The sequence below is a fragment of the Cetobacterium somerae genome (genome assembly GCF_022430525.1).
Lineage (GTDB): Bacteria > Fusobacteriota > Fusobacteriia > Fusobacteriales > Fusobacteriaceae > Cetobacterium_A.
Genome location: NZ_CP092519.1, coordinates 692,059 through 807,401 on the forward strand (window position 1 = coordinate 692,059; position 115,343 = coordinate 807,401).

Genomic DNA, 115,343 nt, shown 5'->3' on the forward strand with positions numbered 1-115,343 from the left:
ACTAATTATGATGGAGAAAATCTTCTTGATAAATGGGGAGATAAGAGAAGCTATGGATTGTTTAGTGTTTATCCATCGATAACATATGATACAAGAAATAGTTACTGGAATCCAACATCTGGTTGGTATGGAAAATATCAAGTTGAGGTAGGATATGCTGATACTATAGATTCTGGAACTTTTGCTAATACAACATTAGAGTTAAGAAAGTATCATAGAGGATTATTTAAAAATAATACATTTGCATATAGAGCTGTAGGAGGAGTTATGACTACAACTACTCCAGAATCTCAAAGATTCTGGGTAGGAGGAGGAAGTACTCTTAGAGGATATGACGGTGGATTCTACCAAGGAACACAAAAAATAACTGCAACAATAGAGAATAGAACTCAAATAAATGATGTGTTAGGATTTGTTTTATTCTCTGATATAGGAAGAGCTTGGGATTACCAAGGTGAAGACCCAGGATACTTAAATGAAAAGAGAGATGCAAGATTCCCAGATGATATAGGAACAACAGTGGGAGTTGGATTAAGAGTTAATACACCAGTAGGACCTTTAAGATTTGACTTTGGATGGCCAGTAGGAAATTCAGAAGAGAGTGGAATGAAATTCTACTTTAATATGGGACAATCATTCTAATAAATATATATATGGAGGATTTACAATGAAGAAAATAGCAATAATAGCAATGTTAGCAGCAGTATCTACATCTGCTTTCGCATTAAAAGTAGGATATGTAAATAGTCAAGAGTTGTTTGCAAAATATTCACAAACAAAAGTTATTAGAGATAATTTAACTAAGGAAAAGCAAACTTTAGAGACTACATTACAAAAGAAAGAGATTGAATTACAAAAACTTCAAGTTGAATTACAAGGAAAAGGGAAAGATGTAACTGAAGCTGAAAAAAAGGCTTTTGAAGAAAAAGTTACAGCATTTCAAAAGTTAGTAAGAGAGTCTCAAGCTAAACTTTCAAATGAAGAAGCAAAAAAAATGCAAGAGATAGATAGATTAATAAATATCTCTATTCAAAACGTAGCAAGATCAGATAAGTATGACTACGTTCTTGAGCAAGGTGCAATTAAATTTGGAGGAGAAAATATAACTCCAAAAGTGTTAAATGTTATGGAAAAAAGTAAAAAAGTAAACTAATAAAAAATAGAGAGGGATAAAATGACTTATAAAATAGATGAGTTAATAACCCTTCTTGAATGTGAGGTAAAGGGAGATGCCAAGGTAAACATTACAGGGTTATCTCCCTTTTTTCAAGCTGAAGAAGGAGAAGTAACTTTTGCATCAGATGAAAAATTTTTAAAAAAATTAGATGAAACTAAAGCAAGTGTTGTAATTGTTCCATTTGGAATGGTATTACCAGAAAATGGGAAGACATATTTACTAGTAAAGGATAATCCAAGAGTTTTAATGCCTAAGTTATTAGCATTTTTTAAAAGAAAGCTGAAAAAAATGGAAAAATTAGTTGAAGAATCAGCTATAATAGGTGAAGGAACAACTGTTGGAATAAATGCTTATATTGGGCATGACGTGAAACTTGGAAAAAATGTAATGATTTATCCAAATGTAACAATATGCGAAGGGGTTGAAATAGGGGATAATACAATAATTTATCCAAATGTAACAATAAGAGAGTTTTGTAAAATTGGAAAAGAGTGTGTTATTCAACCAGGAGCAGTAATTGGATCAGATGGATTTGGTTTTGTAAAGGTAAATGGAAATAATACAAAAATAGATCAAATAGGATCTGTAATTCTTGAAGATTTTGTTGAAATAGGTGCCAATACAACAATTGATAGAGGAACGATTGGAAATACAGTAATTAAAAAATATACAAAAATAGATAATCTAGTTCAAATTGCTCATAATGATATAATTGGTCAAAACTGTTTAATCATATCTCAAGTAGGAATAGCTGGAAGCACTGAGGTAGGAGATAATACAACTTTAGGTGGACAAGTTGGAGTTGCAGGACATATTAAGATTGGTAGCAACGTAATGGTTGGAGCAAAATCTGGTATTATAGGAAATGTTGATGATAATCAGGTTCTTGCAGGACATCCATTGATGAATCTAAAAGATGACTTAAAAGTAAAAGCTGCTCAAAAGAAATTACCAGAACTATTCAAAAGAGTAAAAGAGCTGGAAAAGAAACTTTAAAAATAATAAAATAAAGAAAAATCTAAAGAGGTTAAATCAACTTTAGATTTTTTATTTTTTTGAAGAAAGGTATTTAATTTAAAGGTGTAACATGATACAATATATTAAAATAAAAAAAATGAGGTAGTTTAATGAAAAAGAGAATAACTTTTGATAAGTATGGTGAAATGAGATTTATATCCCATTTGGATATGCTTAGATTTGCAGATAGATTATTAAAGAAAGCTCATATACCTATGAAATATACTCAAGGATTTCATCCAAGACCAAAGATATCCTTAGGAAATCCAGTATCTTTAGGAACAGAAGCTTTTAATGAATTAATGGATATAGAGTTATCAGAAATGATGACAAATGAAGAGGTAATGGAAAGAATGAATTCTGCAGCAGTTCCAGGGTTTAAAGTAACTAAAGTAGAAACAATAGAAGATAAAAGAAGTATTGTAGATGTATATACAAATGCTATATTTGAAATAACAGGTTCTAAAAGTGATATAGATACTTTAGAAACTCTATTTAATCAAGAGGAAATAATTGAGAGAAAAGAGAAAAAAGGAAAGATATCAGAGAGAAACTTAGGAGAAAGAGTTAAAGATTTTTCAAGAGTAGATGACACAATAAACTTGGAATTGGTTAATACTTCACCAAACTCTTTTTTAATTTTAGCAGGAGTAGATATAAAGGACGTACATATAATAAAAAAAGGTTATAAAATCTAAAACATATAATTAATTATAAAGGAGAAAAGCTATGCTAGATTTAAGATTTATTCGTGAAAACATTGATATGTTACAAGAAATGCTTGTAAACAGAGGAAGCAATATTGATCTTCAAGAGTTTGTAAAATTAGATACAGAGAGAAGAGAGATTTTATCCAAAGTTGAAATGCTAAAAAATAAAAGAAATACAGAGTCTGCAGAAGTAGCTAGAAGAAAAAAAGCAGGAGAGGACGCTTCTGAAATTATAGCTGAGATGGGAAAAGTTTCTGCTGAAATAAAAGAGTTAGATGCAAAACTTGCAGAAGTAGAAGAGAAAGTAACATATTTCCAAATGACATTTCCAAATATGTATCATTCAAGTACTCCTATCGGAAAAGATGAAGAGGATAATGTTGAAATAAGAAGATGGGGAACACCAAGAGAGTTTACTTTCCAACCAAAAGAGCACTGGGAAATAGGAGAAAATCTTGAAATTTTAGACTTTGAAAGAGGAGCAAAATTAGGAGGTTCAAGATTTGTAGTATATAGAGGAGCAGCAGCAAGATTAGAGAGAGCTTTAATTAGCTTTATGCTAGATACTCATACAACAGAGCATGGATATACAGAGCATCTAACACCGTTTATTGTAAAAAGAGATATCTGTGAAGGAACAGGACAACTACCAAAATTTGAAGAGGATATGTATAAGACAACTGATGATATGTTCTTAATTTCAACATCAGAGATAACATTAACAAATATACATAGACAAGAGATATTAAATGAAAGTGATTTACCTAAGTATTATACAGCTTACTCACCTTGTTTCAGAAGAGAAGCGGGTTCTTATGGAAGAGATATGAAAGGATTAATAAGATTACATCAATTTAATAAAGTTGAAATGGTAAAGTTAGCAACACCTGAAACATCATATGATGAGCTAGAGAAAATGGTTGCTAATGCAGAAACAATATTACAAAGATTAGGATTACCATATAGAGTTATTCAATTATGTTCTGGAGATATGGGATTTGGAGCAGCTAAAACTTATGATTTAGAGGTATGGTTACCAGGTCAAAATAAATTTAGAGAAATTTCATCTTGTTCTAACTGTGGAGATTTCCAAGCTAGAAGAATGGGATTAAAATATAGACCAGAAGGAAATTCGAAAAGTGAATTCTGTCATACATTAAATGGATCAGGATTAGCAGTAGGTAGAACTCTAGTAGCAATTATGGAAAATTACCAACAAGAGGATGGATCATTCTTAATACCAGAAGTTTTAGTACCATATATGGGTGGTATGACTGTTGTTAAAAAGTAGTCTTTTAATTTTATTTGTTTTGAATCTATTTGTTAAAAATATGACGGTATTGGGAGTTCTTCTTTTCATTGGAGTTGTATTGAATATTATATTTAATAAAGAACTTTTAAAACATTTAAAGAAATTAAAATTTCTTATATTTATATATTTAACTACGTTTTTGGCTCAGATATATTATCATCAAGAGGGAGAGGTTCTATTTAAAATTTACAGTATATATGTTACAAAGGGTGGAATCTTAAATTTTGCTTCAAGCTTTTTAAGGATTATAAATTTAATTCTTTTATCTTGGTTAGTAAATACTCAAAATATATTACCAAAAAGTCTATCTTCATATCAAAGGGTAATAGAGGATGTAATAGAGCTAATACCTGAAGTTTTTAAGATATTTAAAAGTAAAAGAAAGATAAAGTGGTTTTTTAGATATATTTTAAGTCAAATAAAGATAAAAAACTAATAGTTTCAAAAATTGATTTTAGTGTAAAAATTTGTTATATTAATAGATGAATAAAATATTAGGAGGAAAATTATGTCATATAATTACAAAGATTTAGGATTATCTAATACTAGAGAAATGTTCGCAAAAGCTAACAAAGAGCACTATGCTGTTCCAGCATTTAACTTCAATAATATGGAGCAAATGCTTGCAATCGTTGAAGCTTGTGCTGAGATGGGATCACCAGTTATATTACAATGTTCAACAGGAGCATTAAAGTATATGACAAAAGAGGTTACTCCACTTTTAGCTAAGGCAGCTGTAGATAGAGCAAGAGCTATGGGATCAGATATTCCAGTAGCACTTCACTTAGATCACGGACCAAGCTTAGATGCAGTAAAATCATGTATAGATGCAGGATTCTCATCAGTAATGATCGATGGATCTCACTATTCATTTGACGAGAATATAGCAATTACAAAAGAAGTTGTTGAATATGCAAAGAAATTTGATGTTACAGTAGAAGCTGAATTAGGAGTTCTTGCTGGAGTAGAAGATGACGTTGTTGCTGAGCACAGCATATTTACTAATCCTGATGAGGTTGAAGAGTTTGTATCAAGAACTGGAGTAGATTCATTAGCTATAGCTATTGGAACTTCACATGGAGCTCACAAATTCAAACCTGGAACAAATCCAAAGTTAGAGTTAGAAATATTAGCTGAAATCGAAAGAAGAATCCCAGGATTCCCAATCGTATTACACGGATCATCAGCAGTACCTCAAAAATATGTTGAAGAAATCAAAAAATATGGTGGAGTATTAAAAGACGCTATTGGAATCCCTAACACTGAGTTAATGGGAGCAGCAAAATCAGGTGTTGCAAAAATAAACGTAGACACAGATGGAAGACTTGCATTTACAGCAGGAGTAAGAAGAGTATTTGCTGAGCAACCTGGAGAGTTCGATCCAAGAAAATATTTAGGTGTTGCAAAAGAAGAGATGAAATCATACTATAAAGAAAAAATTAAAGAAGTTTTCGGATCAGAGAACGCTTACAAAGCAGCAAAATAATTAAACAATTAAAACCTGTAGATTATGTCTACAGGTTTTTTTATTTAAAAATTTAAATTGTTCTAGCTATTGATTTTTTTAAAAAAATATAGTAATAAAATAGAATAAATTCTTTGGGAAAAATTAAAATGAAAAATAGGAGGTAAAAATGGCTTGTGATAATAAATTAAAAAAAGAGATGTTTGAAGAATTAAAGAAGTATATAAGTGAGATTGAAGAAAAAAATGGAGCATTAATCTCTGTACTTCATAAAGGACAAGAGATTTTTGGATATTTACCACAAGAAGTACAGGAGTTTATAGCAAAAGAGATGAATATTCCAATTGCTAAAGTGTATGGAGTGGTAAGTTTTTATCATTTCTTCTCAATGAAACCAAAAGGAAAGCATCCGATATCAGTTTGTATGGGTACAGCTTGTTATGTTAGAGGGGCTGAAAAAGTTTTAAATAGTGTAAAAAATTACTTAGGAATTGATGTAGGAGAAACAACAGAGGATGGATTGTTTTCTATAGATGCATTAAGATGTGTTGGAGCGTGTGGACTAGCTCCAGTAGTTTTAATAGGAAAAGATGTTTATGGAAAAGAAGAGGTTAAAGATATGAAAAAAATCTTAGAAAAATATAGGAAAGAGGCATCAAAATAGAGGATCGATATTACATTAAAAGTATTTTAGGAGGCTAATTATGAAAGAAAAAAAGAAAATACTTGTTTGTGGTGGTACTGGTTGTTTATCTGCAAAAGGAGAACAGATTGTAGAAAATTTAAGAAATTCAATTAAAGAGCATGGATTAAAAAATGATGTTGAAGTTATACAAACAGGTTGTTTTGGATTTTGTGAAAAAGGACCTATAGTAAAAATAATGCCAGAAAATACATTTTATATTGAAGTAAAGCCAGAAGATGCAGAAAGAATAGTAGTAGAGGACATAATTAGTGAGAAAAGAATAGTAGAGCTACTTTATATAGACCCTAAAAATGGTGAAAGAGTTTTTGAAGGGGAAAATATGGAGTTTTATAAAAAACAGATAAGAATTGCTCTTAAAAATTGTGGAAGTATAGATCCGGAGTCAATTGAACAATATATGGCAGCTGAAGGTTACGCAGCTTTAAAAAAAATATTAACAACAATGACCCCTGAAAGTGTTGTAAAAGTAATTAAAGATTCAGGTTTAAGAGGAAGAGGGGGAGGAGGATACTCAACAGGTTTGAAATGGGAATTTGCCTCTAAAAATATATCAGATCAAAAATATGTAGTGTGTAATGCTGACGAAGGAGATCCAGGTGCTTTTATGGACAGATCTATTTTAGAGGGAGATCCACATAGTGTTATTGAGGGCATGATTATTGCGGGATATGCGATCGGAGCTACAAAGGGATTAGTTTACATTAGAGCTGAATATCCATTAGCAATAGAAAGATTGAGAAAGGCGATTGAAACAGCTAGAAAGAATGGAATATTAGGAGAGAAAATATTTGGAACAGATTTCCAATTTGATATTGAAATAAAATATGGTGCTGGAGCATTTGTATGTGGAGAGGAAACAGCATTAATACACTCTATGGAAGGTGGAAGAGGAGAACCAACAACAAAGCCACCATATCCAGCTGAATCAGGATATTGGGGAAAACCAACAATAGTAAATAATGTTGAGACTTTAGCTAATATTGCTCAAATAATTTTAAAAGGTGTAGAATGGTTTAGAAGTATTGGAACAAAAAATTCTCCTGGAACAAAAGTTTTTGCTTTAGCTGGAAAGATAAATAATGTTGGACTAGTTGAAGTCCCTATGGGAACAACTTTAAGAGAAGTTATTTTTGAAATCGGTGGTGGAATAAAGAATAATAAAAAATTTAAAGCTGTTCAGACAGGAGGTCCATCAGGTGGGTGTTTAACTGAAAAAGATTTAGATACACCAATAGATTTTGATACTCTTTTAGCTAAAGGGTCTATGATGGGATCAGGTGGAATGATAGTAATGGATGAAGATGACTGTATGGTTGCAGTATCTAAATTTTATTTAGAATTCACTGTTGATGAATCTTGTGGAAAGTGTGCACCTTGTAGAATAGGAAATACTAGATTGTGGGAAATTTTAGATAGAATAACAAAAGGAGAGGGAAAGGAAGAGGATATAGGACTATTAAAAGAGCTATCTCAAACAATAAAAACAACTTCTCTTTGTGGACTAGGGCAAACTTCACCAAATCCAGTTTTATCTACAATAAATCAATTTTTAGATGAGTATTTAGAGCATATACATGATAAAAAATGTAGAGCTGGACAGTGTCAAGCTTTAAGAAGATATCTAATAAATGATAAATGTGTAGGATGTACAGCATGTGCAAGAGTATGTCCAGTTGCATGTATTGATGGAAAAGTTAAAGAGAGACATGTTATAGATCAAAGTAGATGTATAAAATGTGGTGCTTGTTATAATGCTTGTAAGTTTAGTGCAATAGATATAGCTTAGTGGAGGTAATTTATGAAAAATGTTATTGTTATAATAGATGGTAAAGAAATAGAAGCTTTAGCAGGAACAACAATATTAGAAGCAGCTAAAACAGCTGGAATAAAAATACCGAGCTTATGTTATATGAATATTCCAGAGATTGGATTTAAGAATGACTGTGCTTCTTGCAGAATATGTGTTGTTGAAGTTGTGGGAAGAAAAAATTTAGTTCCAGCCTGCGCAACACCAGTATCACCGGGAATGATAATAAATACGAATACTATGGAAGTTTTAGAAAAAAGAAGAAATGTACTAGAATTAATGTTATCAAATCATCCAACAGATTGTTTAATATGTGCTAAAAATGGTAAATGTGATTTACAGACTTTGGCAATGGAATTCGGAATAAGAGATATAAGATTTAAGGGGAAAATATTTGAATATAGAAGAGAAGTTTCTCCATCGATAGTTAGAGATTTAGATAAGTGTATAATGTGTCGAAGATGTGAGAATATGTGTAATAATATTCAAAAATGCCAAGTTTTATCAGCGGTTAATAGAGGATTTAAATCAGTTGTTTCAACAGCCTTTGAGTCAGATTTAGATAAAACTAACTGCACATTCTGTGGACAGTGTGTAGCTGTATGTCCAGTTGGAGCATTGTATGAAAAAGATTATACATGGGGGCTTATAAAAGATATTGCAAACCCAAGAAAAAGGGTTACAGTTCAGGTAGCACCTGCAGTAAGAGTTGCAATAGGTGAGGAATTTGGATATGAGCCAGGAACGGATGTGACTGGAAAGCTGGTAACAGCATTAAAAAAATTAGGTTTTGATGATGTGTTTGATACAGATTACGCAGCAGATTTAACTATAATGGAAGAAGCAGCCGAATTTAAACAAAGATTGGAAAAACATTTAAGTGGTGATAAGAGTGTAAAGCTTCCAATTTTAACATCATGTTGTCCAGCTTGGGTTAATTTTATTGAACATCATTATCCAGATATGTTAGATATACCATCTTCAGCAAAATCTCCACAACAGATGTTTGGAGCTGTATTAAAAAATATATGGGGACCAGCAAGAGGAATAAAAAGAGATGAAATAATAAATGTTTCAATAATGCCTTGTTTAGCAAAGAAATATGAATCATCAAGACCAGAGTTTGCAACTGATGGAATTCCAGATGTGGATTATTCAATATCTACAAGAGAATTAGCTCACCTATTAAAACAATCGAATATAGATTTAAGAAAACTAGATGAATCAGAATTTGATAATCCTCTAGGTTATTCGACAGGAGCAGCAGTCATTTTTGGTAGAACAGGTGGAGTTATAGAAGCAGCAACAAGAACATTATATGAGTGGGTAACAAATGAAACTTTAGAAGATGTAGATTTTAAAGCTATGAGAGGAATGGAAGGCATTAAAATAAGTGAGGTTAAGGTTGGAGATACTGTTGTAAAAATTGGAATAGCGAATGGACTATCTGCAGCACGAGATATTTTAGATAGAGTTAAAACCGGTGAAGAATTTTTTCATGCTATAGAGATAATGGCGTGTAAAGGAGGATGTGTTGGTGGCGGTGGACAACCTTATCACCATGGAAATTTTGAAAAAATTGTAAAAAGAGCAGAAGGATTGCAGAGTATAGATAATGGGAAAACTTTTAGAAAATCACATGAGAATCCATACATACAATCACTGTATGAAAAATATTTGGAGCATCCATTAAGCTCAGAGGCTCATAGAATACTACATACAAAATACTATTCTAAAAAAGACTTAAAATAACATAAATATATTAGAAAAAAATAACAGTAGTACCTAACTACTGTTATTTTTTGTTACCTTTAACTCTTTACAAAGGAATGACAATGTAATATAATCTAGAGAAGAATATCAAAAAATAGATAACCTGTGGGAGGGCAAATGATAAGAGAAGCTAGATTAGTAGAAAATTTTTTAGACATGGTAAAAATTTCATCTCCTTCAAAAAATGAAAGGGCAATGGGAGATTACTTACTAAAAGTTTTAAAAGAATTAGGGTTAGAAGTAAGTGAAGATAATGCAGGAGAAGTGAATGGTGGAAACTGTGGAAATATAATTGGAATTTTGAAAGCTACAGGAAAAAAAAGATTCTTATTTAGTGCTCATATGGATACAGTAGTACCTTGTGAAAAGGTAGTTCCAGTAATAGAAGATGGAATAATAAAATCAGATGGGACATCTATATTAGGTGGAGATGACAAAGGTGGAATTGCTGCTATTATAGAGATGTTAAGAGTAATAAAAGAAAATAATTTGGATCATCCAGAAATAGTTGTAGTTTTTTCTATGGGAGAGGAGATAGGATTATTAGGATCAAAAGCTTTTGATATCGACAGTTATAATGTAGATTTTGGTTTTATATTAGATTCAAGTGGAAAACCTGGAAAAATAATTACAAAGGCTCCATCAGCAGCTAGAGGAAAAATAACAATTGTTGGGAAACCAGCACATGCAGGTATTTCACCAGAAAGTGGAATAAACGCATTAACAGTTGCAGCACATGCAATAACTAAAATAAAATTAGGGAGAGTTGATACTGAAACAACTTCAAATATAGGAGTTGTAAGTGGAGGACAAGCAACAAATATTGTTATGCCATCAGTTGAATTAGAATATGAGGCTAGAAGTTTATCAAATGAAAAATTACAATCTTTATTAGATGAAACATTTAATATATTTCAAAAAGTTTGTGATGATTTTGGAGCAAAATTAGAAAATGATGTTAAAGTTGAGTATCCTGGATTTGCACTTGAAGATTGTGAAGAAGTTGTAGAAATCGTAAAAAGAGCTTGTGAAAAAGCTGGAATAAAAAGTGAAACAGCATCTTCAGGTGGAGGTAGCGACACAAATATTTACAATAGTAAAGGCGTTCCGAGTGTAAATTTAGCTGTGGGTATGACAAAGGTTCATACTTTAGAGGAGTATATCGAGATAAAAGATTTGGTAGATCTATCAAAAATATTAGTTGAAATTATAAAAGGATAAAAATGAAAATAGGAAAGAAAAAAAGTAAAGTATTAAACATTATATATGTTTTTATAATTTTAATGGTTGTAGTTTTCTTTGCTAAAGACGTATTTATGTATACAATGACAGAGATTGAAGAGCTTTTTTTACCTCTTCAATCTCGTATATATTTTTTAGGTAAAAAAGCTAAAGAGAGCACAGAGAGTGTTATAAATTATAAAGAGTTATTAAGTGAAAATAGTAAATTAAAACATACCTTAGCTGAAAAGTCTTTAATTGAAGAGAAAAATCAAAGATTATTGGAAGAGAATGATAGGTTAAGAGAACTACTTGATATGAAAGATCGTTTTAAATTTAAGTTTAAAGTTGGAAAAATAAGTTTTCAACAAACAAGGGAAATGTATGAAAGTTTTGCTATAAATATTGGTGAGGTAGATGGAATACAAAAGAATATGCCTGTGTTGTTTAATGAGTCTTTAATTGGAAAAGTAGAAAAAGTATTTAAAAATTATTCTGTTGTTCAAATGATAACTTTTCAAGATTCAATTGTTAGTGCAAATGCTGTAAACGATACGGTTGGAATAATAAAGGGAAATAGAAGTGATGAACTTATTTTTGAGCCAGTATCATTTCATGAAGCACAGTTAGCTGTAGGTGATAAAGTATATACTTCAGGTATTAGTGATATTTATCCAAAAGGATTATATATAGGTGAAATTTGTGAAATAAAGAAAAAATATGAAAATAATTTGGAGTATTTAGTTAAGTTGCCGTTTAACATAACAGATATGAATGAAATAATAGTTCTTACAGAGGTGGATAGATGATAAAAAAAATAGCTATGTTTTTATTAGTAGGAACATCAATTTTTGCATCACCAAATAGAATTTCTGATATAAAGGATATATATTCTACAGTAAAAGAAACAATATACTTAAATGGAGATAAAAAAGTAAAGGAATATAAAATTGAATATATTTCACCAGATTATTTAAGAAAAGAAGTTATTTCTCCCAATGTAAATAGAGGAGAGATATTTCAATATGAAAATGAAAAGTCGCTAGTTTATATTCCGTTATTTGATGAAGTATCTGAAAATAATAATGAAGATGTGAGTAATTTTTTATCAATTATAAAAGATTTGAAAAATAAAGATCAAAATGATAAAAAATTTATAGATAATTATTACTTACAGAAAGTAAAAGAATTAAAGTATAAAGATACTTATAAAATAAAAATAAAAGAATATAAAAGAGTAGACGGCTATTTACTTCCGATTAAAATGGAAATATTTGAAAGAGAAAGTAAAGTCGCTGATTTAGACTTAAAAGACACAAAAGTTAATAGTGGCCTTAAAAGAAAGGAACTAAAAAAATGAAATTTATAAAAACTAAGGGATTAATAATAAAAAAAGTAGATTTTGGAGAAGGGGATAGGATTATCACTATTTTTTCTGAAAACTTTGGAAAGATTGATCTTTTAGTTAAAGGAATTAGAAAAAGTAAAAAAAGAGACCAAAGTTCGGTAGATTTATTGACTCTATCAAATTTTACATTTTATAAAAAAGGTGATAATTTTATACTAAATACAATTGATTCAATTGATTTTTTTTATGATTTAAAAAAAGATATAGAAAAATTGGAAATAGTATCTTATGTTCTCTCAATTATTAATGAATTAATCTTGCCAGGAGAGAGAAAAAAAGAGTTTTTTCAAAGAATAGAAAAAGCTCTGTACTTTATTATAAAAAATGAAAATTATAACAATTTTATTATGGTTTTAAAAATGATGAATTGGATTATAAAGAATGAAGGTTATAGAATAGATATATCCGGTGAAAAATACTTTAATATATCAGAATCAGTTATAACAGATTCTGGAGATGATAAAGTTATACCTTTAAAAAAGGATTTATTTGAAGTGTTAGCAAATGTGGAGAAAAAAACATCAAATGAAAAAAAAGTAGAATTAAATAATTTAATTGATGCGATTATTCTTTATGAAAAATATATAAATTATCATTTAGATATAAAATTAAATCTAAAGAAACATTTATTTGGAGGTTACTCATGTTAAACATAGTTAAAATAACTGACTATATGTCAGAAGAACTAATATTACTTAATCTAAAAGCTAAAAATAAAGATGAAGCTTTAAAAGAACTATCTGCTTTAATAGGAAAATCAGAAAAAATAGAAAAAAAAGATGTTATATACAAAGCTCTTTTAGAGAGAGAAAATTTAGGAAGTACAGGAATAGGAAAAGGGGTAGCAATACCACATGCCAAAACTGATGCAGCAGAGAGTTTAACAATAGCTTTTGGAATAAGTAAAGAAGGAGTAGATTTTAAATCTTTAGATCAAGAAAAAGTAAAAATATTTTTTGTATTTGCATCACCATTTAAAGATAGTCAAATTTATTTAAAAGTGCTGGCAAGAATTTCAAGACTAATAAGAGATGAAAATTTTAGAGAAAAGCTTTTAAATTGTGAAAATGCAAAAGAAGTATTAGAGTGTATAGACAAAGAGGAAGCTTTATAGGGAGAGAGTATGAGATGTCCATTTTGTAATAGTGAAGACACAAAAGTAATAGATAGTAGAGCATTTTCTGAAAATAATTCTATAAAAAGAAGAAGAGAGTGTAATAGGTGTGAAAAAAGATTTACTACCTATGAAAGAATAGAAGAAAATCCAATTTATGTTGTAAAGAAAAATAAAAGTAGAGAAAAATTTAATAAAGAAAAACTTTTAAGGGGATTAGAACGAGCAACTAATAAAAGGAATATAAGTAGAGATGATTTGGAAAAGTTTATTGCTGATGTGGAAAAAGTAATACAAAACACTTTAAAAAATGAGATAACAACGCAAGAGCTAGGAGAGCTTGTACTAGAAAAATTAAAATTATTAGATGAAGTAGCATATGTTAGATTTGCATCTGTATATAAAGAGTTTGATGATATAAAATCTTTTATAGATGTTGTAGAAGATATAAAAAAGGATAAAAAAATATGAATATTTTAATAATAAATGGGCCAAATTTAAATTTTTTAGGAAAGCGAGAGCCTGAAATATACGGGGATAAAACATTAGAATTAATAAATAGTGAAATTAAAGATTTTGGAAAAAAATATGGAATGAAAATAGAGTTTTTTCATTCTAATCATGAAGGATATATAATTGATAAAATACAACAAAATTATGAAAAAGTAGATTATCTAATAATAAATCCAGGGGCATTAACACATTATGGAATAGGAATAAGAGATGCAATTTTGTCAACTAATCTAAAAACAATAGAGGTTCATTTATCAAATGTATATTCTAGAGAGGAGTTTAGACATAAATCTGTAATATCGGATATATGCATAGGAAAAATTACTGGATTCGGTTCTGAAGGGTATAAAATGGCACTTCAATACTTAAGTAATTTAAAGAAATAGGAGGCAAAATGAGAATTTTATTTATGGGAACACCAGAATTTGCAGTTCCCTCATTAGACATATTAAGAAAAAAACATGAAATAGTTGGAATATTTACAAAGGTAGATAAACCGAATACAAGAGGTAAAAAAATAAAGTATACACCAGTTAAAGAGTATGGAATAGAAAATAATATACCAGTTTATCAACCTAATTCATTAAGAACAGAAGAAACATTTGAATTAGTAAAAGAACTAAATCCAGATTTAATTGTTGTTGTAGCATATGGAAAAATAATACCAAATAATATAATTGATTTTCCTAAATTTGGAATAATAAATGTACATTCATCTTTACTTCCAAAGTTTAGAGGAGCAGCACCTATTAACGCTGCTATAATAGCTGGTGAGAAAGAAACTGGAGTTACTATTATGGATATTGCAGAGGAGTTAGATGCAGGTGATATTATATTAAAAGGCATTACTCAGATTAATGAAGAAGATACTTTTTTAACACTTCATGATAGATTAAAAGAGATTGGTGCTGAAAAATTAAATGAAGCAGTAGATCAAATAGAAAATGGAACAGCAAAAAGAGAAAAACAAGAACATAAGTTGGCAACATTTGTAAAACCATATAAAAAAACGGATTGTTTAATTGATTGGAATAAAAGTAAAGAGGAAATTTTTAATTTTGTAAGAGGAATGAATCCGTTTCCAACAGCTTATACACATCACAATGATAAAATTTTAAAAGTTTATGCAACTGAAAAACTTGATAAAATTTATGAAAAAGGGGAAAATGGTGAAGTGGTAGATTCGATTAAAGGAAAAGGATTTGTTATAAAAGTAAGTGAAGGAAGTATAATTTTAACTGAGATTAAACCTGAAAATAAAAAGAATATATCAGGAAAAGATAGTATAAATGGAAATCTATTTAAAATAGGTGAGGTTTTAAAATAAAAATAATGGGGGGCGAGGTTAAATAATGAAAACTTCAGAAAAGAGAGAAAAAATTTCAAAAAAAACTATACAGAGGTTAACAATGTATTTAAAATGTTTGGAGAAATTTTCGCCAGATGATTATATATCATCAGAGGAAATGGGTGTTTTACTAGGAGTAACAGCAGCTCAAATTAGAAAAGATTTTTCAAATTTTATAATGGATTTAGATTCTTGTATAGGAATAAGGGGTAAAGGGTATAATGTAAAGTGTCTTTACGAAATGATTGAAGATATATTGGGAATAAATAAACAAAATAATGTAATTATTGTTGGAGCTGGAAAACTAGGGAACGCTATTTTACTAGAAGGTGACATAGAGAAACCAAGATTTAATATTGTGGGAATTTTTGATATTACAAAAAGTAGAATTGGTAAAGAGTATAAAGGAATAAAAATAAGTAGTGTGAGTGATATACCAAAAATTGCATCTGAGAAAAAAATCGATATGGCAATTATAACAGAAAACAAATCTATAGCTCAACAAGTAACAGATATTGTTATTCAATCAGGAATAAAAGCTATATTGAACATGACTTCCTTAGAAATAAAAGTACCAAAAGATGTTGTGATAGAACACATAGATTTAAATAGAAAGCTTCAAGAATTAAATTACTGGAAGGAAAAGGCGGAATAGTAATGAAAATTTTAGATGGTAAATATGTATCTCAAAAGGTTAGAGATTTAATAAAAAAAGAGATAATAGAGATAAAAAAAGTTAAAGGAACAGTTCCAGGATTGGCGGTAATACAGGCGGGAGATAACTTAGCATCTAAAATTTATGTTAATTCTAAGATAAAACAATGTGCAGAAGTTGGAATAGAATCAAAAAATTTTATTATGCCAGCATATGTAGCTGAAGAAGAGCTTTTAAGAAAAATAGAAGAATTAAATAGTGATGAAACAGTTGATGGAATATTAGTTCAATTACCATTACCTGATCATATAGACACACCAAAAGTAATAGAGGCAATTGATATAAATAAAGATGTAGATGGATTTAAACCAGAAAATTTAGGAAAAGTGGTTTTAGGAGATGAAACAGCATTGATTTCATGTACACCGGCAGGGATACTGAGATTGTTTGAAGAATACGAGATAGCTTTAGAGGGAAAAGATATCGTTGTTATAGGAAGAAGTAATATTGTAGGAAAGCCTATGACAGCACTTTTAATAAATGAAGGAGCAACAGTAACAGTTTGTAATAGTAAAACTAAAAATCTTGCGGAAAAGACCAAAAATGCAGATGTTGTAATAGTAGCTATAGGAAAAGCTAATTTCTTAAAAGGTGATATGATTAAAACAGGTGCTATTATAATAGATGTTGGAATAAATAGAGATGAAAACAATAAGATTTGTGGGGATGTGGACTTTGAATCTGTAAAAGAAAAAGTATCATATATAACACCTGTTCCAGGGGGAGTAGGCCCCATGACTATAGCAATGTTGCTTAATAATACGTTAAAGGCATTTAAAATTGGAAAAAAAATATAGGGGAGAGTTTAGAATGGATAAAAAAGAATTTTATATTGTAGATAAGAGAATACTACCAAATTCAATTCAAAGTGTTATAAAGGTAAATGAGATTGTTCAAGCTGAAAGAATTTCAAAGTATGAAGCTATAAAGAGAGTTGGAATAAGTAGAAGTACGTATTATAAATATAAAGACTATATAAAACCATTTTTCGAAGGTGGAAAAGAAAAAGTATTTAGTATACATTTATCTTTAATGGATAGACCTGGAATTTTAGCGAGGGTTTTAGATATTATTGCAGGAGAGCAGATGAATATCTTAACAATTGTTCAAAATATAGCGATAGATGGTGTGAGCAGAGTAACAATTTCTATACAAACAACAGAAAATTTACTTAGAAAAATTGAAGAAATGTTAGAAAAAATCAGTTCTTTAGATTCTGTAAAGGAATTAAGAGTAATAGGAAGTAATTAAGGAGGAACAATGAAGTTAGATTTAGAAAGCGTAAAAAAATTAGCTAAAAGTATAGAGGAGCACAATCTTTCTGAAATTAGTGTAGAAGTTAACGGAACAAAGCTTACTATGAAAAAGGAAGAACTAAGACAAGAGGTAGTAACTTCAAATATTAAGTATGTAGAACAACCGACTTTAACTAATAAAGAGATAGAAATTGAAGAAATAGAATCTTTAGAAGAAGTAGTTGTAGAAGGAAAAGAGATTGTTTCTCCAATGGTTGGAACATATTACTCAGCACCTTCACCTGACTCAGAAGACTTTGTTAAAATTGGAGATAAAGTAGAGGTAGGAGATACAGTATGTATAGTTGAGGCTATGAAGATGATGAACGAAGTAAAATCATCAGTAGCAGGAACTGTTGTAGCTTTAAGAGCAGAGAATGGAAAAGTAGTAAAAAAAGGTGACATATTATTTTTAGTAAAATAAGGAAAGCTAACAGCTTTCCTTTTTATTCTTTATTAAAGTGCTGGTTTAAAAAGCACAGTATATTGTTTTTTATGGAGAATTATGGTAGAATATATAAGCATTCAATTTAAAAAATAAGGAAGGTGTATTATAAAGTTGGACACGTATCGTGATATTATTATATTAGTTGTATTAATTTTACTATCTGGTTTTTTTTCAGCCTCAGAAACAGCATTAACATCTTTTAAAACAACAGATTTAGAAGATATTGAGAAGTCGAATAAGAAAACAGCACATTTATTGAAAAAGTGGTTAAAAAGCCCAAATGAGATTTTAACAGGGATGCTTTTAGGAAATAACATAGTAAATATTTTAGGATCATCTATTGCAACTGCTTTAGCAATTAATATAATGGGAAATTCTCCTCGGAGTTTAGCTATTGTAACAGGAATTATGACAGTTTTAATTCTTATATTTGGAGAAATAACACCGAAAATAATGGCTAAAAATAATTCTAAAGGATTTTCAAAATTAGTAATTGGTCCTATGTATTATTTTGGTATATTAATGAAACCAATTGTAAAGATATTAATGTGGACATCTATATTAATTGGTAGAATTCTAGGAGTTGAAGTAAAAACTGAAAATATAATGTTTACAGAAGAGGATTTAATATCTTTTGTAAATGTAGGTGAAGCTGAAGGTATTATAGAAGAAGAAGAAAAAGAAATGATTCATTCAATTGTGGGGTTAGGTGAAACTAACGCAAAAGAGATTATGACACCGAGAACGTCGATGTTCGCAGTTGAAGGAAATAAAACCTTAGATGATATTTGGGAAGAGATGATAGAAGCTGGATTCTCAAGAATACCTGTATATGAAGAAACTATTGATAATATAATAGGAGTTTTATATACTAAAGATGTTTTAAATTATTTAAAAGCACACAGTACAGATACTCAAGTTAAAGAGTTAGTAAGAGAGGCTTATTATGTGCCTGAGACAAAATCAATTATAGAAATTTTACAAGAGTTTAAAAGTAAAAAAGTTCATATTGCTCTAGTATTAGATGAATATGGTGGGATTGGTGGAGTTTTAACAATAGAAGATTTGTTAGAGGAAATTGTTGGTGAAATTCGTGATGAGTTCGATAACGAAGAAGAAGAAAGTATAAAAGAAATCGATGATAACAGATATGAAGTTGATGCAATGCTTGACATAGAGACAATAAATAAAAGTTTAAATATTGATTTACCAATATCGGAAGATTACGAGAGTTTAGGTGGATTAATTATGTCAGAACTTGGAAAAATTCCTGCGATAGGAGATATTGTAGATTTTCAAGATGTTAAATTAGTAGTAGTAGAAGTTGAAAAGATGAGAGTGTCTAAGGTAGAGATACAAAGAGGAGAATAAAAAATGAAAAGAGTAAAGGCCAGTTTTTATAGTGGGTTAATTGCTATATTACCTATAGTTATTACAGTATATATTTTTAACTGGATATTTCAAATTTTCTTAAATTTGTTACAAGATTCATTCTTAACAGTAGCAGTAAGATCAATTGTTTTACAAACTGGATTAGGTAAAGAACAAGATCTTCATTTATATACCCAGATATTGATAAACGTTTTATCTTTTGTTACATTAATATTATTATTAATAGCTATAGGAACAGCTATGAGGGTATTTTTATTTAAAAAAATAGGAGCTTTTTTGAATAATCTTTTAGTAAAAATACCACTGTTTAGTCAAATTTATAGTACAATAACGCAAATAATATCATTATTTGCATCGGATAGACAAAAATCTTATCAAAAAGTTGTAATGTTTGAATATCCTAGACAAGGAATTTATAGTATAGGATTTATGACTTCAGATAGCAATCATTTTGTAGAAGAGGTAACAGGTGAAGCAATGTGCAACGTATTTTTACCAACATCACCAAATCCTACTTCAGGAATGTTTATAGTTTTAAAGAAATCAGAAGTAAGAGTTTTAGATTTAAAAGTAGATGACGCAATAAAACTTATAATTTCAGGAGGAGTTATATTACCACCAAATAATAAAAAGGAGAACTAAATGTGGAAATATCTTTTTTTAGTTTTTGTACTAATTGGTTGTAGCAATAATGAGGTAGTAAAGCCAGTAAAAAATCTTGAAACAAAAAATGAAAAATATTTATTACTTAAAGGTGCTAATTTATATTCATTAGGTAAAAAAAGTGAAGCGTTAGAAATATACGAAGAAGTATTAAAAATTAATAGAAAAAATAGTGTAGCGTTAAGAGAAAAAGCAATAATAGAAGGACAATTTGGAAATATAGTTCAAGCTGAAAAAGATTTAAATAGTGCTTTAGCACTTAATCCGAAAGATAACTTAACTTTAAAAAATTTAGGTTATTTAAATTTTGAAAAAAGAAATTACAATAAAAGTTCGAAATATTTAAGAAGTGTGTCTAAAGATTTTATGAACGATCAGGATTATTTTATTTTAGGATATATCGAGTTTTTAAATGGAAATTATTTAAACTCTTTAAAATACTATGAGTATGTAGAGGATGATGAGATATTCAATAATAAATTATTTTTTGATTCCTATTTAAATAATTTAAAAAGAATAGAACATTTAAATAAAGATTCATATTTAAAAATTGAGGATAAAATTAAACATAATAAAGTTAATACAATAAAATTATCTAACTTTTATAGTTCATCTTTAGAAAAAGATGAATATTCTGAAAGAGTTTTAAAAAATTATTTGACTTATAATGAAATTGATAAAGAGATTGTAGAGAAATTAATAAACATATACTATAAAAATGGAGATAAAGTAAAAGAAAAAAAAGCTTTAAATTTAATTTTGAATTAGTATAGATAATTTATGATAAATTTTTAAAAGAGTAATATTTAGGAGGAATTAAATGGATTTAAAAAAATATGTGGCATTAGTAGAGGACTATCCAAAACCAGGAATAAAATTTAGAGATATAACTCCACTTATGGGAAATGGTGAAGCATATAAATATGCAACTGATAAAGTAGTGGAATTTGCAAAAGATCACAACATAGATTTAGTTGTAGGGCCAGAAGCTAGAGGATTTATATTTGGATGCCCGGTATCTTATGCTTTAGGTGTTGGATTTGCACCAGTTAGAAAACCAGGGAAATTACCAAGGGAAGTAATTGAGTATGCATATGATTTAGAATATGGTTCAAATGTATTGTGTATGCACAAAGATTCTGTAAAGCCTGGACAGAGAGTTTTGATAGTTGATGATTTATTAGCAACTGGAGGAACTATAGAAGCTACAGTAAAACTAATAGAAGAATTAGGTGGAGTAGTAGCAGGATTAGCATTTTTAATTGAACTAGAAGACTTAAAAGGTAAAGAGAAATTAGAAGGTTATCCAGTATTAACTTTAATGAAGTATTAATAACTTTTAAGGCGACACAAGGTTGTGTCGCCTTATTTGTATAGGATTATTAAAAAGAGGTGTATTATGAAATATTGGCAAGAAATAGAAAGTGAAATAGATAAGCATAATTTAAAAGTAGACAAAGAAAAGATCAGAATGGCTTTCTTTTTTGCAGAAGAATGCCATATAGGACAATACAGAAAATCAGGTGACAGCTATATAATACATCCTGTAGAAGTAACAAAAATATTAATAGATATGAAAATGGATACAGAGGGAATAATTGCAGGAATACTTCATGATATAGTTGAGGATACACTGATAACGATAGCAGATATAAAGTATAATTTTGGAGATGAAGTTGCCCATCTTGTAGACGGAGTTACAAAATTAGACCATTTACCTAATGGAACTAAAAAACAGGATGAAAATATTAGAAAAATGATAATAGCTATGGCAAAAGATGTTAGAGTTATTATTATAAAATTAGCAGATAGACTTCATAATATGAGAACGTTAAAATTTATGCCACCTGAAAAACAAAAAAGAATAGCTCAAGAAACTCTTTCAATTTATGCTCCATTAGCTCATAGATTAGGTATAGCTAAAATAAAATGGGAATTAGAGGATATGTCTCTTCATTATTTAGAGCCAGAAAAATATAAAGAGATTAAAGCTTTAATTGATGAAAAGAAAGATGAGAGAAAAAAATATTTAGAAGAAATGGTAAATAATATAACTCGTTTATTAAATGAAGTACAAATATATGCAAAAGTAAAAGGAAGATTTAAACATTTTTATAGCATTTATAAAAAAATGTTTGAAAAAGGAAAAGATTTCGATGGCATCTATGATTTAATAGGTATTAGAATAATTTTGAATACAGAAGCAGAATGTTATAATACTTTAGGAGTTATTCATAGTAATTATAGGCCAGTTCCAGGAAGATTTAAAGATTATATTGCAGTTCCTAAATCAAATAATTATCAATCAATTCATACAACAATTGTAGGTCCTTTAGGAAAATTTGTTGAAATTCAAATTAGAACAGAAGATATGGATAGAGTAGCAGAAGAGGGAGTTGCAGCACATTGGAGCTATAAAGAGAATAAAAAAATAAGTAAAAAAGACCAAGTTTATGGTTGGCTTAGAAATATTGTAGAGCTTAATCAAGGAGCAGAAAATACTGAGGAATTTATTAAAGAAGTTACTGGAGATATAGTAAAAGAAACAGTATTTGTATTTTCACCAAAAGGAGACGTAGTTGAGCTAGCTCAAGGAGCAACACCAATAGATTTTGCTTTTAATATTCATACAGAGATTGGTATAAAATGTGTAGGAGCAAAAGTCAATGGAAAAATAGTTCCTTTAGACTATAAATTAAATAATGGAGATAGAGTGGAAATTATAACCTCTAAAACTGGTAGAGGACCAGGAAATGACTGGTTAGATATAGTTGCTACTCAAAGTGCAAAAAGTAAAATAAAGAAATGGTTAAAAGATCAAAAATTTGATGAAAATATTAAAATTGGAAAAGAATTGATAGAAAGAGAAGTTGGAAAATTAGGTATGACTTTAAAAGAATTTGAAGAAAGTCCAACACTAAAAAAGCATCTAGAAAAACATAATATTCCAACATTAAATGATTTTTATTTCCATATGGGAGAAACAAAAAGTAAGATTGATGTAGTTGTAGCAAAATTAAAAGTAGAGCAAGAGAAAAGTAAAGCTTATATAGAAAGTAATTTAGAAGATTTTATTAAAGAGCCTATAAAGAAGAAATCAGCTAAAAAAGATGATCAAGGAATTGTAATTGATGGAACAGAAAATACTCTTATAAGATTTGCAAGATGTTGTACTCCTCTTCCAGGTGATGAGATAGGTGGATATGTAACAAAATTAACAGGAATAGCTATTCATAGAAAAGATTGTCCAAATTATATTTCAATGGTTAATCATGATCCTGCAAGAGTTATAGATGTTCATTGGGATGAAAAACTTTTAGAAGCACCTTCAAAGAAAAGTAAATATACATTTGCATTTACTATAAAAGCTATGGATAGACAAAATATACTTATGGATGTTGTAACAATGATTTCAAACCATAAGATAAATGTTTTATCTTTAAATTCTCATAATATAAAAAAAGGCTTAGATACAATTGCAATTATAAAAGCAACAGTTGAGTTAAATAATAAAGATGAATATAAACAATTAGTTAGTCATCTATTAAAAATAAAAGATGTAATGTCAGTAGAAAGATAGGAGAAAAAAATGAGTAAAAAGTTACCAGTAACGTATGAATTATACGATAAAGATGGAAAGGCTAGAATAGGAAAAATAACAACCCCTCATGGAGAGATTGAAACACCTGTATTTATGCCAGTTGGAACTCAAGCCACAGTAAAAGGTATGACTCCAGAAGAGTTAGAAGAGATGGGGGCTGAAATAATTTTAGGAAATACATATCACCTATATTTAAGACCAGGAGATGAATTAGTTGCTAAATTTGGTGGATTACACAAATTTATGAATTGGAAAAAACCTATTTTAACAGATAGTGGTGGATTCCAAGTATTTAGTTTAGGTGATTTAAGAAATATTAAAGAAGAGGGAGTTTATTTTAGATCACATTTAGATGGTTCTAAACACTTTATTTCTCCAGAAAAATCAATAAATATTCAAAATAATTTAGGATCAGATATTGTTATGTTATTTGATGAGTGCCCACCAGGAATGTCATCAAAAGAGTACCTTATTCCATCTATTGAAAGAACTACAAGATGGGCAAAAAGATGTGTAGAAGCACACAAAAGACCAGATGAGCAAGGTTTATTTGCAATAGTTCAAGGTGGAATTTATGAAGATTTAAGAGATAAAAGTTTATCTGAATTAAGTGAAATGGATGAATACTTCTCTGGATATGCTGTTGGAGGTTTAGCCGTTGGTGAACCTAGAGAGGATATGTATAGAGTATTAGATTATATAGTAGAGAAGTTACCTGAAGATAAGCCAAGATATTTAATGGGAGTAGGAGAACCTTTAGATATGCTAGAAGCTGTAGCATCAGGAATAGATATGATGGATTGTGTACAACCAAGTAGAATTGGAAGACATGGAACAATATTTACAAAATATGGAAGACTTGTTGTGAAAAATGCTTCATATTCTGAAGATACTAGACCTTTAGATGAGGGATGTGATTGCTATGTATGTAGAAATTATACAAGAGGTTATATAAGACACTTATTTAAAGCTCAAGAAATATTAGGTGGAAGATTAGCAACATACCATAATTTATATTTCTTATTAAAATTAATGAAAGATTCAAGAACTGCTATAAAAGAGAAAAGATTTAATGAATTTAAAGCTGAATTTGAAAAGAACTATGCTATGGGAAAAAATAGTGATTGGATAAAACCAATAAAATTTGATAAATAAAAAAAAGCTGACTTTTTTAAGTCAGCTTTTTTTCTATATTAAATTATAAACTATATTTTGTAAACTTAGTTTTAAACTCATCTTCAGATCTAACAAAAAGTTTTTCATTTCCTTCTGAATCTAGAACTTCTTCAGAAAAAACTCTGTATAGATACATAATTTGTCCATCTTGTTCATTAGTACAATTTAATATATTATAATTTAAAACTTCATAAAGTTTACCATTTTTATTATTTTTCCAAAGATTCTTGTTCATAGCACTCCTTCAAACAGTTATTTCACCACATAAATCAGATTCCATAAAAACTTTAATCTCTTCAATAGAAATATTTTTTCCTAATAAATACATTAACTTTGTGATAGCTGCTTCTGGAGTCATATCTCCGCCGCTGATTACTCCAATACTTTTTAATGCACTACTAGCTTCATATAATCCCATTTTAACAGCACCAGTTGCACATTGAGTAATATTAACAACAACAACTCCTGAATCAATAATAGACTTTAAAGTTAAAACAAAATTATCAGTAGTTGGAGCATTACCATTTCCATAAGTTTTTAAAATAACTCCCTTTATTTCAGAATGAGATTCTACAAGTGTTTTTATATATTGAGGATTCATTCCAGGGAAAATCTCAACAATAAGTATATTACTGTTGATAGAAGAATCTGTATAAAACTCATTTTTAGGCATATCTAAAACCTTTTTGTCATGAATTTTAATTTCACATCCAATTTCTCCCAAAGCTCTATAATTTGGTGAAGCAAATCCAAAATAATTTGTAGCATCAATTTTTCTAGCTCGATTTCCTCTCAATAACTCATCTCTAAAACAAATTGTAACTTCAGGTATACTTTTAACACCGTATATTCTATTACCTGCAATTTGAATAGATGTAATTAAATTTTGAAGTGCATCACTTCTTGGTGTAACTAAAGGAACTTGAGATCCAGTTAAAACCACAGGTTTATCAAGATTTTTAAGCATAAAAGATAGAGCTGAAGCTGTAAAAGCCATAGTATCAGTTCCATGTAAAATTACAAATCCTCTGTAGTCATAATAATTTTTTTCTATAATTTTAACGATATCAATCCAAATTTCAGGATTCATATCTGAAGAATCAATTAAAGTTGAAATTTGACAGTAGTCAGCAGGAAATCTTTCTAAAATAGGATGATTTTTAGCTACTTCAAACCAATTTTTAGCAGGTCTTAAAGGACTATTGGGATTATTTTCCTCGCTGTTGACCATACCAATAGTGCCCCCAGTATTTATGATAAGAATTTTTTCTAACATTTAGCTCCTCCTAAAATTAATCCCCTAGTAAACTAGGGGATTGATTTCTTATATATCTTTTAAGAATATGTTTTGACTTCTATCAGGACCAACAGAAACAACAGTTATTTGACATCCTAAATACTCTTCAACTCTAGCAAGGTATTTTTTACAGTTCTCAGGTAACTCATTGTAATCTTTCATATTAGAGATATCCTCTGTCCATCCAGGTAGCTCTTCATAAATTGGTTTAGCATAAGCTAATTTTTCTGTAGCAGCAGGTACAGTTGTATAAACTTTTCCATCGATTTCGTATCCAGTACAAATTTTTAAAGTATCTAATCCACTTAAAACGTCGATTTTTGTTATAACAACGTCAGTTAATCCGTTTATATCAACAGCATACTTACCAACAACAAGGTCTAACCATCCACATCTTCTAGGTCTTCCAGTTGTAGCTCCAAACTCTCCACCAATTTGTCTGATTTTTTCTCCTAAATCATTATTTAACTCAGTAACGAAAGGTCCTTCTCCAACTCTAGTTGTATAAGCTTTCATAACTCCAATTATTCTATCGATTTTTCTAGGAGAAACTCCAACACCAGTAGTAACTCCTCCACTTGTAGGAGATGATGAAGTAACGTATGGGTATGTTCCATAGTTAATATCTAACATCATAGCTTGAGCTCCTTCAAATAAAACGAATTTGTCATCATCTAAAGCTTTGTTAATTTCAGGAGTAGCATCAATAATTCTATGCTTTAATCTTTCAGCATATCCTCTGTACTCTTCAAAAATATCTTCAAACTTCATAGTAGGAGCATCATAGATTTTAGTGAAAAGTTCATTTTTCTCTTCTAAATTCATTTGTAACTTCTTAGCAAATAGCTCCATATCTAATAATTCAACAGCTCTAATTCCAACTCTTGAAAATTTATCAGAGTAACAAGGTCCAATTCCTCTTTTTGTAGTTCCAATTTTGTTATCTCCACTTCTCTCTTCTTTTAAGATATCTAATTGAATGTGGTAAGGCATAATAAGATGAGCTCTATCACTTATAAATAGGTGATCAACTTTAGCTCCTTTAGCTTCTAATGTATCAAGTTCTTTTAAAAGAACTTTAGGATCAACAACAACTCCTGGTCCAATGATACATTTACCTTGTCCATGTAACATACCAGATGGTAATAAGTGAAGTATAAATTTCTCTCCATTAACAACAACTGTGTGTCCAGCATTATTTCCACCTTGGAATCTAACAACGTAATCAGCTCTATCTCCAAGAACGTCAATTATTTTTCCTTTTCCTTCGTCTCCCCATTGAGTTCCAACTACAACATATCCTGCCATTTAAATACCTCCATGTATTATTTCGTTATTTGATTTTTTTTATTTCAATATAGTTGATATTTTTATTATGTTTACATATAAATAAATCTTCAAACTCTGTTCTGATATTATCAGCAGCTTTAGGGCTGTTATGTAAATCAGGTGTATGATAAACTACTTCATAGTTTTTTAAATCTTTAGCAAATTCAAGAACATCTGAATAATATTGATCGTGATCTGTTTTAAAAAATAAAGTTCCATCAACTTTCATTATAACATCAAGAAGTTCGAAAAGTTTAGGTTGAAGTATTCTATTTTTTTCATTTCCTTCCCAAGGGTCAGGGAAATTAATATAAAGTCCTTCAATCTCTTCATTTCCTATAAATTTTGTAATATCTTCACCACGTCTTCTTAAAAAAACAACATTATTAAGATTTCTTTTAACAGCTTTAGTAGCAGATAAAACTAATCTTTTAAATCTTATTTCAAGAGCTAAGTGATTTCTCTCTGGATATTTAGCAGCCATTCCTACTGCAAAGTTCCCACTTCCAGATCCTATTTCAAGATACACAGGGTTATTATTTCCAAAAGCTTTTTGGTTCCAATTCCCTCTATAAGAATCCATAATTTCACTATCATAGATAATGTGATTAGGATATTCTACTAATTTAACCATGTATGGATTATAATTAGTTCTAGGATTTGTGAAGAAGTGTTTCCATAGAGTGTCTTCTAATCTTTCTTTCATTCTTCCTCCATAAATTTAATCGTTTTTTCAGCAGCATTTTGATTGCTTTTGAAAAATGCTTTTATTTTATCCTCAGAAACAGGTTTTGTTTCTAAGAGATTAATAGTATTTAAAAACTCCTCTTTATTGTTAATCTTATATCCAATATTAAGATTTAAAATATCTTTAGATATATCTTTAACATTTTGTAAGTATGGGCCAAAAATTGGAGATTTTCCATAAAATAATGGCTCTAGTAAACTATGACCACCAATATTAACTAGTGTTCCACCAACAAATACAACATCAGCAATAGAATAGAATTTTCTGAGAACACCCATTTTATCAACAATAAGTATTTGAAACTCTTCTGAAGATGGATTTAATTCTAAATCAGTTAATTTTTTATATGTTAAATTTGAATTTTTTACTAAAGTTTCAATTTCAGGAACTCTTTCTAAATGTCGTGGGACAATAATAAGAAGTGTATTTTTAAGTTCTTTAAAAACATCTATAAGAATAGAATCTTCCCCTTGTCTAGTACTACCAGCAACAAAGATTTTTCGTGTATCACTTTTTATAAATCTTTTTAAATTTGACATATCTTCAGAAGAAAATGTTTCAAAAGAAATATCAAATTTTAGATTACCAGTTACAAATACTTTGTTTTTATCAGCACCTAAAAGAATTATTCGATTTTTATCCTCTTGAGATTGCATAAAAAATCCAGATATTTTAGAAAAAAGAGGTTTTATAATCCAAGAAATTTTTTTGTATCTAGGAAAACTTTTATTTGAAATTCTTCCATTAACAATAAATATTTTTGAATACTTTGAACCTAAGTTTATAAAATTAGGCCAAATTTCAGTTTCTATCAAAATTATTTTGGAAACCTGAATATAATTAAATATTTTTTTTAGTATAAAAATATCATCTAATGGAAATCTGAATATAGATATTCTATCATCTTTTGAGTATTTATTCATAGCTATTTCATAACCTGTATCAGTAAAAACTGTAAGTAAAATATTTTCATTGAAATCATTTTTTAGTTTTTTTACTAATGCGTCTATAAGGTTGATTTCTCCCACAGATGAGCAATGAATCCATATATATTTCGCTTTTTTTTCTAGAATTGAAAAATCTTGAAAAAGTCTTTGAAAAACAAATTTCAATTTTTTAGGTTTAAAAAGCAAAAAAATAAAGAGGAAAGGATATAAAAATCCTCTCAGTAGATTGTAAAACATGGTTTACCCTCCGATTTTCTCTTTAATTAAGTTAGATATTGCTTGAACACTTTCTTCAATGTTAAGAAAACTAGTATCAACTTCAATAGCATCTTCAGCTTTCTTTAAAGGACTTTCTTTTCTTGTAGAATCAGTATGGTCTCTTTCTAAAATATCTTTTAAAACAGTTTCAAAATCTTCTGTAATCCCTTTTGATGCATAATCTTTAACTCTTCTTTTAGCTCTTTCTTCAGGAGAAGCAACTAAAAATACTTTTAAATCAGCATTTGGAAAAACAACTGTTCCAATATCTCTTCCATCTAAAATAACTTTTTTTCCTTTACTAATCTCTCTTTGCAAATCTACTAATTTAACTCTAACAGCTTTGATAGCAGATACTGGAGAAACAATTTTAGTAACTTCAGGTGTTCTAATTTCTAAAGAAACATCTTTATCATTTAATATAAATTTATCATCTATAATATCAACTTTAATATTATTTAAAATATTTTCTACATCAGCTACATTATTGAAATCAATATTATTTTCAAGGATATAAAGAGCTACCATTCTATACATAGCTCCTGTATCAAGATATGTTAGGCCAAAATTTTTAGCTATAACTTTAGCAATAGTACTTTTTCCGCTTCCAGCTGGACCATCTAAAGCAATAATATAGTTTTTCATTTAATCCTCCTAAGCTTTAATAAGAAGAGCTCTCCACTCTTTATCTCTTTTTATTTCTAGTATTTCAAGTCCTTTTTCTTCAACCTGTTTAACTATTTCAGGAAGCTTATCTTCTATAATACCTGAAAAAATAATTAATCCATCTTTTTTAACAACTTTAAAAATATCTTTTAAAAGTAAAAGAATAACATCAGCTAAGATATTTGCCACTACAACGTCAAATTGCTTATCTTTAACAACTGAGATTAAGTCTCCTAAATAAACTTCAGCAGTATCAGAAGAAATTTTATTTAACTCAAGATTTTCCTTAGTAGCTTCAACAGCTAACTCATCGATATCAGTACCGTAAATATCTGTAGCTCCTAATTTTTCAGCTGCAATCATCAATATTCCAGATCCAGTTCCCACATCGATAACAGAGTTTCCAGGCTTTATATTTTCTTCCATAATTTTTAAACAAAGAGATGTTGTTGGATGTGATCCAGTACCAAAAGCTCTTCCAGGGTCTAATTCAATAACTAATTCATTTTCTTCAGGTTCATATTCTCTCCAAGTTGGTTTAACAACAAACTTTTCACTAACTTTTTCAGGATATAGATATTTTTTCCAACTATTTTGATAGTCTTCCTCATCATATTCATAAAAATCAATTGTAAATACAACATCATCTCTATCATTAAATTTTTCTTCAAAAGCAGCTTTTATTAAATCGTTTCTTCTTTGAGAATATGGATTCATTGGAAAATATGCTGAAACAGCATAATCTACCATTAAAAATTGCTTTTCATCTTTATAAAAATCTAAAGGATTTTTTGTTTTTAAAGGCTCATCAATTTTTAAACCAGTAGCTCCAAATCCATAAAATATATCACAAATCTCTTTTTGAGTATCCTCAATACTATCACTATCAAATATAACTTTTATTTCAACAACTTTCATAAAAACCTTCCTAATTAAATATTCCTAACTCAATAAGAGAAAGGTTGATTCTTTCTATTTTTATACATTCACCAGTTTCATCATCTAATTCGATATCTAAACCATTTATTCTTTCTTTTCCTTCTGCTATCTCAAATTTTTGAGGTAAAGCAGTTAAGAATTTAGGAATAATAGATTCTTTATTCATTCCAATTATTCCATTGTCTGATCCTGTCATCCCAACATCACTTATGTAACCAGTACCTTCAAGAAGGATTTTATTATCAGCAGTTTGTACATGTGTATGTGTTCCATAAACTACAGAAACTTTTCCATCTAAATAGTTTGCTAAAGCTAATTTCTCTGATGTTGCTTCAGCATGAAAATCTATAATAATATGTTTACATTCTTTTCTAATTTCTTCTATTAATTTATTTGCAACTGTGAATGGACAATCAATTGGCGGCATAAAAACTCTTCCTTGAAGAGAAACCACAGCTATTTTATTTCCTTTTTTATCTTTTAAAATTGTATATCCAGTTCCAGGAACTCCATTAGGATAATTATGTGGACGTAGAACTCTGTTAGATCTATCTAAATAGTCATAAATTTCTTTTTTATCCCAAATGTGATTTCCACTTGTTATAACATTTACTCCCCAATCTAAAATCTCATCACAAAGTTTTGCAGTTATTCCAAATCCAGCGGCAGCATTTTCACCATTAACGATAATAAAATCATAATTACTTTTATACTTATCAAGGTATGCCTTTAGAGTTTTTCTACCTGGATTTCCAACAACGTCACCTACAACTAAAACTTTCATTATTTACCTCATTTCTATATTTGTATTACCAAAAAATATTATAACATTTTTTACTAAAAATTAAAACTTAAAAAATAGTTTTAAAAAAAACAAATTGAAAGTTGACATCTACACAAAAATGGTGTATTATTGAGGCAGATAATATAACAAACTAGGAGTGACGCATATGTTAACTAAAGAAGAATTTTTAAAAAAAATAGGACAAAGTGAAGAAGAATTAAAAGCAAAAGGTCTTGAGCTAATGTTCATAGGTGAAGTTGGATATGGTGACGATGAAGATGATGGTTGGGACGTAGTTTATATTGATCCAAGCAGATGTGTAGAAGTAGGAATGGGTTGTAAATGTGCTGTTGGTGGTACGTTACACGACAAATTATAATATAAAATTAAAAGTAACTAAGTATAGGAGTTTCCTATACTTTTTTTTATTTAAATTTACTTTAATTTCTAGAAAAAAATATGTTATAATTTATTTATAACTATTTGAATGAGGAGCAAAGAATGAAGAGTAGTGGGTTAGTAAAAAAAATAGTAGGAAGTAAAGTTACAGTTTCAATGTATAAAGAGAGTGCTTGCTCGCATTGTAGTAAATGTAGTGATAGTGCTAAGATAGCAAATGATTTTACATTTATATCTAATGCAGAGAATATTAAAATAGGTGATATTATAACTTTTGAAATGGAAGACAATCAGGTTTTTAAAGCTGCAATAATAGTTTATATAATACCATTGATATTTATGTTTTTAACTTACTTTATAGCTTCTAATATGGGATTATCAGAAGGAAAATGTATTGGGGCAAGTTTTAGTGGATTGGTAATAGCTTTTATAGGGATATTTTTTTATGATAAATTTGTTGTAAAAAATAAGATGGAAAAATCTGTAAAGATAATAGACATAGAAAAGAGATAGCAGGGGGAGGAATTATGTTAAAAAAAATATCAATAGTATTTTATTTAATGTCTCAGTTAGCTTTTGGAAGCTATTCACAAGTTGATTATTCTAAAATTTTAAACAAAAATGGAAAAATTTTCGTCAAAAATACTGGAAGTCCTCTAACGGGAATGGTAACATTTCAAAAAGATAGAGAATTTTATAAAAATGGAATTCCAGAAGGGAAGTGGTTATCTTTTTATACTAACGGGAAAATAAAATCCATAGAAAATTGGAAAAATGGAGAGCTAAACGGAAAATATGTATTATATAATGAAGAAGGACATAAAACATTTCAAACCTATTATTTAAAAGGAAAAGATCATGGATTATTTAAATTATTTCATGAAAATGGAAGCCCACATATAGTTGGTAAATTTTATAATGGTGAGGCTATAGGTATTTGGAGCTATTACAATAAAAACGGTAAACTAATAGGTAAAAGAGATTATACTTTAAATATAGATCATTTTGATCAAACAAATTAAATTAGGAGAAAATAACTTTATGAAAATAAAATTAAAAAGATACTTCAATAGTTCTATGCTAGTAAATCCAGATAAAGCTAAAAGCTTTTGTGATAAATTAAAAGAGATTTTAAAAAAAGAGGAGGAAGTTGTCTTAGATTTTGCTGGAATTCAAGCGACGACTTTAGTGTTTTTATTTGTACTTTTTACTAATTTATGGAATGAATATGGAAAAGATTTAAAAAATAAATTAACAATAAAAAATGGTTCTCAAGGTTTATTTAAACAAATGATATATTTGAAAGAGAACTACAAAGAACTAAAATCAAAGTTTTTAGGTGTTCATCAGAATTTTGAAATAGCTTATATTGGATAATTGTTGACAAAATTAATAAAAAATGTTAATATTAAATAGTAAAGAAACTATACCAAAAAGGGGTGTAAAAATATGTTTTTTGAAGAAATACAAAATGAAATTTATGATAGTACTTTTGATGCAGTTTATAATGCATTATTAGAAGAGTATAAAGAGGGAACGTTAACATTGGAAAGGTTAACAATGAATATAGATGAGCAACAACAAGTTTTGTTAAACGGATTTTTTGAGGGAGAAACAAAATTTGCATATGCTAGTGCAACAGTAGATGCACATCAGTATGCTCTTGCTATGATAAAAAAAGGATTAGTTTAAAACAAAAAGAGTGGATTATAGTCCACTCTTTTCTATTTTATAACAAAAAACAATAATTTAATATTCAAATTAGAACAAAATGAAAATAAAAAATGTACTAAAAAAAAACTTGACAGAAAACAGAACTTATTATATACTAACAACGAGACCGAATTTGATTGAATAGATCTATATACCCCCCAAAAATCTATTTTAATCTTTTTTATTTTTTAACACTCCCCCGTGTTATGAAAAAACCCTCCCCCCCAGGAGGGTTTTTTATATTTCTATAAAAATATTATTTTAGAATATTTAAAAGCACTGGTGCAATAAAGATTGTAATTATACCAGCAATAACGATAGATAGAGCGCTCATTGCTCCTTCAACCTCTCCCATTTCAATAGCTTTACTTGTTCCAACAGCATGGCTTGAAATACCAATTCCAAGACCTTTAGCAACTGCATTTTCGATTCTAAAAAGCTTTAACATAAATGGAGCAAAAATATTTCCTGCTATTCCAGTAACCATTATGGCAAAGACTGTTATAGCAGGTATTCCACCAAGAAGCTTACTAACTTCTATTCCAATTGGAGTTGTAATGGATTTAGGAACAAATGATAAAAGAATAATATCTTGAATACCTAATAACTTTCCTAAAAGAACAACAGATAAAATAGCAGTTACGGATCCAATAAGAGCTCCAATTAAAATAACTTTATAATGTTTTTTTAGTGTTCCTAATTCTTTATATAAAGGAATCGCTAAACACACTGTAGCAGGGGCTATAAAAAATCCTAATATATCTCCACCTTTGCTATAATAAGATGTAGGAATATTAAAAACTTCCATAAATATAAAAATAAGAATAAGAGCTACAAAAATTGGATTTAAAATAGGCCATTTAAATTTATTAAAAATGTCTTTTCCAATTTTAAAAGCAATTAAACTAATAAAAATTCCAAAAAAAGCGTTATCAAATAAAAGTTCTTTCATTTATTTTTTCCCCCTCATCATGAAATCTACACACAAAGCAGTAACAACCATTGTAATTAAAGTTGTTAATATAAGTAAAAAAATTAATTTAAAAAAGTCAGTTTTTAAAATATCAATAACATCTAAAAGCTTAACACTAGGTGGTATAAAAGTTATGATCATATTTGCAATAAAAAATTCACCAACAGTTTTAATACTATTTAATTTTACTATTTTTAAAGAAAGAAAAATAAATAAAAGAATTAAACCATTAACTGTTCCAGGAGTAGGAAGATGAAAAATCTTTTCTAAAATAACTCCTAAATAGTTAATACTTAAAATAATAAGAAACTCATATAACAAAATAAAACCTCCAGTACGATTGTATAAAAGATTAAAGAGGTGTTCCGCAGGAACACCTCTAAATATAAAACTAGTCTCTTCTTTTCATTTGTGGGAAAAGTACAACGTCTCTAATTGATGGAGAACCAGTTAATAGCATTATAGCTCTATCGATACCAATTCCTAATCCACCTGTTGGAGGTAAAGCATACTCTAAAGCTTCGATATAATCGTCATCGATAACTGCAGTAGCTTCATCGTTTCCTAGTAAAGCCTCTTCAACTTGAGCTTCAAATCTTCCTCTTTGATCAGCAGGATCATTTAACTCAGAGAATGCATTTGCATATTCTCTTGCATCAATAAATAACTCAAATCTATCTGTAAATCTAGAATCTTGTGCATTTCTCTTTGCTAGAGGAGAGATCTCAACTGGGTGACCATAGATAAATGTAGGTTGAACTATATGCTCTTCACATTTTTGCTCAAAGAACTCGTTGATGATATGTCCAACACTTGTCATGTGATCAGCAATTTCAACGTGGTGTTGTTTAGCTAAAGCTTTAGCTTCTTCAACTGTTAAATTTTGCCAGAAATCAGCACCAGTAACATCCTTTATCATATCAACCATATGAATTCTATAGAACTTTCCAAGGTCAATCTCTTTTCCGTTATACTCTATTTTAGTTGTTCCTAAAACCTCTGTTGCAAGGTATTGGAATAAACTTTCAGTTAAATCCATCATATCATTATAGTCAGCATAAGCTTGGTATAATTCCATCATTGTAAATTCAGGATTATGTCTAGTAGAAATACCTTCATTTCTGAAGTTTCTATTAATTTCATAAACTTTATCAAATCCACCAATTATTAATCTTTTTAAATAAAGTTCAGGAGCGATTCTTAAATATAATTCCATATCTAAAGCGTTATGGTGAGTGATAAATGGTCTTGCAGCAGCTCCTCCAACAATTGGATGCATCATAGGAGTTTCAACTTCTAAGAATCCTTTTTTATTTAAAAACTCTCTGATACCATTTATAATTCTAACTCTTTTCATGAAAGTTTCTTTAACATCTCTGTTCATGATAAGGTCTAAATATCTTTTTCTATATCTAGTTTCAACGTCTGTAAGACCGTGGAATTTTTCAGGAAGTGCTCTAACATTTTTTGATAGTAACTCAACTTGAGAAACTCTTAAAGTTAACTCACCTTTTTGAGTCATAAATAAAGTACCTTCAACACCAATAATGTCTCCAACACCTAATTTCTTAACTATTTCAAAAGCCTCTTCTCCAATTTGATCTTGTCTAATATAAACTTGGATTTTTCCAGTTTGGTCTTCAATGTGAGCAAATACGGCTTTACCTTGCTCTCTGAATCCCATAATTCTTCCTGCTGTTTTAAAAGTTGTCTCTGTTTCAGGAGATGATTTTAAAAGATCTCCAATCATATGAACTTTATCATATTTTTTTCCGAACGGGTAAACTCCAAGAGCTTCAATCTCTTTTATTTTTTCCCATTGCTCCATAACAAGACGTTCTTTTCCAACTCTGTCAAAGTATTTTTCCATAGTTTTTCTCCCTTTTTAAATTTATAGTTTCAATAAATATATGCTACTTTTTCTACCCCAAGTACTACTTGGATTATTTTCTCTAGATTTTCTTAAGTAATCTTTTGCTTTTTCAATATCTCCTTTTTTATGATAGATAACTCCTAAGTAATAATATAACTCAGATGTATTTTCACCTGGAGTAGTAACTTTATCAAAATCAGATAAGGCTTTATCAAAATTGTTCATTGAAAAGTATGTCTTACCACGATAGAAGTTAACTTCAGAGATATTTGTTGAACTGCTTTCAGCTTTGTTAAAGAATATTAAAGCTTCACTATAACTTTTACGATTAAGAGCATCTATTCCATTTGTAATATTTTTAGAAGAATCAGAAGGTGATACAGGTGTAACAACTTCATCTTCAACTACGTTATTAGAAGATAAAATAGAGGCCTCTGATGTTGGAGTAGTTAAGTTTGAAAAATTAGAATTCAAGTTAGAAGATGAACCAGCTAAGCTTAAATAGTAATTTCCTTTATCACTGTCTCCTTTTTGCATGTATAAATTTCCAATTAATAAGGCTAGTTCTGTACTTTGTGAGTCACCGTAAAAATTTTCTAAGAACTGTAATTCGTCTGTAGTAGCATTATTTTTACGTTGAATAGCTCTCATTATTTCAGTGTTTAATTTTAAATTACTTCTGTTGTAATCTAAATAATAGTTATTAATAATAAAACTTCCGTCGCTAGACTTTTCTTCAAAAGCTAGAAGTTTTATTTTCTCGTCTTCATTAAGAGAGAAGTTTTCTTTTAAATATCGAATCTCTTTATTAATTAAAAGTTGATTTCCATTTGCAGAACCTAAATTAAGTACCATGAAGGCTACATCTTTTTGTTTGCTGTTTGTTGGAAAAGCAATTAGATATAACTGGGCACTTTTTACCAATAGATCTAAATTTTTATTATTGTAGCTGTTTAAAATTATATCATAATTATCTTTCTCAGTAAAATTATATTTCAATTTATTTTTTATCTTAACAGTACCAACATATGTGAATCCTTTGTAAATCTCAGCAATATATTCACCTTGATAAAGACTATTAAAATTTAAACTATTTCCACTAATATTAAATGTAAAATCACTTTTTATAGGAGAAGAAATTATCTTAACTCTGTCAGCATTAATATTGTTAACAATTAAAGTTTCCCCTGCATAAACCTCCATAGGTGCCATCATTTGAGATGGAAGATATTCACGAATAGCATTTGTTGATGAATCTCTTTGTATAAGATCATATAAATAAGCTACACCAGATTCATTAAGAAAAAAGTTATCTTGTTGTAAAACTGGATTTTTTACACTAGGAACAACAACTTTGCTTTGAGTAGGAAGTTGTGTTTGAATATTAGTACAACTAAAAAAAATTAAAGCTGTTGCAGAAATTAAAAGTATTTTTTTCATTTACCCCTCCTTTAATAAAAAATAGAGCAAAGAGATTGCTCTATTTTAGTGTTTATTGTACTTCAATTATTTCAATCTCTAATTGGTTTATCTCTATATTATTATCATATATAACATAGGCAATTGTCAACTTATTTTCAGAATAAACATATTTTTTACATAAAACTGTAAAATTTTTATTGAAGTAAGAAGTTTTATAAATAAAATTTGTTTTAATTTCTGGTTTAATTAAAAGTTTACTTTGAATCTCTCCAAACTTCAGTATTTCAGTAGAGTAAGGGGATATTCTTATCTCGCCTTTACCATATTTATTATCATAAGTAAAAATAGTGACATCGTTTTCAATCACTTTTTTTGCAATCATTTTTTGAGAAATGTTTTCTCCAAAAGAATCAGTACTATTAATAATAATCTTAGCCATTAATAATAATCCTTTTCGTCATCGTCATATCCCATATCATAATAATCATCTTGGTCATAAGAGTCTTCACGGTCATAATATTCATCATCATCCCAATCTCCTATATTATCTGCACCTAAATACTCTTCTTTCCAGAAATCTAAAACAGTATTTATTTCGGCAGTATCATCAACAAAAATTAAATCGTCCTCATCCTCATCATATAAAAATATATAATTAGTCCCATCGAAATCCTCAGTTATAAGATATTCTTTATCTCTTATAATTAGATTTTCTAAAACTGTTAGTTCAAACTCCTCGTCATCGATGTTGTGATAAAAAGTTTCTCCTTGCGAATACATTGTTTCCTCCTAATAATTTATAAAAATAAAGTTAAAAATAAAATTAAAAACTACTTATGATATTTAGTATTTTTTATAATGCTAAACCATCTGTAAATTTGCTCAATTAAAATTAATCTCATTAATTGATGCGGGAAAGTCATTTTTGAAAAACTTAGCCTTAAGTCAGCAGATTTTCTAATATCTTCTGAAACACCATAAGAACCACCAATAATAAAGTTGATAGTACTATCTCCATTAAGACCTATTTTTTCAATTTGTGAAGCCATATCTTCAGAAGATAAATTCTTCCCTTGAATATCTAAAAGGATTTTAAATCCTTTATTTTTTTCTAAAGTTTCAAGAATAGATTTTGATTCTTTTTCTATAGACATATTTCTATTTGAATCGTTACCATCCTCTTTTAATTCGAAAATTTTTAATTTACCAAAAGCTTGCATTCTTTTGACAAACTCTTGTATTCCATCTAAAATATATTTTTCTTTAATTTTACCAACACATATAATATTTATATTCATTTTCTTTTAAATCCCTTCTCCATATCCAATAAACTTATTTTAAAGGTTATTGGTCTTCCATGAGGACAAGTAAATCGTCCGATTTTATGTAATTCTAAAATAAGTTTCTCCATTTCAGAAATAGATAATTTTTCATTAGCTTTAATTGCGCTTCGACAAGACATTGAAATAATCATACTTTCAATAACTTCATTTTTAGAATTTACTTTAGTAATTCCTTCTAAAACTTCAAAGAAAATATTTTCAAAAGAATCTTTAGTATCTAATGAAGGAACAGCTCTAATCAAAAAATCCATATCATTAAATTGATCAATTTCAAATCCAAAATCTTCAAAAAAACTTAACTTTTCTTTTAAAATTTCCATTTGTTTTAATGTTAGTGAAATTTTAATAGGAACTAATAAAGCTTGTGAAGATATTTTATGCTGTGCATACTCTTGTTTTAATTTTTCATAAAGAATTCTTTCATGAACAATATGCTGGTCATAAACTATAAGATCACCATCTTGTTCAACTAATATAAAAGAATTAGAGAACTGTCCAATTATTTTTATATCAACTTTTAAATTATCAAAAGAAATTACTTTATCAGAAGAAATCAAAGAATTATTTTCAATAGAAAAATCGCTAATAGTACTTTTAAGTGGAACATCAAGCTCTTTAATAGGTTCATCTAGAGAAATATTTAATTCTTCAGTTTCTAGTTGAAGAGTAGTTACTTCACTTTTAGTCGGAATAAACTTCGATTCTGTTTGAAAGTTAAAAAAATTCTCTTTATTAATAATTGAATTATTCTTTTTTTCAAAAGAAGATTTATTTTCCTTTTTTATTTCAATCTCTCTTTTTATATCATTAATTTCAAAATTTTCAAAAGGTTTTTTTGAATCTTCAGAAATATTTATATTTTCAAAGTTTAAATTTTCTTTTTTAACCTCAAAAGTAGGCATATTAAAATTCTTATCAAAATTTAATTCAACCTCTGTAATTGAGTAAATGTCATGATAAATTTTATTTTCATCAGAGAATTTGATGATTTTTTTTGAAGGATGGACATTAACATCAATAGATTTAGGATCTACTTTTAAGTTAACTATGGCAAATGGATATTTTCCTCTCATTAAATGAGTATAATAACCATCAATTAAAGCTTCTTCGATAATTTTAGCTTTTACAGGTCTATTATTGACAAATGTGAAGATAAAGTCTTTTGTAGATCTTGTTAAAGAAAGATTTCCAATATACCCAAATTCAACAGGTTTTAAATTTTTAAGTGTTGTAACTCCAAAAATTTCAATAATAGTATTTTCAATTCCAGTACCGCTAGTACGAATATTTTCTTTACCGTCAATAGTAAGTATTATAGAAACGTTAGGATTAGCTAATGCTTCTTGCAAAACAATTTCTTTAATTTTTGTATTTTCAGTTGTATCTTTTCTTAAGAATTTTAATCTAGCTGGAGTATTAAAAAAAAGGTTGTTTATTTCAATTTCTGTACCAGAGCTTTTTTGAAGTTCTTTTAGGTTAGTTATTTTTCCAGCGGTAACATTAATAGAATATCCGATGGCATCGTCTTTTCGTTTTGTTGAGATAATCATTTTAGAAACAGCAGCTATAGATGAAAGAGCTTCTCCTCTAAAACCATAGGTGTTTAAATTAAAAAGATCATCTTTTGATGATATTTTACTTGTAGCGTGTCTTTCAATACAAAGAAGTAGATCTTCACGAGACATTCCTTTACCATCATCAGTGAATTTTAAATTTTTACCACCATTTTTAACGTCTATTTTTATATATTTACTGTTGGCATCCAAAGAATTTTCCAAAAGTTCTTTAACTAAACTAGCAGGATTTTCAACTACTTCTCCAGCAGCAATCATATTCGATAAAGATTCGTCTAAAATTTTAATAATTCCCAAAATATCACCTCCTACAAAAATTGTAACATTATTTATTATTATACAGATTTAAAATAATTTCAACTATTTTTTTTAGAAAATATAAATTTTATACTAAAAACTATTATGATATAATAAAAATACAAAGACAATGGAGGGAGAAAAAATGAGATATTTATATCTAATTATATTAACAATAATGCTTGGAATTAGAAGTTTTTCCTATAATGTTGATGATTATATATTTTTTAATAAAGGCTTAGAAGCTAATCAAAAAGGAGATTATAAAAACAGTTTATTTTATTATGAAATTTATCAAAAAAACTTTCCTTATTCTTATCCATTGGCGAGTAATTACGCAAAATATTATATAGCAAAAAATTATATGGATATGAAAAAATATGATGAAGCGCTTTTGTTTTTTAGTAGAGCAGTGTATGTTCCTCAAAACTATGTAAAACAAGAATTTAAAAAAACAAACTATTTTCAATACAGAAGAGATTACAATGTTGCTAAAATATATGAGTTAAAAAATGAGAAAAATAAATCGATTGAGTACTATAAAAGATTAGTAACAAATTATTATGATCCACAACTGGAGCCTTATGAAAAAAAAGCTTTAAAAATATTAGAAAAAACTAATGAAAAATATAGATATATTTATGAAATAAAATATCAAGATAATTTAAAAGTAATTGATAAATTAACTAAAGAAGAGTTATTAGATTTAGCAAATTATTTTTATGAAAAAAAAGAATATGAAAAGACAGTTAAAATTTTGAATAAGGCAGGTAGTTATACTGAAAATAAAGTGAGTCAAAAAATAATTTATTTAGAAAGTTTATTGAAATTAGATGAAAATAAAAAAGTTATAGAATTAACAAACGATATTCAAATAGGAGAGGCAAATTTTTTATTTATAAGAGCGGTAGCTTATGAACAAAATAAAGATTACTCTAGAGCTATTTATAATTATGAAAAAATAGAGGATGTAAAACTTAAAGATCGAGCAGCGTTTAGAATAGGTAGGATTTATTATAAAATAGAAGATTATACTAAAGCTCGAGAGGTTTTAGAAAAAACAAATCAAAAAAATGAAAGGATCGACTCTTTATTATTAGATATTTATATAAAATTACAAAATAGAAAAAAATTTATAGAATTATATAACAAGTTTAAAAATAAGTATCCAGAAAATCCTAAGATAGGCCTTTATTATATGGTTTATACGAAACTTATAGAAAACGATAGGAATTCATGGCAATTAGCAAATTATAATGTATTTTTTGCAAGTAATTATGTTGTTAGAAATTATATGAATTCTATAAATAATTTTGAAATAAAAAAAACATATAAGGAGGAAGTTTTAAAAGATGCTTTAACTCAAATTGGAGCTTTGAAAAATCCAGAGTTATTAGAATTAGCCGTGCAAAGTAATAACTTTGATTTAGATACAGAAACTATTCAAGATAAGATAACCATAATGAATAGCTATATTGAAAGTAAGTTTTATAAAGAGTCTTTTAAAAAGGTTAATATATTTAGAAGAGAGTTTTATAGATATAGAAATTTATTACACTATGTTTATCCTAAATATTACAGAGAGGAAGTTCAAAATACTAGAAAAAAATATTTGGTACCGCAATCGTTGATATATACAGTCATGTATATAGAAAGTGGTTTTGATAACGAGAATAATAAATTTGAAAAACTTGGATTAATGGGAATACCAAAAAAAATAGTTAAAAATAATGATGAGTATTATTATAATCCACAGATTAATATAGATACAGGAACGGAGATACTAAAAAAAATATATGATAAACATAATGGGATGATTTTAAAAACGTTAATAGAATATATTTATGGAGAAAAAGTATTGAAAGGTTTAAATTTTGAATTGGATGGAGATTTAAAATTAGAAACAATAGTGGATGAAAAATTTCAAACTGAAATAGAAGAGATAGTTTATACATATGCATTTTATAGTGCAATATATAATTAAATGAAAGAAAGGTATAGATGATGAGAAATACAAAATGGATATTTAAATCAGAAAAGTTTAGAAGTATAAATGATAATTTAGATAAAGAAATAGAACAAATTTTATATAATAGAGGAATTGAATCAAAAGATGAAGTTGAATTTTTCATAAATGGAACATTAGAAAATTTAATGAATCCAAGTGATTTATCAGATGTAGACAAAGGAGTTGAAAGGATATTAAAAGCTAAAGAAAATAATGAAACAATTTGGATATATGGTGATTATGATGTAGATGGAATAACATCAACATCCCTTTGTTATTTAGCACTAAAAGAGTTAGAGATTAATGTAAAGTACTATATTCCACTAAGAGATGAAGGATATGGGTTAAACAAGGATGCTTTAAATTATATAAAGGAAGAGGGCGGAAATTTAATAATAACGGTTGATTGTGGAATTTCATCTATTTCTGAAGTTGAACATTGTAATGCTTTGGGTATGGATATGATTATAACAGATCATCATGAGATAAATAATGAACTGCCACCTGCTCATGCAATTGTAAATCCCAAAAGAGAAGATAATAAAAACTCTTATAAATATTTTGCAGGAGTTGGAACAGCTTTTATGTTATTACTTGCTCTGTATAAGAAATTAGATAAAAAAAATGAAATATATAAATATTTAGATATAGTAGCTATTGGAACAATAGCTGATATAGTTCCATTAAAGGGAGAAAATAGACTTTTAGTTAAGAGAGGATTAGAGCTTTTAAAAAGTAGTAAGTGGCAAGGGTTAAATATGCTTATGAAGAGATTGTTTGAAAATCCTATGGAGAAAAAATTTGATACATATGATGTCGGATTTATAATAGCTCCTATTTTTAATGCTGCTGGAAGATTAGAAGATGCTAAAATGGCAGTGGAACTTTTTGTTAGTAATTGTCATATAACATGTGATAAATTAATATATGAATTAATAAATAAAAATAGTGAGAGAAAAGAGATTCAAGAAGAAATTTTAAAAAAAGCTATAGATAAAATTGAAAATGAAAAATTAGATGAAAATAGTGTGATTGTTGTTGCAGAGAAAAAATTCCATCATGGCGTTATAGGGATAGTAGCTTCAAAGATTCTAGATAGGTATTACAAGCCTACTATTATTATGGAAATAAAGCCGTTAGAAGGGATAGCAACAGCTTCATGCAGAAGTACAGAAGCTTTTAATATGATAGAAGCTTTAAATTCGATGAGAGATATCTTTATTAAATATGGTGGACATGCAGGAGCGGCTGGTTTTTCCATTGCTATTGAAAATATAGAGGAGTTTTCAAAGAGAATGAATGAATATGCTGTTGAAAATTTAAATAGTGAGGATACAAAAAAACCTATAAAAATAGATTGTGAGCTTTCGATGATAAAAATATCTTTTGATTTAATGGATAAGTTATCTTTATTAGAACCATATGGTTTTGGGAATGCTTCACCAATGTTTGCGATTAGAAATTGTAAATACACAAACTTTAGGGCTATTGGTAAAGAAAAAAATCATTTAATGATGGATTTAATAAAAAATGGAGTAGAAATGAAAAATTGCGTATGGTTTAATAGTGAAGATATGCTTGAAACTATACTTAATAATAAAGAGATTGATGTAGCTTTCAAACTTAAAATGGAGACATATAAAGATAAATATCAATATAAGATTTTTATAGAAGATATAAAACCATCTAAAAAGATTATGAATGACATAAAGGATTTAGAAAGTTTATATAATTTAAAGTTTCCTATAAAATCTATTTTTTATACAAGAAGAGATTTGGAAAATGAAAAGTTAAATATTAGTTTTATTAATGAAGAAGTTTCTATTAATATTGGAAGAAATAGTATTGGGTTTTTAGATAATCAAACAAAATTAATTTTAAAAAAATTGAATGATTATTACGGGTATAGATTTAATGTTAAGATTGATAAAATAATAAGAAAAGATGAAAATTATAATGTTCATATTTGGATACATAAAGACGATGAATTTAAAACTTTATCTTTTGAAACTGGAAAAATATTTAAAGAGATAAAAGAGTTTTTAATAGGAGATTTAGAATATAATTCGTTACAAAAAAAAGTTTTAAAAACGATATTTAAAGATAAGAAAAATGTAGTTGTTAGCTGTAAACCAGGAAGAGGAATGGATACAGTTGTAAAAACAATAGAGATGTATTATAAAATGCTTGGAAAAAAAGTATTAATTGTAAAAGAGGGGAAGAGAAGAGAAGAAGGTTATGATTTTTATGTTTATATGGGAAATGAAGTTTTAGAAGTGAGTGATTATAATTTATTTGTAACAAATAATAAGATTTATTGTGATACTGTTGAATATATAGAAGATGACTATAAAATTCCTTCAAATGTAGAAGTAGTTAGCATAGATGAGTTAGAATATCATGAAAATATTTTTAGTATAATGCTTCCATTAAAAGATAAAAAAAGAATAATTGAGAGTATGAATAAAGGAGAAAAAATATTTGCTTCTGAAGATATAAGAACTATTTTATAAAAAGAAATTATTTAAAGTAGGAAAGTTAATAAAAAAATAGAAAAAACAGGAAGAGAATGATATTCCTGTTTTTTTTGTTTATTAAAAAATTAGTCTTAAAAATTTATTTGTATAAAAGGAGGGTAAACTTTATGAAAAAAATAGTTTATGGCGATGGAAGTAAAGTCGTACTATTTAAAGAGGGGATTAAAGAAGGAACAGAGATTGGAAATAGAATTGAAGAATTAGTAGATGAAATAAAAAGAAGATGTATGGGGATTTATACTTCAGATTCGTATGAGGACTTAGAAGATGTAGTAGCATATGATAAAGGGATAGATTGTTTATTATTATCTTGGCCAAATAATAAAGAAGAGAAAGAAGCAATAGATGTTATAAATAAGTTGCATGAAAGTCAAGAGGGTGTACCTGTATTTTTATTAACACATAAAGCTGATGCTTTAGAAAATTTAAGTAGAGAAGTTTATGAGCATGTAGAAGAGATAATTTGGATTTTACAAGAAGAGATAGGATTTTTAGGAGAGAGAATTCAAAGGGCAGTAGAGAGATATAATGATAATTTACTACCTCCATTGACAAAAGCTGTATTTAACTATAATAAAGTAGCAGAATATTCGTGGGCTGCTCCTGGGCATCAAGGAGGAGTTGGATTTACCAAAACAGCTTTAGGAAGAAGATTTTTTGATTTTTATGATGAAAATTTATTTAGATCAGATACAGGAATAGAAAGAACGTCTATAGGGTCCTTATTAGACCATACAGGAGCATTTTTAGAGGGAGAGAAACTAGCAGCAAAAGTATTTGGAGCTGATAGATCATACAATGTTCTTGTTGGAACCTCAGGTTCTAATAGAACAATAATGCAAGGTGTTTTAACAGATGAAGATATAGCTTTAGTGGATAGGAATTGTCATAAGTCTATTGAGCAAGGGTTAATAATAACAGGTGCAAAACCAGTTTATATGAAACCAACAAGAAATAGATATGGAATAATCGGACCGATATTGCCAAATGAAATGAAAAAAGAAGAGGTTGCTAAAAAAATAGATGAAAGTCCATTAGTTCCTGAAAAGATGAAATCACAAAATCCAATCTATTCAGTTGTAACAAACTGTACTTATGATGGAGTTTGTTACAATGCAATGAAGGTAGAGGATTTATTTCAACCATATATAGAGAGAATACATTTTGACGAAGCTTGGTATGGATATGCTAGATTTAATGAAATGTATAAAAATCACTATGCAATGAGAGGAGAAGCTAAAGATTATAAAGGTAATGCAACAGTATTTGCAACACATTCAACTCATAAACTATTAAATGCTTTATCTCAAGCCTCATATGTACATATGAGAAAAGGAAAAAATCCAATAATAGAGGAACGTTTTAATCAGGCTTATATGATGCATGCGACAACTTCACCTCTTTATGCAATTGCAGTATCGAATGAAGTTGGAGCAGCAATGATGCAAGGTAAAACAGGTAAATTTTTAACAGATGAGGTATTAAAAGAAGCTATTGATTTTAGAAAAATGGTAGGGAAATATCATAAAGAATATAGACAAGAAGGAGAATGGTTCTTTAAACCTTGGAATGCTGAAACAGTAAAAGACCCTAAAACAGGAAAAGTTTATAATTTTGAAGATGCTCCAACAGAGTTATTAATGACAGAACAATCTTGTTGGAGAATGGATCCAAAAGATACATGGCATGGATTCCAAGGGCTACCTGAGGATTGGGCAATGTTAGATCCTATAAAAGTAAGCATTTTAGCTCCTGGAATGAATGAAGATGGAGAATTGGCAGAAAAAGGTGTTCCAGCTCAATTGATTTCATATTATTTTTCAAAATACGGTGTAGTTCCAACAAGAACAACTGATTTCCAAATAATGTTTTTATTCTCGATGGGAATCAGTAAAGGTAAATGGGGGACATTATTAGACTTATTAGTTTCATTTAAAAGAGAATATGATAATAATACTCCATTAAGAAAGATATTCCCAGAATTGGTTGAAGGAAGGGAAGAGAGATACGGAAATTTAGGGATGAAAGAGTTGGGAGATGAAATCTTCCAATATCTAAAAGAGCATAATTTAGGAAAATACTTAAATGAAGCTTATTCGGGGTTGCCAGAGCAGGTTATGAGTCCTAGAGAAGCGTATAATAAAATAGTTAAAAATGAAGTAGAACTTGTTCCTGCCAAAGAGCTTGAAGGAAGAGTGGCAGCAAATGCTGTAATACCATATCCACCTGGAATTCCAATGTTAATGTCAGGAGAAAGTTTTGGTGCAGCGGATAGTGCTCAAATATCTTATTTAAGAGCTTTAGCTACATGGGATAAGCAATTTCCAGGATTTGAACATGAAACAGAAGGAACGGCAGTTATAGATGAAGAATATCATGTTCTTTGTGTAAAGAAATAAAAAAATGGCGGTGAGACCATGTATAGAGAGTTAACTACAAAAATAAGAAAGTCTTTGAGAGAACAGTGGTTTTATCATGTAATAGTGGGTATGATATTTCTAATTTATGTTGCTATAGTAGTAATTGGGAATGGAATATTTTTAGATGATGTAGTAAAAATTTTAGGTTTCCTATTTCTTTTAACAGGAATAGGAAATTTGATTTATTCTTTTTCTGGAATAGGAGAAAAAGAGTTCCATTGGGGTGAAATATTCTTTTGGGGAATACTTGAATCTTTTTCAGGATTTTTACTTTTATCAAATAAACTTTTAATAGCAGAAAGAAACTTGATAGAAGAGGTTAGTTTAGCAATAGAAAAAGTTACTGCTACCAAAGTAGAGCTTCAAGGTTATATAGTAATATTTTATATAGGAACATTTTTAACATTTAGAGGCATAAGTCATATTGTAACTAAAATTTATGAACCAGAAGGAATAACTCATAATAAAACTTTAATAGTGATAAAAAGAGTGTTGATTTTAGATGGGTTTGTAGATTTTATATTTGGGATAGTGGTGACACTGAGTATGTATCTAGCTCAAGGTATATTTTATTACATTTTATTAATATACATATTAATGACATCAATATTAACAATTATATTTGGGTTAGCATCGAAATATTCTTTAAAAGTTGAAAAAATAGAAGAAGAAAAAGAGATAAAAGAAATAAATAATTAAATAGACCCACGAAATGAAAATGTTAATAATTTCATCTCGTGGGTTTTTATTAAAATCTATTTATTTTTTGAATTAAAGTCATCCAACTTCTTATAGAGCATTACAGCAGCACTGTTTAAAAGTTTATCCTTGATGAAGTCGTTTGTAGGATTCTCAAAATAATCAGTTGCAATGAGTGTAGCTAAACCATGTCCAAATAACCAACAATCTAGAAAAAGATCGTGTTTAAACTCAGTTGGTAAATTTTCAAATCTCTCATCTTTTTCCATCTCAACTTTCATAAGATCTCTAAACTTTTTTAAGAGATTACCGTATGAATTGTCTCTAAGAAATATTGACTTAAATAGTTGTTTTTCTTCTCTTGCAAATGCACAAAGTCCGATACCACTATTAAGAAAGACCATATCAGTTTCAGGTCTAATTACATACTCTAAGAAAATTTTCTTGGCTCTTTCTATAAGTTCTGTTTTTAACTCATCCATAGAAGAGTAACAGCTATAGATTGGAGCTGGAGAACAGTTTAAAGCTTTAGCTAAATTTCTTGCAGTAATGTCATCTAAACCGTGTTTTTCAAACATCTCAAAAGCTTTTTCATGTATTTGCTCTCTTTTAAAAATTGCTTTTTTGGGCATTAATTCCTCCTAAATTTTATAAATTAAAACTTTTTTACAAAGTTGATACCTATACTAGATATCTCTTTTTCATATTTTATATCATTAACTGTTCTAGAATCATAAATATAATGATTGAAAGCAACAGTCCATTCTACAGTTTCGTTAGGTCTGTATTTAACTCCTGTTCCTAACATTGTAGAGTTTAAAGCGTATTCAGTAGCCGCGAAACTCTTATCAGGAGCTCCTGTATCAGCATAGTTAAATCCAACAAGCCAAGCGATTTGTGGAGTAAACCAGTACTCAGATCCAACAGATATCTCCCATCCGTTTTTGTAGTCTACATTAGTTTTCCCTATTCTATCCATAGTAGCTGACTCATTGAAGTAATAGTTACCACCTACAAAAGTAGTCCATTGTTCTGTAACTTTATACGACGCTCCTAGAGCAGCTAAAGCAGGTAAATCTCTTCTAAGTTTTTCTCCATCTTTATAAACAGGATATAGTCCTAAAAGTGCATCTGATACACCTATACCAAGAGCTCCTTTTGTAGAATCTGAAATATCAGATTTAGTTTTAAACTTTAATTTTACTTTAGTATCATATCTAAATCCAATGTTTAATCTGTCATTTGGTGCATAGTTTAGACCAAACTGTCCACCGAATCCATAAGCTTCTCTTTCAGAATCAATTGATGCATCGCCAGATTTGAAAAGAGAAGGATTCATAAAGCTTGGTATAGGTTTTCCAGTAATATCACTTAGTTTTACATCTTTTTCAACATGAGCATTAGCTTTTAAAGTTCTTTTTCCGTAAACTCCTCTAACTGCTAATGAAGCTGACCATTTATCTGTTAAATTAAAGGCTTTTCCTAAAGTAGTTTGAGCATACATATTAGAACCTTTTACATGTGTATTATCTAAGAAATTATTAAAATCGATATTATTTCCTAATAAATTTACGGATAAAGGAATACTATTTTTATATTCTAACTCAGCTCCACCTCCAACTCCTCCCATTGTCCAGAAGTAAGCTCCATCATCTGTCTTTTTATAAAGAGCAAAGTTAGGTATAGGTGAAGAAAGGTTAGTTGAAAAATCTCTTCCCCCTTGACTCATATTTTGGTCACCAAAGGCATATTGAATTCCACCAACAATGTAAGTTCCGTTTTCTAATCTCATTAAACCAGCTGGGTTGAAGTAAACTGTAGACCCTACATTTATAGCACCTTGTTGTGCTGGGTTTCCACCGTATTCAGCTGAATAATTTTGAATATGATCTATAGATGCTCCCATAGTAGAAACACTTAAACTAGCTATTAAAGCTAGTAACGATAATTTAAATCTGTTCATTAATATAATCCTCCCTAGTATTTTAACAATTACTAGTGTAATATAACACATGTTTTTAAAAATTACAAGTGTTTTTTATGTAGTGTATATAGATGAAATCTTTGAATTCTCTTGTGTTAGCTATATAGAAATTAGAGGTATTTACTTCAGGAAAAAAGGTATCTCCAAAAAACTTACCTTTAATATAAGAGAAATGAAATTCATTAATTAATGGTAAAAAATATTCGTAGATAGTTTTTCCACCAATAATAAAAATTTTTTTGTTAGTAATTTTTTGTAAAGATAACGCTTTTTTTAAAGCGTTATCTGGGCAGTTAAATATTTGGATATCTTTGTGAAAAAAATTCTTATCCTTAGTCAAAACAAAATTGATTCTATTCGGAAGAGGTTTTCCAATTGATTGAAAAGTTTTTCTTCCCATAATTACAATGCTATTACTAGTAATTTCTTTAAAAAGATTTAGATCTTCAGGGATATTCCAAGGCATACAATTATTGTTACCAATTAAATTATTTTCATCCATTGCTACGATGAGTGAAAGCATGTTTACTCTCCTAAATCAAAATTATTTTGTCTTAATGCTTCATAAAGAACTATAGCAGCAGAATTTGATAAATTAAGAGATCTACCCATTTTAATCATTGGAATAGTTATACAAGTTTCTTTATTAGCTTCTCTAATTTCTGCAGGAATTCCTCTAGACTCAGGACCGAAAACAATAAAATCATTTGGATTATATCTTACATCTGAATATTTTTGTGTAGTTTTAGTAGTAGCAAAATAAAAATTAGATTCAGGGTAAGCTGCTCTTAACTCTTCATAATTTTCCCATACTTTTAAATCGATTAATTCCCAGTAGTCAAGACCAGATCTTTTAATTTGTTTTTCATCTAAAGAAAACCCTAAAGGTTTAATTAAGTGTAGGGTTGTATTTGTAAGAACACAACTTCTTCCGATATTACCTGTATTATAAGGAATTTCAGGTTCCATTAGTACTATATTCATAAAATCCTCCTAAAAAATAATATATATTAAAAATATATGTAATTTTATCATAAAAATAATTATAAAACAAAATAAAAAAAGTTGTTGACTTAGTTTAAAAGTTATGGTACTATAATTTTTGTCAGCGGGAAACACCGCAGACGAAGGAAAACTAAAGGACATTAACAACCGAATAGAGAAAATAGTCAGAAGTTATGAAAATAACAAAATGCCAGAAATGGCAAACCAATAAATGGTGTAAACGTAAGTCTTAGGACTTTAAATATATTTGAATGAAGAGTTTGATCCTGGCTCAGGATGAACGCTGACAGAATGCTTAACACATGCAAGTCGATTCAATTTACCTTCGGGTAATGAGGATGGCGGACGGGTGAGTAACGCGTAAGGAACTTGCCTCTTGGTCTGGGACAACTGTTGGAAACGACAGCTAATACCGGATATTATGAGATTCTCGCATGGGAAACTTATGAAAGCTATATGCGCCAAGAGAGAGCCTTGCGTTCCATTAGCTAGTTGGTGGGGTAACGGCCCACCAAGGCGACGATGGATAGCCGGCCTGAGAGGGTGAACGGCCACAAGGGGACTGAGACACGGCCCTTACTCCTACGGGAGGCAGCAGTGGGGAATATTGGACAATGGGCCACAAGCCTGATCCAGCAATTCTGTGTGCACGATGAAGGTCTTCGGATTGTAAAGTGCTTTCAGTTGGGAAGAAGAAAGTGACGGTACCAACAGAAGAAGCGACGGCTAAATACGTGCCAGCAGCCGCGGTAATACGTATGTCGCAAGCGTTATCCGGATTTATTGGGCGTAAAGCGCGTCTAGGCGGAAAAATAAGTCTGATGTTAAAATGCGGGGCTCAACTCCGTATTGCGTTGGAAACTGTTTTTCTAGAGTACTGGAGAGGTGGGCGGAACTACAAGTGTAGAGGTGAAATTCGTAGATATTTGTAGGAATGCCGATGGAGAAGTCAGCTCACTGGACAGATACTGACGCTAAAGCGCGAAAGCGTGGGGAGCAAACAGGATTAGATACCCTGGTAGTCCACGCCGTAAACGATGATCACTAGGTGTTGGGGGTCGAACCTCAGCGCCCAAGCTAACGCGATAAGTGATCCGCCTGGGGAGTACGCACGCAAGTGTGAAACTCAAAGGAATTGACGGGGACCCGCACAAGCGGTGGAGCATGTGGTTTAATTCGACGCAACGCGAGAAACCTTACCAGCGTTTGACATCCTAAGAAGTTTCCAGAGATGGATTCGTGCCGGCTTGCCGGAACTTAGTGACAGGTGGTGCATGGCTGTCGTCAGCTCGTGTCGTGAGATGTTGGGTTAAGTCCCGCAACGAGCGCAACCCCTATTGTATGTTGCTACCATTAAGTTGAGCACTCATGCGATACTGCCTGCGATGAGCAGGAGGAAGGTGGGGATGACGTCAAGTCATCATGCCCCTTATACGCTGGGCTACACACGTGCTACAATGGGCAGTACAGAGAGTTGCCAACCCGCGAGGGTGAGCTAATCTCTTAAAGCTGTTCTTAGTTCGGATTGTACTCTGCAACTCGAGTACATGAAGTTGGAATCGCTAGTAATCGCAAATCAGCATGTTGCGGTGAATACGTTCTCGGGTCTTGTACACACCGCCCGTCACACCACGAGAGTTGGTTGCACCTGAAGTAGCAGGCCTAACCGTAAGGAGGGATGTTCCTAAGGTGTGATTAGCGATTGGGGTGAAGTCGTAACAAGGTATCCGTACGGGAACGTGCGGATGGATCACCTCCTTTCTAAGGAGACTAACTTTTTCTCTATTCGATTGATAGTGTTCTTTACTATCAAACTTGGACATTGGAAACTATATAGTAGATATTGAGAAAATATTCTAAATTAACTAACAATTCATTTTTAAGTCAATCTTAAATTGAGTAGTTAGTCTGTCTAAATAATATGAATTATATTACAAGGTTAAAATATTAAGGGCACACGAAGGATGCCTAGGAAGTAAGAGCCGATGAAGGACGTGGTAAGCTGCGATAAGCTTGGTGGAGTTGCAATCGAACTGTGATGCCAAGATTTCCGAATGGAGAAATCTGCTAAGATGGAGTCTTAGCACGAAAGAGGGAACCGCGTGAACTGAAACATCTAAGTAACGCGAGGAAAAGAAAGTAAAAACGATCCCCTAAGTAGCGGCGAGCGAACGGGGGTGAGCCCAAACCGTAGATGTGCCAAGGATGCAGCCGTTGCATCTACGGGGTAGCGGGAAGATCGTCTGAAGAACTGCAAGGTATTCGACATTATGATACGCCGAACTGGAAAGGTCTGGAAAGGCCTGCCGTAGAGAGTGAAAGCCTCGTACAGGTAAACCGTATCAAATGTATGATCTCTCCCAAGTAGCACGGAACACGAGGAATTCTGTGTGAATCTGCGAGGACCATATCTCGTAAGGCTAAATACTCTTACTTACCGATAGCGCATAGTACCGTGAGGGAAAGGTGAAAAGAACCCCGGGAGGGGAGTGAAATAGAACCTGAAATCGTGTGCTTACAAGCGGTCAGAGCCCTTTGGGGTGATGGCGTGCCTTTTGGAGAATGATCCTGCGAGTTACGTTCAGTGGCAAGGTTAAGTTTAACGGAGCCGAAGGGAAACCGAGTCTGAATAGGGCGACATAGTCGCTGGGCGTAGACGCGAAACCTGGTGATCTAAGCCTGTCCAGGGTGAAGCTGTGGTAAGACACAGTGGAGGCCCGAACTCACCGCCGTTGAAAAGTTGGGAGATGAGGTAGGTTTAGGGGTGAAAAGCCAATCGAACCAGGAGATAGCTCGTTCTCTCCGAAATGCATTTAGGTGCAGCCTTGAGTGTTCAATTATGGGGGTAGAGCACTGAATGACCTAGGGGGCATACTGCTTACCGAAGTCAATCAAACTCCGAATACCATAATTCTAGAGCTCAGGAGTGAGACTATGGGAATTAACTTCCATGGTCAAAAGGGAAACAACCCAGACCACCAGCTAAGGTCCCTAATTATAACTAAGTGGGAAAGGAGGTGGAGATTCACAAACAACCAGGAGGTTGGCTTAGAAGCAGCCATACCTTTAAAGAGTGCGTAATAGCTCACTGGTCGAGAGTCTCTGCGCCGACAATGTAACGGGGCTAAGTTATAAACCGAAGCTGTGGAGTTGCGTAAGCGACTGGTAGGAGAGCGTTCTGTAGGCCGTTGAAGGAGAATCGACAAGAAACTCTGGAGGTATCAGAAGTGAGAATGCAGGAATAAGTAGCGAGAATGGGGGCGAGAATCCCCCACGCCGGAAGACCAAGGGTTCCAGGGTAAAGTTTGTCTCCCCTGGGTAAGCCGGGTCCTAAGCCGAGGCTAGATTGCGTAGGCGAATGGAAAACAGATTAATATTTCTGTGCCACTGATATCAAGTGATGGAGGGACGCAGGAGGTTATGCACGCTGGCGAACGGAAGTGCCAGTTCAAGCATGTAGCGTGGTCTAGTAGGAAAATCCGCTAGACTAAACGTGAGGTGTGATGAGGAGTCGTAAGATGGAAGGTGCAAATACCACACTGCCGAGAAAAGCTTCTAAGCGTTTTAAAGATATTAGTGCCCGTACCCCAAACCGACACAGGTGGTCAGGATGAGAAATCTAAGGCGGACAGGCTAACTCTCGTTAAGGAACTCTGCAAAATAGCCCCGTAACTTCGGGAGAAGGGGTGCCTTTTATGGTGAGCGTACACGCGACGCAAAGCTATGAGAGGCCGCAGTGAAGAGTCTCAGGCGACTGTTTAACAAAAACACAGGTCTATGCTAAGCTGTAAGGCGACGTATATGGGCTGACACCTGCCCAGTGCCGGAAGGTTAAGAGGAGGAGTGAGAGCTCCGAATTGAAGCCCCGGTGAACGGCGGCCGTAACTATAACGGTCCTAAGGTAGCGAAATTCCTTGTCGGGTAAGTTCCGACCTGCACGAATGGTGTAACGATCTGAGAGCTGTCTTGACGGGAGGCCTGGTGAAATTGTATTACCGGTGAAGATACCGGTTACCTGCAGTAGGACGGAAAGACCCCATGGAGCTTTACTGTAGCTTGGTATTGGGTTTTGGCATCGTATGTATAGGATAGTTGGGAGACTATGATGCGTGGTCGCTAGATTACGCGGAGTCACTGGTGGAATACCAACCATACTATGTCGGAATTCTAATTTGAGGTTTGTACCCTCGAAGACAGTGCTAGGTGGGCAGTTTGACTGGGGCGGTCGCCTCCGAAAGAGTAACGGAGGCGTTCAAAGGTTCTCTCAGGTTGGATGGAAATCAACCGCAGAGTGCAATGGCATAAGAGAGCTTAACTGCGAGACTGACGGGTCGAGCAGGTGCGAAAGCAGGACATAGTGATCCGGCGATTCCGAATGGAAGGGTCGTCGCTCAACGGATAAAAGCTACCCTGGGGATAACAGGCTGATTCTACCCGAGAGTCCATATCGACGGTAGAGTTTGGCACCTCGATGTCGGCTCATCGCATCCTGGGGCTGGAGAAGGTCCCAAGGGTTGGGCTGTTCGCCCATTAAAGCGGTACGTGAGCTGGGTTCAGAACGTCGTGAGACAGTTCGGTCCCTATCCACTGTAGGCGTTAGAGTATTGAGAAGATCTGTCCTTAGTACGAGAGGACCGGGATGGACAAACCTCTGATGTACCAGTTGTCACGCCAGTGGCACAGCTGGGTAGTCACGTTTGGAACAGATAACCGCTGAAAGCATCTAAGCGGGAAACTGACTTCAAGATAAGTACTCTTTAAGATACCTTCGAGACTAGGAGGTTGATAGGTTGGGGGTGTAAGAGTTGTGAGACTTTTAGCTGACCAATACTAATATATCGAAGTTTTAACCTTAATATACTACTATATAGTTTTGAATGATCCAAGAAGTGACAAAGTCACGACTATGAAGAATTCATAGTTCACACAAATAAATATTGATTGGCAACGATAGCTATGGAGGTACACCCAGTAACATTTCGAACCTGGAAGTTAAGCCCATAAACGCTGAAAGTACTTGGGGGGCAGCCCCCTGGGAGGATAGGAAGTTGCCAATCTTAAAAAAGTGCTTCTTTAGCTCAGTTGGTAGAGCGCACGACTGTTAATCGTGTTGTCGCTGGTTCGAGCCCAGCAAGAAGCGCCATTTTTTTATTTTTTGTAAAAAGAATTTTAAAGGGAGAAATTAAATGGAAAATACGACTGGACAATTTTTTCAAGAAAATTTAAAAAACCAACAACAAAAAATTAAAAATAGAATAATGAGATTAAGACAAAGACGATTTTCACTTTTTTTTGTTATAGTAATACTGATGGTTTTGAGTTCTATTAATATGGTTAGTGCAGCATTTTATATGAAACCAGAAAATATAAAAAAACATTTTATGTATATATTAATATTTTTTATAATATATCTTTTTATTGGTAATGCTGGTAAAATAAAAAAATTAAAACTAACGTATAAAGTTTTAAGCAATAGAAAAGTAAATGGAGCTATTTTTTTAACGAGTATTTTCGTTTTATTAGGAATGTATATAGGCGGGAAAATGAATTTACCATTTATTCCAAAAATAAATGGAGCTTATGGCTGGATAAATTTAGGTCCTGTTTCCATTCAGCCAGCTGAAATTTTAAAGTGTGCATTTGTTATAAATATGGCAAATTGCTTGGCAAGAGCAGAAGATAATGATTTAAGTGAAAGTGTGACAATAGTAAATGCTTTAATATACTTGGGAGTTTACGGTATATTAATTTTAGCTCAGAAAGATATGGGAACAGCAATTCACTATTTAGCAATTTGGTTATTTATGATATTTATGAGTAAATTAAAAGATAAATGGATTTTAAGAGTTAGTTGTTTAGGAGGAATATTAGGTATAGGTGGACTAGCAGCAGTTTATAAATATGCTAGCGAAGACGGAGCTTCTTATAAAATAATGAGAATAAAAAGTTATATAGATGGATTATTTTTTGGAAATTATTCAGATGATTATGGTTATCAGGTGAAGCAATCAGTTTATGCTTTTGGTAGCGGAGGGTTATTTGGAAAAGGGTATGCTAATGGTGTTCAAAAATATAGTTACCTTCCAGAAATACACACAGATTTTATAATGGCTACTTTTGGAGAAGAATTTGGAATAATGGGTATGTTTGTAGTTGTTGGATTATTTTTTGCATTATATCACTTTATAATGGTAACAGGAAGAGAATGCAAAAATTATTTTGGAAAATACTTAGCATTAGGAATGGGTGCTCAAATAATAACTCAAGTAATAATAAATATATTTGTAGCCGTTGGATTGCTACCAGTTTTTGGATTACCAATGCCATTCTTTAGTTATGGAGGAAGTGCAATGGTAACTATGGGGATAGCTCTTGGTTTGATTCATAATATGAATGTTGAATAAATATATTTTGATTTTTATATGTAAAAATGATATACTTTAATGTAAGAATATAGAGGATAAATATAAGGTAAGTAGTAAGAGATTAAAGCTAAAATCTTTAGTTTTAGTTCCTTATTATTTGCTATATTTATCCTCTACCAATTTAAAAGGAGGAAACTTAATGTTTAATGAAGTAAGCTTAAGCTTAGAAATAGGTGGAAGACAATTAACGTTAAAAACTGGTAAAATAGCAAGACAATCAAACGGAGCTGTAATGGTTCAATACGGTGATACAATTTTATTAAGTACAGTTAACAGAAGTAAAAGTGCTAGAGAGGGAATAGACTTCTTTCCTTTAACAGTAGATTATGTAGAAAAATATTATGCAGCTGGGAAATTCCCAGGAGGATTTAATAAAAGAGAAGCTAGACCATCAACAAATGCTACACTGATAGCTAGATTAATAGACAGACCAATAAGACCAATGTTCCCAGAAGGGTTTCATTATGATGTTCATATTGTAAATACAACACTTTCATATGATGGAGTATGTACTCCTGATTTCATGGGAATTGTTGGATCATCAGTAGCTTTAACAGTATCTGATATTCCATTTATGGGACCAGTAGCTGGAGTAGTAGTTGGAATGATAGATGGAGAGTTTATTTTAAATCCAACACCAGAGCAATTAAAAATAAGTGAATTAGATTTATCTGTAGCTGGAAGTATGGATGCTATCAACATGGTTGAAGCAGGAGCAAAAGAAATTGATGAGGAAACAATGTTAAAAGCTATAATGTTTGCTCATGATAATATAAAGAAATTATGTCAGTTCCAAATGGAGTTCCAAGCTTTAGTTGGTAAAGAGAAGATAGAGTTTCAAGCACCTGAAGTAATGCCGATAGTTAAAAACTTTATCGATCAGAATGGAGCTAATAAATTAAAAGAAGCTGTTTTAACAACTGGAAAAAAAGCTAGAGAAGAAGCTGTGGATCAATTAGAGGAAGTTTTATTTGCAGAATTTGTAAATGCAAACTTTGGAGAAGAGGAAGTTCCAGCAGAAGTAGTTGCAGAATTTGCAAAATACTATCACGATTTAATGAAAGAGCAAGTTAGAGATGCTATTTTATACAATAAACATAGAGTAGATGGAAGAGCTACAACAGAAATTAGAGACTTAGCAGCAGAAGTAAATGTTTTACCAATTGTACATGGATCAGCTTTATTTACAAGAGGAGAAACACAAGCATTAGTTGTAGCAACTTTAGGAACTAAAGAGGATGAGCAATTAATAGATGGTCTAGATGAAGAGTATTTTAAAAAATTCTATCTACACTATAATTTCCCTCCATATTCAGTTGGAGAAACAGGAAGAATGGGTGCACCTGGAAGAAGAGAACTAGGACATGGATCTTTAGCAGAGAGAGCATTAAGTTATGTAATGCCTTCAGTAGAAGACTTCCCATATACAGTTAGATTAGTTTCAGAAATAACAGAATCTAATGGATCATCATCTCAAGCGTCAATCTGTGGAGGATCACTAGCATTAATGCATGCAGGGGTACCTATTAAAGAACATGTAGCTGGAATTGCAATGGGTCTAATCAAAAAAGATGATGATTATGTTGTATTAACAGATATAATGGGTCTAGAGGATCACTTAGGAGATATGGACTTTAAAGTTGCAGGAACTAAGACTGGAATAACTGCTTTACAAATGGATATGAAGATTGCAGGAATATCAGAGGATATTATGAGAATAGCTTTAAAGCAAGCTTTAGATGCTAGATTACAAATATTAGAATTAATGAATAGCACAATATCAAATACAAATGAATTAGCACCAACTGTTCCAAGAATTCACCAAATGGTAATTCCGAAGGATAAAATTGCAGTTTTAATAGGACCTGGTGGAAAAAATATAAAAGGAATTATAGAAGCAACAGGTGCAACTATCGATATAGAAGATGATGGAAGAGTATCTATATTCTGTAAAGGATTAGATGTTTTAGAGGACACTATAAAGTTAGTAAATGGATATGTTAAAGATGTTGAAATAGGAGAGGTATATTTAGGAAGAGTAGTAAATATAGCTAAGTTTGGAGCTTTCATGGAAATATTACCAGGAAAAGAGGGACTTCTTCACGTGTCAGAAATATCTTTAGAAAGAGTGGCTAATGTTGAAGATGTATTAAAAGTTGGAGACACATTTGAAGTAAAAGTAATTTCTACAGAAAATGGAAAAATCAGTTTAAGTAGAAAGAAATTATTACAAGAAATGGCAGCTGAATAATTTTAAAATTAAGGGGGATAACACAGAGGACTTCAACCTCTGTGTTATTTTTCCGTATAGAAATAAAAGCAACAAAAAATGAAGGATGGTAAAAAATGAAATTAGGTTTAATAAGTTTAGGTTGTAGTAAAAACTTAGTTGACAGTGAGCACTTAATAGGGCTAATGGTAGCTAGAAAAGGATTTGAAATAACAAATGATTTAGAAGAGGCAGATGTTGTTTTAGTAAATACATGTGGATTTATTGGAGATGCAAAAGAGGAATCAATTCAAGCAATATTAGAAGTTGCAGAAAAGAAAAACTCTGGAAAAGTAAAAAAAATAATTGTTGCAGGATGCTTAGCGCAAAGATATGCTGATGAGTTAATTTCAGAAATTCCTGAAATAGATGCTGTAGTTGGTACAGGTGAAATACATAAAATAGAAGAGATAGTAGATACAATTTTAGAGGATTCTAAAATTGTGAGATGTGATTCTTTTGAATTCTTAGCAGATGCAGGAACAGAAAGAATTTTAACAACAAATCCTCACACTGCTTATTTAAAAATAGCAGAAGGATGTAATAGAAGATGTACGTACTGTATTATACCTCAACTTAGAGGAAATTTAAGAAGTAGAACAATAGAGGATATTGTAGAAGAAGCAAAAGCTTTAGCAGCAAATGGAGTAAGAGAAATAAATTTATTAGCTCAAGAAACAACAGAGTATGGAATTGATTTATATAAAAAGAAAGCTTTACCTGATTTATTAAAAGAATTAGCAAAAGTAGATGGAATAGAGTGGATTAGATCATATTATATGTTCCCTAATTCATTAACAGATGAACTAGTTGAAGTTATAAAAAATGAACCAAAAGTTTGTAAATATTTTGATATTCCAATTCAACATATTTCAGGAAATATACTACAAAATATGGCTAGAGCAAAATCAGGTGATCATATAAAATCAATTTTAAATAAAATAAGAACTGAAATTCCTGAAGCAACAATCAGAACTACTGTAATTGTAGGATTCCCAGGGGAAACAGAGGAAGATTTTGAAGAGTTAAAAGATTTTATAAAAGAGTTTAAATTTGATTATGTAGGTGTATTTAAGTACTCTAGAGAAGAGGGAACTGTTGCACATGATTTAGAGAATCAAGTTCCAGAAGAAATAAAAGAAAAAAGATGGGCTGAATTAACAAATTTACAAGCTGAAATTGCAGAGATAAAAAATAGAGCAATGATTGGAAAAGTTGTTGAAGTTATGATTGATGGTATTTCTTCAGAGAGTGAGTTTATGCTAGAGGGAAGAACTAGAGGACAAGCTTTAGATATAGATGGAAAAGTTTTAACAAATGATGGAACTGCAAAACAAGGGGAAATAGTAAAAGTAAAAATAGAACAAAATTTTGAATATGACTATATAGGGGCAATTGTAGAAAACGAAATAAAATAGTCTTAAAATAAGGAGGAGTCAGTCTTGAATTTGCCAAATAAACTTACAGCAATTAGATTAATATTAGCAATACCTTTTATATACTTTTTACAAGAATCAGCAGGGACTACACATCATACTTTGTATAGAATGATAGCGTTTGGTATATTTATTTTTGCATCGCTGACAGATTGGTTAGATGGATATATAGCAAGAAAATATAATTTAATAACTGATTTGGGTAAGATAATGGATCCTTTGGCAGATAAAATACTTGTTATATCAGCATTGGTAATCTTTGTAAAATTAGATTATATTCCAGCATGGATGTCTATTGTTGTTATAGCAAGAGAATTTTTAATTAGTGGGATAAGAACTATAGCTGCAGCAAAAGGGGAAGTGATTCCTGCAGGAATTTTAGGGAAATATAAAACAACTACTCAAATGATTGTGATTATAATTATGCTGTTCTTTGGGCTAGGAAATACTCCTGAAAAAGAAACTTTGTATAAAACAATTTATTTTTATATGACATTAATTCCAGTTGTTTTAACAATTTGGTCTGGATGGGAATACTCAGTAAAAGCAAAACATTACTTTTTAGGAGAGAAATAAGGAGAAAATATGGGTTTAATTTACAGAATTATAAATTTAGCTTTTGAAATTATGAATATACTTATATTAATAAGAATAGTAATCTCTTGGTTAGCTCCATATTCAAGAAATGACTTTACAAATCTTGTATATGCTTTAACAGAGCCAATTTTAAAACCTTTTAGGACTTTGATACCTATGGGAAATGTTAGAATAGATTTGTCACCAGTATTGGCTTATTTTGCTTTGAAGATTCTAAGATATATTATTTTTTATTTATTATAATAGAATAGAGAGGCCAATGGCTTCTCTATTTTTTGTAGGAGGAACAAAAATGCACGAAATAGAAAGTGAATACCACATACCAGTTTTATATTATGAAACATTAGAAAATTTAATAACAGATAAAGATGGTATATATGTAGATTGTACTTTAGGAGGAGGAGGACACTCTGAAGGTATATTAAAAGAAATTAGTGATAAAGGAAGATTAATTTCTATAGATCAAGATGATCAAGCAATAGAATTTGCAAAAAAAAGACTAGAGAAATATGGGAAAAAATGGTCTGTATATAAAAGTAACTTCGAAAATATAGAAACAGTTTTATATATGGCTGGAGCTAATGAAGTTACAGGAATTCTTATGGATATTGGAGTTTCATCTACTCAACTTGATGATCCAGAAAGAGGATTTTCATATAGATATGACACAAAGCTTGACATGAGAATGAATAGAGAAGAAGCGTTGTCAGCTTATGAAGTTGTTAATGAATACGAAGAAGGAGAATTAGTTAGAATTTTCTTTGAATACGGAGAGGATAGATTTGCTAGAAAGGTAGCTAGATTGATCTGTCAAAGAAGAGAGGAAAAGCCTATTGAAACGACTGGAGAACTTGTAGAGATAATAAGAAAAGCTTATCCACCAAGAAGTGAAAAACATCCAGCTAAAAAAGTTTTCCAAGCTATCAGAATTGAAGTTAATAGAGAATTAGATGTATTAAAAAATGCAATAACAAAATCTTTTAATAGTTTAGAAAAAGGAGGACGTTTAGCAATAATAACGTTCCATTCTTTAGAAGATAGAATTGTAAAAAATATGTTTAGAGATCTTTGTACAGGGTGTAAATGTCCAAAAGAGATTCCGATATGTGTATGTAATGAAAAACCTAAAGGTAAATTGGTAAATAGAAAACCAATAACTTCAGGTCAAGATGAGTTAAAATTTAATAATAGAGCACATTCAGCTAAATTAAGAGTTATCGAAAAATTATAAAAATAAAAGGAGGACCTGATGAAGAGAAAAAAAGTTTTATTAACACTTGTTGGTATAATTTTAATCTGGTCATTTTATGGGTACCTTATAAGAACAATCTCATATTTAGAAAAAAGTAATTTGAAGATTGAAAGAGAATTAAGAGAGCTTGAAAAAGAGAGAAGTAAAAGAATATATGAATATGACTTACTCATGGATTTAAGTAAAATAGAACAAGAAATGAATAAACAAAAAAATATGGTTATTTCTGAAAAGATAAATTTCTTTAAAATAGATGATAGCTCTTTTTAAAAATAAAGGAGAGTATTTATGAAACTAGAAAAAGGACAAATAGTTGAAATTAAGATAGAGAAAATAGTCTACGGTGGAGAGGGATTAGGTTATTACAATGGCGAGTTTGCTATGTTTGTGCCTATGTCTGTCCCTGGAGATATTTTAAAAGTTGAGATAATTTCTTTAAAAAAGAGTTATGGAAGAGCTTTAATAAAGGAGATTATAACTCCTGGAGCTGAAAGAATTAAAGATTTAAATCATATAACTTTTGAAGATTTTCAAGGGTGTGATTTTGGAATGCTAGATTACACTGCTCAGTTAAAATATAAAAAAGAGATGGTAGAGGATGTAATAAGAAGAATAGGTAAAAATAGTGAGGTTTTAATAGAGGACACATTAGAATCACCTATTGAAAAAAACTATAGAAATAAAGTTATTGAACCATTTTCTTTTAATGGACAAGAAATTATAACTGGATTCTTTAAAAGAAAAAGTCATGATGTATTTCAAGTAGAAGATAATATGTTGAATTCAGTATTAGGAAATAAAATAATCACAGAGTTAAAAAATAATTTAAATAAAAATAAAGTAACTGTGTATGATGAAAAAAAACATTCAGGAATATTGAGACATGTAATGGTTAGAACAAACTCTTTTAATGAGGCTATGTTAGTTTTAATAATAAATGATACAAAAGTTTCTGAAAAAATTAAAAGCATTTTGAAAGAGGTAATGGATAAGTTTAAAGAGATTACATCGACTTATATTTCGTTAAATGATAGAAAAACCAATGTAGCTTTAGGTCATAAAAATCTACTTATTTTTGGAGAAAAAACAATTAAAGAGGATATTGATAATATTCATTTTAATATATCTCCAACATCTTTTTTTCAGATAAACTTGGATCAAACAAAGAGATTATATAGTTTAGCTATAAGTATGTTTGAAAATATAGAAAACAAAAAAATTGTAGATGCTTATGCAGGAACAGGAACAATAGGAATGATTCTATCTAAAAAAGCAAAGAAAGTTTACTCAATAGAAATTGTAGAGTCAGCTGTAAAAGATGGAATTCAAACTGCAAAAGAAAATAGTATAGAAAATGTTCAATTTATATGTGGGGATGTAAATAAAGAGCTAGGAAAATTAATAAAAGCAGAAAAAGTGGATTCAATAATATTAGATCCACCAAGAAAAGGGATTGATGAGGAAAGTCTAATAAATATATCTAAAGTTGGAATAGAAGAGATTGTATATATATCTTGTAATCCATCAACTTTTGCTAGAGATATAGAAATTTTAGAAAGAGAAGGGTATAAGTTAGTTAGAGTAAAACCAGTGGACATGTTTCCTCAAACAAGCCATATTGAAGTAGTGGGAAGATTAGTTAAAAAATAGGAGGGCTTTATGATAAAGTTTTTAATATTTGCAGTAATTGCATACATATTTGGTTCACTTCCTTGTGGTGTTTGGTTAGGAAAGGGAGTTAAAAATATTGATATAAGAGAATATGGAAGTAAAAATTCTGGTGCAACAAATGCTTATAGAATTTTAGGGCCAAAGTATGGTATAATGGTTCTAATATTAGATGCTTTAAAAGGATATATTCCACTTTATATAGCAAGTTTATTTGATATTGGTGGTATATATATTATATTATTAGGTTTGGTAGCTATACTAGGTCACACTTTTTCATTCTTTTTACAATTTAAAGGTGGAAAAGGGGTAGCAACAAGCTTAGGAGTTTTTCTTTTCTTAATGCCAAAAGTGGTAGGTGTTTTGGTATTGGTATTTATACTTGTGGTAGGAATTAGTAAATACATCTCTTTAGGATCAGTTATATGTGCAGGGTTATTACCGATTTTAGCATATTTTATGCCTGTAAGAGATGACGCAACTAGACTTCCATTAGTGGCAATATCTCTAATAGTTGGAATATTTGTAATTTATAAACATAAAGCAAATATTCAAAGACTCATGGAAGGGAAAGAAAATAAATTTAATTTAAAGTAAGGAGATAAATTAAATGGAAAAAGTAGTTGTAATAGGAGCAGGGAGCTGGGGAACAGCTTTAGGAATGATTTTAGCAAAAAAAGGTTATGAAGTTGTAATGTGGGAACATAATAAAGAAATTGCTGAAAAATTAAATCTGGAAAAAGAAAATAAGAGATTACTTCCAGGAGTAAAATTTCCGGATAATCTGAAAGTTACGTGGGAATTAGATGGACTTTTGGCTAATGTTAAATATGTCATTTTCTCTGTACCATCACAAGTATTAAGAGGTGTAATGGCGAGAGTATCTTCACAAATTGAAGAGGGTATGATATTAATAAATACAGCAAAAGGAATAGAAGTTTTAAGTGGAGAAACATTATCTCATGTTATGAAAGATGAGATAAAAGGAAAATACCATAAAAATATAGTGATTTTATCTGGTCCAACTCATGCAGAAGAAGTAGCTCAAGAGCTACCAACAACTATAGTTGCAGCAGGAGAGTTAGAGAATGCTAAAAAAGTTCAAGAACTGTTCAATACAGAAAACTTTAGAGTTTATGTAAGTGAAGATATAGCAGGAGTAGAGCTAGGAGGAGCAGTAAAAAACTGTTTAGCAATAGGAGCGGGAATCGCAGATGGATTAGGTTATGGAGATAATGCAAAAGCTGCTTTAATAACAAGAGGAATCGCAGAGATGATAAGATTTGGAAAAGTTATGGGAGCTGATGAAAGAACATTTTCAGGATTGACTGGGATTGGGGACCTAGTTGTAACTTGTGCTAGTCAACATAGTAGAAATAGATATGTTGGTGAAAGACTTGGAAAAGGTGAAAAAATAGAGGACATCTTAAATAGTATGGTAATGGTTGCTGAAGGTGTACCTACAGTTAAGGCTGTGTATGCTAAAAAGTTAGAGTTAGGAATAAGCATGCCAATAGTTGAGGCAATTTATGAGATAATATACGAGGGAGCAGATACAAAAGAAAAGGTTAAAGAGTTAATGACAAGAGAGTTAAAAGAAGAATTTTATTAAAAAGAAATTTTGCAAGTTATACTTAAATTATTAATTACATTAAAAGAAATTCATAAATAAAAAAATTAAATAAGCAACACGGAGATTCAAAATAGAAAAAGATAACTAATGAGGGTATGGGGTGTGTATGACAGAAAAAGATTTAGTTTCATTTTATCTAGATGATATAAAAGAGTATGAAGTGTTAGGAAAAGATGAAGAGATATTACTTTTAAGAAAAGCAAAAAATGGTGATATTGAAGCAAGAGAAAGATTAATTTTATGTAATTTGAGATTAGTAGTTAATGTAGCCAAGAAATATGGAAGTAAAGGTATGAGTTTTATAGACTTAATTAGTGAAGGTAACTTTGGTTTAATTCATGCAATTGAAAAATTTGATGTAGAGAAGGGATATAGATTCTCAACATATGCTGTTTGGTGGATTAAACAAGCTATAAGTAAAGCTATAATAAGCAAAGGTAGAGAGATAAGGATACCGTCATATAAACATGATATGTTGAATAAAATAAATAAATTTATAATGGATGCCGTTATGTTAAAGGGTGATTATCCAAGTATATATGAAATATCAGATGGATTAAATATAAATTTAGAAAAAGTTCAAGATTTAATGATGGAGTTTCAAGAAACAATATCTCTTAGTTCTCCGATAGGAGAAGATATATGCTTAGAAGATACTATAGCTAGTGAGATGCACAATGATTTAGAGGATAACCTAATTAGAGAGATGAGTACATCTCAGATAAAAGAGATATTAAATAAATTAAATGATCGAGAAAAACAGATATTAAAACTTAGATTTGGATTTGATGGAAACCAAATTCATACTTTAGAAGATATTGGCCAAAGTTTTAGCATAACAAGAGAAAGAGTAAGACAGATTGAGCAAAAAACATTAGAAAAATTAAGAATACGTTATAGTGACTTACTAAAAGGAAACTATTACTATTAAAAGCAAGGAGGTTAAATTGATTTTAAAAGTTAATAGATTAGAATTTCTAAAGAAGATAAAAATAGTAGAAAAAGCAATCAATGAAAATAAAATTAGACCCATAATCTCTTATGTTTATATGGAAACAAGAGAGAATAGATTATGGTTTTGTGGAACAAATTTAGAGTTAACAATATCAACACATATGGAATGTGATGTAATAGCAGAGGGAAAAGCTGTTTTTCAACATAATTTAGTAGAAGAGTACTTAAAGGAAATCAAAGATGAAGAGATTACTTTAAATATAAAAGAAGATGTTTTAACAATAGAAACATCAGACTCAGCTTCTGAGTTTATGTTAATGAATGCAGAAGAGTTTCCTAAAATTCAAGAATCAGAGTTAGAAGATAACGAGTTCGAGTTTAAATTAAAAAAATTAGATTTAGCTGATTATTTTGATAAAGTAAAGTTTTCAGCTTCGATGTCTAGTGACAATTTATCAATAAATTGTATAAGAGTAGAGATTGAAAATAATAAAATAAAGTTTATATCTACAGATACTTATCGTTTAACATATTTAGAGCATGACTATTTAGATAGTGAAGGAACTTTTAAAGTTAGTATCCCGATAAATACAATAGATGCAATGTCTAAATTATTAAGAAACGGAAATGAAGAAGAGATTGCATTTACACAAAAAAACAAGCAGTTATACTTTAAGTTAGGAAATATCTCAATAATAAGTAGAGTTATTGACTTACCATTTCCAAACTATAAAACAATATTAGAAGCTAGTGGATATAACAAGAAATTACAAATAAATAGAGTTGAATTCGAAAAAATGTTAAAAAGAATTCAAATTTTTGTAAAAAACAATTCAGAATCAAAGTTTGGAGCAATATTTACCTTATCTGGAAATGATATTGAAATTGAAGGAATAGGAGAGATTGCAAAGGCTAAAGAGATTGCAAAAGTAAATTATGAAGGAGATAATCTTAAGATTTCTTTAAATGTGAAGTTCTTATTAGAGTTTGTTCAATCAAGTGATAAAGATATTATCACATTGGAGTTTACAACATCAAATAGTGCTGTAAGAACAAGAAATATACAAGAAGATAATTATACTTATATAGTAATGCCTTTAGCTTTGAAAGACTAGATCATAAAAACTAGCTTACAGAGTGAGCTAGTTTTTATTTTGCAAAGATAAATTCTTTATGGTATAATTTGGATAATATTTTTTCATTTAAGGAGAAATAATGAGCAAATTTTATATACTAAAAATTATATATGAACTTCAATACTTCAGGTATTTACTATTAGAATACATAACTAAAAATTCATATGATAATAATAGCGCAAAAAAGTTTATAAATTTTAACAATAAGAGAGTCTTAAAAAAAATAAAAAAAGAGAAAGTAAAAAAGATAGCAATATTATTACCTCACTGTATACAAAAGTATGATTGTAATTTAAAAATAACAAATAATATAGAAAATTGTAAGATGTGTGGATTGTGTGATATATCTGAAATTATAAGATTAAAAGATGAATTTAAACATATTAGCATAAAAGTGGCTACTGGTGGAACATTGGCTAGATTATACTTAAAAGAAGAGAGACCTAACTTAGTAATAGCTGTAGCTTGTAAAAGGGATTTAACTTCTGGAGTTAGAGATTCATTTCCAATACCAGTTTATGGAGTTTTTAATAAAATTATAAATACGCCGTGCAAAGATACTAGAGTAGCCGTAGATGAAATAAGAAAGGTATTAAGAGAGGTGGGGACAACGTGAGAAAATTAAAACTATTTATTGCTGGACTTTTAATATGTTCTGGGTTAATTGCCTCAGAAAAAGAGGATATTAAATTTTTGGATGAGCTATTTATTCAGAGAAAATATTCTATGGCACTTCAAGAGTCTAATAATTTTATAACAAAATATCCACGTTCTAAATATATAAAAAATATAAAAATAAGAATGGGACAAGTTTATTACGTAGAGGGAAGATATCAAGAAGCAATAAACACTTTAAACGGTTGTTTAAAAGAACTAAAATTAAATCAAAATGAAAGTAATAATATATATTTATATTTAACTAAATCTTATATAGGATTAAAAGATTTTGATACTGCATCTAAGGCAGCAAATTTAATAGTTAGAACGACTCCTGAAGGGAAAAATGACTATGAAGAAGCTTTATTATCAATAGGAAAGGGTTATATGGATAATAAAGATTATATCAGGGCTCAAAGGGAGCTTACAAGTGCTTTAAGTGTACAAGGAAAGAACTATGAAGATGTTGTGCTAAATCTTGCTTTAGCAGCATATAATAACTCTCAATATATAAAAACTATAGTTTATTTAGATGAATACTATAGAGGTGCAAAAGTTGGTACAAATAGAGATTTAGTTAATTATCTATATGGATCTTCTTATTATAAGACAAATGAAACATCAAAAGCATTGGAGTATTTCAAAAAAGTAAAAAATAGTAATGTAAGTTCAGAATATAAAACTCTATCAGTTTTAACAATGATAGAGATTTACTTAAAGCAGGGTAATGCTAAAGAAGCTGAAAATATATTATCTAGTTTATCATCAGATCCAAAATTATATAATACAGCATTAAAAAGTTTTGGTGATTTCTATTTAGTTAGAGGGTCAAGTGATGTTGCGTTATCTTATTATAATAGAATAACAACTAAAGATATAGATGTGTGGTATGGAATAGCACTTTCTCAATATAGATTGAAAGATTATAAAAATTCTTTAGAAAATTTTAGGAAATTATACCCAACAAAATATAAAAATGAAAGTATATACTATCAATTATCTATTGAGTATTTAAATAAAAATTATAAGTGGGTTTTAAATAACAGAAACTTAGCAGTTGGATTAAATTTAAGTAGAGAAGAAGAGATTGCAATAAATAATCTAATTGGAACTTCGGCTTTCCAGGAGGGAGAGTTTAAAACAGCAGAAGAATATTATGCTAAAAATTATAATATATCTCCTAATAAAGAATCTCTTTATAAAATGATTGTAACCTTGAGTAAAACAAAGGATAGAGTAAAGTTAAATAATCTGATAAAAGAATATAATACAAAATATCCAAATGATCAAGAATATAAAAAAAATATAACGATAATAACTTCAGATAATTTATTAGCAGAAGGAAAAGGAGAAGAAGCTATAAATCTTTATAAAGAATATTTAGCAGTAAATAGAGATCCTGAAATTGTTTCTAGTTTGATAGAAGTTATGATAGCTCAAAAAAAATACAGTGATGTAATGCAATATTTAAACATTCAAGATGCTTCTTTAGAAAATACTTATCAAAAGGGAATTGCTACTATGGGAATGGGAAGATATGATGAAGCAGAAATGTATTTTAATCAAATTTTAAATAGTGGAGATAACGTTGATAAATCTCTTTATGAAAAATCAAAATATAATGTAATAAAAAATTATTTTTTATGGGAAAAGTATTCAGATGCAATAACTTCAGGAGAGACTTATATAGCTGGGGATAACTTATATGCATTAGAGGATGTTGTTGATAAAGTTGCAATTAGTTACTTTAGATTAGATAATCCAGAAAAAGCAAGAGAGTATTTTGAGAAGTTAAAATTAGTTTCAAATATGGGAGATTATGCACAATTTCAAATAGGAGAAACATATTATAGTGAAAAGAGATATCAAGATGCAATAGATGCATATAGAATAAGTGCACAAAATTCAAAAAATCCAGAATATAAAGAAAAAGGATTATATTGGGAGATTTCATCATTATATTTACTAAAAAATACAAATGAGTTTGATGCTAAAAGTAAAGAATTTTTAAAATCATATCCTAACTCAAAATTAAAAGATAATATTCTTTTAATGGAGGGAGAGCTATATGGAATTCAAGGAAATAATACAAATAGTTTAAAAACTTATGAAAAACTATATGGTGAAACTAAAGATGATGTCTTAAAAGAAAAATCTCTTATGAAAATAATAGAGTTATCTGAAAATACTAAAAATATTCAAAAAGAATTAGAGTGGATAAATAAAATAACTAATGATAACAAAAAAAGTTACTATATGGCAAAACATCTTCAAAGAGAGAAAAAGTACGAAGAAGCAAAAGTTGAATTTGAAAAATTAATAGTAACCAATGATTATAAAGATTTTGGAGCATTAGGATTAGGAGATTATTATTATTCTAAAAAAGATTTTTCAAAAGCAAAGGAATATTATGAAAGTATATTAGTTTTAGAAAATAGTGCATATAAAGATAAAGCACTGTATCAAGTGGCTAATATTGAAAAAAATACTGGATTAACAAAAGAAGCTGTTAGAAATTATACTAAACTTTATGTTTTATATCCTACAAGTGAATACGCACTAGAATCAAAAATAAGATCAGCAGAAGGATATGAAAATTTAAATAATTTTAAAGATGCAATAGCTCAATATGATGAATTGTTAAGAACAGAAAGTAAAAATAAAGATTATTTCTTAGAGAAATTAATATTTTTAAATTTAAAAATTGAGAAAAAAGATTTAGCAAAAGTATATTATGAGCAGTTAAAAAGAGAGAATTTAAAACTTTCTGAAAAATATAAAGATTTTTTTAACGGAGGAGAGAACATATGAAGAAATTAGTTATTACAGGTTTAATGGTTTTATCTTTAGGGGTTTTTGCTAATGAGGATGTAGTTATTGATAAGCAGGTAACTGGTGTAAATAAAGAGCAACTAGAAAGTTATCCAAAAGAAAGTAATGTACAGTTAGAAAAAAAAGTTATAAAAATAGATGATAAAAATATAACTGCAGATAAATTTAAAGATCAAAAACAAGTTATTCAAATAAATGAAACAAACGATTCAATGAATAAGAGTCTAACTGAAACTGATAGTGGAACTCCAATTTGGAAGTACATAATAGGAGTAGTTGCATTAGTTACATTGGGAATAGCATTATAATTAAAATTACAACATAAAAGATTAGGAGGTCTATAGAATGTACTGGTTAGTTAATGGTGGAATACTTATGTATTTTATAGTTTTTATGTCAATATTAGGGCTGTATGTAATAATAGAAAGAGCAATTTATTTTAGAGTAAATGAGAATATAGACATGTCTAGAATAAGACCTATATTACGTAGTGCAATTGAAAAGAATGATATTAAAGGGGCAATTACAACTTTAGGAAATCAAAAAAGTTCAACTGCTAAAGTTATAAAGGAAGTTTTAATCTATTGGTACAAAACAAGAAGTACAAATGTAGAGACATTAGAAGAGAAAGCTAGAGAAGTAGCTTTAGCTCAAGTTCCAAAATTAGAAAGAAATATGTGGCTTTTATCAGTAGTTGCTCATACAACACCATTAATTGGTTTATTAGGAACAGTTACAGGTATGATAAAAGCATTCCAAGCTGTATCATTACATGGAACAGGAGATGCATCTGTATTAGCAAGTGGAATATCTCAGGCTCTATTGACAACTGCAGGAGGATTATTTGTTGCTATTCCATCAATTATTTTATATAACTATTTTAATAAAAAAATTGATGATCAGATTAATGATATGGAAAAGGGTAGTGCAGAGTTAATAAACTACTTTAGAAAATAAAGGAGGGGGAGCATGAAACTTAATAGAATTAAAAGAAGATCAGGTAATTCTTTAATACTTGAATTAACTCCCTTAATAGACGTAGTATTTCTGTTGCTAATATTCTTTTTAGTTGCTACAACTTTTGAAGATGTTAATAGTAGTATAAAAATAGATTTACCTACATCTACGGTAAAAAGTACTAAGCCAGTTAATGAGTTGCAAGTTATTGTAACAAAAGATAAAGAATTTTTTATAAGTTATAAGGATAAAGGAAAAAGTAAGAGGGAAAAAGTAAGTGCTAAAGATTTAAAAGAGGAACTTGCACAAAAGCTTATTGAATCAGAAGATAAAAATGTTATCATTAGTGCTGACAAAAGTGTTAATCATGGTATAATTGTAGATACGATGACAGCAGCTAAAGAGGCAGGAGCTATTTCTTTAGATATAGATACAGCTTCGCCTGGAAAGTAGGTGCGAATCTATGAATAGACAAAATAATGATTTAAAAATATTTATAGCATCGGTAATCATAAACCTTCTTATTTTATTTTTGATTCCTGGAATTAAAATAGATGAAATAGTTGATAAAAAGTTAAAGGTTGGTTTAGTTTCTCTTGAAAAAAATACTAAAAGAACAACAACAAAGTCAGAGCCAAAGAAAAAAGTTACTCCTGTAAAAGAGGAGAAAAAAGAGGAAAAGAAAGTTGTTAAAAAAGAGGAACCTAAACCAGTAGAGGAAAAACAAGAAATAAAAGAAACTAAAAAACTTTCATTAGATGATTTAGCAAAAAGTATTTCAAAGAGAGAGACAGAGTTCTTAGCCATTGATAAACCTTCAACTAGAGAGATAAATAGTGATTTAAAGAATGAGTTATTAAACAAAAAAGATTTGCAAGAAGCTGAAAAAAAATCTTCAATAGATCCAACTAAAGATATAACAATATCTAAAGATGATACAATTTTAGATAAAAGTGTAGATTATCAGTTAGATGAAAGTAGTAAAGATTTAGCTTTTCAAGGAGAGGGAGAAGAGGAGCTAGGATTTAAAACTATGGTAGAAAAAAATGGAGCTGATGGACTTCCAAGTGGTTATAGATTAGGAGTAGAAGATGGAGATGTAGTTGCTAAATGGGATCAAGGAAATAGAGAACCTAGGTATCCAGAAGCTGCTCAGCTAAGAGGTATGCAAGGTAAAGTGTTATTAAAAATACAAATAGATGAAACAGGTAAAGTTACATCAGTATTTATAGAAAAGGGTAGTGGAGTTCCAGAAATAAATATGGCTATAGAGGAAATTGCAAGAACTTGGAGAATCTATTTAACAAAGAATGGATTAAATATAAAAGGGAATGTTAATTTAGAATATAGTTTTAAACTTTTAGGAGCTTCATAAATAGAAGTAAAAATTAGAGGATGGTGAAGAGATTTGACTCTTTTAGGATTTAGATTAGAAAATGAATTAAAAGATGAGTTAGAAAGTAATTTTGAAAATGAATTAAGGTTTGCAGAAAATATTAGTTCTTTTATGGAACTATTAAAAGAGAGAAAATATGAAGCTGTTGTAATTGATGAAACAAATTTACAACAAGATGCATTAGTTAACCTTGTTAAAAAAATTACAGAAACACATAAAAGATCAGTAATTATAATAATGGGAGAAACTTCAAACTTAAAATTAGTTGCAGGTGTTATAAAAGCAGGTGCTTATGACTATATTTTAAAACCAATTAGTCCAAAAGATGTTAATAAAATCTTAGAAAAAGCGGTAAAAGATCACAAACTTTTAGCTGAAAGAGTAGATAGAAATAAAAATACTGGGGACAAATTAATAGGACAAACAAAAGAGATTGTAGAAGTATATAAAATGATTGGAAGAGTTGCAAATAGTAGAATTCCAGTTTTAGTAGTGGGAGAGAAAGGAACTGGAAAAAGTAGTGTGGCAACAGCGATACATCAATTTAGTGATTGGAATACAAAGCCATTTTTATCAGTAAATTGTACATCTTTTCAGAATAACCTTTTAGAAAGAAAATTATTTGGTTATGAAAAAGGAGCCTTTGAAGGAGCCGCGTTTTTACAAATAGGAGATTTAGAAAAAGCTAATGGAGGAACGCTGCATCTAGGAAATATAGAGTCTTTAAGCTTAGATATGCAATCAAAGATTTTGTATTTATTACAAGAGGGAGAATTTTTTAGAATGGGTGGATCTGAACCTATCGAAATGGATATAAGAATAGTAGCTACTACAAGTGAAAATTTAGAAGAATTAATTAATAAAAAATTATTTATTGATGAATTGTATAATAAATTAAAAATATTAGAGATTAATATACCACCATTAAGAGAGAGAAAAGATGACATTCCATTTATAATAGACCATTATTTATCTAGTTGTAATGAAGAGTTACATAAAGCTGTAAAAGGTGTAAGTAAACCTGCGATGAAAAAAATAATGAGATATGATTGGCCAGGAAATGTAAATGAATTAAAAAATGCTATAAAGTCAGCAGTAGCTCTTTGTAGAGGAAGCTCTATTCTAGTTGAAGAATTACCTGGAAATGTAACAGGAAATAAAATATCTAAAAGAAAGGGAGATAACCAAAGTTGGGTATTAACTGATTGGATAGAGGGAGAGCTTCTAGGTTTAAAAAATAATAAACAAAATAACTATTATGGGATAATAATATCAAAAGTTGAAAAAGAGTTAATACGTCAAGTTTTAGAGGTAACAAGTGGTAAAAAAGTTGAAACGGCAGAGCTGCTTGGAATAACAAGGAATACATTGAGAACAAAGATGAATAACTATGGCTTAGAGTAAAACTCTAGGCCTTAGGAGGAAAAAAATGCACGTAACATTATATAGAAAATACAGACCAAAAGGTTTTGAAGAGATTGCAGGAGAACAAGAGATTGTTCAAACTTTAAAGAACTCATTGAAATCTAATAGGTTAGCACACGCTTATTTATTTACAGGACCTCGTGGTGTAGGAAAAACATCTATAGCTAGACTTATGGCAAAAGGTGTAAACTGTTTAACAAATGGCATAACAGATACACCTTGTAACGTATGTGAAAATTGCAAAGAGATTTCTATGGGAAATTTTTTAGATTTAATTGAAATAGATGCAGCTTCAAATAGAGGAATTGATGAAATAAGACAATTAAAAGAAAAGATAAATTATAGCCCAACTAAGGGAAGAAAAAAAGTTTACATAATAGATGAAGTTCATATGTTAACTAAAGAAGCTTTTAATGCTCTTTTAAAAACTTTAGAGGAGCCTCCAGAGCATGTTCTATTTATTTTAGCTACAACAGAGCCTGATAAAATTTTACCAACTATTATATCAAGATGTCAGAGATATGATTTTAAAAGTGTTAATTATAGAGATATGAGAGAGAAATTACTATATATAGTAGATAGCGAAGGATATAAAATAGATGAACCTAGTTTAGTAGCTATTTATGAAGCTTCTAGTGGAAGCATGAGAGATTCAATATCAATTTTAGAAAGACTTATGATAAATACAGAGGAAAAAAATATTGTAATTGAAAAAACAGAGGATGTATTAGGAATAACTCCTTTGAAAACTATAGATTTATTTATAGAAGCTATAGAGAATAAAAATCAGTCTCAAGGAATTGAACTTTTAGAAGATATCTGGAAAAATTCTATAGATATAGAGTTATTTTTTAAAGATTTAGCCAAAAGAGCTAAGGATAGAATTATAAAAGGTGATTTAGAAACTGAAAAAGGTCTAGAAATAATTGACACAATTTATGATATTTTATCGAAATTTCGTCATGAAGAGGATAAACGTCTAATTGGATATGTTATTTTAAATAGATTAACAGAAAGAAAAGAAAAAGAAATTATAGTTGAGAAAATCATAGAAAAAGTTCAAGAAGTAGATAAAACTACAATAGATGCTTTTGAAAATGAAGTAGAACAAGAAATCATGTCTAAAGTAACTTATGATGAAGTAAAAAAATCTTGGGATAGAATAATTGAAGAAGCTAAAAAAGTAAAAATGACTTTTGGAGCATTTTTAATTAAAGCATATTTTAAAGACTTTTCAAATAATACTTTAAGTATTGGTTTTGCAGAAGATCAAGGATTTGCAAAAAATATGATGGAAACAGAGCCATACAGAAGTTTATTTTTAGATGTAGTAAGAAAAGTTCTCAAATCAAAAGTTATGATAAAATATGAATTAAAAGAGGTTAATAAAAATAAAGATAGAGTAGATAATGAAGATTTTTCTAAAAAAATAATAGATTTTTTTGGTGGAGAAATAATATAGCTTAACAAAACTCTACCTTTATGGTATAATTATCCTGATAAAGTTTTAGGAGGATAAATGTTTTTAATAACAGGAATAATAATAGCAGCACTGTTCTTAGTTTCTACTTCAATGCCTTTTCTAAGTTGGGTATTACCATATTATAAAATTAAAAAATTAGAAAATGCAGATTTAAAAACTAAAATTATAGCCAATATAGTTGCTTTAGCTGCGATAGCTTGGGTAGATATACATTTTTTAGTAACTTATATTGGAGTTTTTGTTTCAATAGAGATACTTTATTATATATTAAAAAAATATGGTAAAAATATTCAGTATTTTGATAAGATTTTCATAACAAGCTTGATAATTGGTGCTGGAGTTTGTGTATATATATATTTTAATAGAGTTGGTTTAAATATAGGATTTGAACAATTAAAAAATTTATATTTACAAAAAACAACATTTACTCAATATGAAGTTGATATGGCATTTAAATATATTAAGGATAATTTTACATATTTAGTATTTGCATATTTAAACATGACAGTATTTTTAACATATTACTTTTTAAATAAAGAATCTTTTCTTAAATGGGAGGTTTCATACTTATGGTTAGTTCCTTATGTAGTAATATTCTTTATAGAAAAATATACTTCTCTTGGAGGAAATTTAACAGGTAATATACTAGAGGTACTAAAAATAGTTTACATTATGTATTTCATGAAAATTGTAGCAAGCATTTTAAATGAAAAAGTAAAAAAACAATCTTTATGTTTTACGGTAGGTGTATTTTTAGCTTTAATATCTCCAGAATTTGCATTTATTTTTGGAGCATTAGCTAGTGGAATAAAAATTAAAATAGTAAAATCATAAAATAATTAGGAGGAGTTTTTATGTCAAAAATACAAGTAATTTTAACAGCGGATGTGGCAGGACAAGGAAGAAAAGGAGAGATTGTAAGTGTTTCTGAAGGTTATGCAAAAAACTTCCTATTAAAAAATAATAAAGGAATTGTGGCAACTCCAGAGGAGTTAAAAAAGATAGAGAATAAAAAGATAAGGGATGCAAAAAAAGCTGAAGAAGAAAAAAAGAAAGCAATAGAAGTAAAAGCATTATTAGAGAGTAAAAAATTATCAATAGTTGGAAAAACAGGAGATAATGGAAAATTATTTGGAGCAATAACAAATAAAGAGATTTCTGCTGAATTAAAAAAAGAATTTGGATTAGATATAGATAGAAAAAAAATCGAGTGCACTATTAAGAGCTTAGGAGAACATAAAGTAATTGTAAAATTACATACAGATGTAAAGGCTGAGGTTTTAGTAGTTATAAAAGGATAGTGAAATATGGAAGATATAGAAAAACTTAGAAAAATTCCAAGCAGTTTAGAGGCTGAGAGGTCAGTTCTAGGTGGTATTTTTTTAAAGCCAGATATTTTTAGTGAGGTAATAGAAATTATTACCTCAAGTGATTTTTATAAAATGGCTCACAAAATAATTTTTGAAGTTATGCAAGAAGTATATGGCTCTGGCGAATCAATAGATCCAATAATAGTTATGGATAGACTTAAAAGAAAAGATAAGTTTGATGATATCGGTGGAGAAGCTATCTTTTATGAAATTATAGAAGAAGTGCCAACAGCAGCAAATATCTTGACTTATGCAAGAATTATAAAGGAAAAGGCAACTTTAAGAAAGCTTGGAGATATTGGAACTAAAATAGTAGAAATGACTTATGAAGGATATGAAGATGTGGATACTATATTAGATAAAGCTGAAGGAATGATATTTAAAGTTGCTGAAAGTAAAGAGTCAAAAGATATTGTTAGTTTAAAAGAAGTTGTAACAAATGAATTTGAAAGATTGGAACAACTTTTACAAAATAAAGGTGTAACAACAGGAATCTCAAGTGGATTCAAACATTTTGATGAAATGACAAGTGGATTTCATCCATCAGATTTAGTAATTTTAGCTGCTAGACCATCTATGGGAAAAACAGCCTTTGCGCTAAACTTAGCTTTAAATGCAGCTATGAAAGCTGAAAAAGGTGTTTTAGTATTTAGTTTGGAGATGTCGAGTTCCCAATTATTACAAAGACTTTTAGCTATAGAAGCTGGTATAGGATTACAAAAAATCAGAAATGGATTTTTAGGAGAAGATGATTGGGGAAAATTAGGAATTGCCAGTGGTAAATTGGCAAATGCTGAAATAAATATAGCAGATGTTCCCAATGTAAATGTTTTAGAGATTAGATCTATAGCAAGAAGATTAAAAGCTGCTGGAAAATTAGACATGATTTTAATTGACTACTTACAACTTATAAAAGGAACAAGTGGAAAATCAGACAATAGACAGCAAGAGATCTCTGATATCTCAAGATCATTAAAAGGGATAGCTAGAGAGTTAGATATACCGATAATTGCATTATCGCAGCTTTCTCGTGCTCCAGAACAAAGAGCTGATAGAAGACCAATGCTATCAGACTTAAGAGAATCAGGAGCAATTGAGCAAGATGCTGATATGGTTGTATTTTTATATAGAGATGATTATTATAATGATGAGTCTGAACAAAAAGGTATAACAGAAGTTATCATAGGAAAGCAAAGAAATGGACCAGTTGGAACTGTAAACTTGAAGTTCTTCCACGAAATTACCAAGTTTGGAGATTACACAACTAAGGTTGAATAGAAAGGTGAGAAAAAAATGAAAAGAGCAGAATTATTAGCTCCAGCAGGAAATATGGAAAAGTTAAAAATGGCTTTCCATTATGGAGCAGACGCAGTATTCTTAGGAGGAAAAATGTTTAACCTAAGAGCTGGAAGTCACAACTTTAATGATGAGGAGTTAAAAGAGGCTGTTGAATATGCACATTCAATGGAAAAAAGAGTATATGTAGCTCTTAATATAATACCTCATAATAATGAATTAGAGTTATTACCAGATTATGTAAAATATTTAGAAGAGATTGGAGTAGATGGTGTAATAGTTGCAGACTTAGGAGTATTCCAAGTTGTAAAAGAACATACTAACTTAAATATAAGTGTAAGTACTCAAGCAAGTAATACTAACTGGCGTTCAGTAAAAATGTGGAAAGATTTAGGAGCTAAAAGAGTAGTTTTAGCAAGAGAAATATCTTTAGATAACATTGCTGAAATAAGAGCTAAAGTACCTGATATTGAGTTAGAAGTATTTGTTCACGGAGCAATGTGCATGTCAGTTTCTGGAAGATGTTTACTAAGTAACTATATGACTGGTAGAGATGCTAATAGAGGAGATTGTGCTCAATCATGTAGATGGAAGTATAATTTAGTTGAAGAAACAAGACCAAATGAGTATATGCCTGTTTACGAGGATGAAAGAGGAACGTATATATTCAATTCAAAAGATTTATGTACAATAGAGATTATAGATAAAATTCTTGATTTAGGAGTAGACTCTTTAAAAATTGAGGGTAGAATGAAAGGTATTTATTATGTTTCAAATGCTGTAAAAGTATACAAAGAAGCAATAAATAAGTATTATGCAGGAGAATATGAGTATGACCCAACTTGGATGGAAGAGATTCAATCAACATCTAATAGATCATACACTCAAGGATTCTATCATGGGCAACCAGGAGCAGAAGCTAATAACTATAACGATAGAAATTCTTATAGTCAAACACACCAATTAGTTGCTAAAATAGAGGAAAAAATTGGAGAAAATGAATATGTTTTAGGAATTAGAAATAGAGTTTTAGCAGGAGAATCTTTAGAAGTTATAACTACTTCAGGAAAACCTAGAGTAATTGTAATGCCTAAGATGACTTTAATAACTAAAGCAGGAGAAGAAGTGGTAGAAGCTGCTAATCCAAATTCAACTGTAAAGGTAGTTTTAGAGGGTGGATTTGAAGCTATGGATATGATTAGAAGAGTTAAAGAGGCTCAAGAGTAATAAAAAAAGAGGCAATGCCTCTTTTTTTATTTAATTAATTATTTTTTGAATCTTTTATTTTTTTCTCAGTAGCTCTTATAAATCTAGGAATGAACCATTCCTTTTCTTCTTCTTCTTTTTGATCTTTCTTTGTATAAATTCTTTGAAGTTCATCATAGTATGCTTGAGATTCTCCGCTGAATTCATTTTTATCCTTTATAGGATATTTTTTTAAATTTGGGAAATTTTTATCTAATGTAGCATTCCACTCTTCTACTTGTGCTTTATGTAAAGATAAGAATAAATCAACATCTCCTGTAAATTTAATCTCTTTAATAACATCTCCAACTTCTAATTTTTTGATATTGTTGAAATCTTTTTCTTCAATATATTCTCCAAATATAGTATGCTTATTGTTTAGCCAATCAGCAGGATAAAGAGTAAAGAAGAATTGAGATCCTCCTGTTTCAGGTCCTGTATTTGCCATTGCTAACATTCCTGGTTGATAGAAATCTAACCATTTAGAGAATTCATCAGGAATAGAGTAACCAGGTCCTCCATCTCCTCTTCCAGTAGGGTCTCCACCTTGAACCACAAAATTTTCTACAGCTCTATGAATTTTTGTATTGTCATAGAATCCTCTTTTTGCAAGGTTTATAAAATTAGCTACAGTTACTGGGGAAGCTTCTGGATATAAATAAAAACTAATATCCCCTTGTGTTGTTACAAAAGTAGCTCTAATATCGTTATATTTTACTGCTTGAGTTTTACTAGTAGATGAACAACTCACCATTACAGCTAACATCACTACTAGAGATAGTAATTTAATGATTTTTTTCATATATGCCCTCCTGTTTTTTCTGCTAGTATTATACTATATAAAAACCTATTTTACAAAGTACTTTTGTAAACTTTTTGTAGATAGGGTTAAAGCTATGGATAAAACAATAAGTAATACAGATAATGCATTTACAACTGGAGAAACTCCTAACCTTATCATAGAGTATATTCTTAATGGTAATGTAGAAGATCCAGGTCCAGCAACAAAGAACGTTGTAACGAAATCATCAAATGATAAAGTTAAAGCCATTAAAAATCCAGATATTATAGCAGGCATTAACATAGGTAAAATTACCTTTTTCAATGTTTGAAACTCATTAGCACCAAGATCATAAGCGGCCTCAACAATAGAGTAGTCAAACTCTCCAAGTCTAGATAAAACAATAAATAAAACAAAAGGTATATTAAATGTTGTATGGGCTATAAAAATACTAGTTAATCCTAATTCTAACTTTACTGTAGCAAACATAATTAGAAGAGAAACTCCTAGAATTATATCGGGAATAACTAAAGGTAAAAAAGTAATAACTTTTAAATAATTTTTATGTTTAAAGTTATACCAATGTATACCAATAGCTCCTAAAGTTCCAATTAGTGTCGATATTGTACTAGATAAAACTCCGATTATTAAACTATATTTAAAAGCTTTCCAAATATTATCAGAATATAAAAATAGCTCTTTATACCATTTCATTGAGAATCCTTGCCAAGTACTAGATCTACCTTCATTAAAGGAATACATAACAAGAATTACTAGTGGTAAATAAAAGAATATCATAGAAAGAATAAAGAAAAATAAAGATGTTCTTCTTTTATTCATCACTTACCTCCTTAGATTTTTTTTCAGCTCTCATAAAAATTAATAGAGCAATTGATGTAACTAAGATAAGCATAGCAGATATAGCCGAGGCTAAAGGCCAGTTTCTTGTTACAGTTAAATGTTGGGCAATGATATTTCCAAGCATAGTAGCCTGAGTACCACCGACAAGTTTAGGGATTGCGTATGACCCCATTGCAGGAATAAAAGTAAATAAAATAGCTGTAATGATACCAGATTTAATATTTGGTAAAAATACTTTTCTAAAAGCTTGACTATTAGTAGCTCCTAAATCTCTTGCAGCTTCAACTAGAGAAAAATCAAATTTTTCAATAATTGCATAAAGTGGTAATATAGCAAAGGGTAAACTAGTATAAACAGTTATTAAAATAACCGATCCAGTGTTATATAATAGCTTTAATGGAGTTTCAATTATTCCTAATTTAATTAAAAATGTATTTAAAAATCCATTTGAACCTAAAATCGATATCCAAGCGTATATTCTAATTAGAAAATTAGTCCAAAATGGAATAATAACAAGGATAAGTAATTCTTGTCTAAATTTAGACCTAGCAATAAAGTATGCAGTAGGAACAGCTAAAAGTACTGTTATAAGAGTCACAGCTATAGATATATATATTGTTCTAAATAATATTTTCAAAAATATAGGCTCAAAAAATACATTGAAATTTTTGAGAGTGAAGATCATTTGAACTCCACCATAAGTTCCTTTTGTTAAAAAAGCATAACTTAAAACAATAAGCATTGGAATGACAAAGAATACAGACATCCAAAGAGTTAAAGGAATACTGTAAAAACTTCCAGAAGATATTTTTTTCAATTATATCACCTCAACTAAGAAGCTATCATCAGCATGCCAAGATATATAGGCATCTTCATCCCAGTGTATTGTATCATTGTCTTCTTCATCAAAATAAACAGCGTGCTGTTTAAAAGCTTTAAATAGAATATTTTTATCACCATTTACCCAAACAAAATATTTACTTTGGAATCCTGAATAAATAAGTTCGTCTACATAAACTTTTAGAGTATTGTGTTTATTTGAAAGTCCAGTAGGTATATGTTTAGAAACTCTAATTTTTTCAGGTCTTATTGAAACTCTGATTTTATCTCCAACTTTAACAGGTTTATCTAATTCAAAAATTAATTCATCTAGAGATTCACTTTGAATTTTTCCATATGTTTCATCAAAAATTTCAGTTACAACACCCTCAAAAAAGTTATTCTCACCAATAAAATCAGCTACAAATGAATCAGCAGGAGCTTCATAAACTTCAGCAGGAGTTCCTACTTGTAAAATCTCTCCTTTATTCATAACTGCAATACGATCAGAGATAGATAGGGCCTCTTGTTGATCATGTGTAATGAAAATAAAAGTTATTCCTACTTCATCATGAATATTATCAAGCTCAATTAAAAGATTCTGTCTTAACTTAGCGTCTAATGCTGATAAAGGTTCATCTAATAGTAAAACACCAGGTTTATTGATAAGAGCTCTAGCAATTGAAACTCTTTGTTGTTGTCCACCAGAAAGTTGATTAGGCTTTTTGTACATATGATCTTTTAAATCAACAAGTTCGATGAATCTTTTTACTTCAATATCAATTGTTTTCTCATCAACCTTTTTTAACCTAAGAGGAAAGGCTACATTTTCATAAACTGTTAAATGAGGAAACAAAGCATATTTTTGGAAGATTGTATTTACGTTCCTTTTATTTGGGGCTAATTCAACTATATTCTCATCTCCTAAATAGATTGCTCCACTATCAGGAGTTATAAATCCTGCAATCATTCTTAAAAGAGTAGTCTTACCACATCCAGATGGACCCAAAATAGAAAAAAACTCTCCATCTTTAATATTTAAGTTAATATTTTTTAAAACATCAACTCCGTCGAAACTTTTCTTAATATCGACAATTTTAATATCTGTTTTTTTCAATTTTACCTCCTAATATATAATAAATTTGTTCACAATAATAATATTCTATCACATTTAACAAATAAAATAAACCAGTTTATTTGTTATAAATAAAAAAGAATCCTAGCTAGACTAGGATTCTTAAATTTTTTTAGAAATGAGCAGGTTCTACGTGACCGTAATCTCCATTTCTTTTTTTATAAACAATATTCATATCACCAGTTTCTGAATTTGTAAAAACATAGAAGTCTTTATTTAAAGCTTCTAATTGTAATATAGCTTCTTCTACATCCATAGGTCTAGGATTAACTGTGATACTCTCAATTTTTTTCGTAAATTCAACAGTAATTGAGTTATCAGAAGATTCGAATGTAATTTTTTTAGCAGTAGGAATATTAGGTAAAGAGTGGTTATTATCTCTTAATTTTTCCTTATGCTTTTTAATTTGTTTTGCTAAAATTTCAGTTACACGATCTATTGCATTATAAAGGTCGTCATCTGTATAAACACCCTTAATCACATTTCCGTTCACATGAACTCTGGCATCGACTCTTTGTAGAGGTCCTGTTTTTGATTTTGTAGCAGATAAAGTAACGTTTACAGTTAAGATGTTATCGAAGAATTTTTTTAATTTAGAAAAATTCTTTTCGCAATGACTTTTGATGGCGTCAGTAATAACAAGATCTCCGTTAGTATTATAGTTTATTCTCATACAAACCACCCCTTATGGATATTTATGTAGCTTTCTTACCCTATCTATACCTTTATTCTGAAAGAATTCCTTTTTTTAAGAATAATTTTTTATTAGATATCTCAGCAAGCTCTCTTGAATGTGTTACTGTTATGATTGTTTGACGTTTTTTGCTATTAATTTGTTTGAAAATATTAAAAATTTTTTCACTTGTCTCATTATCTAAGTTTCCAGTAGGCTCATCTAAAAGTAAAATTTTAGGATTATTTATTAGAGCTCTTGCGATAGCTACTCTTTGTTTTTCTCCACCAGAAAGTTCAGTTGGTTTATGGTTAGCTCTATGATCGACCCCAACCTCTTTGAGAAGTTCAAGAGCTCTTCTTTCAATCTCTCTCTTTTTAGAATAATCTTGTGTTAAAGCTGGAATCATGACATTTTCAAGAGCTGTAAATTCAGGTAAAAGATAATGAAATTGAAAAACAAAACCAATTTTTTTATTTCGTACTAAATCAATATTAGAACTATTTACAGATATATTTTCATTATCAATATAAATATTTCCAGAAGTAGGAGAATCCAGAAGACCAATTAAATTTAAAAGTGTAGTTTTTCCAGAACCAGATTGTCCCAGAATAGAGATAAAATCACCTTCTTCAATTTGTAAATTTAAGTTTTTAATAATTTCTAAGGTCTCTGTTTTAGTTGAATAATTTTTACAAATATTTTTTAATTCAAGCACAATATTTTTAGTCATGTCTTAAAGCCTCCACAATTTTTAATTTTCCAGCTCTATATGCAGGAAATACACTAGATAAGAATATTAATAATATATTAGCTCCTACAATAGTTAGTAACTCTTTTAACGATAACTCTATTGGAACTTTTGTTAAATAATATATGGAAGATATACCTGGAAGAGAGTATGTTTTAATATACCAAAGTAAAAATAAAGATATAGCAACTCCAAAAATAATTCCAGTTAAACCTAATATTATTCCTTGTATTAAAAATATTTTAATAATAGAGCTATGAGATATTCCGACTGATCTCATAATTCCTATATATCTAATTTTTTCTCTTACCATTGTATTTAAAATTACCCAAACTACAAAACCAGCTATAATAACAATTAATGAGAAACCTATAATCATTACTGTTTTTTCAAGAGTAAGAGCTTTTAAAAGATTCTGATTTAGACTTCCCCAAGTTCTATTATAAAGACCTGTATCAAAATAAATTTTATTAGAAATTTTATCAGCATCATATGGATTTTTTAAAATTAAATCGATTGAACTAATTGTTCCATCTCTTTCTGTTATATACTGGGCAGTTTGAAGAGGTAAAATAATCATTGATAAATCATAATCGTAGTATCCACTTTGAAAAGTTCCCATTATTTCTAACTGTAATTCCTTATTATTTGCAGAAATTATACTAATAGGATCTCCAATATTCCCACCAATTCTATTTAAAAGTTCTTCTCCAATTAAAACACCTTTTTTATTTGATAAATCAATACTTCCTCTTTTAATTTTACTTTCTAAATTAAGAGCAGGAATAGCTTTTTTTAAATCTAATCCATCTAACTTAACTCCAGAAACATAAGTTCCTAAAATTCCATTATATTTAACAATTCCTTGACTAGAAACTTTAGGAATTACTCCTTTAACTTCTGGATATTTTTCAAATGTATTTTCTAAAGAATCATAATTTTTTAAGTTTTCATTACCAATAACAGTAACATGACTAGATAGAGAAAGAATACTATCAATCATATTTTTATTTAATCCATTTGAAATACCAATAGATACAGTAAGAACGATAATACCAATAGCGATACCTATAATACCAATAAAACTTTGTTTCTTATGTTCAAAAATATGTTTTTTAGCTATAAAAAATTCAAATAACATAGTTCACCTCGTAGTTAGTTAGTAAAAAGAGTTTTTATTAAAATCTCTTTCAATTCATCAGTTGTAATTTCAGTATTTAAAGCTTTTTTAAGTTCTGTAAGTTGTTTATTTCCTAAATATTTTTCATCAATAATATTGTCTACATAGAGCATATCGATTTCTTGGGGAGAAAGTTTATTAATCGTCTTTAAAAAAAGATCTCCATAATTTTTAAATTTTTGATTACCAATCCCTCTGATTTTTAACATTTCCCAACGATTTTGCGGCTTTTTTTCAGCCATTTCCATAAGAGTTAAATCTGAAAAAATAATATAGGGAGGAACTCCCTCTTTTTGAGCAATCTCTTTTCTTAAGTTATTTAATGTTTCAAAAAGCGGATCTTCAAAATAATCAAATGTTACAGATTCATTAACCCTTCTAAATACAGCTTTGATATTCTTTAAAACTTCAAAGGCTTTAGGAGTTAATTTGAGTGTAGGAAAACTTCCGGCACTTTGTTCTAAATAGTTTTCAGATATGAGATAGTATATAAACTCTTCAAGATTAGTTCGATTATAAGAGGACATAATTCCAAATGTAGTAAGTTTAAAATACTCTTTTCTTTCAATTTTTGTATCAATTTTTCCCATTAAAATATTAGTTAGAGTAGAGATACCAATACTTTCTTTTGTACGACCGATGCATGAAAAAACTTTTTGTGCATCTAGGGTAAAGGATTTAACATCTTTAAAATTTTTACAATTACCACAATTACCACAGTAATTTTTAATTCTTTTATCACCAAAATACTTTAAAATATATTCTCTATAACAACTTTCTAAGTAAGCGTAATCAATCATTTGATCGAGTTTTTTTCTTTTTGTATTTTTTAAATGATTTGAACTTTCTTCATTTTGTTCAATTAGAAACTCTTGAGTAGAAACATCTTCTTCGAAGAAAAGTAGTATTGCTTCAGAAGGTGCACCATCTCTTCCAGCTCTTCCAGCTTCTTGATAGTAACTTTCCAAATCTTTTGGAATATTTCGATGTATTACATACCTAACATTAGATTTATCAATACCCATTCCAAAAGCATTAGTAGCAATCATAACTTTAACGTCATCTCTTAAAAACTTATCCTGAAACTCTGTACGTTCTTTTTCATCTAAACCAGCATGATATTTTCCCACACTAAATCCTTTAAGTTGTAAATAACCATATAAATTATCAACTTCTTTACGAGTAGCAGCGTATATTATTCCAGATTTTTTTGAATTTCTTTTTAAATATTCACTGATAAATGCTTCTGGAACAACTCCCTTTTCAACTTTAAAAGTAATATTTTCTCTGTCAAATCCATCAACAGAAACTTTAGGGTTTTGTAAATTAAGTTTTTCAATTATATCTTGTCGAACTTTACTTGTAGCAGTGGCAGTAAGTGCTAAAATTTGCGGTCGTTGATTGATTTTATTTAAAAAATCTGGAATTTCTAGATAACTTTTTCTAAAGTCATGTCCCCATTGAGAAATACAGTGAGCTTCATCAACAGCAATCATAGATAGTTGTATATTTTTTATAAAGTTTATAAATTTTTCATTTGCTAATCTTTCTGGTGCAATATAAAGAATTTTGATACTTTTATTTCTAATTCCTTGAACTAATTTAAGATATTCCTCTTTACTCAGTGTAGAGTTTAAAAATCCAGCTCTTACACCTAAATATTTTAAAGAATCTACTTGATCTTTCATTAAGGAGATAAGAGGAGAGATAACAATGGTAAGGTGAGGATAAATTAAAGCTGGAATTTGATAGCAGATAGATTTTCCACCACCAGTTGACATAACACCTAAAGTATCTTTTTTAGAAAGGATATTATTTATAATTATATCTTGTCCTTTTCTAAAATTTTCATATCCATAAATAGTTTTTAGTAACTCTTTTGCTTTTGTTTTCATAACTTCCTTTCTTTTTAAAAGTTAATTTCTTAATAGATTTTATCACAATAAAGATATTTTTTATATAAATAATATTCAATTTTATTAAAAATCATAGTAAAATATAATAAGCATAAAAAATGGAGGAAAAAATGATTTTAGTAAAATATGAGGATTTGTTGAAGGAGAAGAACTACACTTTAATAGATGTAAGAACTCCAAAAGAGTTTAAAGAAGAGCCTATTCCAGGAGCTATAAATATACCATTACTTTTAGATGAAGAGAGAGTAGATGTTGGAACTGCTTATAAACAAGTTTCACCTGAAAAAGCTAAAGAGTTAGGGGTTGAAGCTATTGCAAAAAGATTACCTGATATATTTAGAGAGGTTCAAAAACATGCTAAAGGTAGACTAGCATTTTATTGCGCTCGTGGTGGAATGAGAAGTGGATCTATGTCAGCTTTATTTGAAGCTTTAGGATATACAACTTGGAAGTTAGAAGGAGGATATAGAGCTTATAGACAGTATATTTTAGAGAATATAAAAACTTATAATAAAGATGTAAAGTATATTATTTTACATGGAAAAACAGGGATAGGAAAAACAAAAATTTTACAGCAATTGGAGAATAAGGGATATTCAGTTTTAGATTTAGAAAAAATAGCTAATCACAAGGGCTCATTTTTTGGTGGAGTTTGTGAAAAAGAGGAGCAGAGTCAGAAAAAATTTGATTCTTTAATATTTGACTATTTTTATAAAAATAAACCTCAATATGTAATTGCAGAAAGTGAAAGTAAAAGAATTGGAAATGTATATGTTCCTGAAGATGTATTTCAATCTTTAGGTAATGGAGTACATTTATCATTAGAAACAACAATAAAAAATAGAGTAGAAGTAATAAGAGAAGATTACGCAGGAGCAACAATAGATGAACTTCAAAAATGTTTAGATAAAGTAGGGAGATATATTGGTAAAGAAAAATATGAAGAATACTCTCAAATGTTAAAAGATAATAAAATAGATGAACTTTCAGAAGTATTAATGTTAGATTACTATGATCCTCTTTATCAAAAGAGTATTGAAAAGTATACATATGATTCAGAGATATTTTATGAAACTATAGATGAGGGAGTAGAGAAAGTGGTGAGATATCTAAATGAAAAAGGTATTTTTGGAAAAGAGGTCACTGAATAAAATATTTATAGTTTTAGCATCGTTTGCTTTAGCTGTTTTAATATATTTACTTTTTAGAAGTAGAAAGCTTTTTTACTATCAAATTGTAGAGTTGATGAATTTAGATTCTCATGTTGGATCAATAAGAAAAGTAGTATGGGTTTATAGGAAACATATACCTAATTGGGTAATATATTCCTTACCAGATGGGTTATGGTTATTTTCAATGGGTGTATCCATTTTACATAATAGAGTTTTTTACAAAAAGGCTCAAAATATATTTAATATAATATTCTTTACTATGATTGGAATAGAAGTATTTCAAGGAATCTATGGAGGGCATGGTACTTTTATAGGAACCTTTGATGGAGCAGATGTAATCTGCTATACAATAGGATACATAATGGCCTCTATACTGGGGTATTTAAGTTGGGTTAAAAATTCTAAAGAGATAAAAATTCAAAATGAAGATGAAATTTTAAAAAAAGAAAGGAAAAAAATCCTAATAATTGTAATTGTATTTACAATATTAGGATTCTTTCCAGCTTTAGTTACTTAATTATCTTAAAGTAATTATATTATCTTCTAAAGATTCAATAATAGCAAGGGATTCTAAATGGATTCCTTGCTCTTTTAATATAGTTCCACCTGGTTGGAATCCTTTTTCAATAACAATTCCAACACCCTCTAGAGAAGCTCCAGCTTGATCAATTATATTTTTAAGTCCAATAATAGCATTTCCCATAGCTAAAAAATCATCAACAACAAGAATACGATCTTCAGATGATAAAAACTCTTTAGAAACAGTTATATTATAGTCTGTTTTCTTTGTAAAAGAGTGAACATTTGCGTTATATGCATCTCCCATAGTAGAAGGTTTCTTTTTCTTAGCAAAAACCATAGGAACTTTGAAAGCATAAGCAGCAGCTATACCAATAGCAATTCCAGAAGCTTCTATTGTAAGAATTTTATTTATATTTTTTCCTTCAAAACGTTTTTTTAATTCTTCTCCAATCTCTATCATTAAAACAGGATCAATTTGATGGTTGATAAAGCTATCTACTTTTAAAATAGAGCTATCAGTAACTGACCCGTATTTTTCAATATATTCTTTTAATAATTTCATATTTGTTCCTCCAACATTTCTAATTTTTTTAAATCATTTTGTGTATCTATATCAAAAAACTCCAAAGAGTTTTTAAAATTACATTTTATAAAGTTTTCTTTTTTTAAAATTTCACGTCCTCCACTATCACCTTTGAGCTTGATAAGTTCATTACGATAACGCTTTGGAAAAAGTACAGGAGCCTTTTTATTTCCATCGATAAATGGAACTATAATTTGATTATATTTTTGAAATTCATATATCAATTTTAATAGAGTACTCTTTGTTAGGAAGGGCATATCTCCTGGAATAAATAGATAACCAGATAAAGATGAGTTTAAAGTTCCTAATATAACAGAGTAACTTTGACCAAGCTCAGGATTAGGATTGATTATATAGGTGTAGCCATAATTATGACTTAGCTCATCATGAAAAGAGTTTTTTCCAATAAGTATTTTCTCTTTAAAATTTATTTGAGAGATATTTAAAAGAGTTTGCTCTAATATGGTTTTTCCATTAATTAATTTAAAATTCAATTTATCGCCTAAAAATCTTTTTGAAAAACCTGCTGCTAAAACAATTGGTGTAATATTTTTAAAAGAAAAGAATTCATTTTTAAAAATAGATCCAAAATAGATTTTAGAGGTAATATTAACTTTATTTACAATATTAAAAAACTCTTCAAATAAATCAATAGATTCAATTTTATTAAAAAATAGTATTTTTTCATTTGAAGTTCCTTTAAAAAAGGTATTTGAATTAATATAACCTATATAATCATTTTTTTCAATAGTTTTATTAGAATTAAAATATTGCTTTTGAAAAAGGTCAAATCTATGAATAGTATTTTCATTTTTCTCTTTATGTAAAGCTGTTATATCAATAATAGCGATAGTTTTAGTAGAAGCAGGATAAATTACAGGCTCATTATTCTTCCACCCTTTTAAAGCTTTATTAGCACTTCCATCAGCCTCTATTAAAATAAAATCAAAACGATTTTTAAATTTGTTTAACTCTTCAAAAGAAGCACTATCGATTTTATCATTTTCAATCTTTGGACAAAAAATGTGTATAAAATTATCCTGAGGAGATATAAAATCTATCTCCTCAGGATATATGAAAATAAAACTATTATTTTCTGTGGTCTCTGGTTTAAATATTTTAGTGGTTGTAGCTATTAAGACAGTTCCTCTTTTTTTTAATTGATTTGCCAGATAAAACATTAAGGAAGTTTTACCACCGGCTCCAGTAATAGATATAATATCTCCTTTAGTGATATTAAAAAGTTCTGACATGAAAATCTCCTCCCACTTTGAATAGTTTTAGATATCTAAAATTCCCATTAAAACTTTTTCAGATGTTACAGGTAAATTTCTAACTCTAACTTTAGTTGCGTTATATACAGCATCTACAATAGCAGGAGCAGGAGTATTTACAACAACTTCACCAACAGATTTAGCTCCAAAAGGCCCTGTTTTTTCATAAGAGTTTGAAAATTCAACTCTTATATTTTTACAATCAAGTCTAGAAGGAATTTTATATTGCATTAAAGAGTCGGTCATAACTCTTCCCTTTTTATCATACTTAATATCTTCAAAAAGAGCAAGTCCTATTCCTTGAGCAGCTCCACCTTCAACTTGAACTTGAACTAAGTTTGGATTGATAGGAGTTCCACAATCTACAACAGAAAGGTAGTCAGTAACTTCAACTTCTCCTGTTAAAGTATCTACTTCGACCTCAGCAAATCCTGCAATAAATGGTGGTGGAGAAGTTTCTCCTCCCCAAGTTCCAGTTGTAGTAATTTGATTCATTCCCTCAAAAGAGATAGAACGTTGTGCAAACTCTTCTAAAGAGATAATTTTATCAGCTATTTTTAGCTCAGTTCCAAGATAATCAATATCACCAATTTCAACATTGAACATTTTAGATGCACCTTTTAAAATTTCCTCTTTCATATTATTTGCAGCAATAATAACAGCATTTCCAGTAACATAAGTACCACTAGATGCATATGCTCCAGGATCATATGGAGATAAATCAGTATCAGCTGAATGAATAGAGATTCTATCCATAGGAACTTCTAAAACTTCAGCAGCCATTTGAGTAAGAACAGTATCACATCCTTGTCCCATATCAGTAACTCCAACCATAAGATTAAAATCACCTCTATCTCCAAGCTTTATTGTTGCAGCAGCAGTATCAATACCACCAATTCCAGATCCTTGCATTGTAACAGCCATTCCAGCAGCTCTAATTTTATTAGGAGCTACTTCCCTAGGGATTGATTTTTCTGCCCAATTAAATTTTTCTTTACCAATTTCAATGCATTTTTTAATATCACCACTTGTAATATATTTTCCTTCACCTGGTTCAACAAGATTTTTCATCCTAACTTCAGTAGGATCAAGCTTCAGATGATGAGCTAATTCATTAATAATAGATTCTACAGCAAAAGTTCCTTGAGTAGCTCCATATCCTCTAAAAGCACCAGCATTCATGGTGTTAGAATAAACAATATTAGCATTAAATCTCATAGGCACAGTATCGTAAAGAGGAAAAGTTTTATATGAAACAAGAGAAGTAACTGTAGGAGCGTGCTCACCGTAAGCGCCAGCATTTGATAAGACATTTATATCAATAGCTTTGATGTTTCCATTTGTATCTGCTCCAATTTTTACATCAAGTTTCATCCCGTGTCTTGTAGTTGTACAAGTATGTGTTTCTTTTCTGTTGTATACTATTTTAGATGGTTTTCCTGTTTTTAAAGTAACAAAAGCTGAATAAATTTCACAAACAGCTGTTTGCTTACCACCAAAACCACCACCTATTCTAGGTTTAATAACTCTTATTTTACTACTAGGCATCTCTAAAGCTCTAGCTAAGTGTCTTCTAACATGAAATGGAATTTGTGTTGAACTTACTGTTGTCAATCTACCATTAACATCAAAGTAACTATAAGACCTATAAGTCTCCATCATAGCATGCATTTGCGGTTGAGTATAGTATGTTCTTTCAAGAATAATATCACTATTTTGAAATCCTTCATCAACACCAGGTTTTTCAGCATAAGCTTTAGAGGCTATATTTCTCTCTCTTTCATAACCAATTTCAAAATTAGTATGAACTTCTTCTGGGTGAATAATAATATGAGAATCAATAGATTTTTCAAAGTCTAAAATCGGTTCTAAAACTTCATATTGAACTTTAATTAGTTTCATAGCTTTATCAGCAGCTCTTTCATCTTCAGCAGCTATAATAGCTACAGGATCTCCGACATATCTAACATATTCATCAAGAATTCTTCTATCATATGGAGATGGTTCAGGGAAACTTTGTCCAGCTAAGGTAAATCTAGTTTTAGGAGTATCATTATGTGTAAAGATAGCTTCAACACCAGGAACCTTTAAAGCTATTGATACATCAATAGCTTTAATTTTAGCAAAAGGATGAGGTGATCTTAATAATTTTATAGTTAAAACATTATTATTTAAAATTAAATCTTCAGTATAAGCAGGATTTCCTGTAACAACTCCTATACCATCAACTTTCTTAACTGATGTATTAACAATTTTCATTTTTTATCTCCTCCATAAAATTTCTAATTGCTCTAAGTTGAGATACATATCCGCTACATCTACAAAGATTTCCATTTAAATAATGCATAATTTCCTCATCAGTAGGGTCTTGTAATTCTTTAATCATTGCAATAACAGTTAATGTAAATCCAGGAGAACAAAAACCACATTGTTCAGCCCCTTCGCTAGTCATAAAAGAAGCAAATTTTTTAGCTTCTACTGGAAAATGTTCAATTGTAGAAATTTGTTTTCCTTGTGCTCTAGCTGCAAGAGTGCTACAAGAAAGTATAGGAGAACCATTTAAAAGAACTGTACATAAACCACAAGCTCCAGTGTCACAACCTCTTTTAACACTAAGGTATCCTTCTTTTCTTAAAACATCAAGTAGATAATCGTCATCTTTTATAAGAATCTCTTTTTTTCTACCATTTATAGTAGTTGTTAATAACATTAATTTAAAACCTCCTGAATTCCTTTTCTAAGTAATGCTGCTAGAAGAAGTTCTCTATAAGACTTTGAACCTCTCATATTTGAATCTAAAGGAATTTCATTTCCAATATATTTCATAGCATTGATAATTTCATTTTCAATATTTTCACTATGGTTAAAAATGTCCATAGTTTTTCTAGCTAATATAGCTTTTCCAGGTCTTGATCCAACAGAAATAGTTACACTATTATCAGATTTACAAATAGCTAAATTTATAATAGAATAATCAGTTTTACTTTTTCTTACACATTGAAAAGATGTTTTATAAACTTTTTTAGGTATTAAAATTTCTACTAGTATATCTCTTCTAATATCTGATTCATTTAAAAATGACTCTAATGTTAAGATACCACCATTGAAAAGTTTAACTTTACTACCTAAAGCAAGTAAAACTGGAATTAAATCAGAGAAACCATACTTACTAAAAACTGTTGCTCCAACAGTTACATTTGTTCTAAATTGTACACCAATAATATCCTTTAAAGCAGTATTAAAAATTTCTCCAAAATAATCTTTTAAAAGAGAGTTTGTTTCAAGAGATCTAAAATTAGTCATAGCTCCAATTGAAATAAAATCCTCTTTTTCTAAAATGTAATTTAGATTTAAATTTGATAAATCAATAGCTGTATTCCAAGAGGTATTTCCCATTCTTAAATAAGAAGTTCCACCTAGAATAATATTTTTTTTATTTTTTAAAAGTTCTGAATAAGCTTCTTCAAGAGAAGAGGCTAGAAAAAATTTTGAAAAAGAAAACAAGTTAAAACCTCCAATTAATCTAATTTATTAAGCAACTTTTTTGGCTAATTTAGCTTCTTCAGTTACTTTTTCTTCAACTGTTTCATTCTCTGGAGGTAAAATTATATTTAAGAATACAGCAATTGTACCAGAAACAACAATTCCAGATCCACCAAATATAAGTTTTATACTTTCAGGGAAAACAGTTAGAGCCTCAGGAACATTTCCAAGGCCATATCCAAGCCCTAACGAAACAGCTAATATAACAGAATTTCTACCTTTTAAAGGTTCTTTAGTAATTAAATTGATACCACTTATTGAAATCATAGCAAAGACCATAACTAAACTTCCACCAATAACACTAGCAGGAATAATTGTGAAAAGAGCACCTATTTTAGGGATAAAAGCTCCAACAACTAGGAACATAGCTCCAGTCGCAACAACAAATCTACTCATAATACCAGTCATAGCAATAATACCAGTATTTTGGCTAAAAGATGTAGTAGGTAAAACAGAGAATACTGCAGCTAAAGCACTTCCAAGTCCATCAGCAAGGATTCCACCTGACAGTTCTTTATCAGTTGTTTCTCTACCAGCACCACCCATAGTAACTCCAGACATATCTCCAACAGTTTCAACAGCAGAAACGATAAACATTAAAATCATAGCTAAAATAGCATCAAAATGAAATGCAAATCCAAACATTAAAGGTCTAGGTACAGTAAGATAGTCAGCTTGAATAAGGGGTTGTAAATTTACTTTCCCAAATATTAAAGCTACTATAAAACCAACAATTGTTCCAATGAATATAGAACCAGTACTTAAGATACCTTTTGTAAATTGTTTAAAGAAAACAACAGTAATAAGAACAACCGTTCCAATAAGTAAATTTTCAATAGAACCAAAATCTGGAGCACCAACACCGCCAGCAAAGCTTTTAATCCCAACAGGTAAAAGAGAAAGACCGATAGAAAGAACAACAACACCTGTAACAATAGGTGGAAAAAACTTTCTTACCCTTTTTATAATAAGACCTAAAAGTCCTTCAAAAATTCCTCCAATTAATGCAGCACCTAATACTCCTTCAAAACCATATCTTGTTCCAATAGAGATAGCAACAGGAACAAAAGCAAAACTAGTTCCAACAACAATAGGTAGTTTAGCTCCAATAGGACCAAGAGTATATGCTTGAATTAAAGTGTTTAACCCTGCAACAAACATTGAAGCTTGAATAAGAAGCGTTTTTTGCTCAGATGAAATTCCTAAAACACCAGCAACGATTATGATAGGTGTAATGTTACTTACAAACATTGCTAAAATATGTTGTAAACCTAAAGGTAAAGCTGTTTTTAACTCTGGAACTCCATCTAAGTGATAAGGTGATCTGTTTTTTTTCATTGATAATAATCCTCCTAAAATTCTTTTTTGAATTTTACTCAAATATATATTTGGGATTAAACTATTGTAGAAAATAAAAAAGATTATCCTTTTTCATCTTCTACAAGTGAAAAATAGATAATCTAAAAAAACTAGACTAAAAAATCTATTTATTTCACCCATAGTGGCTAATTTAAGGTTAGCCGTAGAAACTTCCGACCGTATTACGGATATATATGAGTAATTCTTTAATTTCCTTTGAATTTACTTCAAAGGTATTACATACTATATTTAAAACTTGCCCTTAAAAATAAACTAATAAATGAATTAATCAAATTTTAGTGAATTTAAGAACGTTTACTTAGGAAAAATGATACCATAATTTAGTTAACTTTTCAATATTTTTTTACTAAGTCGACAAAGGTGAAATTTAATTAATTAAAGCAAAAATAATGATTAACAAATTATTTTATATAAAAAGTTTGACAAACGAATTATTTTGTTATAAACTATCAAAGTAAATGCTGTTATTTACGCCAACCAAAAAATTAGTTAAAAATTGAAGACCCTTCCCAAGGTCTTCTTTTTTACATTGATTTACTTTATTGTTTGTTTTGACAATTATATATTTTAAGAATATACTAAGTGTAACCAAAACTAATATAAGGGGGCTTTTTATGAACTATATACAGTTAAGTGAAAAATTAAAGATGTCAAAAATAGCATTAGGATTTTGGCGTTTAAATGATTGGGGAATGTCCAAAGAAGAGTTATCAGAATATTTAGAAAAAGCAATTGATTTAGGTGTTACAACATTTGATCATGCAGATATTTATGGCCGTTATACTTGTGAAAAAATTTTTGGAGAGGTTTTAGGTTTAAAACCAGAGTTAAGAGCAAAAATGCAATTAGTAAGCAAAGTTGGAATAAAATTAGTATCAGAGAATATGCCTGAAAATACATATCATTGTTATGATACAAGCTATGAACATATAGTTAAAAGTGTAGAAAAATCTTTAAAAAATTTAAATACAGATTATTTAGATTTAGTATTGATTCATAGACCTGATATGTATATGGATGCTGATGAAACAGCCAGAGCTTTAACTGATTTAAGAAAGGCTGGGAAAGTTTTAGAATGGGGAGTTTCTAATTTTTTACCATCGGATTTTAATCTTTTACAAAGTAGATTGGATTTCAAACTTGTTACTAATCAAATAGAGCTATCACCATTAAAAACACAACATTTTTATGATGGAACAATAAACTTAATGCAGGAAAAAAGAGTTCCTATAATGGTTTGGTCTCCTTTAGCAGGTGGGGAAATCTTTATTTCTGGGGATGAAAATGCAGTAGAGTTAAGAAAAGTTTTAGAGAGATTATCTAAAAAATACAATTGTAAGTCTGATACGATAATCTATGCTTGGCATTTATCTCATCCCGCAAATTTAATACCAATTTGTGGAAGTGGAAAGATAGAAAGGTTAGAGTCTGCTGTGAAAGCGTGTAATATAAAATTGACAAGAGAAGAGTGGTTTGAAATATTAGTAAACGGAATGGGAAATGATATTCCATAAAATTATAGAAATAAAAAAGCCTTACTATATAAGAAATATAGTAGGGCTTTTTACTTAAAGTGTATTTTTTGTTGTTTCTCTTAAGATTAAAGAAAAAGGAACTGTTATTTTTAGTGGCATTGTTCTATTGCTCTCGATTTTATCTTTTAAAATTCTTACAGCTTCTTTTCCCATTAAATCTGAATGAATTTTAATTGTTGAAAGAGCAGGATATGTAAAACTTGATGCTGGAATATCATTTATACTTATAATAGCAATCTTATTAGGAATTTCTATTTTATTTTCATTTAAAGCTTTTAAAACTCCAATAGCAATAGAATCGTTAGCAATAAAAAGAGCATCAGGTAAATTGTTATTATCAATCATAGTTTTAGCAAGATTATAACCAGAGCTACTAGAAAAATCTCCAACATAGAAGTTATCTTCATCCACGACTTTTTTAAGAAGAGAATATTTTATAAAAGCTTCCTCTCTCTCATCTAAAACATTTTCAAAATCTCGACCGCCAATATAACCAATTTTTTTATAATTACATTGTATAAAAAAATCTACGATGCATTCTGAAATTTCTTTTAAGTCAGCAGTAATACAATCAAATTCTCTATTATTACAAGAATCTATAAAAATTATATTACTAGATATTTTTTGTATTTTTTTTATTTGAATATCATTGAATTGTCCAATACATAAAACCCCATCATATTTTTTTTCTACAGAACCGATATTACTATTATAAATTTTATCAAGATTTATATCCAAGATTTTGCACTCTTCTTCAATAGCAAATCGAATTGACAGATAGTAGGGATCATTAAATTCAAGCTCTTCACTATAGTTAAAAAGAGCTAAAAAGTTAATTTGTTCCTGTAAATTTATTTTTGAGGATATTTTATATCCAATTTTCTCAGCTACTTCTAAAACCTTTCTTTTTGTTTCATCTTTAACAGATAATGTAGAATCATTATTTAAAATTCTTGAAACAGTAGCAGAAGATAATCCTGTTAGGTTTGAAATTTCCTTTAAAGTTGCCATGAAACCTCCTAGTTATTATATATTCTTGTATATATAATAACATATTTTTTTATTGTTGCAATAATTAAAAAAGTTTTTAGTAAAAAATTTAGTAAAATGTTTACTAAAAAAATTGACAAAGGTGACTAAAAGTTGTATACTCGATTCATGTAACAAAAAAACTTTAAAAGCACTTAATTGGGAGGTTATATATAAAATATGAACAATTGGGAAAACGTTAAAAAAACTAATGAAAATAGAATGGGAGAAAGAGCATACTTTTTTAGTTATAAAAATAAAGAGATAGCTAGAACATATCAAAGAGATAGAAGTAGAAGTTTTATGCTTTTAAATGGGCAGTGGAACTTTAAATATTTTGAAAATCCATTTTTAGTACCAGAAGAATTTTATGATAAAGAGATAGAAGATTTTGGAAAAATAAATGTTCCAAATATGTGGCAATTTGAGGGACATGGAAAGCTTCAGTATACAGATGAAGGATTTCCTTTTCCAATAGATATACCATTTGTTCCAACAGATAATCCGACGGGAGCTTATCAAAGAACTTTTGTTTTAAATGAAAATTGGAAAGATAAGCAAATTATAATAAAGTTTGACGGAGTAGAAACATATTTTGAAGTCTATGTAAATGGAAAATATGTTGGATTTAATAAGGGAAGTAGATTAACAACTGAATTTGATGTATCGCAATATGTTAAAGAGGGAAAAAATTTATTATCAGTAAAAGTTTTACAATGGGCAGATTCAACATATGTAGAGGATCAAGATATGTGGTGGACAGCTGGTATTTTTAGAGATGTTTATTTAATTGGAAAAACAAAAACTCATATTCAAGATTACTTTATAAAAACAATTTTTGATGAAAATTATATTGATGCAAAATTGGAAATAAATATAGAAGTTGAAAATTTAGATGAAATTATAAAAAAAGATTATAAGCTAAGATGGACTTTATTTGATAAGGATGAAGTAATTTTTTCAGAAATAGTTGAAAATTTAGAAATTGATAAAATAAAAAAATTAACATTGGAAAAAAATATAAAAAATCCAAAACAGTGGACTGCAGAGACACCTAATCTATATGATTTAATATTAGAGTTAATAGATGAAAAAGATGAAGTATTAGAAGTAGTACCTCAAAGAGTAGGGTTTAGAGATATAAAAGTAAGAGATGGATTATTTTATATAAATGGAAAATACTTAATGTTACATGGAGTTAATAGACACGATAACGACCATATAAGTGGAAGAGCTATAAATATAGATAGAGCTGAAAAAGATATTATTTTAATGAAGCAACACAATATAAACTCAGTAAGAACAGCTCACTATCCAAATGATCCAAGATTTTATGAATTATGTGATATTTATGGATTGTTTGTTATGGCAGAGACTGATGTTGAATCACATGGATTTGCCAATGTTGGAAATTTAAGTATGATAACTGATGATATTGAGTGGAGAGATGTATATGTTGAAAGAATAGAAAGACATATAGCTGCTCAAAAGAATCATCCGAGTATAATAATGTGGTCTTTAGGAAATGAGTCAGGATATGGAGTTAATATTCGTGAGATGTGTAAAAGAGCGAAGGAACTTGATAGTACAAGATTAGTGCATTATGAAGAGGATAGAGATGGAGAGGTTGTAGATGTTATAAGTACAATGTACTCTAGAGTTCAGATGATGAATTACTTTGGAGAACATCCAATGGATAAACCAAGAATTATATGTGAGTATGCTCATGCTATGGGTAATGGACCAGGAGGATTAACAGAGTATCAAAATGTATTTTATAAACACGATCATATACAAGGACACTATATTTGGGAATGGTGTGATCATGGAATCTTAGAATTTGATGAAAATGGGAAAGAGGTTTATAAATATGGAGGAGATTATGGAGATTACCCAAATAACTATAATTTCTGTATGGATGGATTAATATTCTCTGATCAAACTCCAGGACCAGGATTAAAAGAATACAAACAAGTTATTTGTCCTGTAAAAATTATAAACATAAATAATAAGAATGAATTTGAAATTGAAAATAAATATTGGTATATAAATTTAGATGATATAACTCTTCATTATGAAATAGTAGCTGAAGGTGACATTTTATCTCAAGGAACTATAAAAAAGTTAGGAATAAATCCAGGAGAGACATTTAGTGTATTGTTAGGTGAAGAAATTAGAGATAACAGAGAAGTTTATGTGAATTTTAAAGTGAAAAAAGACTCAAAAACATTATATAGCTCAGAAAATTATGAGTTAGGAATATATCAGTTTAAATTACAAGATAGAAAAATAGTTGAAGAAAGATACGAATCAAATAACAGTACTTCTTTAATTATAAGAGATAATAAATTAGATTTAACAATTGAAGGATTTAATTTCGAAGTAAAATTCTCAAAATTAAATGGAAAATTAGAAAATTGGATATTTAATGGTGAAGAAATTATAGAAAAAGCACCTAAATTAAATTTCTTTAAGCCTATGATAGATAATCATAAACAAGAACATAATGATTTGTGGATTCCTAATCATTTACAAATTTTACAAGAGCAATTTAGAACTTTAGATATCAAAGAAGATGAAGAAAAAGTTATTGTAACAGTTAAGTCTTTAGTTGCTCCACCAGTATTTAATTTTGGTATTAGATGTAATTATGTCTATGAAATAGATAGAAATGGATATATAACATTTAAGTTATCAGGAGAGAAGTATGGAGAATACAATGATATTATTCCAAAAATAGGAATGGAGATGGGAATTAATAAAAGGTATCAAAATGTAGAATACTATGGTAGAGGACCTGGAGAAAATTATCAAGATAGCAAAGTTTCGAATATAATTGGAATATATAAAAATACTATAGATGGAATGTTTACTAATTATCCATTCCCACAAGATAATGGAAACAGACAAGATGTAAAATGGATATCATTAACTAATCATTTTGGAGAGGGGATATTCATAAAATCCAAAGATATTCTTAATTTTAGTGCTTGGAATTTTACCCAAGAAAATATATATAAAGCACAACATATAAATGAATTAGAAAAATCTAATTATATAACTTTAAACTTAGATTATAAAGTTCTTGGATTAGGGTCTAATTCATGGGGGTCTGAAGTATTAGATTCGTATAGAGTTTATATGAATAATTTTGAATATGAGTTCTCAATTTTACCTTATAGTTCTGGAAGTATAAAAGGTAAAGAGTTATCTAAATATAGTTATTAAGGAGGAGTAGATGTTAATTTTAAATAGTTTTGATGAATTTAAAGATATATTTAGAAGTGGAAAGAAATGGATTAGATGTAAAGAAGCTATTGAAAATATACCAAATATAAAAGAAAATAGATATCACAGTATTGGAGATTCTTTAGTTTATATGTTTAAAACAGAAAATCATAAAAATGAAGTGGATTTTCAAGGGCATAGAAGATATATGGATATTCATTATTATGTAGAAGGGCGAGAGGTATTAGAAATATCTAAAAAAAATGATTTGGATATAAAAAGTAGCTATTCTGATGAAAATGATACAGAATATTTTTATGGAACTGGAGAGATTATAAATTTAACAGCTGGAAACTTAATAATAATTGAAAATGATGAAGCATTTAGATTTAAAGGAGCGGAAAACTTAAAAAAAGTAGTTTTAAAGGTAACAATTGAAGATAATTATTTCTTAAATAAATAGTATTATGGAGGATATATGTCAACAAGAGCAAAGATAGGAAAGTTTTCACTATTATCAATGACAATAGCAGCAGTATTTAATTTTAGAAATGTAATTAATAATAATATAGAAATCGGGATGGCTTCGGCTCCTGGTTTCTTATTTGCAACATTGTTTTACTTTATACCATTTGTTTTTATTATATCAGAGTTTGTTAGTTTAAATAAAGATTCTGAGTCAGGAGTTTATCAATGGGTAAAATCATCACTAGGTCCTAAATGGGCATTTTTAAGTGCTTATGCATATTGGTTTGTAAATCTATTTTATTTTACATCATTACTTCCAAGTATTTTAGTATATACATCATATGCATTCTGGGGATATGAGTACACATTTACTCCAATGACTATATCAATCTTATCAATTTTAATTTTTACTGTATCAACATGGGTTTCTACTAAAGGAGCAGAATGGATAGGTAAAGTTACTAGTTTTGGAAGTTCTTTAATGTTATTTATGTCATTTGCATTTATTATACTATGTGGTGGAGCACTTTTAGGAGGAGTCCAGCCAGCAACTCCAATAACAATTCAAGCTATGACTCCAACATTCAATTGGAAGTTTTTTGGGGCAATGGCATGGATATTCTTTGCTGCAGGAGGATCTGAAGCTATAGGAGTTTATATAAACGATTTAAAAGGTGGATCTAAAGCTTTTGTTAGAATGATAGTAGTTGCAGGAATAATGATAGGTGGACTATATTCAGTAGGTTCATTACTGGTAAATGTTTTTGTTCCACAAGATCAATTATCTTATGCTTCTGGAATATTTCAAGTATTTGTAGGTCTTGGAAATCATTTTGGAATAAGTCAAAAATTAGTTCATCACTTCATAGGTGTAGTTATGTTAGCTAGTGCTTTAGGAGCTCTTTTAGTTTGGACATCAGCTCCAGTTAAGGTTTTCTTCTCAGAGATTCCAAAAGATATGTTTGGAGAGAAAACAGTAGCTTTAAATAAATATGGAATTCCAGAAAGAGCTACATGGATTCAATTTTTAATTGTAATACCTTTATTATTAATACCTGCACTAGGATCTGGAGATATAAATGAATTATTAGGAATAATTATAAATATGACAGCAGCAACGTCTCTTTTGCCACCTTTGTTTATAATGGTTGCATATTTTAACTTAAGATTGAATAAAGATCACTTAGAAAGAGATTTTAAAATGGGGTCAAGAAAATTTGGTTTAATAGTGACATCATTTTTACTATGTATATTTTCAGTAGCGTTTGTTGCAGCTATTTTTCCAGAGGGTCAAAGTGTAATGTTAACATTAGTTTATAATGTTGGAGGAGTAGTAATATTTATGGGATGGGCACTATGGAAATATAATAGCTATGAAAAGAAAGCTTTAGGAATAGAAAAGAAAAAATCTAGCAAGTTAGCATAAAAAATTAAATAGTACGGATATTAAAAATATCCGTACTATAAATTTTTATATAAGGAGAGAATATGAAAAAAATATTAACATTAGGATCAATTAGTTTTTTACTTTTTAGTTGCTCAACAAAAGAAAAAAATAACAATAAAAATATTAGTAGAGAAAGTTATAAAAATATACTAAATATACAAGGTGAGCCAAAAGAATTTACATACTTTGCCCCTAAAAAAGAAACTGATAAATTAGGAACAAATTATATCAATAGTTTTGTAGATTTAGGAGCTTGGCATGGTTATTATCAACCAGAATATGGTAAATATTCTATGTATGGAGGATTTGCAGGTCCATTTTATTTAGCAGAGGAGTATGCAGCAAATTTATCAGATAGTTTCAATAAAATTGAGATTATAAATAAAATAACAAATGAAAAGTATAATTTATCAACAGGTGAAGTGAAGTTTGATTATATTCCAGGTAAATTAATTCAAAGTTATAATTTAAAAGATATGAATTTAGTATTAGAGCTTATTTTTGTTACAAATAGAACAGCTCTTATAAAAACAATTATAACAAATAAAACAGATAAAGAGTTAAATATTAGTTTAAATTGGTCTGGAGAATTGTATAATAAATTAGGAAAGTGGAATGAAAAAAATAAAGAATATAATTATATATCTCTTAATAATTCTTTAAAAAAATCTGAAAATGGAGTTCTAGTTGATTTTAAAGAAAAGAGATTAGTTTGGGATTATTTAATGAGTAACGATACACAATTTCAGATAAAACATTCATTACCAGTAAAAACAAAAATTAAAAATAACGTATATAAATCTGAGCTTGAAAAATCTATAACTATTCCACCTAAAGATAAACTAGTTACTTATACAACAGAGTCATATACATTTACAAAAGATGAAGCTAATAAAGAGAAAAAATTAATAGAAGATATATTAAATAATGGAGATAAATATTTTATTGAAAATAATAAAAGATGGCAAGGATATATAGATAAAACTGTAAAAATAGAGAATTTAAATTCAAAATATGATATAGCTGCAGTGAAATCAGTTAATACATTAATTACAAATTGGAGAAGTCCTGCAGGAGCTATAAAGCATGATGGAATAACACCTTCTGTAAGCTATAAATGGTTTAATGGATTTTGGGCATGGGATTCTTGGAAACAAGCTGTAGCTACAGTTAATTTTAATGAAGAGCTAGCTAAGAATAATATAAGAGCTCTTTTTGATTACCAAATAACAAAAAATGATAAAATAAGACCTCAGGATGCAGGAGTGATTATAGATGCTATTTTTTATAACAAAGATGAGGATAGAGATGGAGATGGTGGAAATTGGAATGAAAGAAATTCTAAGCCAGCTTTAGCAGCATGGGCAGTTTGGGAAGTTTATAAAGTGACTGAGGATAAAGAGTTTTTAAAAGAGATGTATCCTAAATTAAAAGAGTATCATAATTGGTGGTATACAAATAGAGACTTTGATAAAAACGGTATTGCTGAATACGGTGGAATGGTCCATAGATTAAATAATACTTCTGAAGAGATAATATTAGCTGCAGCATGGGAAAGTGGAATGGATAATGCTGTTAGATTTGATGTAGAAGGATATGGGGTAGATGATGAGGTTGTTAAGGTTTTAGAAAATAAGGATTTAAAAGGAAATTTAATAGGCTATTCTATAAATCAAGAATCGGTTGATTTAAATTCATTTTTATATGCTGAAAAAATATACTTAAGTAATATGGCAGAAGTATTAGAATTACCAAAAGAGAAAAAAGAGTATTTGAAATCTGCAAAAAAAGTTAAAGAGTATGTAAATAAAAATATGTTTGATGAAGAAACAGGGTATTATTATGATCTTCAGATAGGTGAGAATGGAAATAAAAAGCTTCTTGTAAATAGAGGAAAAGGAACAGAAGGATATATACCATTATGGGCAAATTTATCTACAAAGAAGGAAGCTAAAAGAGTGGTTGAAAATATAATGGATAAAAATGTTATGAATACATATTTACCGTTTCCAACATCAGCAAAGGATAATCCAAAATATAATCCAGTAAAATATTGGCGTGGACCAGTATGGTTAGACCAAGCATATTTTGGAATAATAGGTTTAAATAATTATGGATATAAAAAAGAAGCACAAGATTTAAGTATAAAACTTTTTGAAAACTCAGAAGGGTTATTAACTGATGGAGTAATCAGAGAAAATTATAATCCAGAAACGGGAGAGGGACTACATTGTTCTAATTTTAGTTGGTCAGCATCAGTTTATTATTTAATTTATAAAGATTTCCTAAGAAATAAATAGATAAAAAAAGCCTCACTTTTTAGTGAGGCTGAACTTTTAAAATTGGCGGAAGCGTATAGGAATCGAACCTACCAGCGATTTAACTCGCCAAGACAGTTTTGAAGACTGCTGAGTACACCAGTAACTCATCCGCTTCCAATTTCATATTTATTATATCATAAATTTTTAAAAATTGAAAGTAGAAAAATTCTTTTTAAAGCCATTTTTTTCACAAAGATAGAAATTGTATATATTTTTATCTATATTATTTTCAATTAAAAGTTCTAGTATTTTATGTGCATCTTCAATATTTGCTTTTAAAGAAAGACCACAGCTAGCTTTTAACTCACCAGGTAATGGTATGATTCGAACATCTACTCCGTTATCAACTAAGAATTTTTCTACCTTCATAACTAAATGAGTTGAATCGATTGTTATAATTAAAAAATTTTCTGAGCTCATTATGGTCTAATCACCTTATTTGCTTTCATTTGTTTTTCTATTATGTTGTACATATTTGTGATGCTCCCGACAGCAATATTGTTTTCTAAATGATAGAAATTAAGACAAGCTCCACAAGATAGAATTTCAACTCCTCTTTCCTCAAGAATTCTTAAGTCTTTTATAGTAGTCTCATTAGAAGCTGTTAAAAACACACCTTTATTATAGAAAAGAATAGCTTTTGGCAGAGATTCCATTTCAGTAAGAGTATATATAAAACCTTTCATTAAAGTTTCACCAAGAGCAGTTTCGCCATCACCCATTTTATCAGAAGCAATAACTATAATAGTATTATTTTCATCATTAGAAGTACTAGAATTTGATGAAGTTTCATTAATTGTTTTATTTATTTGAATAAAAAATATTCCATTTTCTTCTCTAGTAGTAAATGAAAATCCCATTTCCTTAGAAAACTTTTCAATATTTTCCTTAGAAATTTTGTTATCTATAGAAACTTCAATTGAACCTTCTGTTATTTCTTTTAAAGCATTTTTTGTCATAATAACTGGTATAGGACAAGTTTGTCCAATAGCATTAACTTTTATCATTATTTCACACTCCTTGAAAAATTATACTTTTTTTAATTATACAATATTTATACAAAAAATTATACTTTAAAATTGATATAAATAGACAATAAAAAAATTGATTTTTTTTAGTAAAGGTGTTATTATAAAAATTGTTTTAAATATAATACAGTACGAGGAGTTGAGAATGAAAAAGAAGTATCTATCTGTGTCATCACTAGTAATGATGATATTCTTGGGAGTATTTGGATTTGGAAATATTGCCAATAATTTTAAAGAAGTAGGAATGTCATCCGCCACAATGTTGGTAATAGGAATATTATTTTATTTCTTACCACTTTGTTTAATAATGGCAGAATTTGGAGCGTATGCTCAAGATAGAACGAGCGGAATATATTCATGGATAGAGATAGGATTAGGAAAAAAAATGGCCTATTTTGCAATTTGGTCATATTTTATAGCAAATATATTTTATTTACCAACATTGGCAACAAGAGTGCCAACATACTTTAGTTTTGGGTTATTTGGAGATGCAAATATATCAAATATACAAACAGCTACTTTATCTTTAGTAGCATTGGTTATATCATTAATCATTGGTGTGAAGTATCAAAAAGCTATTGGAGCTCTTTCAAAGCCTATAGGTTATGTTTCTTTATTTACAGTTTTAATATTTTTAGTAGCTGGAATATATCTTCATTTAACAGGACAAGGAGCTACGAATTTAACAACTGAAATGTTTATAATAAAAACTACATCTAAATCGGATTTAGCTAGATCTTTAGGAACATTTTCATGGATATTATTTGCATTTGGAGGAGGAGAGGTAGTAGGACCATATGTAAATCAAGTAGAAAATCCAGAAAAAAACTTTGTAAAAGGATTACTTGTAGCTTCAATGTTAATAGGAATACTTTATGTTTTAGGAATTGTTTCAGTTTCAGCATTTGGAACGCAAGAGGATTTTTCAAAAATATCTTTAATAAACGCAGTTTTAGCAGGTTTTAAATTTATGGGAGATAAGATAGGATTAGGAATTTGGTTTGTTAAATTAATGGGAATAGCTTATTCTTTAATAACATTAGTAGCTCTTATTCTTTGGGGAAGTTCTTTAGCTGCTGGAGTATTCAGTGAGGCACCAAAAGGAACTTTTCCAGATTGGTTAACGAAGAAGTCTGATAAAAATGGGATTTTAAGAAACGCTTTAATATTTCAAACAATATTAGCGTTTTTATTCATAGCTCTTACAACTTTTGGAGGAGAGGCAGCAGGAGAGCTTTACTATAGAGTATACGATATGACAACGATGGCTTTAATTGTACCGTATTTTTGTTTAGGAATAAGTTACATATTCTTTAGAAAAAGAGGTTATGTATCACCGTTTCAAATATCAAAAGGGAACTTAATCCCTATTTTAGCAGGAGTATCAGTTTCAGCAATGACGTTTATAGCTTTTATTTTTGCAGGATATGATTTTACAGTGCCAATAGTAAAGCAGTTAGATAAAATGAAGTTATATTATGGTGGTCTATTAATGTTTATGTTAATAGGTGTAATTATTAAATTTTTAAGTGGAATAAATCATAAATCTAAAGAAAATAAGAAAAAATAGGTTAAATAAAAATGGAAGAACTCAAGTTCTTCCATTTTTATTATTTTGTTTTATTAAATTCAGTTTCAGCAACAACTTTTAATCTAGTTAGCTGATCTTCTAGAATTCTTTTATTAAAAACATTGAAAAGTTTATGTAATGAAGTTCCTTTTAATGTCCAAGCTGTTAGTATTAAGTGAGTTTTAGTTGGATTAACCTCTTCAAAATCATATTCAAGTTTAAAGTCTACCCATTTATCTCCTACTTCAATTTGGTACATTTTCCCCTCTTCATAAGCTAAAACTTTTCCACAATACTCCTCTTTAAAACCATACATTTTTATTTTTTCACAGAAAGTAGAACCAGTAACTTCTGGTGTATCTGTATGCTTCTCATCTTCTAAACCTGTAATCCAAAGAGCGTGCTTACTGTAATCAGATATAAGTTTAAATACAAAATCTTTTGGGGCTTCAATATCAATTCCTTGAACAAAAAATGGTATTTTTTCATTTAATTCTTTTAGTTCCATACAAATCACTCCCATTTAATAAAATTATATTATATTATTAAGTGATTTTATTAAATTTCCTTCAAGATTAAATATTATTTTTTATTCTATAACTATCAATTTTTTTAGTAACTTTTTTTTCATCAAAATTCTCAAGGTATACAAGAGCCATTTTACGGCTAGTTTTGAGAAGATCTCTAAATTCTGCTAGTGTAATTTGAGTATTTACTATAAGGAACTTATCTAATCTATTTAAAGCTTCTTGATAAAAACCTTTTAAAAGAAAATAATCATTTAGTTTTACAATAAGTCCTTCTCTTGTTAAATATTGAAAAACTTCTTTAAAATTTATATTTTTATGAAAATGATCATTTAACTTTTCAAAACTTAATCCATTAAACTCCTGTTTTTTTAATAGAATTAAAATTTCATCTTTTATTTTTTTTTCATCTTTTGAAAGCTTAACTTTAAATGTTTTAAGTGAAACAAAGTTATCTTTTTCTTGAAATTCATCTTGAAACTCATTTATTAAGTTGATTCCTTTAAAAAATAGATTGTTAATAGTTGCTAAAGGAACCCCTTTTCTAAGAGGGTTTTTTAAATGAAAATCATTTAAGTATAAATTAATCTCATTTTTAAGATTTTTAAGATTTTCTTTATGAATAATGGCTTTTATTGTTTTAAAAACAAAAATATTCTTATCGAAACTATCTTCATTTAAAGAGAGATTAAACTCTTTATTCAAATCGTTTATATAAGTAAAACTTCCCTTATTTAAAAGATATTCTGAAACATTAAGTTGTTTATTTAAAAGATAATTTAATTTTTTTAAATAGATAGAATTATTTTTTTTAGTAGGAACTCCAAAAGGTGTTAGAATTCGAGCTCCTCCAAGTAAAGAGGATGTACTAAGAGTTCTTAATATACCAATGTCGTCAAAATCGACAGGAATCTCTTTGTCCATTATAAGTTGGAAAAAGGTTGATTCCTCTTCAAAATCTTGAAGGTATTTAATCTTTCCATAATACTCTCCAGTACCAATATTCAATCTTATTTTGGTATTGTTTTTAGGAATAGTTCCTTCTGATAGTCTATTGAATACTACATCTATTATTTTGCTATTTGTAATAGTTTTACTGTTAGTTAAAAGGTTACCTCTTTCAATCTCCTTTGCTGTTGCTCCAGTTATATTTAAGGCGCATCTTTGTTGAGATGAAATGTATTCTAAATCTTTTCCATGATTTTGAATTCCTTTTATTTTAATATTAATTTTTTGAGGATAAAGAGTTAAAGTATCTCCTTTATTTATATTACCAATAGTTGTACCACTAACAATAGTTCCAATTCCTTTAGGAGAATAGATTTTATCAATATCTAGTCTAAAAATATTTTGAATATTATTAGATGAAGAGAAATCAAAATTTTCAATCTCTTTTAAAATTAAATTATATAGGTTTTCATAGGTTGAACTATCTTTTAGGCTAACTTCAACAATAGGAAAATCTTTAAAAAACTCTTCTTTAAACTCTTGAGAAATTTGAGATCTAACTTCGTCAACTCTTTCAGAAGTAACTAGATCTCTTTTTGATAAAACAATAATTCCATTTTTTATTCCAAGAAGTTTTAAAATCTCTTTATGCTCTATTGTTTGAGGCATAATACCATCATCACAAGCTATTAAAAAAAGCACAAAGTTAATACCTTTAGCACCAGCAACCATATTTTTTATAAATTTTTCGTGCCCAGGAACGTCAATAATACTGATAATATCACCAGACGGAATATTTAAAGGGGCAAAACCAAGATCAATGGTCATCCCCCTTTCTTTTTCCTCTTTCATAGTATCGGTATTTATATTTGTCAGCATTTTGACTAAAGTTGTTTTTCCGTGATCTATATGACCAGCTGTACCAATTACTATATTCTTCATATCTATACTCTCTCTAAGAATTTTTTAAAGTTTTTTATGATTATAGAGTACTCATCACTGTGAATTGTTTTTAAATCAATAAAAAATTGATTGTTTTGAACTCTTCCAACAATAGGTGTATCCTCTTTTAAAAAAGCTGTTTCAATTTGTTTTCCATCTAAAGAGATGATAGCAACACCATAACTATCGATAGTTGCATCAGGCATAGAGCCACCGCCAATTATAGCTTTTGTTTCAATAATTTCACTATCTATTTCAATATCTTTTAAAAGATTCTTTAAGACCTCTGCTCTTTTAAAAACTTCACTTATAGGTTCTAAAATTCTATTTAAAGTAGGATTTTTTTCGATGGCAACCTTTTCATCAACATATTGTTTAAAAGTAAATTCTAAAGCACTAATAGTCATTTTGCAAACTCTAAAAGCTCTTAAGAATTGATTTTTTTTCAATTTTGAAATTAACTCTTTCTTTCCAATAATTACTCCACATTGTGGTCCACCTAAAAGTTTATCCCCACTAAAAGTAATTAAATCAATGCCAGAGCTTAAAGATTCGAAAATTGTAGGTTCCTTTTTTTGTCCATACTTAGAAAAATCTATTAGTACACCACTACCTAGGTCTTCCATTGAAATTATTCTGTGTTCTTTTGCTAATTCAGCAATCTCTTTATTAGACACAGATTTTGTAAAACCAGAGATATGATAGTTAGATGTATGAACTTTTAAAAGCATTGATGTATTTTCATTTATTGCTTTTTGATAGTCAGCTAGATGCGTTCTATTAGTAGTTCCAACTTCCACAAGTTTAGCACTTGAGAGTTCCATAATATCTGGAATTCTAAATGAGCCACCAACTTCTACAAGTTCTCCTCTAGATATAATAACCTCTGTATTTTTACTGAATTCGTTTAAACAAAGCATAACAGCAGCAGCGTTATTATTAACTACTAATGCAGCTTCAGCACCAGTAACTTTTGCAATAAGATCTTCTACATGAGAGTATCTACTTCCTCTTTCACCTGTCTTTAAATCAAATTCAAGATTACTATATCCGCAAAGTGAATTTTGTAGATGCTCAATTAATTCTTTTGAAAAAAGAGCTCTTCCTAAATTTGTATGTAGGATAGTTCCTGTACCATTTATAACTCTTTTAAAATTAAACTCTAAATTTTTAGTTAGAGATTTTGTAATTTCCTTTTCGATATCTTCAATAGAGTATTGAGTGATAACTTCCTCAAGAATTCCTTTTCTAAAAAAGTTAATTCCTTCATTAACAGCGTCGTAAACCTCTTTATAAGGTTTATCTTTAAAAAACTCCTTTTCATTTAGTAGATCGATAACTTTATCTACTTTAGGAAGATTTCTTAAAAGAGTTTGTTTATTAGTCATAATATTCCCCTTATCTAACTACAATATATTTTCCGTTATATTTATCTACAGTTCCAATTAAAGATGATTTTATTTGAAGAGTATTTAGTTTTTCCATAACCTCTGATGCGTATTTTGAAGAAACAGAAAATAGTAAACCACCAGATGTTTGTGGATCTAGCATAATCTCTTGTAACCAAAATGGAACTGCTGAAATATCAACTTTATCATTTAAA

Annotated in this window: 110 protein-coding genes, 2 tRNA genes, 3 rRNA genes and 1 riboswitch (2 of these 116 only partly in view); of the genes, 73 read left to right on the forward strand and 42 right to left on the reverse strand. The window is 29.3% G+C overall.

Annotated elements, in window-relative coordinates; genetic code table 11:
* From MKD34_RS03045 to tgt, 28 genes are all read left to right on the forward strand, one after another.
* On the forward strand, window positions 1-642 hold the 3' portion of the coding sequence (locus MKD34_RS03045) for a BamA/OMP85 family outer membrane protein (protein ID WP_240219658.1). The gene continues 1,443 nt to the left of window position 1, outside the view; the window shows 642 of its 2,085 coding nt (coding positions 1,444-2,085); its start codon lies beyond the left edge, outside the window; it ends in the stop codon at window positions 640-642.
* Window positions 643-667: 25 nt separating this feature from the next.
* The gene (locus MKD34_RS03050) at window positions 668-1,153 is read left to right on the forward strand and encodes an OmpH family outer membrane protein (RefSeq protein ID WP_240219659.1); all 486 of its coding nucleotides are present in this window, start codon (window positions 668-670) and stop codon (window positions 1,151-1,153) included.
* Between the two features lie 21 nt (window positions 1,154-1,174).
* Window positions 1,175-2,173 carry a UDP-3-O-(3-hydroxymyristoyl)glucosamine N-acyltransferase gene (gene lpxD, locus MKD34_RS03055; RefSeq protein WP_240219660.1) on the forward strand — a complete coding sequence of 333 codons (999 nt, stop codon included), beginning with the start codon at window positions 1,175-1,177 and terminating at the stop codon, window positions 2,171-2,173.
* Between the two features lie 131 nt (window positions 2,174-2,304).
* Window positions 2,305-2,892: a TIGR03936 family radical SAM-associated protein gene (locus tag MKD34_RS03060; RefSeq protein ID WP_023051850.1), complete on the forward strand. Its 588-nt coding sequence runs from the start codon at window positions 2,305-2,307 to the stop codon at window positions 2,890-2,892.
* A gap of 31 nt (window positions 2,893-2,923) precedes the next feature.
* Window positions 2,924-4,195: a serine--tRNA ligase gene (serS, locus tag MKD34_RS03065; RefSeq protein WP_023051851.1), complete on the forward strand. Its 1,272-nt coding sequence runs from the start codon at window positions 2,924-2,926 to the stop codon at window positions 4,193-4,195.
* Window positions 4,182-4,652 carry a hypothetical protein gene (locus tag MKD34_RS03070; protein WP_023051852.1) on the forward strand — a complete coding sequence of 157 codons (471 nt, stop codon included), beginning with the start codon at window positions 4,182-4,184 and terminating at the stop codon, window positions 4,650-4,652. Before serS ends, MKD34_RS03070 begins: the two co-directional genes overlap by 14 nt.
* Before the next feature lie 72 nt (window positions 4,653-4,724).
* Entirely contained in the window at window positions 4,725-5,702 is a 978-nt protein-coding gene (fba, locus tag MKD34_RS03075) for a class II fructose-1,6-bisphosphate aldolase (RefSeq protein ID WP_023051853.1), read from the forward strand.
* A 148-nt stretch (window positions 5,703-5,850) separates the two neighbouring features.
* On the forward strand, window positions 5,851-6,345 hold the full coding sequence (locus tag MKD34_RS03080; RefSeq protein ID WP_023051854.1) for an NADH-quinone oxidoreductase subunit NuoE family protein: 495 nt from the start codon (window positions 5,851-5,853) through the stop codon (window positions 6,343-6,345).
* 40 nt (window positions 6,346-6,385) lie between these two features.
* Entirely contained in the window at window positions 6,386-8,173 is a 1,788-nt protein-coding gene (locus MKD34_RS03085; protein WP_023051855.1) for an NADH-quinone oxidoreductase subunit NuoF, read from the forward strand.
* 12 nt (window positions 8,174-8,185) lie between these two features.
* Window positions 8,186-9,946 carry an NADH-dependent [FeFe] hydrogenase, group A6 gene (locus tag MKD34_RS03090; RefSeq protein WP_240219661.1) on the forward strand — a complete coding sequence of 587 codons (1,761 nt, stop codon included), beginning with the start codon at window positions 8,186-8,188 and terminating at the stop codon, window positions 9,944-9,946.
* Window positions 9,947-10,084: 138 nt separating this feature from the next.
* Window positions 10,085-11,188: a M20/M25/M40 family metallo-hydrolase gene (locus MKD34_RS03095; RefSeq protein WP_240219662.1), complete on the forward strand. Its 1,104-nt coding sequence runs from the start codon at window positions 10,085-10,087 to the stop codon at window positions 11,186-11,188.
* A 2-nt stretch (window positions 11,189-11,190) separates the two neighbouring features.
* Window positions 11,191-11,997 (forward strand): rod shape-determining protein MreC, encoded by an 807-nt coding sequence (mreC, locus tag MKD34_RS03100; RefSeq protein ID WP_240219663.1) that lies wholly within the window; start codon window positions 11,191-11,193, stop codon window positions 11,995-11,997.
* Window positions 11,994-12,548 carry a hypothetical protein gene (locus MKD34_RS03105; protein WP_240219664.1) on the forward strand — a complete coding sequence of 185 codons (555 nt, stop codon included), beginning with the start codon at window positions 11,994-11,996 and terminating at the stop codon, window positions 12,546-12,548. The genes mreC and MKD34_RS03105 overlap by 4 nt, the downstream gene beginning before the upstream one ends.
* The gene (gene recO / locus MKD34_RS03110) at window positions 12,545-13,246 is read left to right on the forward strand and encodes a DNA repair protein RecO (RefSeq protein ID WP_240219665.1); all 702 of its coding nucleotides are present in this window, start codon (window positions 12,545-12,547) and stop codon (window positions 13,244-13,246) included. The genes MKD34_RS03105 and recO overlap by 4 nt, the downstream gene beginning before the upstream one ends.
* The gene (locus MKD34_RS03115; protein WP_023051861.1) at window positions 13,240-13,710 is read left to right on the forward strand and encodes a PTS sugar transporter subunit IIA; all 471 of its coding nucleotides are present in this window, start codon (window positions 13,240-13,242) and stop codon (window positions 13,708-13,710) included. Before recO ends, MKD34_RS03115 begins: the two co-directional genes overlap by 7 nt.
* Before the next feature lie 9 nt (window positions 13,711-13,719).
* Window positions 13,720-14,181, forward strand: coding sequence for a transcriptional regulator NrdR (gene nrdR, locus MKD34_RS03120; protein WP_240219666.1), 462 nt, complete (start codon window positions 13,720-13,722; stop codon window positions 14,179-14,181).
* Window positions 14,178-14,609 carry a type II 3-dehydroquinate dehydratase gene (gene aroQ / locus MKD34_RS03125; RefSeq protein WP_240219667.1) on the forward strand — a complete coding sequence of 144 codons (432 nt, stop codon included), beginning with the start codon at window positions 14,178-14,180 and terminating at the stop codon, window positions 14,607-14,609. The genes nrdR and aroQ overlap by 4 nt, the downstream gene beginning before the upstream one ends.
* A gap of 8 nt (window positions 14,610-14,617) precedes the next feature.
* On the forward strand, window positions 14,618-15,550 hold the full coding sequence (fmt, locus tag MKD34_RS03130) for a methionyl-tRNA formyltransferase (protein ID WP_240219668.1): 933 nt from the start codon (window positions 14,618-14,620) through the stop codon (window positions 15,548-15,550).
* 25 nt (window positions 15,551-15,575) lie between these two features.
* Complete coding sequence (locus MKD34_RS03135) at window positions 15,576-16,226, forward strand: redox-sensing transcriptional repressor Rex (RefSeq protein WP_240219669.1); 651 nt, start codon at window positions 15,576-15,578, stop codon at window positions 16,224-16,226.
* A gap of 2 nt (window positions 16,227-16,228) precedes the next feature.
* Complete coding sequence (gene folD, locus MKD34_RS03140; RefSeq protein WP_240219670.1) at window positions 16,229-17,083, forward strand: bifunctional methylenetetrahydrofolate dehydrogenase/methenyltetrahydrofolate cyclohydrolase FolD; 855 nt, start codon at window positions 16,229-16,231, stop codon at window positions 17,081-17,083.
* Window positions 17,084-17,096: 13 nt separating this feature from the next.
* On the forward strand, window positions 17,097-17,537 hold the full coding sequence (locus MKD34_RS03145; protein WP_040406188.1) for an ACT domain-containing protein: 441 nt from the start codon (window positions 17,097-17,099) through the stop codon (window positions 17,535-17,537).
* A gap of 9 nt (window positions 17,538-17,546) precedes the next feature.
* Complete coding sequence (gene accB / locus MKD34_RS03150) at window positions 17,547-18,005, forward strand: acetyl-CoA carboxylase biotin carboxyl carrier protein (RefSeq protein WP_240219671.1); 459 nt, start codon at window positions 17,547-17,549, stop codon at window positions 18,003-18,005.
* Between the two features lie 135 nt (window positions 18,006-18,140).
* Complete coding sequence (locus tag MKD34_RS03155; protein ID WP_240219672.1) at window positions 18,141-19,400, forward strand: hemolysin family protein; 1,260 nt, start codon at window positions 18,141-18,143, stop codon at window positions 19,398-19,400.
* Between the two features lie 3 nt (window positions 19,401-19,403).
* Entirely contained in the window at window positions 19,404-20,063 is a 660-nt protein-coding gene (locus tag MKD34_RS03160; RefSeq protein WP_240219675.1) for a DUF502 domain-containing protein, read from the forward strand.
* Window positions 20,064-20,852, forward strand: a complete 789-nt coding sequence (locus MKD34_RS03165) for a tetratricopeptide repeat protein (RefSeq protein WP_240219677.1) — start codon at window positions 20,064-20,066, stop codon at window positions 20,850-20,852.
* A gap of 52 nt (window positions 20,853-20,904) precedes the next feature.
* Entirely contained in the window at window positions 20,905-21,417 is a 513-nt protein-coding gene (locus tag MKD34_RS03170; protein WP_240219678.1) for an adenine phosphoribosyltransferase, read from the forward strand.
* Window positions 21,418-21,483: 66 nt separating this feature from the next.
* On the forward strand, window positions 21,484-23,664 hold the full coding sequence (locus MKD34_RS03175; RefSeq protein ID WP_240219680.1) for a RelA/SpoT family protein: 2,181 nt from the start codon (window positions 21,484-21,486) through the stop codon (window positions 23,662-23,664).
* A gap of 9 nt (window positions 23,665-23,673) precedes the next feature.
* Window positions 23,674-24,840: a tRNA guanosine(34) transglycosylase Tgt gene (gene tgt, locus MKD34_RS03180; RefSeq protein ID WP_240219681.1), complete on the forward strand. Its 1,167-nt coding sequence runs from the start codon at window positions 23,674-23,676 to the stop codon at window positions 24,838-24,840.
* 43 nt (window positions 24,841-24,883) lie between these two features.
* Here the strand turns inward: tgt and MKD34_RS03185 are convergent, their stop codons facing one another.
* The 8 genes from MKD34_RS03185 to MKD34_RS03220 are packed head-to-tail and all read right to left on the reverse strand — an operon-like array spanning window position 24,884 to window position 31,829.
* Complete coding sequence (locus MKD34_RS03185; RefSeq protein WP_185891747.1) at window positions 24,884-25,096, reverse strand: hypothetical protein; 213 nt, start codon at window positions 25,094-25,096, stop codon at window positions 24,884-24,886.
* Window positions 25,097-25,105: 9 nt separating this feature from the next.
* A complete protein-coding gene (locus MKD34_RS03190; protein WP_240219683.1) occupies window positions 25,106-26,137 on the reverse strand; it encodes an asparaginase in 1,032 nt (343 codons plus the stop codon).
* A gap of 48 nt (window positions 26,138-26,185) precedes the next feature.
* Entirely contained in the window at window positions 26,186-27,466 is a 1,281-nt protein-coding gene (locus MKD34_RS03195) for an adenylosuccinate synthase (RefSeq protein WP_023051877.1), read from the reverse strand.
* A 25-nt stretch (window positions 27,467-27,491) separates the two neighbouring features.
* Window positions 27,492-28,193, reverse strand: coding sequence for a tRNA (guanosine(46)-N7)-methyltransferase TrmB (trmB, locus tag MKD34_RS03200; RefSeq protein ID WP_023051878.1), 702 nt, complete (start codon window positions 28,191-28,193; stop codon window positions 27,492-27,494).
* Window positions 28,190-29,419 carry a 3-deoxy-D-manno-octulosonic acid transferase gene (locus tag MKD34_RS03205; RefSeq protein ID WP_240219684.1) on the reverse strand — a complete coding sequence of 410 codons (1,230 nt, stop codon included), beginning with the start codon at window positions 29,417-29,419 and terminating at the stop codon, window positions 28,190-28,192. The genes trmB and MKD34_RS03205 overlap by 4 nt, the downstream gene beginning before the upstream one ends.
* Before the next feature lie 3 nt (window positions 29,420-29,422).
* Complete coding sequence (gene cmk, locus MKD34_RS03210) at window positions 29,423-30,085, reverse strand: (d)CMP kinase (RefSeq protein WP_240219688.1); 663 nt, start codon at window positions 30,083-30,085, stop codon at window positions 29,423-29,425.
* Window positions 30,086-30,094: 9 nt separating this feature from the next.
* Window positions 30,095-31,024, reverse strand: coding sequence for a 50S ribosomal protein L11 methyltransferase (gene prmA / locus MKD34_RS03215; protein WP_023051881.1), 930 nt, complete (start codon window positions 31,022-31,024; stop codon window positions 30,095-30,097).
* A gap of 10 nt (window positions 31,025-31,034) precedes the next feature.
* Window positions 31,035-31,829, reverse strand: coding sequence for a TIGR00282 family metallophosphoesterase (locus MKD34_RS03220; protein ID WP_240219690.1), 795 nt, complete (start codon window positions 31,827-31,829; stop codon window positions 31,035-31,037).
* 166 nt (window positions 31,830-31,995) lie between these two features.
* On the opposite strand from MKD34_RS03220, the gene MKD34_RS03225 reads away from it, so the two are divergent.
* From MKD34_RS03225 to MKD34_RS03245, 5 genes are all read left to right on the forward strand, one after another.
* Complete coding sequence (locus tag MKD34_RS03225; RefSeq protein WP_240219691.1) at window positions 31,996-32,208, forward strand: hypothetical protein; 213 nt, start codon at window positions 31,996-31,998, stop codon at window positions 32,206-32,208.
* Window positions 32,209-32,330: 122 nt separating this feature from the next.
* Window positions 32,331-32,741 carry a SoxR reducing system RseC family protein gene (locus MKD34_RS03230; RefSeq protein ID WP_240219696.1) on the forward strand — a complete coding sequence of 137 codons (411 nt, stop codon included), beginning with the start codon at window positions 32,331-32,333 and terminating at the stop codon, window positions 32,739-32,741.
* 14 nt (window positions 32,742-32,755) lie between these two features.
* Window positions 32,756-33,250, forward strand: a complete 495-nt coding sequence (locus MKD34_RS03235; protein ID WP_240219697.1) for a toxin-antitoxin system YwqK family antitoxin — start codon at window positions 32,756-32,758, stop codon at window positions 33,248-33,250.
* 19 nt (window positions 33,251-33,269) lie between these two features.
* Entirely contained in the window at window positions 33,270-33,605 is a 336-nt protein-coding gene (locus MKD34_RS03240) for an STAS-like domain-containing protein (RefSeq protein ID WP_051364117.1), read from the forward strand.
* Window positions 33,606-33,677: 72 nt separating this feature from the next.
* Window positions 33,678-33,920 carry a hypothetical protein gene (locus MKD34_RS03245; RefSeq protein WP_023051887.1) on the forward strand — a complete coding sequence of 81 codons (243 nt, stop codon included), beginning with the start codon at window positions 33,678-33,680 and terminating at the stop codon, window positions 33,918-33,920.
* Window positions 33,921-34,197: 277 nt separating this feature from the next.
* On the opposite strand, the gene MKD34_RS03250 is transcribed toward MKD34_RS03245, so the two are convergent.
* The 8 genes from MKD34_RS03250 to mutL form a co-directional block, all read right to left on the reverse strand.
* On the reverse strand, window positions 34,198-34,893 hold the full coding sequence (locus MKD34_RS03250; RefSeq protein WP_240219698.1) for an LrgB family protein: 696 nt from the start codon (window positions 34,891-34,893) through the stop codon (window positions 34,198-34,200).
* Entirely contained in the window at window positions 34,894-35,235 is a 342-nt protein-coding gene (locus MKD34_RS03255) for a CidA/LrgA family protein (RefSeq protein ID WP_240219699.1), read from the reverse strand.
* A 70-nt stretch (window positions 35,236-35,305) separates the two neighbouring features.
* Window positions 35,306-36,784: a lysine--tRNA ligase gene (lysS, locus tag MKD34_RS03260; RefSeq protein WP_240219700.1), complete on the reverse strand. Its 1,479-nt coding sequence runs from the start codon at window positions 36,782-36,784 to the stop codon at window positions 35,306-35,308.
* 21 nt (window positions 36,785-36,805) lie between these two features.
* Window positions 36,806-38,227, reverse strand: coding sequence for a tetratricopeptide repeat protein (locus MKD34_RS03265; protein ID WP_240219701.1), 1,422 nt, complete (start codon window positions 38,225-38,227; stop codon window positions 36,806-36,808).
* Between the two features lie 52 nt (window positions 38,228-38,279).
* Complete coding sequence (locus MKD34_RS03270; RefSeq protein WP_185891742.1) at window positions 38,280-38,648, reverse strand: DUF1934 family protein; 369 nt, start codon at window positions 38,646-38,648, stop codon at window positions 38,280-38,282.
* Window positions 38,648-38,989, reverse strand: coding sequence for a hypothetical protein (locus tag MKD34_RS03275; protein ID WP_240219702.1), 342 nt, complete (start codon window positions 38,987-38,989; stop codon window positions 38,648-38,650). The genes MKD34_RS03270 and MKD34_RS03275 overlap by 1 nt, the downstream gene beginning before the upstream one ends.
* A 50-nt stretch (window positions 38,990-39,039) precedes the next feature.
* Window positions 39,040-39,507 carry a 23S rRNA (pseudouridine(1915)-N(3))-methyltransferase RlmH gene (gene rlmH / locus MKD34_RS03280; RefSeq protein WP_240219703.1) on the reverse strand — a complete coding sequence of 156 codons (468 nt, stop codon included), beginning with the start codon at window positions 39,505-39,507 and terminating at the stop codon, window positions 39,040-39,042.
* The gene (mutL, locus tag MKD34_RS03285) at window positions 39,504-41,423 is read right to left on the reverse strand and encodes a DNA mismatch repair endonuclease MutL (RefSeq protein WP_240219704.1); all 1,920 of its coding nucleotides are present in this window, start codon (window positions 41,421-41,423) and stop codon (window positions 39,504-39,506) included. Before mutL ends, rlmH begins: the two co-directional genes overlap by 4 nt.
* 145 nt (window positions 41,424-41,568) lie before the next feature.
* On the opposite strand from mutL, the gene MKD34_RS03290 reads away from it, so the two are divergent.
* The 4 genes from MKD34_RS03290 to MKD34_RS03305 all read left to right on the forward strand — a co-directional run bounded on the left by MKD34_RS03290 (window position 41,569) and on the right by MKD34_RS03305 (window position 49,087).
* Window positions 41,569-43,407 (forward strand): transglycosylase SLT domain-containing protein, encoded by a 1,839-nt coding sequence (locus MKD34_RS03290; protein ID WP_240219705.1) that lies wholly within the window; start codon window positions 41,569-41,571, stop codon window positions 43,405-43,407.
* Window positions 43,408-43,424: 17 nt separating this feature from the next.
* Window positions 43,425-45,944 (forward strand): single-stranded-DNA-specific exonuclease RecJ, encoded by a 2,520-nt coding sequence (gene recJ / locus MKD34_RS03295; RefSeq protein ID WP_240219706.1) that lies wholly within the window; start codon window positions 43,425-43,427, stop codon window positions 45,942-45,944.
* 131 nt (window positions 45,945-46,075) lie between these two features.
* A complete protein-coding gene (gene adiA / locus MKD34_RS03300; protein ID WP_240219707.1) occupies window positions 46,076-48,367 on the forward strand; it encodes an arginine decarboxylase in 2,292 nt (763 codons plus the stop codon).
* An 18-nt stretch (window positions 48,368-48,385) separates the two neighbouring features.
* Window positions 48,386-49,087: a hypothetical protein gene (locus MKD34_RS03305; RefSeq protein ID WP_240219708.1), complete on the forward strand. Its 702-nt coding sequence runs from the start codon at window positions 48,386-48,388 to the stop codon at window positions 49,085-49,087.
* Window positions 49,088-49,143: 56 nt separating this feature from the next.
* On the opposite strand, the gene MKD34_RS03310 is transcribed toward MKD34_RS03305, so the two are convergent.
* From MKD34_RS03310 to MKD34_RS03325, 4 genes are read right to left on the reverse strand one after another with little or no spacing between them, the layout of a single operon-like run.
* Window positions 49,144-49,719 carry a TetR/AcrR family transcriptional regulator gene (locus tag MKD34_RS03310; protein WP_023051900.1) on the reverse strand — a complete coding sequence of 192 codons (576 nt, stop codon included), beginning with the start codon at window positions 49,717-49,719 and terminating at the stop codon, window positions 49,144-49,146.
* A 23-nt stretch (window positions 49,720-49,742) separates the two neighbouring features.
* A complete protein-coding gene (locus MKD34_RS03315) occupies window positions 49,743-51,050 on the reverse strand; it encodes an OmpP1/FadL family transporter (RefSeq protein WP_240219709.1) in 1,308 nt (435 codons plus the stop codon).
* A 55-nt stretch (window positions 51,051-51,105) separates the two neighbouring features.
* The gene (locus MKD34_RS03320; RefSeq protein WP_240219710.1) at window positions 51,106-51,594 is read right to left on the reverse strand and encodes a dihydrofolate reductase; all 489 of its coding nucleotides are present in this window, start codon (window positions 51,592-51,594) and stop codon (window positions 51,106-51,108) included.
* Between the two features lie 2 nt (window positions 51,595-51,596).
* A complete protein-coding gene (locus MKD34_RS03325; protein ID WP_240219711.1) occupies window positions 51,597-52,055 on the reverse strand; it encodes a tRNA (cytidine(34)-2'-O)-methyltransferase in 459 nt (152 codons plus the stop codon).
* A gap of 269 nt (window positions 52,056-52,324) precedes the next feature.
* Between MKD34_RS03325 and MKD34_RS03330 the strand changes: the two genes are divergently transcribed.
* The 28 genes from MKD34_RS03330 (at window position 52,325) to MKD34_RS03465 (ending at window position 82,089) form a co-directional block, all read left to right on the forward strand.
* Window positions 52,325-53,837, forward strand: a 16S ribosomal RNA gene (locus MKD34_RS03330).
* 176 nt (window positions 53,838-54,013) lie between these two features.
* Window positions 54,014-56,930, forward strand: a 23S ribosomal RNA gene (locus MKD34_RS03335).
* 86 nt (window positions 56,931-57,016) lie between these two features.
* Window positions 57,017-57,133 (forward strand): 5S ribosomal RNA (gene rrf / locus MKD34_RS03340).
* Together the 16S, 23S and 5S rRNA genes with 1 tRNA gene alongside form the textbook arrangement of a ribosomal RNA operon.
* A 10-nt stretch (window positions 57,134-57,143) precedes the next feature.
* Window positions 57,144-57,219 (forward strand) — tRNA-Asn (locus MKD34_RS03345).
* A gap of 43 nt (window positions 57,220-57,262) precedes the next feature.
* Window positions 57,263-58,480, forward strand: coding sequence for an FtsW/RodA/SpoVE family cell cycle protein (locus MKD34_RS03350; RefSeq protein ID WP_240219712.1), 1,218 nt, complete (start codon window positions 57,263-57,265; stop codon window positions 58,478-58,480).
* Window positions 58,481-58,640: 160 nt separating this feature from the next.
* Window positions 58,641-60,752, forward strand: coding sequence for a polyribonucleotide nucleotidyltransferase (gene pnp / locus MKD34_RS03355; protein WP_240219713.1), 2,112 nt, complete (start codon window positions 58,641-58,643; stop codon window positions 60,750-60,752).
* Between the two features lie 95 nt (window positions 60,753-60,847).
* On the forward strand, window positions 60,848-62,188 hold the full coding sequence (gene rimO, locus MKD34_RS03360; protein ID WP_023049558.1) for a 30S ribosomal protein S12 methylthiotransferase RimO: 1,341 nt from the start codon (window positions 60,848-60,850) through the stop codon (window positions 62,186-62,188).
* Window positions 62,189-62,212: 24 nt separating this feature from the next.
* On the forward strand, window positions 62,213-62,782 hold the full coding sequence (pgsA, locus tag MKD34_RS03365) for a CDP-diacylglycerol--glycerol-3-phosphate 3-phosphatidyltransferase (RefSeq protein WP_040405889.1): 570 nt from the start codon (window positions 62,213-62,215) through the stop codon (window positions 62,780-62,782).
* Window positions 62,783-62,791: 9 nt separating this feature from the next.
* On the forward strand, window positions 62,792-63,046 hold the full coding sequence (locus MKD34_RS03370; protein WP_023049560.1) for a YggT family protein: 255 nt from the start codon (window positions 62,792-62,794) through the stop codon (window positions 63,044-63,046).
* Window positions 63,047-63,095: 49 nt separating this feature from the next.
* Entirely contained in the window at window positions 63,096-64,034 is a 939-nt protein-coding gene (rsmH, locus tag MKD34_RS03375) for a 16S rRNA (cytosine(1402)-N(4))-methyltransferase RsmH (RefSeq protein WP_185891737.1), read from the forward strand.
* 18 nt (window positions 64,035-64,052) lie between these two features.
* Window positions 64,053-64,325, forward strand: coding sequence for a hypothetical protein (locus MKD34_RS03380; protein WP_023049562.1), 273 nt, complete (start codon window positions 64,053-64,055; stop codon window positions 64,323-64,325).
* An 18-nt stretch (window positions 64,326-64,343) separates the two neighbouring features.
* Complete coding sequence (gene rlmD / locus MKD34_RS03385) at window positions 64,344-65,705, forward strand: 23S rRNA (uracil(1939)-C(5))-methyltransferase RlmD (protein WP_240219714.1); 1,362 nt, start codon at window positions 64,344-64,346, stop codon at window positions 65,703-65,705.
* Between the two features lie 12 nt (window positions 65,706-65,717).
* Complete coding sequence (plsY, locus tag MKD34_RS03390; protein ID WP_407933856.1) at window positions 65,718-66,320, forward strand: glycerol-3-phosphate 1-O-acyltransferase PlsY; 603 nt, start codon at window positions 65,718-65,720, stop codon at window positions 66,318-66,320.
* Between the two features lie 13 nt (window positions 66,321-66,333).
* Window positions 66,334-67,335, forward strand: coding sequence for an NAD(P)H-dependent glycerol-3-phosphate dehydrogenase (locus tag MKD34_RS03395; RefSeq protein WP_240219716.1), 1,002 nt, complete (start codon window positions 66,334-66,336; stop codon window positions 67,333-67,335).
* Between the two features lie 127 nt (window positions 67,336-67,462).
* The gene (locus MKD34_RS03400) at window positions 67,463-68,287 is read left to right on the forward strand and encodes a sigma-70 family RNA polymerase sigma factor (protein WP_240219717.1); all 825 of its coding nucleotides are present in this window, start codon (window positions 67,463-67,465) and stop codon (window positions 68,285-68,287) included.
* Window positions 68,288-68,303: 16 nt separating this feature from the next.
* Window positions 68,304-69,425: a DNA polymerase III subunit beta gene (dnaN, locus tag MKD34_RS03405; protein ID WP_240219718.1), complete on the forward strand. Its 1,122-nt coding sequence runs from the start codon at window positions 68,304-68,306 to the stop codon at window positions 69,423-69,425.
* A gap of 100 nt (window positions 69,426-69,525) precedes the next feature.
* A complete protein-coding gene (locus MKD34_RS03410) occupies window positions 69,526-70,062 on the forward strand; it encodes a DUF116 domain-containing protein (RefSeq protein ID WP_240219719.1) in 537 nt (178 codons plus the stop codon).
* Window positions 70,059-72,914, forward strand: coding sequence for a tol-pal system YbgF family protein (locus tag MKD34_RS03415; protein ID WP_240219721.1), 2,856 nt, complete (start codon window positions 70,059-70,061; stop codon window positions 72,912-72,914). The genes MKD34_RS03410 and MKD34_RS03415 overlap by 4 nt, the downstream gene beginning before the upstream one ends.
* Window positions 72,911-73,243, forward strand: a complete 333-nt coding sequence (locus tag MKD34_RS03420; protein ID WP_023049570.1) for a hypothetical protein — start codon at window positions 72,911-72,913, stop codon at window positions 73,241-73,243. Before MKD34_RS03415 ends, MKD34_RS03420 begins: the two co-directional genes overlap by 4 nt.
* Before the next feature lie 37 nt (window positions 73,244-73,280).
* Window positions 73,281-73,892, forward strand: coding sequence for a MotA/TolQ/ExbB proton channel family protein (locus MKD34_RS03425; RefSeq protein WP_023049571.1), 612 nt, complete (start codon window positions 73,281-73,283; stop codon window positions 73,890-73,892).
* A 12-nt stretch (window positions 73,893-73,904) separates the two neighbouring features.
* Window positions 73,905-74,345 carry an ExbD/TolR family protein gene (locus MKD34_RS03430; RefSeq protein WP_185891736.1) on the forward strand — a complete coding sequence of 147 codons (441 nt, stop codon included), beginning with the start codon at window positions 73,905-73,907 and terminating at the stop codon, window positions 74,343-74,345.
* A 10-nt stretch (window positions 74,346-74,355) separates the two neighbouring features.
* Window positions 74,356-75,267 (forward strand): energy transducer TonB, encoded by a 912-nt coding sequence (locus MKD34_RS03435; protein WP_240219723.1) that lies wholly within the window; start codon window positions 74,356-74,358, stop codon window positions 75,265-75,267.
* Window positions 75,268-75,300: 33 nt separating this feature from the next.
* Window positions 75,301-76,692, forward strand: coding sequence for a sigma-54-dependent transcriptional regulator (locus MKD34_RS03440; protein WP_240219724.1), 1,392 nt, complete (start codon window positions 75,301-75,303; stop codon window positions 76,690-76,692).
* A 25-nt stretch (window positions 76,693-76,717) separates the two neighbouring features.
* On the forward strand, window positions 76,718-78,175 hold the full coding sequence (gene dnaX / locus MKD34_RS03445) for a DNA polymerase III subunit gamma/tau (RefSeq protein WP_240219725.1): 1,458 nt from the start codon (window positions 76,718-76,720) through the stop codon (window positions 78,173-78,175).
* Between the two features lie 57 nt (window positions 78,176-78,232).
* Window positions 78,233-79,030, forward strand: a complete 798-nt coding sequence (locus MKD34_RS03450) for a hypothetical protein (protein WP_240219726.1) — start codon at window positions 78,233-78,235, stop codon at window positions 79,028-79,030.
* A gap of 20 nt (window positions 79,031-79,050) precedes the next feature.
* On the forward strand, window positions 79,051-79,497 hold the full coding sequence (rplI, locus tag MKD34_RS03455) for a 50S ribosomal protein L9 (RefSeq protein ID WP_240219727.1): 447 nt from the start codon (window positions 79,051-79,053) through the stop codon (window positions 79,495-79,497).
* A gap of 6 nt (window positions 79,498-79,503) precedes the next feature.
* Window positions 79,504-80,844 (forward strand): replicative DNA helicase, encoded by a 1,341-nt coding sequence (gene dnaB, locus MKD34_RS03460; RefSeq protein WP_240219728.1) that lies wholly within the window; start codon window positions 79,504-79,506, stop codon window positions 80,842-80,844.
* A gap of 15 nt (window positions 80,845-80,859) precedes the next feature.
* Window positions 80,860-82,089, forward strand: coding sequence for a peptidase U32 family protein (locus MKD34_RS03465; protein ID WP_240219729.1), 1,230 nt, complete (start codon window positions 80,860-80,862; stop codon window positions 82,087-82,089).
* Window positions 82,090-82,123: 34 nt separating this feature from the next.
* Here the strand turns inward: MKD34_RS03465 and MKD34_RS03470 are convergent, their stop codons facing one another.
* From MKD34_RS03470 to recQ, 8 genes are all read right to left on the reverse strand, one after another.
* Window positions 82,124-82,909: a peptidylprolyl isomerase gene (locus tag MKD34_RS03470; RefSeq protein ID WP_023049580.1), complete on the reverse strand. Its 786-nt coding sequence runs from the start codon at window positions 82,907-82,909 to the stop codon at window positions 82,124-82,126.
* A 45-nt stretch (window positions 82,910-82,954) separates the two neighbouring features.
* On the reverse strand, window positions 82,955-83,728 hold the full coding sequence (locus MKD34_RS03475) for an ABC transporter permease (RefSeq protein WP_240219730.1): 774 nt from the start codon (window positions 83,726-83,728) through the stop codon (window positions 82,955-82,957).
* Window positions 83,721-84,566: an ABC transporter permease gene (locus tag MKD34_RS03480; protein WP_240219731.1), complete on the reverse strand. Its 846-nt coding sequence runs from the start codon at window positions 84,564-84,566 to the stop codon at window positions 83,721-83,723. Before MKD34_RS03480 ends, MKD34_RS03475 begins: the two co-directional genes overlap by 8 nt.
* Window positions 84,567-85,685, reverse strand: coding sequence for an ABC transporter ATP-binding protein (locus tag MKD34_RS03485; RefSeq protein WP_240219732.1), 1,119 nt, complete (start codon window positions 85,683-85,685; stop codon window positions 84,567-84,569).
* Between the two features lie 130 nt (window positions 85,686-85,815).
* Window positions 85,816-86,376 (reverse strand): ribosome hibernation-promoting factor, HPF/YfiA family, encoded by a 561-nt coding sequence (hpf, locus tag MKD34_RS03490; RefSeq protein ID WP_240219733.1) that lies wholly within the window; start codon window positions 86,374-86,376, stop codon window positions 85,816-85,818.
* Window positions 86,377-86,428: 52 nt separating this feature from the next.
* The gene (locus MKD34_RS03495; protein WP_240219734.1) at window positions 86,429-87,109 is read right to left on the reverse strand and encodes an ABC transporter ATP-binding protein; all 681 of its coding nucleotides are present in this window, start codon (window positions 87,107-87,109) and stop codon (window positions 86,429-86,431) included.
* Window positions 87,102-88,268 (reverse strand): ABC transporter permease, encoded by a 1,167-nt coding sequence (locus tag MKD34_RS03500; RefSeq protein ID WP_240219735.1) that lies wholly within the window; start codon window positions 88,266-88,268, stop codon window positions 87,102-87,104. The genes MKD34_RS03495 and MKD34_RS03500 overlap by 8 nt, the downstream gene beginning before the upstream one ends.
* A 14-nt stretch (window positions 88,269-88,282) precedes the next feature.
* Complete coding sequence (gene recQ / locus MKD34_RS03505; RefSeq protein ID WP_240219736.1) at window positions 88,283-90,202, reverse strand: DNA helicase RecQ; 1,920 nt, start codon at window positions 90,200-90,202, stop codon at window positions 88,283-88,285.
* A gap of 131 nt (window positions 90,203-90,333) precedes the next feature.
* On the opposite strand from recQ, the gene mnmH reads away from it, so the two are divergent.
* Both mnmH and MKD34_RS03515 read left to right on the forward strand, forming a co-directional pair.
* Window positions 90,334-91,374 (forward strand): tRNA 2-selenouridine(34) synthase MnmH, encoded by a 1,041-nt coding sequence (gene mnmH, locus MKD34_RS03510; protein ID WP_240219737.1) that lies wholly within the window; start codon window positions 90,334-90,336, stop codon window positions 91,372-91,374.
* Window positions 91,337-91,912, forward strand: a complete 576-nt coding sequence (locus MKD34_RS03515) for a hypothetical protein (protein ID WP_240219738.1) — start codon at window positions 91,337-91,339, stop codon at window positions 91,910-91,912. The genes mnmH and MKD34_RS03515 overlap by 38 nt, the downstream gene beginning before the upstream one ends.
* On the opposite strand, the gene MKD34_RS03520 is transcribed toward MKD34_RS03515, so the two are convergent.
* From MKD34_RS03520 to MKD34_RS03545, 6 genes are read right to left on the reverse strand one after another with little or no spacing between them, the layout of a single operon-like run.
* Window positions 91,913-92,479 (reverse strand): xanthine phosphoribosyltransferase, encoded by a 567-nt coding sequence (locus MKD34_RS03520; protein ID WP_240219739.1) that lies wholly within the window; start codon window positions 92,477-92,479, stop codon window positions 91,913-91,915.
* Complete coding sequence (yqeC, locus tag MKD34_RS03525; protein ID WP_240219740.1) at window positions 92,476-93,753, reverse strand: selenium cofactor biosynthesis protein YqeC; 1,278 nt, start codon at window positions 93,751-93,753, stop codon at window positions 92,476-92,478. The genes MKD34_RS03520 and yqeC overlap by 4 nt, the downstream gene beginning before the upstream one ends.
* A 27-nt stretch (window positions 93,754-93,780) precedes the next feature.
* Entirely contained in the window at window positions 93,781-96,033 is a 2,253-nt protein-coding gene (locus MKD34_RS03530) for a xanthine dehydrogenase family protein molybdopterin-binding subunit (RefSeq protein WP_240219741.1), read from the reverse strand.
* Window positions 96,020-96,484, reverse strand: a complete 465-nt coding sequence (locus tag MKD34_RS03535) for a (2Fe-2S)-binding protein (RefSeq protein ID WP_240219742.1) — start codon at window positions 96,482-96,484, stop codon at window positions 96,020-96,022. Before MKD34_RS03535 ends, MKD34_RS03530 begins: the two co-directional genes overlap by 14 nt.
* Window positions 96,484-97,278, reverse strand: a complete 795-nt coding sequence (locus tag MKD34_RS03540; RefSeq protein WP_240219743.1) for an FAD binding domain-containing protein — start codon at window positions 97,276-97,278, stop codon at window positions 96,484-96,486. The genes MKD34_RS03535 and MKD34_RS03540 overlap by 1 nt, the downstream gene beginning before the upstream one ends.
* Window positions 97,279-97,305: 27 nt before the next feature.
* Complete coding sequence (locus tag MKD34_RS03545) at window positions 97,306-98,655, reverse strand: uracil-xanthine permease family protein (protein ID WP_240219744.1); 1,350 nt, start codon at window positions 98,653-98,655, stop codon at window positions 97,306-97,308.
* A 141-nt stretch (window positions 98,656-98,796) separates the two neighbouring features.
* A riboswitch (purine riboswitch) is annotated at window positions 98,797-98,894 on the reverse strand.
* Window positions 98,895-99,311: 417 nt separating this feature from the next.
* On the opposite strand from MKD34_RS03545, the gene MKD34_RS03550 reads away from it, so the two are divergent.
* Complete coding sequence (locus MKD34_RS03550) at window positions 99,312-100,211, forward strand: aldo/keto reductase (RefSeq protein WP_240219745.1); 900 nt, start codon at window positions 99,312-99,314, stop codon at window positions 100,209-100,211.
* A gap of 54 nt (window positions 100,212-100,265) precedes the next feature.
* Here the strand turns inward: MKD34_RS03550 and ebgR are convergent, their stop codons facing one another.
* Window positions 100,266-101,243: a transcriptional regulator EbgR gene (gene ebgR, locus MKD34_RS03555; protein WP_240219746.1), complete on the reverse strand. Its 978-nt coding sequence runs from the start codon at window positions 101,241-101,243 to the stop codon at window positions 100,266-100,268.
* Window positions 101,244-101,441: 198 nt separating this feature from the next.
* Between ebgR and ebgA the strand changes: the two genes are divergently transcribed.
* From ebgA to MKD34_RS03575, 4 genes are all read left to right on the forward strand, one after another.
* Complete coding sequence (gene ebgA, locus MKD34_RS03560; protein ID WP_240219749.1) at window positions 101,442-104,489, forward strand: beta-galactosidase subunit alpha; 3,048 nt, start codon at window positions 101,442-101,444, stop codon at window positions 104,487-104,489.
* 10 nt (window positions 104,490-104,499) lie between these two features.
* Complete coding sequence (locus tag MKD34_RS03565) at window positions 104,500-104,952, forward strand: beta-galactosidase subunit beta (protein WP_240219755.1); 453 nt, start codon at window positions 104,500-104,502, stop codon at window positions 104,950-104,952.
* 15 nt (window positions 104,953-104,967) lie between these two features.
* Window positions 104,968-106,383 carry an amino acid permease gene (locus tag MKD34_RS03570; RefSeq protein WP_240219756.1) on the forward strand — a complete coding sequence of 472 codons (1,416 nt, stop codon included), beginning with the start codon at window positions 104,968-104,970 and terminating at the stop codon, window positions 106,381-106,383.
* Between the two features lie 62 nt (window positions 106,384-106,445).
* Window positions 106,446-108,704: an MGH1-like glycoside hydrolase domain-containing protein gene (locus MKD34_RS03575; RefSeq protein WP_240219757.1), complete on the forward strand. Its 2,259-nt coding sequence runs from the start codon at window positions 106,446-106,448 to the stop codon at window positions 108,702-108,704.
* Window positions 108,705-108,747: 43 nt separating this feature from the next.
* Here the strand turns inward: MKD34_RS03575 and MKD34_RS03580 are convergent.
* The 3 genes from MKD34_RS03580 to yedF all read right to left on the reverse strand — a co-directional run bounded on the left by MKD34_RS03580 (window position 108,748) and on the right by yedF (window position 109,732).
* Window positions 108,748-108,841 (reverse strand) — tRNA-Sec (locus tag MKD34_RS03580).
* A gap of 28 nt (window positions 108,842-108,869) precedes the next feature.
* Window positions 108,870-109,145 (reverse strand): DUF3343 domain-containing protein, encoded by a 276-nt coding sequence (locus MKD34_RS03585; RefSeq protein WP_240219758.1) that lies wholly within the window; start codon window positions 109,143-109,145, stop codon window positions 108,870-108,872.
* Window positions 109,145-109,732 carry a sulfurtransferase-like selenium metabolism protein YedF gene (yedF, locus tag MKD34_RS03590; protein WP_240219760.1) on the reverse strand — a complete coding sequence of 196 codons (588 nt, stop codon included), beginning with the start codon at window positions 109,730-109,732 and terminating at the stop codon, window positions 109,145-109,147. The genes MKD34_RS03585 and yedF overlap by 1 nt, the downstream gene beginning before the upstream one ends.
* A gap of 166 nt (window positions 109,733-109,898) precedes the next feature.
* Between yedF and MKD34_RS03595 the strand changes: the two genes are divergently transcribed.
* Window positions 109,899-111,323 carry an amino acid permease gene (locus MKD34_RS03595; RefSeq protein WP_240219762.1) on the forward strand — a complete coding sequence of 475 codons (1,425 nt, stop codon included), beginning with the start codon at window positions 109,899-109,901 and terminating at the stop codon, window positions 111,321-111,323.
* A 40-nt stretch (window positions 111,324-111,363) separates the two neighbouring features.
* Here the strand turns inward: MKD34_RS03595 and MKD34_RS03600 are convergent, their stop codons facing one another.
* The 4 genes from MKD34_RS03600 to selD form a co-directional block, all read right to left on the reverse strand.
* Window positions 111,364-111,831, reverse strand: a complete 468-nt coding sequence (locus MKD34_RS03600; protein ID WP_240219764.1) for an SRPBCC family protein — start codon at window positions 111,829-111,831, stop codon at window positions 111,364-111,366.
* Between the two features lie 67 nt (window positions 111,832-111,898).
* Window positions 111,899-113,740 (reverse strand): selenocysteine-specific translation elongation factor, encoded by a 1,842-nt coding sequence (gene selB, locus MKD34_RS03605; protein WP_240219766.1) that lies wholly within the window; start codon window positions 113,738-113,740, stop codon window positions 111,899-111,901.
* Between the two features lie 2 nt (window positions 113,741-113,742).
* The gene (gene selA / locus MKD34_RS03610) at window positions 113,743-115,128 is read right to left on the reverse strand and encodes an L-seryl-tRNA(Sec) selenium transferase (RefSeq protein WP_240219768.1); all 1,386 of its coding nucleotides are present in this window, start codon (window positions 115,126-115,128) and stop codon (window positions 113,743-113,745) included.
* Window positions 115,129-115,138: 10 nt separating this feature from the next.
* Window positions 115,139-115,343 carry the final stretch of a selenide, water dikinase SelD gene (gene selD, locus MKD34_RS03615; RefSeq protein WP_407933857.1) on the reverse strand. 773 nt of this gene lie beyond the right edge of the window, so only the last 205 of its 978 coding nucleotides appear in the window; its start codon lies beyond the right edge, outside the window — the gene reads right to left on this strand; the stop codon is at window positions 115,139-115,141.

Bases quoted from the DNA above. Each gene is read 5' to 3' on its own strand.
- MKD34_RS03050 (WP_240219659.1), top strand. From the start codon at position 668: ATGAAGAAAATAGCAATAATAGCAATGTTAGCAGCAGTATCTACATCT.
- lpxD (WP_240219660.1), top strand. From the start codon at position 1,175: ATGACTTATAAAATAGATGAGTTAATAACCCTTCTTGAATGTGAGGTA.
- MKD34_RS03060 (WP_023051850.1), top strand. From the start codon at position 2,305: ATGAAAAAGAGAATAACTTTTGATAAGTATGGTGAAATGAGATTTATA.
- serS (WP_023051851.1), top strand. From the start codon at position 2,924: ATGCTAGATTTAAGATTTATTCGTGAAAACATTGATATGTTACAAGAA.
- fba (WP_023051853.1), top strand. From the start codon at position 4,725: ATGTCATATAATTACAAAGATTTAGGATTATCTAATACTAGAGAAATG.
- MKD34_RS03080 (WP_023051854.1), top strand. From the start codon at position 5,851: ATGGCTTGTGATAATAAATTAAAAAAAGAGATGTTTGAAGAATTAAAG.
- MKD34_RS03085 (WP_023051855.1), top strand. From the start codon at position 6,386: ATGAAAGAAAAAAAGAAAATACTTGTTTGTGGTGGTACTGGTTGTTTA.
- MKD34_RS03090 (WP_240219661.1), top strand. From the start codon at position 8,186: ATGAAAAATGTTATTGTTATAATAGATGGTAAAGAAATAGAAGCTTTA.
- MKD34_RS03095 (WP_240219662.1), top strand. From the start codon at position 10,085: ATGATAAGAGAAGCTAGATTAGTAGAAAATTTTTTAGACATGGTAAAA.
- mreC (WP_240219663.1), top strand. From the start codon at position 11,191: ATGAAAATAGGAAAGAAAAAAAGTAAAGTATTAAACATTATATATGTT.
- MKD34_RS03105 (WP_240219664.1), top strand. From the start codon at position 11,994: ATGATAAAAAAAATAGCTATGTTTTTATTAGTAGGAACATCAATTTTT.
- recO (WP_240219665.1), top strand. From the start codon at position 12,545: ATGAAATTTATAAAAACTAAGGGATTAATAATAAAAAAAGTAGATTTT.
- MKD34_RS03115 (WP_023051861.1), top strand. From the start codon at position 13,240: ATGTTAAACATAGTTAAAATAACTGACTATATGTCAGAAGAACTAATA.
- nrdR (WP_240219666.1), top strand. From the start codon at position 13,720: ATGAGATGTCCATTTTGTAATAGTGAAGACACAAAAGTAATAGATAGT.
- aroQ (WP_240219667.1), top strand. From the start codon at position 14,178: ATGAATATTTTAATAATAAATGGGCCAAATTTAAATTTTTTAGGAAAG.
- fmt (WP_240219668.1), top strand. From the start codon at position 14,618: ATGAGAATTTTATTTATGGGAACACCAGAATTTGCAGTTCCCTCATTA.
- MKD34_RS03135 (WP_240219669.1), top strand. From the start codon at position 15,576: ATGAAAACTTCAGAAAAGAGAGAAAAAATTTCAAAAAAAACTATACAG.
- folD (WP_240219670.1), top strand. From the start codon at position 16,229: ATGAAAATTTTAGATGGTAAATATGTATCTCAAAAGGTTAGAGATTTA.
- MKD34_RS03145 (WP_040406188.1), top strand. From the start codon at position 17,097: ATGGATAAAAAAGAATTTTATATTGTAGATAAGAGAATACTACCAAAT.
- accB (WP_240219671.1), top strand. From the start codon at position 17,547: ATGAAGTTAGATTTAGAAAGCGTAAAAAAATTAGCTAAAAGTATAGAG.
- MKD34_RS03160 (WP_240219675.1), top strand. From the start codon at position 19,404: ATGAAAAGAGTAAAGGCCAGTTTTTATAGTGGGTTAATTGCTATATTA.
- MKD34_RS03165 (WP_240219677.1), top strand. From the start codon at position 20,064: ATGTGGAAATATCTTTTTTTAGTTTTTGTACTAATTGGTTGTAGCAAT.
- MKD34_RS03170 (WP_240219678.1), top strand. From the start codon at position 20,905: ATGGATTTAAAAAAATATGTGGCATTAGTAGAGGACTATCCAAAACCA.
- MKD34_RS03175 (WP_240219680.1), top strand. From the start codon at position 21,484: ATGAAATATTGGCAAGAAATAGAAAGTGAAATAGATAAGCATAATTTA.
- tgt (WP_240219681.1), top strand. From the start codon at position 23,674: ATGAGTAAAAAGTTACCAGTAACGTATGAATTATACGATAAAGATGGA.
- MKD34_RS03185 (WP_185891747.1), bottom strand. From the start codon at position 25,096: ATGAACAAGAATCTTTGGAAAAATAATAAAAATGGTAAACTTTATGAA.
- MKD34_RS03190 (WP_240219683.1), bottom strand. From the start codon at position 26,137: ATGTTAGAAAAAATTCTTATCATAAATACTGGGGGCACTATTGGTATG.
- MKD34_RS03195 (WP_023051877.1), bottom strand. From the start codon at position 27,466: ATGGCAGGATATGTTGTAGTTGGAACTCAATGGGGAGACGAAGGAAAA.
- trmB (WP_023051878.1), bottom strand. From the start codon at position 28,193: ATGAAAGAAAGATTAGAAGACACTCTATGGAAACACTTCTTCACAAAT.
- MKD34_RS03205 (WP_240219684.1), bottom strand. From the start codon at position 29,419: ATGTTTTACAATCTACTGAGAGGATTTTTATATCCTTTCCTCTTTATT.
- cmk (WP_240219688.1), bottom strand. From the start codon at position 30,085: ATGAAAAACTATATTATTGCTTTAGATGGTCCAGCTGGAAGCGGAAAA.
- prmA (WP_023051881.1), bottom strand. From the start codon at position 31,024: ATGAAAGTTGTTGAAATAAAAGTTATATTTGATAGTGATAGTATTGAG.
- MKD34_RS03220 (WP_240219690.1), bottom strand. From the start codon at position 31,829: ATGAAAGTTTTAGTTGTAGGTGACGTTGTTGGAAATCCAGGTAGAAAA.
- MKD34_RS03225 (WP_240219691.1), top strand. From the start codon at position 31,996: ATGTTAACTAAAGAAGAATTTTTAAAAAAAATAGGACAAAGTGAAGAA.
- MKD34_RS03230 (WP_240219696.1), top strand. From the start codon at position 32,331: ATGAAGAGTAGTGGGTTAGTAAAAAAAATAGTAGGAAGTAAAGTTACA.
- MKD34_RS03235 (WP_240219697.1), top strand. From the start codon at position 32,756: ATGTTAAAAAAAATATCAATAGTATTTTATTTAATGTCTCAGTTAGCT.
- MKD34_RS03240 (WP_051364117.1), top strand. From the start codon at position 33,270: ATGAAAATAAAATTAAAAAGATACTTCAATAGTTCTATGCTAGTAAAT.
- MKD34_RS03245 (WP_023051887.1), top strand. From the start codon at position 33,678: ATGTTTTTTGAAGAAATACAAAATGAAATTTATGATAGTACTTTTGAT.
- MKD34_RS03250 (WP_240219698.1), bottom strand. From the start codon at position 34,893: ATGAAAGAACTTTTATTTGATAACGCTTTTTTTGGAATTTTTATTAGT.
- lysS (WP_240219700.1), bottom strand. From the start codon at position 36,784: ATGGAAAAATACTTTGACAGAGTTGGAAAAGAACGTCTTGTTATGGAG.
- MKD34_RS03265 (WP_240219701.1), bottom strand. From the start codon at position 38,227: ATGAAAAAAATACTTTTAATTTCTGCAACAGCTTTAATTTTTTTTAGT.
- MKD34_RS03270 (WP_185891742.1), bottom strand. From the start codon at position 38,648: ATGGCTAAGATTATTATTAATAGTACTGATTCTTTTGGAGAAAACATT.
- MKD34_RS03275 (WP_240219702.1), bottom strand. From the start codon at position 38,989: ATGTATTCGCAAGGAGAAACTTTTTATCACAACATCGATGACGAGGAG.
- rlmH (WP_240219703.1), bottom strand. From the start codon at position 39,507: ATGAATATAAATATTATATGTGTTGGTAAAATTAAAGAAAAATATATT.
- MKD34_RS03290 (WP_240219705.1), top strand. From the start codon at position 41,569: ATGAGATATTTATATCTAATTATATTAACAATAATGCTTGGAATTAGA.
- recJ (WP_240219706.1), top strand. From the start codon at position 43,425: ATGATGAGAAATACAAAATGGATATTTAAATCAGAAAAGTTTAGAAGT.
- adiA (WP_240219707.1), top strand. From the start codon at position 46,076: ATGAAAAAAATAGTTTATGGCGATGGAAGTAAAGTCGTACTATTTAAA.
- MKD34_RS03305 (WP_240219708.1), top strand. From the start codon at position 48,386: ATGTATAGAGAGTTAACTACAAAAATAAGAAAGTCTTTGAGAGAACAG.
- MKD34_RS03310 (WP_023051900.1), bottom strand. From the start codon at position 49,719: ATGCCCAAAAAAGCAATTTTTAAAAGAGAGCAAATACATGAAAAAGCT.
- MKD34_RS03315 (WP_240219709.1), bottom strand. From the start codon at position 51,050: ATGAACAGATTTAAATTATCGTTACTAGCTTTAATAGCTAGTTTAAGT.
- MKD34_RS03320 (WP_240219710.1), bottom strand. From the start codon at position 51,594: ATGCTTTCACTCATCGTAGCAATGGATGAAAATAATTTAATTGGTAAC.
- MKD34_RS03325 (WP_240219711.1), bottom strand. From the start codon at position 52,055: ATGAATATAGTACTAATGGAACCTGAAATTCCTTATAATACAGGTAAT.
- MKD34_RS03350 (WP_240219712.1), top strand. From the start codon at position 57,263: ATGGAAAATACGACTGGACAATTTTTTCAAGAAAATTTAAAAAACCAA.
- pnp (WP_240219713.1), top strand. From the start codon at position 58,641: ATGTTTAATGAAGTAAGCTTAAGCTTAGAAATAGGTGGAAGACAATTA.
- rimO (WP_023049558.1), top strand. From the start codon at position 60,848: ATGAAATTAGGTTTAATAAGTTTAGGTTGTAGTAAAAACTTAGTTGAC.
- MKD34_RS03370 (WP_023049560.1), top strand. From the start codon at position 62,792: ATGGGTTTAATTTACAGAATTATAAATTTAGCTTTTGAAATTATGAAT.
- rsmH (WP_185891737.1), top strand. From the start codon at position 63,096: ATGCACGAAATAGAAAGTGAATACCACATACCAGTTTTATATTATGAA.
- MKD34_RS03380 (WP_023049562.1), top strand. From the start codon at position 64,053: ATGAAGAGAAAAAAAGTTTTATTAACACTTGTTGGTATAATTTTAATC.
- rlmD (WP_240219714.1), top strand. From the start codon at position 64,344: ATGAAACTAGAAAAAGGACAAATAGTTGAAATTAAGATAGAGAAAATA.
- MKD34_RS03395 (WP_240219716.1), top strand. From the start codon at position 66,334: ATGGAAAAAGTAGTTGTAATAGGAGCAGGGAGCTGGGGAACAGCTTTA.
- MKD34_RS03400 (WP_240219717.1), top strand. From the start codon at position 67,463: ATGACAGAAAAAGATTTAGTTTCATTTTATCTAGATGATATAAAAGAG.
- MKD34_RS03410 (WP_240219719.1), top strand. From the start codon at position 69,526: ATGAGCAAATTTTATATACTAAAAATTATATATGAACTTCAATACTTC.
- MKD34_RS03420 (WP_023049570.1), top strand. From the start codon at position 72,911: ATGAAGAAATTAGTTATTACAGGTTTAATGGTTTTATCTTTAGGGGTT.
- MKD34_RS03425 (WP_023049571.1), top strand. From the start codon at position 73,281: ATGTACTGGTTAGTTAATGGTGGAATACTTATGTATTTTATAGTTTTT.
- MKD34_RS03430 (WP_185891736.1), top strand. From the start codon at position 73,905: ATGAAACTTAATAGAATTAAAAGAAGATCAGGTAATTCTTTAATACTT.
- MKD34_RS03435 (WP_240219723.1), top strand. From the start codon at position 74,356: ATGAATAGACAAAATAATGATTTAAAAATATTTATAGCATCGGTAATC.
- dnaX (WP_240219725.1), top strand. From the start codon at position 76,718: ATGCACGTAACATTATATAGAAAATACAGACCAAAAGGTTTTGAAGAG.
- MKD34_RS03450 (WP_240219726.1), top strand. From the start codon at position 78,233: ATGTTTTTAATAACAGGAATAATAATAGCAGCACTGTTCTTAGTTTCT.
- rplI (WP_240219727.1), top strand. From the start codon at position 79,051: ATGTCAAAAATACAAGTAATTTTAACAGCGGATGTGGCAGGACAAGGA.
- dnaB (WP_240219728.1), top strand. From the start codon at position 79,504: ATGGAAGATATAGAAAAACTTAGAAAAATTCCAAGCAGTTTAGAGGCT.
- MKD34_RS03465 (WP_240219729.1), top strand. From the start codon at position 80,860: ATGAAAAGAGCAGAATTATTAGCTCCAGCAGGAAATATGGAAAAGTTA.
- MKD34_RS03470 (WP_023049580.1), bottom strand. From the start codon at position 82,909: ATGAAAAAAATCATTAAATTACTATCTCTAGTAGTGATGTTAGCTGTA.
- MKD34_RS03475 (WP_240219730.1), bottom strand. From the start codon at position 83,728: ATGAATAAAAGAAGAACATCTTTATTTTTCTTTATTCTTTCTATGATA.
- hpf (WP_240219733.1), bottom strand. From the start codon at position 86,376: ATGAGAATAAACTATAATACTAACGGAGATCTTGTTATTACTGACGCC.
- MKD34_RS03495 (WP_240219734.1), bottom strand. From the start codon at position 87,109: ATGACTAAAAATATTGTGCTTGAATTAAAAAATATTTGTAAAAATTAT.
- MKD34_RS03500 (WP_240219735.1), bottom strand. From the start codon at position 88,268: ATGTTATTTGAATTTTTTATAGCTAAAAAACATATTTTTGAACATAAG.
- recQ (WP_240219736.1), bottom strand. From the start codon at position 90,202: ATGAAAACAAAAGCAAAAGAGTTACTAAAAACTATTTATGGATATGAA.
- mnmH (WP_240219737.1), top strand. From the start codon at position 90,334: ATGATTTTAGTAAAATATGAGGATTTGTTGAAGGAGAAGAACTACACT.
- MKD34_RS03515 (WP_240219738.1), top strand. From the start codon at position 91,337: ATGAAAAAGGTATTTTTGGAAAAGAGGTCACTGAATAAAATATTTATA.
- MKD34_RS03520 (WP_240219739.1), bottom strand. From the start codon at position 92,479: ATGAAATTATTAAAAGAATATATTGAAAAATACGGGTCAGTTACTGAT.
- yqeC (WP_240219740.1), bottom strand. From the start codon at position 93,753: ATGTCAGAACTTTTTAATATCACTAAAGGAGATATTATATCTATTACT.
- MKD34_RS03530 (WP_240219741.1), bottom strand. From the start codon at position 96,033: ATGAAAATTGTTAATACATCAGTTAAGAAAGTTGATGGTATAGGAGTT.
- MKD34_RS03535 (WP_240219742.1), bottom strand. From the start codon at position 96,484: ATGTTATTAACAACTACTATAAATGGTAGAAAAAAAGAGATTCTTATA.
- MKD34_RS03545 (WP_240219744.1), bottom strand. From the start codon at position 98,655: ATGAAAAAAAACAGATCACCTTATCACTTAGATGGAGTTCCAGAGTTA.
- MKD34_RS03550 (WP_240219745.1), top strand. From the start codon at position 99,312: ATGAACTATATACAGTTAAGTGAAAAATTAAAGATGTCAAAAATAGCA.
- ebgR (WP_240219746.1), bottom strand. From the start codon at position 101,243: ATGGCAACTTTAAAGGAAATTTCAAACCTAACAGGATTATCTTCTGCT.
- ebgA (WP_240219749.1), top strand. From the start codon at position 101,442: ATGAACAATTGGGAAAACGTTAAAAAAACTAATGAAAATAGAATGGGA.
- MKD34_RS03565 (WP_240219755.1), top strand. From the start codon at position 104,500: ATGTTAATTTTAAATAGTTTTGATGAATTTAAAGATATATTTAGAAGT.
- MKD34_RS03570 (WP_240219756.1), top strand. From the start codon at position 104,968: ATGTCAACAAGAGCAAAGATAGGAAAGTTTTCACTATTATCAATGACA.
- MKD34_RS03575 (WP_240219757.1), top strand. From the start codon at position 106,446: ATGAAAAAAATATTAACATTAGGATCAATTAGTTTTTTACTTTTTAGT.
- MKD34_RS03585 (WP_240219758.1), bottom strand. From the start codon at position 109,145: ATGAGCTCAGAAAATTTTTTAATTATAACAATCGATTCAACTCATTTA.
- yedF (WP_240219760.1), bottom strand. From the start codon at position 109,732: ATGATAAAAGTTAATGCTATTGGACAAACTTGTCCTATACCAGTTATT.
- MKD34_RS03595 (WP_240219762.1), top strand. From the start codon at position 109,899: ATGAAAAAGAAGTATCTATCTGTGTCATCACTAGTAATGATGATATTC.
- MKD34_RS03600 (WP_240219764.1), bottom strand. From the start codon at position 111,831: ATGGAACTAAAAGAATTAAATGAAAAAATACCATTTTTTGTTCAAGGA.
- selB (WP_240219766.1), bottom strand. From the start codon at position 113,740: ATGAAGAATATAGTAATTGGTACAGCTGGTCATATAGATCACGGAAAA.
- selA (WP_240219768.1), bottom strand. From the start codon at position 115,128: ATGACTAATAAACAAACTCTTTTAAGAAATCTTCCTAAAGTAGATAAA.